The sequence below is a fragment of the Pseudomonas cavernicola genome (genome assembly GCF_003596405.1).
GTDB classification, from domain to species: domain Bacteria; phylum Pseudomonadota; class Gammaproteobacteria; order Pseudomonadales; family Pseudomonadaceae; genus Aquipseudomonas; species Aquipseudomonas cavernicola.
The window spans coordinates 1-114,692 of record NZ_QYUR01000002.1; the positions used below are offsets into that span (position 1 = coordinate 1).

At 60.8% G+C, this 114,692-nt stretch carries 107 protein-coding genes, 1 other RNA gene and 1 pseudogene (1 of these 109 running past the window's edge); 41 read left to right on the forward strand and 68 right to left on the reverse strand.

The window, feature by feature from the left end; translation table 11 throughout:
* The 7 genes and pseudogenes from D3879_RS00330 to D3879_RS00360 all read left to right on the forward strand — a co-directional run.
* Positions 1-772 (forward strand): imelysin family protein (locus tag D3879_RS00330; RefSeq protein ID WP_274381347.1); only part of this gene is annotated, 772 nt, incomplete at its 5' end.
* A 165-nt stretch (positions 773-937) separates the two neighbouring features.
* Complete coding sequence (locus D3879_RS00335) at positions 938-2,353, forward strand: di-heme oxidoreductase family protein (protein ID WP_119952158.1); 1,416 nt, start codon at positions 938-940, stop codon at positions 2,351-2,353.
* Positions 2,354-2,363: 10 nt separating this feature from the next.
* Positions 2,364-3,440, forward strand: coding sequence for an imelysin family protein (locus D3879_RS00340; protein WP_119952159.1), 1,077 nt, complete (start codon positions 2,364-2,366; stop codon positions 3,438-3,440).
* Between the two features lie 16 nt (positions 3,441-3,456).
* Positions 3,457-4,551: a DUF1513 domain-containing protein gene (locus D3879_RS00345; protein ID WP_119952160.1), complete on the forward strand. Its 1,095-nt coding sequence runs from the start codon at positions 3,457-3,459 to the stop codon at positions 4,549-4,551.
* A gap of 186 nt (positions 4,552-4,737) precedes the next feature.
* Positions 4,738-5,826 (forward strand): annotated as a pseudogene (locus tag D3879_RS00350) (methyl-accepting chemotaxis protein); the annotation flags it as partial.
* 270 nt (positions 5,827-6,096) lie between these two features.
* Positions 6,097-7,248, forward strand: a complete 1,152-nt coding sequence (locus D3879_RS00355) for an efflux RND transporter periplasmic adaptor subunit (protein ID WP_119952161.1) — start codon at positions 6,097-6,099, stop codon at positions 7,246-7,248.
* A gap of 28 nt (positions 7,249-7,276) precedes the next feature.
* Positions 7,277-10,342 (forward strand): multidrug efflux RND transporter permease subunit, encoded by a 3,066-nt coding sequence (locus tag D3879_RS00360; RefSeq protein ID WP_119952162.1) that lies wholly within the window; start codon positions 7,277-7,279, stop codon positions 10,340-10,342.
* Positions 10,343-10,422: 80 nt separating this feature from the next.
* On the opposite strand, the gene D3879_RS00365 is transcribed toward D3879_RS00360, so the two are convergent.
* The 5 genes from D3879_RS00365 to D3879_RS00385 all read right to left on the reverse strand — a co-directional run bounded on the left by D3879_RS00365 (position 10,423) and on the right by D3879_RS00385 (position 14,201).
* Positions 10,423-10,644, reverse strand: a complete 222-nt coding sequence (locus D3879_RS00365) for a hypothetical protein (protein ID WP_119952163.1) — start codon at positions 10,642-10,644, stop codon at positions 10,423-10,425.
* Complete coding sequence (locus D3879_RS00370; protein ID WP_119952164.1) at positions 10,641-11,360, reverse strand: lipopolysaccharide kinase InaA family protein; 720 nt, start codon at positions 11,358-11,360, stop codon at positions 10,641-10,643. The genes D3879_RS00365 and D3879_RS00370 overlap by 4 nt, the downstream gene beginning before the upstream one ends.
* 6 nt (positions 11,361-11,366) lie before the next feature.
* A complete protein-coding gene (locus D3879_RS00375; RefSeq protein ID WP_119952165.1) occupies positions 11,367-12,047 on the reverse strand; it encodes a class I SAM-dependent methyltransferase in 681 nt (226 codons plus the stop codon).
* A 200-nt stretch (positions 12,048-12,247) separates the two neighbouring features.
* Positions 12,248-13,528 carry a sensor histidine kinase gene (locus D3879_RS00380; protein ID WP_119952166.1) on the reverse strand — a complete coding sequence of 427 codons (1,281 nt, stop codon included), beginning with the start codon at positions 13,526-13,528 and terminating at the stop codon, positions 12,248-12,250.
* The gene (locus tag D3879_RS00385) at positions 13,518-14,201 is read right to left on the reverse strand and encodes a response regulator transcription factor (protein ID WP_119952167.1); all 684 of its coding nucleotides are present in this window, start codon (positions 14,199-14,201) and stop codon (positions 13,518-13,520) included. The genes D3879_RS00380 and D3879_RS00385 overlap by 11 nt, the downstream gene beginning before the upstream one ends.
* A gap of 336 nt (positions 14,202-14,537) precedes the next feature.
* Between D3879_RS00385 and D3879_RS00390 the strand changes: the two genes are divergently transcribed.
* Positions 14,538-15,284 (forward strand): phosphatase PAP2 family protein, encoded by a 747-nt coding sequence (locus D3879_RS00390; protein WP_119952168.1) that lies wholly within the window; start codon positions 14,538-14,540, stop codon positions 15,282-15,284.
* 329 nt (positions 15,285-15,613) lie between these two features.
* On the opposite strand, the gene groL is transcribed toward D3879_RS00390, so the two are convergent.
* From groL to D3879_RS00410, 4 genes are all read right to left on the reverse strand, one after another.
* Positions 15,614-17,257 (reverse strand): chaperonin GroEL, encoded by a 1,644-nt coding sequence (gene groL / locus D3879_RS00395; protein WP_119952169.1) that lies wholly within the window; start codon positions 17,255-17,257, stop codon positions 15,614-15,616.
* A 59-nt stretch (positions 17,258-17,316) separates the two neighbouring features.
* Positions 17,317-17,610 (reverse strand): co-chaperone GroES, encoded by a 294-nt coding sequence (locus D3879_RS00400; RefSeq protein WP_119952170.1) that lies wholly within the window; start codon positions 17,608-17,610, stop codon positions 17,317-17,319.
* A gap of 192 nt (positions 17,611-17,802) precedes the next feature.
* Positions 17,803-18,255 carry an FxsA family protein gene (locus D3879_RS00405; protein WP_119952171.1) on the reverse strand — a complete coding sequence of 151 codons (453 nt, stop codon included), beginning with the start codon at positions 18,253-18,255 and terminating at the stop codon, positions 17,803-17,805.
* Positions 18,256-18,321: 66 nt separating this feature from the next.
* A complete protein-coding gene (locus D3879_RS00410; RefSeq protein WP_119952172.1) occupies positions 18,322-19,053 on the reverse strand; it encodes a HugZ family pyridoxamine 5'-phosphate oxidase in 732 nt (243 codons plus the stop codon).
* Between the two features lie 106 nt (positions 19,054-19,159).
* On the opposite strand from D3879_RS00410, the gene D3879_RS00415 reads away from it, so the two are divergent.
* Positions 19,160-19,918, forward strand: a complete 759-nt coding sequence (locus D3879_RS00415) for an SDR family oxidoreductase (RefSeq protein ID WP_119952173.1) — start codon at positions 19,160-19,162, stop codon at positions 19,916-19,918.
* A 205-nt stretch (positions 19,919-20,123) separates the two neighbouring features.
* Here the strand turns inward: D3879_RS00415 and D3879_RS00420 are convergent, their stop codons facing one another.
* Together D3879_RS00420 and D3879_RS00425 are read right to left on the reverse strand one after the other, a co-directional pair.
* On the reverse strand, positions 20,124-21,146 hold the full coding sequence (locus tag D3879_RS00420; protein ID WP_119952174.1) for a DUF481 domain-containing protein: 1,023 nt from the start codon (positions 21,144-21,146) through the stop codon (positions 20,124-20,126).
* A 137-nt stretch (positions 21,147-21,283) separates the two neighbouring features.
* Entirely contained in the window at positions 21,284-22,300 is a 1,017-nt protein-coding gene (locus D3879_RS00425) for a DUF481 domain-containing protein (RefSeq protein WP_119952175.1), read from the reverse strand.
* Between D3879_RS00425 and D3879_RS00430 the strand changes: the two genes are divergently transcribed.
* Both D3879_RS00430 and D3879_RS00435 read left to right on the forward strand, forming a co-directional pair.
* Entirely contained in the window at positions 22,299-22,691 is a 393-nt protein-coding gene (locus D3879_RS00430) for an MGMT family protein (protein ID WP_119952176.1), read from the forward strand. The two genes, D3879_RS00425 and D3879_RS00430, sit on opposite strands and share 2 nt — an antisense overlap.
* Positions 22,692-22,788: 97 nt before the next feature.
* Positions 22,789-24,348, forward strand: a complete 1,560-nt coding sequence (locus D3879_RS00435) for an AmpG family muropeptide MFS transporter (RefSeq protein ID WP_119952177.1) — start codon at positions 22,789-22,791, stop codon at positions 24,346-24,348.
* Between the two features lie 959 nt (positions 24,349-25,307).
* On the opposite strand, the gene D3879_RS00440 is transcribed toward D3879_RS00435, so the two are convergent.
* The gene (locus D3879_RS00440) at positions 25,308-26,135 is read right to left on the reverse strand and encodes a mechanosensitive ion channel family protein (RefSeq protein ID WP_119952178.1); all 828 of its coding nucleotides are present in this window, start codon (positions 26,133-26,135) and stop codon (positions 25,308-25,310) included.
* Positions 26,136-26,250: 115 nt separating this feature from the next.
* Positions 26,251-26,730, reverse strand: a complete 480-nt coding sequence (locus D3879_RS00445) for a YajQ family cyclic di-GMP-binding protein (protein ID WP_119952179.1) — start codon at positions 26,728-26,730, stop codon at positions 26,251-26,253.
* A 148-nt stretch (positions 26,731-26,878) separates the two neighbouring features.
* On the opposite strand from D3879_RS00445, the gene D3879_RS00450 reads away from it, so the two are divergent.
* The 4 genes from D3879_RS00450 to D3879_RS00465 are packed head-to-tail and all read left to right on the forward strand — an operon-like array spanning position 26,879 to position 31,438.
* Positions 26,879-27,844 (forward strand): GGDEF domain-containing response regulator, encoded by a 966-nt coding sequence (locus tag D3879_RS00450; RefSeq protein WP_119952180.1) that lies wholly within the window; start codon positions 26,879-26,881, stop codon positions 27,842-27,844.
* Between the two features lie 2 nt (positions 27,845-27,846).
* A complete protein-coding gene (locus tag D3879_RS00455; protein WP_420800891.1) occupies positions 27,847-28,758 on the forward strand; it encodes a putative 2-dehydropantoate 2-reductase in 912 nt (303 codons plus the stop codon).
* A 49-nt stretch (positions 28,759-28,807) separates the two neighbouring features.
* On the forward strand, positions 28,808-30,841 hold the full coding sequence (locus D3879_RS00460) for a sensor histidine kinase (protein ID WP_119952182.1): 2,034 nt from the start codon (positions 28,808-28,810) through the stop codon (positions 30,839-30,841).
* A gap of 12 nt (positions 30,842-30,853) precedes the next feature.
* Positions 30,854-31,438: a cob(I)yrinic acid a,c-diamide adenosyltransferase gene (locus D3879_RS00465; RefSeq protein ID WP_119952183.1), complete on the forward strand. Its 585-nt coding sequence runs from the start codon at positions 30,854-30,856 to the stop codon at positions 31,436-31,438.
* Positions 31,439-31,490: 52 nt separating this feature from the next.
* Here D3879_RS00465 and D3879_RS00470 read toward each other — a convergent pair whose 3' ends face one another.
* The 4 genes from D3879_RS00470 to secA form a co-directional block, all read right to left on the reverse strand.
* Positions 31,491-32,438: a Nudix family hydrolase gene (locus tag D3879_RS00470; protein ID WP_119952184.1), complete on the reverse strand. Its 948-nt coding sequence runs from the start codon at positions 32,436-32,438 to the stop codon at positions 31,491-31,493.
* Positions 32,435-33,067 (reverse strand): glutathione S-transferase family protein, encoded by a 633-nt coding sequence (locus tag D3879_RS00475; protein WP_119952185.1) that lies wholly within the window; start codon positions 33,065-33,067, stop codon positions 32,435-32,437. The genes D3879_RS00470 and D3879_RS00475 overlap by 4 nt, the downstream gene beginning before the upstream one ends.
* A gap of 117 nt (positions 33,068-33,184) precedes the next feature.
* Positions 33,185-34,402, reverse strand: a complete 1,218-nt coding sequence (gene argJ / locus D3879_RS00480; RefSeq protein WP_119952186.1) for a bifunctional glutamate N-acetyltransferase/amino-acid acetyltransferase ArgJ — start codon at positions 34,400-34,402, stop codon at positions 33,185-33,187.
* 188 nt (positions 34,403-34,590) lie between these two features.
* Positions 34,591-37,329 carry a preprotein translocase subunit SecA gene (secA, locus tag D3879_RS00485; protein WP_119952187.1) on the reverse strand — a complete coding sequence of 913 codons (2,739 nt, stop codon included), beginning with the start codon at positions 37,327-37,329 and terminating at the stop codon, positions 34,591-34,593.
* 418 nt (positions 37,330-37,747) lie between these two features.
* Between secA and D3879_RS00490 the strand changes: the two genes are divergently transcribed.
* Positions 37,748-38,203, forward strand: a complete 456-nt coding sequence (locus tag D3879_RS00490; RefSeq protein ID WP_119952188.1) for a DciA family protein — start codon at positions 37,748-37,750, stop codon at positions 38,201-38,203.
* A 717-nt stretch (positions 38,204-38,920) separates the two neighbouring features.
* Here the strand turns inward: D3879_RS00490 and lpxC are convergent.
* The 18 genes from lpxC to rsmI form a co-directional block, all read right to left on the reverse strand.
* Positions 38,921-39,832, reverse strand: a complete 912-nt coding sequence (gene lpxC / locus D3879_RS00505; protein ID WP_119952190.1) for a UDP-3-O-acyl-N-acetylglucosamine deacetylase — start codon at positions 39,830-39,832, stop codon at positions 38,921-38,923.
* Positions 39,833-39,944: 112 nt separating this feature from the next.
* Positions 39,945-41,126, reverse strand: a complete 1,182-nt coding sequence (ftsZ, locus tag D3879_RS00510) for a cell division protein FtsZ (RefSeq protein WP_119952191.1) — start codon at positions 41,124-41,126, stop codon at positions 39,945-39,947.
* A 55-nt stretch (positions 41,127-41,181) separates the two neighbouring features.
* Positions 41,182-42,432, reverse strand: a complete 1,251-nt coding sequence (gene ftsA / locus D3879_RS00515) for a cell division protein FtsA (protein ID WP_119952192.1) — start codon at positions 42,430-42,432, stop codon at positions 41,182-41,184.
* 20 nt (positions 42,433-42,452) lie between these two features.
* Positions 42,453-43,328, reverse strand: a complete 876-nt coding sequence (locus D3879_RS00520; protein ID WP_119952193.1) for a cell division protein FtsQ/DivIB — start codon at positions 43,326-43,328, stop codon at positions 42,453-42,455.
* Between the two features lie 4 nt (positions 43,329-43,332).
* Positions 43,333-44,280 carry a D-alanine--D-alanine ligase gene (locus D3879_RS00525; RefSeq protein WP_119952194.1) on the reverse strand — a complete coding sequence of 316 codons (948 nt, stop codon included), beginning with the start codon at positions 44,278-44,280 and terminating at the stop codon, positions 43,333-43,335.
* Entirely contained in the window at positions 44,277-45,716 is a 1,440-nt protein-coding gene (gene murC / locus D3879_RS00530) for a UDP-N-acetylmuramate--L-alanine ligase (protein ID WP_177412406.1), read from the reverse strand. Before murC ends, D3879_RS00525 begins: the two co-directional genes overlap by 4 nt.
* Positions 45,717-45,744: 28 nt before the next feature.
* The gene (gene murG / locus D3879_RS00535) at positions 45,745-46,815 is read right to left on the reverse strand and encodes an undecaprenyldiphospho-muramoylpentapeptide beta-N-acetylglucosaminyltransferase (protein ID WP_119952196.1); all 1,071 of its coding nucleotides are present in this window, start codon (positions 46,813-46,815) and stop codon (positions 45,745-45,747) included.
* On the reverse strand, positions 46,805-48,031 hold the full coding sequence (gene ftsW, locus D3879_RS00540; protein WP_177412407.1) for a putative lipid II flippase FtsW: 1,227 nt from the start codon (positions 48,029-48,031) through the stop codon (positions 46,805-46,807). Before ftsW ends, murG begins: the two co-directional genes overlap by 11 nt.
* 11 nt (positions 48,032-48,042) lie before the next feature.
* Positions 48,043-49,404: a UDP-N-acetylmuramoyl-L-alanine--D-glutamate ligase gene (gene murD / locus D3879_RS00545; RefSeq protein WP_119952198.1), complete on the reverse strand. Its 1,362-nt coding sequence runs from the start codon at positions 49,402-49,404 to the stop codon at positions 48,043-48,045.
* Between the two features lie 13 nt (positions 49,405-49,417).
* Complete coding sequence (mraY, locus tag D3879_RS00550) at positions 49,418-50,500, reverse strand: phospho-N-acetylmuramoyl-pentapeptide-transferase (RefSeq protein WP_119952199.1); 1,083 nt, start codon at positions 50,498-50,500, stop codon at positions 49,418-49,420.
* Positions 50,501-51,880, reverse strand: a complete 1,380-nt coding sequence (locus D3879_RS00555; protein WP_119952200.1) for a UDP-N-acetylmuramoyl-tripeptide--D-alanyl-D-alanine ligase — start codon at positions 51,878-51,880, stop codon at positions 50,501-50,503.
* Positions 51,873-53,336: a UDP-N-acetylmuramoyl-L-alanyl-D-glutamate--2,6-diaminopimelate ligase gene (locus D3879_RS00560; RefSeq protein ID WP_119952201.1), complete on the reverse strand. Its 1,464-nt coding sequence runs from the start codon at positions 53,334-53,336 to the stop codon at positions 51,873-51,875. Before D3879_RS00560 ends, D3879_RS00555 begins: the two co-directional genes overlap by 8 nt.
* Positions 53,336-55,072, reverse strand: a complete 1,737-nt coding sequence (locus D3879_RS00565; protein WP_420800892.1) for a peptidoglycan D,D-transpeptidase FtsI family protein — start codon at positions 55,070-55,072, stop codon at positions 53,336-53,338. Before D3879_RS00565 ends, D3879_RS00560 begins: the two co-directional genes overlap by 1 nt.
* Positions 55,069-55,362 (reverse strand): cell division protein FtsL, encoded by a 294-nt coding sequence (ftsL, locus tag D3879_RS00570; protein WP_119952202.1) that lies wholly within the window; start codon positions 55,360-55,362, stop codon positions 55,069-55,071. Before ftsL ends, D3879_RS00565 begins: the two co-directional genes overlap by 4 nt.
* Positions 55,359-56,300, reverse strand: coding sequence for a 16S rRNA (cytosine(1402)-N(4))-methyltransferase RsmH (gene rsmH / locus D3879_RS00575; protein WP_119952203.1), 942 nt, complete (start codon positions 56,298-56,300; stop codon positions 55,359-55,361). The genes ftsL and rsmH overlap by 4 nt, the downstream gene beginning before the upstream one ends.
* Complete coding sequence (gene mraZ / locus D3879_RS00580) at positions 56,297-56,752, reverse strand: division/cell wall cluster transcriptional repressor MraZ (RefSeq protein WP_119952204.1); 456 nt, start codon at positions 56,750-56,752, stop codon at positions 56,297-56,299. Before mraZ ends, rsmH begins: the two co-directional genes overlap by 4 nt.
* 309 nt (positions 56,753-57,061) lie before the next feature.
* Positions 57,062-57,441: RNase P RNA component class A (rnpB, locus tag D3879_RS00585), an RNA gene on the reverse strand.
* 40 nt (positions 57,442-57,481) lie between these two features.
* The gene (rsmI, locus tag D3879_RS00590) at positions 57,482-58,336 is read right to left on the reverse strand and encodes a 16S rRNA (cytidine(1402)-2'-O)-methyltransferase (RefSeq protein WP_177412408.1); all 855 of its coding nucleotides are present in this window, start codon (positions 58,334-58,336) and stop codon (positions 57,482-57,484) included.
* A gap of 142 nt (positions 58,337-58,478) precedes the next feature.
* Here rsmI and D3879_RS00595 point away from each other — a divergent pair, with 142 nt between their 5' ends.
* From D3879_RS00595 to D3879_RS00610, 4 genes are all read left to right on the forward strand, one after another.
* Positions 58,479-60,290, forward strand: a complete 1,812-nt coding sequence (locus D3879_RS00595; protein ID WP_119952206.1) for a penicillin-binding protein activator — start codon at positions 58,479-58,481, stop codon at positions 60,288-60,290.
* Positions 60,287-60,661 (forward strand): YraN family protein, encoded by a 375-nt coding sequence (locus D3879_RS00600; protein ID WP_119952207.1) that lies wholly within the window; start codon positions 60,287-60,289, stop codon positions 60,659-60,661. Before D3879_RS00595 ends, D3879_RS00600 begins: the two co-directional genes overlap by 4 nt.
* A gap of 230 nt (positions 60,662-60,891) precedes the next feature.
* Positions 60,892-61,485: a phosphoheptose isomerase gene (locus D3879_RS00605; RefSeq protein ID WP_119952208.1), complete on the forward strand. Its 594-nt coding sequence runs from the start codon at positions 60,892-60,894 to the stop codon at positions 61,483-61,485.
* The gene (locus D3879_RS00610; RefSeq protein WP_119952209.1) at positions 61,482-62,012 is read left to right on the forward strand and encodes a BON domain-containing protein; all 531 of its coding nucleotides are present in this window, start codon (positions 61,482-61,484) and stop codon (positions 62,010-62,012) included. The genes D3879_RS00605 and D3879_RS00610 overlap by 4 nt, the downstream gene beginning before the upstream one ends.
* Before the next feature lie 56 nt (positions 62,013-62,068).
* Here the strand turns inward: D3879_RS00610 and D3879_RS00615 are convergent, their stop codons facing one another.
* The 7 genes from D3879_RS00615 to rplM form a co-directional block, all read right to left on the reverse strand.
* On the reverse strand, positions 62,069-62,482 hold the full coding sequence (locus D3879_RS00615) for a ClpXP protease specificity-enhancing factor (protein WP_119952210.1): 414 nt from the start codon (positions 62,480-62,482) through the stop codon (positions 62,069-62,071).
* 17 nt (positions 62,483-62,499) lie between these two features.
* Positions 62,500-63,117, reverse strand: coding sequence for a glutathione S-transferase N-terminal domain-containing protein (locus tag D3879_RS00620; protein ID WP_119952211.1), 618 nt, complete (start codon positions 63,115-63,117; stop codon positions 62,500-62,502).
* Positions 63,118-63,209: 92 nt separating this feature from the next.
* Positions 63,210-63,986 (reverse strand): cytochrome c1, encoded by a 777-nt coding sequence (locus D3879_RS00625; protein WP_119952212.1) that lies wholly within the window; start codon positions 63,984-63,986, stop codon positions 63,210-63,212.
* Entirely contained in the window at positions 63,986-65,197 is a 1,212-nt protein-coding gene (locus tag D3879_RS00630; RefSeq protein ID WP_119952213.1) for a cytochrome b, read from the reverse strand. The genes D3879_RS00625 and D3879_RS00630 overlap by 1 nt, the downstream gene beginning before the upstream one ends.
* Positions 65,197-65,790, reverse strand: coding sequence for a ubiquinol-cytochrome c reductase iron-sulfur subunit (gene petA / locus D3879_RS00635; protein WP_119952214.1), 594 nt, complete (start codon positions 65,788-65,790; stop codon positions 65,197-65,199). The genes D3879_RS00630 and petA overlap by 1 nt, the downstream gene beginning before the upstream one ends.
* A gap of 253 nt (positions 65,791-66,043) precedes the next feature.
* Entirely contained in the window at positions 66,044-66,436 is a 393-nt protein-coding gene (gene rpsI, locus D3879_RS00640) for a 30S ribosomal protein S9 (RefSeq protein WP_119952215.1), read from the reverse strand.
* Between the two features lie 14 nt (positions 66,437-66,450).
* Positions 66,451-66,879 carry a 50S ribosomal protein L13 gene (gene rplM / locus D3879_RS00645; protein WP_119952216.1) on the reverse strand — a complete coding sequence of 143 codons (429 nt, stop codon included), beginning with the start codon at positions 66,877-66,879 and terminating at the stop codon, positions 66,451-66,453.
* Positions 66,880-67,114: 235 nt separating this feature from the next.
* Here rplM and D3879_RS00650 point away from each other — a divergent pair, with 235 nt between their 5' ends.
* Positions 67,115-68,152: an NADP(H)-dependent aldo-keto reductase gene (locus tag D3879_RS00650; protein WP_119952217.1), complete on the forward strand. Its 1,038-nt coding sequence runs from the start codon at positions 67,115-67,117 to the stop codon at positions 68,150-68,152.
* 157 nt (positions 68,153-68,309) lie between these two features.
* Here D3879_RS00650 and D3879_RS00655 read toward each other — a convergent pair whose 3' ends face one another.
* Positions 68,310-69,446, reverse strand: a complete 1,137-nt coding sequence (locus tag D3879_RS00655) for an acyl-CoA dehydrogenase family protein (RefSeq protein WP_119952218.1) — start codon at positions 69,444-69,446, stop codon at positions 68,310-68,312.
* 249 nt (positions 69,447-69,695) lie between these two features.
* Between D3879_RS00655 and D3879_RS00660 the strand changes: the two genes are divergently transcribed.
* Both D3879_RS00660 and D3879_RS00665 read left to right on the forward strand, forming a co-directional pair.
* Positions 69,696-70,601: a GlxA family transcriptional regulator gene (locus D3879_RS00660; RefSeq protein ID WP_177412409.1), complete on the forward strand. Its 906-nt coding sequence runs from the start codon at positions 69,696-69,698 to the stop codon at positions 70,599-70,601.
* An 88-nt stretch (positions 70,602-70,689) separates the two neighbouring features.
* Positions 70,690-71,655 (forward strand): hypothetical protein, encoded by a 966-nt coding sequence (locus D3879_RS00665; protein WP_119952220.1) that lies wholly within the window; start codon positions 70,690-70,692, stop codon positions 71,653-71,655.
* Positions 71,656-71,711: 56 nt separating this feature from the next.
* Here the strand turns inward: D3879_RS00665 and zapE are convergent, their stop codons facing one another.
* The 3 genes from zapE to D3879_RS00680 form a co-directional block, all read right to left on the reverse strand.
* Positions 71,712-72,806, reverse strand: coding sequence for a cell division protein ZapE (gene zapE, locus D3879_RS00670; RefSeq protein WP_119952221.1), 1,095 nt, complete (start codon positions 72,804-72,806; stop codon positions 71,712-71,714).
* A 183-nt stretch (positions 72,807-72,989) separates the two neighbouring features.
* Entirely contained in the window at positions 72,990-74,336 is a 1,347-nt protein-coding gene (locus D3879_RS00675; protein WP_119952222.1) for a tryptophan--tRNA ligase, read from the reverse strand.
* Between the two features lie 24 nt (positions 74,337-74,360).
* Entirely contained in the window at positions 74,361-74,996 is a 636-nt protein-coding gene (locus D3879_RS00680; protein WP_119952223.1) for an alpha/beta hydrolase, read from the reverse strand.
* A 127-nt stretch (positions 74,997-75,123) separates the two neighbouring features.
* Here D3879_RS00680 and D3879_RS00685 point away from each other — a divergent pair, with 127 nt between their 5' ends.
* Positions 75,124-75,558, forward strand: a complete 435-nt coding sequence (locus tag D3879_RS00685) for a Z-ring associated ZapG family protein (RefSeq protein ID WP_119952224.1) — start codon at positions 75,124-75,126, stop codon at positions 75,556-75,558.
* A gap of 91 nt (positions 75,559-75,649) precedes the next feature.
* Here D3879_RS00685 and cysN read toward each other — a convergent pair whose 3' ends face one another.
* The 3 genes from cysN to D3879_RS00700 form a co-directional block, all read right to left on the reverse strand.
* The gene (cysN, locus tag D3879_RS00690; RefSeq protein ID WP_119952225.1) at positions 75,650-77,548 is read right to left on the reverse strand and encodes a sulfate adenylyltransferase subunit CysN; all 1,899 of its coding nucleotides are present in this window, start codon (positions 77,546-77,548) and stop codon (positions 75,650-75,652) included.
* A 1-nt stretch (position 77,549) separates the two neighbouring features.
* Positions 77,550-78,467: a sulfate adenylyltransferase subunit CysD gene (gene cysD, locus D3879_RS00695; RefSeq protein ID WP_119952226.1), complete on the reverse strand. Its 918-nt coding sequence runs from the start codon at positions 78,465-78,467 to the stop codon at positions 77,550-77,552.
* Positions 78,468-78,601: 134 nt separating this feature from the next.
* Positions 78,602-79,360: a Nif3-like dinuclear metal center hexameric protein gene (locus D3879_RS00700; RefSeq protein WP_119952227.1), complete on the reverse strand. Its 759-nt coding sequence runs from the start codon at positions 79,358-79,360 to the stop codon at positions 78,602-78,604.
* Positions 79,361-79,472: 112 nt separating this feature from the next.
* Here D3879_RS00700 and algW point away from each other — a divergent pair, with 112 nt between their 5' ends.
* A complete protein-coding gene (gene algW / locus D3879_RS00705) occupies positions 79,473-80,627 on the forward strand; it encodes a Do family serine endopeptidase AlgW (RefSeq protein WP_119952228.1) in 1,155 nt (384 codons plus the stop codon).
* A 47-nt stretch (positions 80,628-80,674) separates the two neighbouring features.
* Here algW and hisC read toward each other — a convergent pair whose 3' ends face one another.
* The 10 genes from hisC to D3879_RS00755 all read right to left on the reverse strand — a co-directional run bounded on the left by hisC (position 80,675) and on the right by D3879_RS00755 (position 88,701).
* A complete protein-coding gene (hisC, locus tag D3879_RS00710; protein ID WP_119952229.1) occupies positions 80,675-81,733 on the reverse strand; it encodes a histidinol-phosphate transaminase in 1,059 nt (352 codons plus the stop codon).
* A 3-nt stretch (positions 81,734-81,736) separates the two neighbouring features.
* On the reverse strand, positions 81,737-83,065 hold the full coding sequence (gene hisD, locus D3879_RS00715; RefSeq protein WP_119952230.1) for a histidinol dehydrogenase: 1,329 nt from the start codon (positions 83,063-83,065) through the stop codon (positions 81,737-81,739).
* 174 nt (positions 83,066-83,239) lie between these two features.
* Positions 83,240-83,866, reverse strand: a complete 627-nt coding sequence (gene hisG, locus D3879_RS00720) for an ATP phosphoribosyltransferase (protein ID WP_119952231.1) — start codon at positions 83,864-83,866, stop codon at positions 83,240-83,242.
* A 155-nt stretch (positions 83,867-84,021) separates the two neighbouring features.
* Positions 84,022-85,287, reverse strand: coding sequence for a UDP-N-acetylglucosamine 1-carboxyvinyltransferase (gene murA, locus D3879_RS00725; protein ID WP_119952232.1), 1,266 nt, complete (start codon positions 85,285-85,287; stop codon positions 84,022-84,024).
* 22 nt (positions 85,288-85,309) lie between these two features.
* A complete protein-coding gene (locus D3879_RS00730; protein WP_119952233.1) occupies positions 85,310-85,549 on the reverse strand; it encodes a BolA family protein in 240 nt (79 codons plus the stop codon).
* A 109-nt stretch (positions 85,550-85,658) separates the two neighbouring features.
* Positions 85,659-85,967, reverse strand: coding sequence for an STAS domain-containing protein (locus D3879_RS00735; RefSeq protein WP_119952234.1), 309 nt, complete (start codon positions 85,965-85,967; stop codon positions 85,659-85,661).
* On the reverse strand, positions 85,960-86,613 hold the full coding sequence (locus D3879_RS00740; RefSeq protein WP_119952235.1) for an MlaC/ttg2D family ABC transporter substrate-binding protein: 654 nt from the start codon (positions 86,611-86,613) through the stop codon (positions 85,960-85,962). Before D3879_RS00740 ends, D3879_RS00735 begins: the two co-directional genes overlap by 8 nt.
* Before the next feature lie 11 nt (positions 86,614-86,624).
* Positions 86,625-87,092, reverse strand: a complete 468-nt coding sequence (mlaD, locus tag D3879_RS00745; RefSeq protein WP_119952236.1) for an outer membrane lipid asymmetry maintenance protein MlaD — start codon at positions 87,090-87,092, stop codon at positions 86,625-86,627.
* Positions 87,092-87,892, reverse strand: coding sequence for a lipid asymmetry maintenance ABC transporter permease subunit MlaE (gene mlaE / locus D3879_RS00750; protein WP_119952237.1), 801 nt, complete (start codon positions 87,890-87,892; stop codon positions 87,092-87,094). Before mlaE ends, mlaD begins: the two co-directional genes overlap by 1 nt.
* Positions 87,892-88,701 carry an ATP-binding cassette domain-containing protein gene (locus D3879_RS00755; protein WP_119952238.1) on the reverse strand — a complete coding sequence of 270 codons (810 nt, stop codon included), beginning with the start codon at positions 88,699-88,701 and terminating at the stop codon, positions 87,892-87,894. The genes mlaE and D3879_RS00755 overlap by 1 nt, the downstream gene beginning before the upstream one ends.
* Positions 88,702-88,945: 244 nt before the next feature.
* Between D3879_RS00755 and D3879_RS00760 the strand changes: the two genes are divergently transcribed.
* The 10 genes from D3879_RS00760 to D3879_RS00805 all read left to right on the forward strand — a co-directional run bounded on the left by D3879_RS00760 (position 88,946) and on the right by D3879_RS00805 (position 96,254).
* On the forward strand, positions 88,946-89,920 hold the full coding sequence (locus D3879_RS00760) for a KpsF/GutQ family sugar-phosphate isomerase (RefSeq protein ID WP_119952239.1): 975 nt from the start codon (positions 88,946-88,948) through the stop codon (positions 89,918-89,920).
* A complete protein-coding gene (gene kdsC, locus D3879_RS00765) occupies positions 89,920-90,459 on the forward strand; it encodes a 3-deoxy-manno-octulosonate-8-phosphatase KdsC (protein WP_177412343.1) in 540 nt (179 codons plus the stop codon). Before D3879_RS00760 ends, kdsC begins: the two co-directional genes overlap by 1 nt.
* Before the next feature lie 8 nt (positions 90,460-90,467).
* Positions 90,468-91,037 (forward strand): LPS export ABC transporter periplasmic protein LptC, encoded by a 570-nt coding sequence (gene lptC, locus D3879_RS00770; RefSeq protein ID WP_119952240.1) that lies wholly within the window; start codon positions 90,468-90,470, stop codon positions 91,035-91,037.
* Positions 91,024-91,581 (forward strand): lipopolysaccharide transport periplasmic protein LptA, encoded by a 558-nt coding sequence (gene lptA, locus D3879_RS00775; protein WP_119952241.1) that lies wholly within the window; start codon positions 91,024-91,026, stop codon positions 91,579-91,581. The genes lptC and lptA overlap by 14 nt, the downstream gene beginning before the upstream one ends.
* A complete protein-coding gene (gene lptB, locus D3879_RS00780; RefSeq protein WP_119952242.1) occupies positions 91,581-92,306 on the forward strand; it encodes an LPS export ABC transporter ATP-binding protein in 726 nt (241 codons plus the stop codon). The genes lptA and lptB overlap by 1 nt, the downstream gene beginning before the upstream one ends.
* Positions 92,307-92,451: 145 nt before the next feature.
* On the forward strand, positions 92,452-93,960 hold the full coding sequence (locus D3879_RS00785; protein ID WP_119952243.1) for an RNA polymerase factor sigma-54: 1,509 nt from the start codon (positions 92,452-92,454) through the stop codon (positions 93,958-93,960).
* An 83-nt stretch (positions 93,961-94,043) separates the two neighbouring features.
* Complete coding sequence (gene hpf / locus D3879_RS00790; protein ID WP_119952244.1) at positions 94,044-94,352, forward strand: ribosome hibernation-promoting factor, HPF/YfiA family; 309 nt, start codon at positions 94,044-94,046, stop codon at positions 94,350-94,352.
* Between the two features lie 15 nt (positions 94,353-94,367).
* Entirely contained in the window at positions 94,368-94,832 is a 465-nt protein-coding gene (ptsN, locus tag D3879_RS00795; RefSeq protein WP_119952245.1) for a PTS IIA-like nitrogen regulatory protein PtsN, read from the forward strand.
* 275 nt (positions 94,833-95,107) lie between these two features.
* A complete protein-coding gene (gene rapZ, locus D3879_RS00800) occupies positions 95,108-95,962 on the forward strand; it encodes an RNase adapter RapZ (protein ID WP_119952246.1) in 855 nt (284 codons plus the stop codon).
* 19 nt (positions 95,963-95,981) lie between these two features.
* Entirely contained in the window at positions 95,982-96,254 is a 273-nt protein-coding gene (locus D3879_RS00805) for an HPr family phosphocarrier protein (RefSeq protein WP_119952247.1), read from the forward strand.
* 53 nt (positions 96,255-96,307) lie between these two features.
* Here D3879_RS00805 and pmbA read toward each other — a convergent pair whose 3' ends face one another.
* A complete protein-coding gene (pmbA, locus tag D3879_RS00810; protein ID WP_119952248.1) occupies positions 96,308-97,654 on the reverse strand; it encodes a metalloprotease PmbA in 1,347 nt (448 codons plus the stop codon).
* Positions 97,655-97,749: 95 nt separating this feature from the next.
* Between pmbA and yjgA the strand changes: the two genes are divergently transcribed.
* Positions 97,750-98,268, forward strand: a complete 519-nt coding sequence (gene yjgA / locus D3879_RS00815) for a ribosome biogenesis factor YjgA (RefSeq protein WP_119952249.1) — start codon at positions 97,750-97,752, stop codon at positions 98,266-98,268.
* 45 nt (positions 98,269-98,313) lie between these two features.
* Here yjgA and tldD read toward each other — a convergent pair whose 3' ends face one another.
* The 8 genes from tldD to mreB form a co-directional block, all read right to left on the reverse strand.
* The gene (tldD, locus tag D3879_RS00820) at positions 98,314-99,771 is read right to left on the reverse strand and encodes a metalloprotease TldD (RefSeq protein ID WP_119952250.1); all 1,458 of its coding nucleotides are present in this window, start codon (positions 99,769-99,771) and stop codon (positions 98,314-98,316) included.
* Positions 99,772-99,797: 26 nt separating this feature from the next.
* Complete coding sequence (locus D3879_RS00825; RefSeq protein WP_119952251.1) at positions 99,798-100,637, reverse strand: carbon-nitrogen hydrolase family protein; 840 nt, start codon at positions 100,635-100,637, stop codon at positions 99,798-99,800.
* Between the two features lie 250 nt (positions 100,638-100,887).
* Positions 100,888-104,715: a YhdP family protein gene (locus D3879_RS00830; RefSeq protein WP_119952252.1), complete on the reverse strand. Its 3,828-nt coding sequence runs from the start codon at positions 104,713-104,715 to the stop codon at positions 100,888-100,890.
* A 68-nt stretch (positions 104,716-104,783) separates the two neighbouring features.
* Positions 104,784-106,241, reverse strand: a complete 1,458-nt coding sequence (rng, locus tag D3879_RS00835) for a ribonuclease G (RefSeq protein ID WP_119952253.1) — start codon at positions 106,239-106,241, stop codon at positions 104,784-104,786.
* Positions 106,238-106,840, reverse strand: coding sequence for a Maf family protein (locus D3879_RS00840; RefSeq protein WP_119952254.1), 603 nt, complete (start codon positions 106,838-106,840; stop codon positions 106,238-106,240). The genes rng and D3879_RS00840 overlap by 4 nt, the downstream gene beginning before the upstream one ends.
* A 55-nt stretch (positions 106,841-106,895) precedes the next feature.
* Positions 106,896-107,384 carry a rod shape-determining protein MreD gene (gene mreD, locus D3879_RS00845; protein ID WP_119952255.1) on the reverse strand — a complete coding sequence of 163 codons (489 nt, stop codon included), beginning with the start codon at positions 107,382-107,384 and terminating at the stop codon, positions 106,896-106,898.
* Positions 107,381-108,331, reverse strand: coding sequence for a rod shape-determining protein MreC (mreC, locus tag D3879_RS00850; protein WP_238474235.1), 951 nt, complete (start codon positions 108,329-108,331; stop codon positions 107,381-107,383). Before mreC ends, mreD begins: the two co-directional genes overlap by 4 nt.
* A 251-nt stretch (positions 108,332-108,582) precedes the next feature.
* Entirely contained in the window at positions 108,583-109,623 is a 1,041-nt protein-coding gene (gene mreB, locus D3879_RS00855; protein ID WP_119952257.1) for a rod shape-determining protein MreB, read from the reverse strand.
* A gap of 225 nt (positions 109,624-109,848) precedes the next feature.
* On the opposite strand from mreB, the gene gatC reads away from it, so the two are divergent.
* From gatC to D3879_RS00880, 5 genes are all read left to right on the forward strand, one after another.
* A complete protein-coding gene (gene gatC / locus D3879_RS00860) occupies positions 109,849-110,136 on the forward strand; it encodes an Asp-tRNA(Asn)/Glu-tRNA(Gln) amidotransferase subunit GatC (RefSeq protein ID WP_119952258.1) in 288 nt (95 codons plus the stop codon).
* A gap of 14 nt (positions 110,137-110,150) precedes the next feature.
* A complete protein-coding gene (gene gatA / locus D3879_RS00865) occupies positions 110,151-111,602 on the forward strand; it encodes an Asp-tRNA(Asn)/Glu-tRNA(Gln) amidotransferase subunit GatA (protein WP_119952259.1) in 1,452 nt (483 codons plus the stop codon).
* A 110-nt stretch (positions 111,603-111,712) separates the two neighbouring features.
* Complete coding sequence (gatB, locus tag D3879_RS00870; protein WP_119952260.1) at positions 111,713-113,158, forward strand: Asp-tRNA(Asn)/Glu-tRNA(Gln) amidotransferase subunit GatB; 1,446 nt, start codon at positions 111,713-111,715, stop codon at positions 113,156-113,158.
* Positions 113,159-113,302: 144 nt separating this feature from the next.
* Positions 113,303-113,695: a septal ring lytic transglycosylase RlpA family protein gene (locus tag D3879_RS00875; protein ID WP_119952261.1), complete on the forward strand. Its 393-nt coding sequence runs from the start codon at positions 113,303-113,305 to the stop codon at positions 113,693-113,695.
* A 102-nt stretch (positions 113,696-113,797) separates the two neighbouring features.
* Positions 113,798-114,692, forward strand: the 5' portion of a protein-coding gene (locus D3879_RS00880) for a calcium/sodium antiporter (RefSeq protein ID WP_119952262.1). It continues 218 nt past the right edge of the window; 895 of the gene's 1,113 nt are visible here — the first part of the coding sequence; its start codon is at positions 113,798-113,800; the stop codon falls past the right edge of the window.

Genomic DNA, 114,692 nt, shown 5'->3' on the forward strand with positions numbered 1-114,692 from the left:
GGGCGGTTCCGAAGCCAACGTCGCCACCGGCTACCACGCCATCGAATTCCTGCTCTGGGGCCAAGACCTGCATGGCACCGGCCCTGGTGCTGGCGAACGCCTTGCGAGCGACTACGCCACCGGCAAAGACTGCACCAATGGCCACTGCGACCGCCGCAGCGCCTACCTGAAAGCCGCCACCGACCTGCTGGTCAAAGATCTGGACGGCATGGTCGAGCAGTGGAAAGCCGGCGTTGCCGACAACTACCGCGCCACGCTGGTAGCCGATACTGCCGAGAATGGTCTGCGTAAAATGCTCTTTGGCATGGGCAGCCTGTCGCTCGGCGAACTGGCTGGCGAGCGCATGAAAGTCGCCCTGGAAGCCAACTCCACGGAAGACGAACATGACTGCTTCAGCGACAACACGCACAACTCGCACTTCTACAACGGCAAGGGTATCCGCAACGTTTACCTGGGCGAATACAAGCGCATCAACGGCATCGTCCTGAATGGCCCGAGCCTGTCGTCCCTGGTGGCCAAAGTCGACCCGGCCACCGACGCCACCCTGAAAGCCGATCTGACCGCCACCGAAGGCAAGCTGCAAGCCCTGGTGGACAGCGCCAACAACGGCCAGCACTTCGATCAACTGATCGCCGCCGACAACAGCGCCGGCCAGCAGATCGTGCGTGATGCCATCAGCGCCCTGGTCAAACAGACCGCGGCGATCGAACAGGCCGCGAGCAAACTGGGCATCAGCGACCTGAACCCGGACACCGCCGACCACCAGTTCTAACAGTCGGCAAGACCGAAACGGATGTGGCTGTGGCCGCATCCGTTTTTTTTCGCCTGGACTTAATGCGCGACATTTCGCCCACCCAGTAAACGCTAATCCCTCTTATTCGAATTCCCTTAGCCTGATAAGCTTGCGCGCCTGATTCCGTGGTCTGGATCGTTGCCAATGCCCCGCCTGTTTTCTCTCCTGCCCTTACTGCTACTGGCGCTTGGCCTGGCCTCGTGCGATGACGCACCACGTTTCAGCCAAGCCGAACCCGGCGAAGCCCTGTCCGCCGGCAGCACCACCGTGCGCAAAAGCGATCACAACGCCTTCTCCCAGCCCTCCGCGAATCTCTCGCCGCTGCGCCGGCTGGACTTCAGCGTCGGCAACAGCTTCTTCCGCAACCCGTGGGTCATCGCTCCGTCGACCACTATTGCTCGCGATGGCCTCGGCCCGCTGTTCAACACCAACTCTTGCCAGGGCTGCCATATCAAGGACGGCCGCGGCCACCCGCCGACCGCCGATGCCGTCAATGCGGTGTCGATGCTGGTACGCCTGTCGATTCCCGCCAGCGCCGAGCAGGCGCAAATCCTCCAGCGCCACGGTGTAGTGCCCGAGCCGGTCTACGGCGGCCAATTGCAGGACATGGCCAACCCCGGCGTGGCCCCGGAAGGCAAGGTGCGGGTGGATTATCAGAGCTTCCCCGTACGCTTCAGCGACGGCAGCAGCGTGGAACTGCGCCAACCCCGCCTGCAGATAAGCCAACTCGGCTATGGCGAGCTGCATCCGGACACCCAGTTCTCCGCCCGCATCGCCCCGCCGATGATTGGCCTCGGCCTGCTCGAAGCGATTCCCGAAGCGGCCATCCTCGCCAACGCCGCGGCGCAAAACGCCAAGGCGCAAGGCATTTCCGGGCGGCCCAATTACGTCTGGGACGACGCCCAAGCGAAAACCGTACTCGGTCGTTTCGGCTGGAAAGCCGGGCAGCCAACGCTGAACCAACAGAACGCCCATGCCTTCGCCGGCGATATGGGACTGACCACCAGCCTGCAGCCGAAAGATGATTGCAGCCCAACCCAGGCCACCTGCCTGGCCGCAACCAACGGCGGCGTGCCGGAAGTCAGCGACCATATCCTCGCCCAAGTGTTGTTCTACAGCCGCAACCTCGGCGTGCCGGCCCGCCGTCAAGTCGATGACCCGCAGGTGCTGGACGGCAAGGGGCTGTTTCACCAGGCCGGCTGCCAGCAATGCCATACCCCGCAGTTCACCACCGCGGCGGACGCCGCCGAACCCGAGTTGGCCAGCCAGTCGATTCGCCCCTACAGCGACCTGCTGCTACATGACATGGGCGCCGGTCTGGCTGACAATCGCCCGGAGTTTCAAGCCAGCGGTAGCGAATGGCGTACCCCGCCGCTGTGGGGCATCGGCCTGACCGAGTCGGTCAACAGCCATACCCAGTTTCTGCATGACGGCCGCGCCCGCAACCTGTTGGAGGCTATCCTCTGGCACGGCGGCGAGGCCGAAGCGGCCAAGCAACACGTCCTGACCTTCGATGCCGAGCAGCGCACCGCGCTCTTGGCCTTCCTGAACTCCCTGTAAGGAGCCGAGCATGCTGCGCACCCACCGACTTACCGCCATCTTCGCCGCCGTCCTCAGCGGCTTGGCCCTGAGTGCCTGTGCCCCATCCGACCCGCAGAGCAAGACCAGCGCGGCCCTCGCCGATGGCGTGCTGGTGCCGGCGTACAGCGCTTGGGTGGAGGCCGACCGCCAGCTCGCGGTCAGTGCGAAAGCCTTTTGCGCAGGAAGTCAGGATCTACCCACAGCGCGCCAAGCCTTCTTAACCGCGCAAAGTGCCTGGGCCGGGCTGCAACCGCTGCTGATCGGCCCGCTGACCGAAGGCAATCGGGCCTGGCAAATCCAGTTCTGGCCGGACAAGAAGAATCTGGTAGCGCGCCAAGTGGAGACGCTCGTGAAAAGCAAGCCGCAGCTGACGCCGGCTGACTTGGATAAATCCAGCGTGGTGGTCCAAGGCCTGACCGCTTATGAATATGTCTTGTTCGATCCGGCGCTCGACCTCAACGACGCCAGCCAGAAGAGTCGCTACTGCCCGTTGCTGGTGGCCATCGGCGACCATCAGCAAACGCTCTCGACCAACGTGTTGAGCCAATGGCAAAGCCAGGACGGCATCGGCGCACAGTTGAAAAGCTTCCCCAACGCCCGCTATGCCGAAGGGACGGAGGCCATCGCCGACGTGCTGCGCACCCAAGTCACCGGCATCGACAGCCTGAAGAAGAAACTCGGCACTCCGATGGGTCGGCAGAGCAAAAGCCTGCCGCAGCCGTATCAAGCGGAAGCCTGGCGCAGCAACTCCAGCCTGAACAACATCGACGCCACGCTGGCCAGCGCCGAGCGCATCTGGCAGGGGGCCACGCAGGATGGCATCCGCGCCCTGCTCAGCCCGGAACAGGCCGACCTGGGCAAGCGCATCGACGCGGCTTATGCCGATACCCGTCAGCGCCTCGCAGCCCTGCAACAACCGCTGAGTGTGCTGCTCGCTGACGAGGCCGGGCGCAACCAGTTGAATGCGCTGTACGACAGCCTGGATAAACTGCACCGCTTGCACAGCGGCGAACTGGCGAAAACCCTCGGCATCCAGCTGGGCTTTAACGCCAACGACGGCGACTGAGCCGGAGGAGTCAGCCATGCAACGCCGTGCTTTTCTCGGCCTCGGCGGCGCCCTGCTCGCCGCTTCCGCCTTCGGCGGCTGGACCCTCATCCAGCATGCTGCGCAGCCACTGCTGCTCTCCGCGCGGGATGATGCCGACGGCAAACACTATGCCGTCGGCTACCGCCTGGACGGGAGCAAAGTGTTTGCCACCGCGGTCAACGAACGCTGTCACGATGTGGTGCCGCACCCCAGCCTGCCACTCGCGGTGTTCGTCGGCCGCCGGCCGAGCACCGAGAGTTATCTGCTCGACCTACGCGACGGGCGCCTGCTGCAAACCCTGAACTCGCCGGCACAACGGCATTTCTACGGGCACGGCATCTTCCACAAGAGCGGGGAATGGTTCTACACCACCGAAAACGACACCGCCGAACCCGGTCGTGGCGTACTCGGCGTCTATCGCCTGGACGGTCAGCAGCTGCTGCGTAGCAGCGAACTGTCGAGCCATGGCGTCGGCCCGCACCAGTTGCTGTGGATGCCCGACGGCGAAACCATCGTCGTCGCCAATGGCGGCATCCGCTCCGAGGCGGACAGCCGCGCGGCAATGAACCTGGACGCCATGGAGCCCAGCCTGGTACTGCTCAAACGTGACGGCACACTGCTGAGCAAGGAGCAACTGCCCGAGCGGATGAACAGCGTGCGCCATCTGGCGGTGGCCAGCGACGGCACTATCGTCTCCGGCCAGCAATACGAAGGTGACCCTGGCGATTCCGCCCCCATGCTCGCGATCAAGCGCCCGGGCCAGGCGTTCCAACCCTTCCCGATTGCGGACGCGCAACGCCAGGTGATGAACCAGTACACCGCCAGCCTGGCCATTCATAACGAGCTGCGTCTGCTGGCACTGACTGCGCCGCGGGGCAATCGCTTCCTGGTCTGGGATCTGGACAGCGCCCAGTTGCGTCTCGACGTTCCGCTGCCGGACTGTGCCGGTGTCGGTGCGGTGGCCGATGGCTTTGTCGTCAGTTCCGGCCAGGGCCGTTGCCGGCTGTACGACTGCCGCGGCGAACACATCGTCGCGCAGCCGCTCGAATTGCCCGCCGGGCTCTGGGACAATCACCTGCGCTTGGCTTGATGGCGCTCGCGGCCGGTTCTCGACCGTAGGCTGGGTAGCGCAGCGAAACCCAGCGATCAACCACTGCTGCCGAGCCGTTGCCGATGAACGGCTCGCTAGCTTCTCCAGAACGCCTCAAGAACAGACTCCCGCAGCCGTTTTATAGCCACACCACCCGCGTGCTCACCAGGCCAGAAAGCCCAGGCCATCAGCGCCAGCGCCGACCGCACCGTCCTCTACGGCACTCTGGTACTGCTCGGCTCCAGCGTGCTGATTGCGCTGTTCAGCCTGTGGCTGGTCAATCGCAACCTGATCGCGCCAATCCAAAGCCTGATCGAACATATCGCCCAACTCAGCCAAGGCAATTTTGGCCAGCGTGTCGATACCAGCCGCCGCGACGAACTCGGCAAGCTGGCTGTCGCCGCGAACACCTTGCGCGACTTCCTCGCCGACACCTTCGCCCGTCTGCAACGCAGCACCACCGACCTGGACAGCGCCAGCGGTGAGCTGCAGGCCATCGCCAGCCTGATGGCGCAAGGCACCGGCGAGCAGTTCTCACGCACCGATCAGGTCGCCACGGCGATGCACGAGATGTCCGCGACCGCCCAGGAAGTCGCCCGCCATGCCGCTGAAGCCGCACGCGCCGCCGACGATGCCGACCACTCCGCCCAGCAGGGCGATAAGGTAATGCAGGCGACGATCAGTACCATCACCCACATGCGCGGCGAAATCGCCAACACCGCCGAGGTGATTCGCCGTCTGGAAGGCGATAGCGGGCGCATCGGTAAAGTGCTGGAAGTGATTCGCGGGATTGCCGAACAAACCAACCTGTTGGCGCTTAACGCCGCCATCGAGGCCGCCCGCGCCGGGGATACCGGCCGTGGTTTCGCCGTGGTCGCCGATGAGGTCCGCACCCTGGCCCAGCGCACCGCCCAGTCCACCGCCGAGATCCACCAGATCATCGACACCGTGCAGACCGGCGCGCTCAACGCCGTGCGCGCCATTGAGAGCGGGCAGAGTCGCAGCGAGGAAGGGGTCGAGCAAGTCACCGAGGCCGGCGTCATGCTGCAACGCATCACCAGCGCGGTCGAGGCGATTCGCGACATGAACCGGCAAATCGCCACCGCCGCCGAAGAGCAGACCTCGGTGGCCGAGGACATCTCGCGCAACCTCACCGAAATCACCGCCATCGCCACCACCAACCAGGAAAATGTGCAGCGCACCGAGGCCGCCAGCCACAAGCTGCACGACCTCTCCGGCCAGCTCAGCGAAGTCACCCAACGCTTGAGCGCTTAAGCCCTGCCCGGCACACGGATGTGCCGCCTTGTCTCGTCCTTCTCCGCCCCCTTTGTCCGCTTGCTGCAAAACCTCTATAGCGGCACAACGCCATCCTAAAAATGCCGGCATCTGCGGGTTACGTTCGTAACTTGCGCGACATTTAGTGGCTTACATGCCGCGCCGCAACCTTTTGCAAACGCCCGGTTTTGACTTGCCCGGAGCAGTGGGACTAAGGTACTGACCTTGCCTATTCCCAGGCCCCCATATGTCCTGCCAAGGAACCGGAATATGTTGCTCCGCCGCATGCTGATCATGCTGGGCGGTGTCGCCCTCGTGGTGCTCGCCCTCGCCGCTTTCAAGTTCAATTCGTTCATTCAGATGGGCAAGGCTTTTTCCGTCCCGCCTCCGCCGATCAGCGTATCCGCCGCCCAGGCCGTGGAAATACCGTGGCAGAGCCGACTGCCGGCCATCGGTACGCTCAAGGCGTTCCAAGGCGTGGATCTGACCGTGGAAGCCAGCGGCACGGTGAAAGATGTGCTGTTTCTCTCCGGCGAAAAAGTCACCCTGCATCAGCCCATCGTGCAACTGGACAGCGATGTCGAGCAGGCAACCCTGGCCACCTCCGAGGCAGAGCTGGGCTTGGCGCGGGTCGAGTTCGAGCGTGCGCGTAGCCTGCTCAGCCGCCAGGCGCTCTCAAAAAGCGAGTTCGATCGCCTCTCCGCCGAGCTGCAAAAGGCCATCACCCGAGTCGCGCAATTGAAGGCCATTCTGGCGAAGAAGCGCATCCTTGCGCCGTTTGCCGGCACTATCGGCATCCGTCAGGTCGATGTCGGTGACTTCGTCTCCAGCGGCACCATGATCGCCACCCTGCAAGACGTCAGCACCTTGTTCGTCGACTTCTTTCTGCCCGAACAGTCCGTACCACAGCTGAGCGTTGGCCAGCGGGTGCGCTTCAGTGTCGCCGCCTATCCAGGTGAAGTTTTCGAAGGTGACATCGGCGCGATCAACCCGAAGGTGGAAGACACCACGCGCAATGTGCAAGTACGTGCCATGTTGAACAACCCGGACGGCAAGCTGCTGCCGGGGATGTTCGCCAACCTGGAGGTGCTGCTGCCGGGCGAAAAAGTACGAGTGGTAGTGCCGGAAACCGCCCTCACCTACACCCTCTATGGCAACTCGGTGTACGTGATTGGTGAGCAGAAAGCGGAGGACGGCCAGTTGCAGAAAGACGCCAAGGATCAAACCCCGCTGGTGGTCGAGCGGCGCTTCGTGGAAACCGGCGAACGCCGTGATGGCCTGGTAGTGATCCTCAAGGGGCTCTCGCGCGGCGAACAGGTGGTAACCGCCGGCCAGCTCAAACTGGATAACGGTTCACACGTGAGCATCGCCGCCGACCAGACCCAACCCGCGACTTCGAACAGTCAGCCCAGTAGCAACTGAGCCGCCGCTGGCGCCAAGGAAACACCTCATGGCTTTTACCGATCCGTTTATCCGTCGCCCGGTGCTGGCTACCGTGGTCAGCCTGCTGATTATCCTGCTCGGTTTTCAGGCCTTCAGCAAATTGACCATCCGCCAATACCCGCAGATGGAGAACGCCCTGATCACGGTGACCACCGCTTATCCCGGGGCCAACGCCGAGACCATCCAGGGCTACATCACCCAGCCGCTGCAACAAAGCCTGGCGAGTGCCGAAGGCATCGACTACATGACCTCGCTGAGCCGGCAGAATGTCTCGGTGGTCTCGATCTACGCGCGGATCGGCTCCGACAGCGACCGCCTATTCACCGAACTCCTGGCCAAGGCCAATGAGGTAAAGAATCAGCTGCCGCAGGACGCCGAAGACCCGGTGCTGAGCAAGGAAGCGGCCGACGCCTCGGCGCTGATGTACATCAGTTTCTACAGCGATGAGCTGAGCAACCCGCAGATCACCGACTACCTGTCACGGGTGATCCAGCCCAAGTTGGCGACGCTGCCGGGGATGGCCGAGGCGGAAATTCTCGGCAACCAAGTCTTCGCCATGCGTCTCTGGCTGGACCCGGTGAAGCTCGCGGCCTATGGCATCACCGCCAGTGACGTCAACGACGCGGTGCGCAAAAACAACTTCCTCTCCGCCGCTGGCGAGATGAAGGGGCAGTACGTGGTCACCAGCATCAATGCCAGCACCGACCTGAAGTCCGCCGAAGCCTTTGCCGCTATTCCGGTGAAAACCGTCGGCGATAGCCGGGTGCTGATCGGCGACGTGGCGCGGGTGGAGATGGGCGCCGAGAACTACGACTCGATCAGTTCCTTCGACGGCATCCCCTCCGTCTATATCGCCATCAAGGGCACACCCAGCGCCAACCCGCTGGATGTGATCAAGGAAGTGCGCAAACTCTTGCCGGAGCTGGAGGCGCAGCTGCCGCCGAACCTGAAAGTCTCCATCGCCTACGACGCCACGCTGTTTATCCAGGCCTCCATCGACGAGGTGGTGAAAACCCTGTTCGAAGCGGTACTGATCGTCATCGTCGTCGTCTTCCTGTTCCTCGGAGCGTTCCGCTCGGTGTTGATCCCGGTCATCACCATTCCCTTGTCGATGATCGGCGTGATGTTCTTCATGCAGCTGATGGGCTACTCGATCAACCTGCTGACGCTGCTCGCCATGGTGTTGGCGATCGGTCTGGTGGTGGACGATGCCATCGTGGTGGTGGAGAACATCCACCGGCATATCGAGGAAGGTAAAACCCCCTTCGATGCGGCCATCGAGGGCGCCCGCGAGATCGCCGTGCCGGTGGTGTCGATGACCATCACCCTGGCGGCGGTATATGCCCCTATCGGTTTCCTCGAAGGTCTTACCGGTGCCTTGTTCAAGGAGTTCGCCCTGACCCTGGCCGGCGCGGTGATCATCTCCGGCATCGTCGCGCTGACCCTGTCGCCGATGATGTGCGCCAAGTTGCTGCGCCACGATGAAAACCCCACGGGCCTGGCGCACAAGCTGGATGTGTTGTTCGAGCGGCTCAAGCAGCGCTATCAGCGCGCGCTGCACGGCACCCTGAACACTCGCCCGGTGGTGGTGGTGTTCGCGGTGATCGTCATGTGCCTGATCCCCGCCCTCCTGTACTTCACCAAGAGCGAGCTGGCACCGGACGAAGACCAGGGCATTGTCTTCTTGATGGCCACGGCGCCGCAGCCGACCAACCTCAATTACCTGAATGCCTATACCGCCGAGTTCGTGAAGATCTTCAAGGAGTTCCCGGAGTACTACTCGTCCTTCCAGATCAACGGTTTCAACGGCGTGCAGGCGGGGATCGGCGGCTTCCTGCTCAAGCCCTGGAGCGAACGGGAACGCACGCAAATGGAGCTGCTCCAGGAGGTGCAAGGCAAGCTCAGCGAGATCCCCGGCTTGCAGATCTTCGGCTTCAACCTGCCGTCACTCCCCGGTACCGGTGAGGGCCTGCCGTTCCAGTTCGTGGTCAACACGCCGAACGACTACGAGTCGCTGCTGCAGGTGACCGAGAAGATCAAGCAACGCGCCGAGGCGTCCGGCAAGTTCGCCTTCCTCGACGTCGACCTGGCCTTCGACAAGCCCGAGGTGGTGGTCGACATCGACCGCGCCAAAGCCGCACAGATGGGCGTATCCATGGAGGATCTGGGGTTGACCCTGGCCACCCTGCTCGGCGAAGGCGAAATCAACCGCTTCACCATCGACGGCCGCAGCTACAAGGTGATCGCCCAAGTCGAGCGCGCCTACCGCGACAACCCGGGCTGGCTAAGCAATTACTACGTGAAGAACGCCAGCGGCGAGATGCTGCCACTGTCGACCCTGATCAAGGTCCATGACCAGGCGCGGCCCACCCAGTTGAACCAGTTCCAGCAGCTCAACTCGGCGATCATCCAGGGCGTCCCGATGGTCAGCATGGGTGAGGCCATCGAGACCGTCCGGCAGATCGCCGAAGAAGAAGCGCCGCGTGGCTTTGCCTTCGATTACGCCGGCGCTTCGCGGCAATACGTGCAGGAAGGCAGCGCGCTGTACGTCACCTTCGGCCTGGCGTTGGCGCTGATCTTCCTGGTACTGGCCGCGCAGTTCGAGAGCTTCCGTGATCCACTGGTGATTCTGGTGACGGTGCCGCTGTCGATCTGCGGGGCACTGATCCCGCTGTTCCTCGGCTTCTCCAGCATGAACATCTACACCCAGGTGGGCCTGGTGACCTTGATCGGCTTGATCACCAAGCACGGGATTCTGATCGTCGAGTTCGCCAATCAGTTGCGGCGCGAGAAGGGCCTGTCACCCCGCGCAGCGGTGGAGGAAGCGGCCTCGATCCGCCTGCGACCGGTGCTGATGACGACCGCGGCAATGGTCTTTGGCATGGTGCCGCTGATCCTCGCCAGCGGTGCGGGGGCGGTTAGCCGTTTCGATATTGGCCTGGTGATCGCCACCGGTATGTCGGTCGGCACCCTGTTCACCCTGTTCGTTCTGCCCTGCGTCTACAGCTTGCTGGCCAAGCCGGATGCGCCGGCAACAGTAGAACAGCAACCCAAACCGGTATCGACCCACTAATCGAGCCCAACAAAAGCCCCGCACATGCGGGGCTGTTTGTTTAAGCACGAATTGTTTCCGCGCGAAAGAACAGCTCAGTTCTACCGCGTCCCACCTTGGGACAGGCCAAACATCAGCAACAGCAGATCTTGATCCGGGCGCAGCTGCACTTTGGCTTTGACGTTAGCCGGCACAGGACAAAGACCGAGTCCGTTCTGTGCACTCAGCACCTCCGGGCCAGGCTCATGCCAGGCCGCGACGGCAAGGGAAGCCACACCTAAGGCTCCTACGAGGAACAAACCTCGTGCGATTTCTAGCTTCATGATTGCAACCCCTTGATAGCGCTGCCAAACGCTGTCTGGTAACCGTAGATCAGTTGTTGCCAATCCGCTGAATTCCACGACGAATGGCGCCTTAGCTGCCGCAAATCGTGGCGAGCCGCACGCTGTTTGCTCAAGCGACGTCGAGCCTTCTCCAGATCCAGTAGCGCCACGTCCACCTGAGCCGTGGCGCCCTCACCCGTGACCCGCACGAATATATGCTTGGCATACAGGCAACTATGCTGCCAATGGCCAAGGTGCAAGCGCGCAAGCATGGCACCCAACGCCTGCAACAATTTTTGATGCAGTTGCTCGCCATAGTGCTCACGGCCACCGTTGGCGTACCAGTTGTCGACCTCCTGAAAGCCGTCCAACGCCGCCGTTACCAGCAGTCCGCGCCAGCTTTTATCCGCACTGCGCAATGCACCGCAATACATCACCTCGGGGACCTGTACCCCGAGCCGGCGAAAACCTTCCAGGGCGTCACGCTCACGCAGCACCGTCGGCCGTCCAAAAGGATGCCGCAGGCTGCGATAGAGATGTCCTACTTGGCGCTTGGCATACAACAATTTCCCGTCCGCGCCGTGGACTCGCTGTACGCCACTCTCGCCGCCACGCCGCTGATTCGGCTCCTCAACCCATTCGCCGTGCTGTTGCCACCACTGTTCGAACTGCTCCGGTGGGGCAAATGTCGGAGTCGAATACAGCGCTTCGGTCATGCTCCATTACCTTTTACGCAATACATAAACCCGCCACATGGCGTACAGCGGTATGAAGTCCAAATGCTCCTGAACCTGGAAGCCCGCCTGGCGGAACTCTGCCTCAACGGTCGCTGCCGGGATCACGAAACGATTTTGGTAACCTGCCTCGCCACGCTCAGCCTGCCGCCGTTTTTCCATACGTTTGCGCTTCCAGGCCTTGTAGTTGCCATCGACCCACAGCGAAACGATCAAGCTATCGCGCGTTACCCGTTTGCATTCGCGCAGCAGCGTGAGGCGGTGCTCGGCATCACCCACATGGTGCAGCAAGCGCATACAGAAAATGCTGTCCACCGAGTTGTCTGGTAGATCAATGGCGAATGCCGAGGTCTGCAAAGGCCGCACCCGCTTGACCACTTCGGCTGGTTGAGCCGCACAGGCGATTTTCAGCATGTCCGCCGAATTGTCAGCGCCGATGATCACGCGGTTGGGCTTTTCCGCCAGCGTCGGCCAGAAACGTCCTGCGCCACACGGCAGATCCAGCACCAGACCTGGTTCACTCGCCAGAGTCAGAGCACGGCGCGCCAAGTTCTGATCACGCCAGTTCGATAACTTGCGCCAGCCGCCGTCCTGATGCTTGCGCAGATACTCTTGAGCATGTCCCTGGTCGTACTTGCTGGAAAACTCGAGATCAATCTGGCTCTTCATGGGGGCCATTTCCTGAGGATGATGGACCGACCATAAACAACTCGCCGTCAACACCAGGTCAACGCCATGTGAAAATTCCGTCAAATGCTTCGCGCGACTAGCGGCGCAGGCCTTCGACTGACGCAAAGAAAATAAGTTGCGGAACTCAATCAATCACCCGCAACACTCGCACTCAGACCAAGGTTACAGGTAGATGAAATCTAAACCGGTTCAGCGCCCAACTTGACCAGGAACCGGCATCCGCGCGGCTCTACCGCTGCGAGGCTGACTACCCAGCCTTGGCTTTCGCAGATTCGCTGCACCAGCGATAAGCCCAGGCCTAAGCCATCACCACGCTGGCTACCGCCGCGCACAAAGGGTTGGAACATGGCTTCGCGCTCGCTCTCGGGAATGCCAACGCCGCTGTCTTCGACGATAAAGCCGTCGCTCCGCAGGCTCAGGCTGATCCGCCCGGTGTCGGTGTAATGCAGGGCATTGCGCAGTAAATTCCCCATCACCGCACGCAAAAAGGTCGCGTTAAAGCGGCCATTCGACATCTCGCCAGGCTGGTAGTCGAACTGCAACCCCTTGCTCTCGATCGGCACACGCCACTGCTCCGCCAGCTCATCCGCCACCGCGTTCAAGCTGAGCGCAGGTGCCGTGCTGGCATCTTCATGCTGAGCACGCGCGAGCAGGAAGAAGGTTTGCACCAGGTCTCGCATTTCTTCGCAGGCCCGTGCAATGCGCTGCACTTGTGCGCGGGCACGTGGATCCAATTCGGTATTCACCAGCAGCAACTCGCAGGAACTGGCCAGCACCATCAAGGGCGTACGCAACTCATGGCTGACATCGCTGGTAAACAAGCGCTCGCGGGTCAGCGCATGGCGCAGCAGACCGAGCGTGGCATCGAAGGCGGCGGCTAACTGCCCGACCTCATCGGCGGCATAATCCTGCTCCAAGGGTGGCGCCATGGCCAACAGCTGATCCCGATGACGAACCTGGCGGGAGAGGCGTACCACCGGTTCGATCACCTTGCGCGCCAGCAGCCAGCCCAGCACTATCGCCAAGCCAATGCTCAGCAGAAAGCCGATCAGCACCACGGCGAAGAGCACCCGCTCACGCTCCTCAAACCCGCTCTGATCCTGTAGCAACACATAGCGGCGGCCGTCCACCTCGCGCACAAACGCGTGATACGACAACTCATCGCGAAATACCTCATGAAAGCCCGGCGCCAGCTCTTTGAGATCTTCCGGCAAGGTGAACTCTTCACGGCCGCCCGAGAAGTAGAACAGCTGCTCCGGCTCTGGGCGCAAACGCCATTCGTCCATGCTCTCCATCTGCAGTAAGCGATCCAGATCACCACCCAGTTCGCTGGAGAGCAGCTTTTCTTCGACGATATGCACGGTTTCGACGATCCCCAAGGCAAAGGCGCCCGCCACTAGCGAGGTCATCAGCACAAAGGCAATCACGATCCGTCGTGACAGGCTTTGCTTAAACTCCATCGTTCGCCTCCGCCAGGCGATAACCCACACCATGCACGGTCTGCAGCAGCGGTGTGGCGAAGGGTTTGTCGATCACCTGACGCAGTTGGTGGACGTGGCTGCGCAGGCTGTCGCTGTCCGGGCAGTCATCCCCCCACAATGCCTCTTCTAACACCTCCCGGCGCAACACATGAGGACTTTTCTGCATCAGCGTGGCGAGCAGTTTGAGACCGATCGGGTTGAGTTTGAGCGTCCGCCCACCCCGGCTGACCTGCAGCGTATCGAGGTCGTAGGTCAGATCCCCCACCTGCAGGCTGCGCCGCCCGCCGCCTTGGGCGCGGCGCAAAACCGCCTCGATGCGCGCCGCCAATTCGGAGAGGGCAAAGGGCTTCAGCAGGTAATCGTCGGCACCGGAGCGAAAGCCCTGCAGACGGTCATCCAGCTGATCACGCGCGGTGAGCATAATCACCGGAGTATCGCGCCGCGCCTCCTCGCGCAGACGTTTGCAGAGGGTGTAACCGTCCATCCCGGGCAACATGATATCGAGCACAATCAGATCGTAATGCTCGGTCGCCGCCAGGTGCAGACCGGACAAGCCATCCTGCGCACAGTCCACGGTATAACCTTTCATGCCCAGGTAGTCGGCCAGGTTGGCCAGAATGTCGCGATTATCTTCGACTAACAAAATTCGCATCAGCGCTCCTCATTGTGCGCTGACTTCCCGCGCAGCATGGACCGACTTTAACTCGAAGCCCCTTCGAACCAAGCCGGTTTGACACTTTTTTCACACTTGATTCACGTCGGGACGACAGGCCTCTCCGCAGACTGCCGCCCCATCGTGCTCTGACTTCGCTGACTGTCGCCGCTGCGCACCACCGCGCTACGCGAACTGTGGCTGCTGTTAGCGGCGTGACTGGCCGGCGTCCTTCGCATCGACTGGTTGCAGCTACTCGCTGAAAAGCATAACCCGCTATACCCACACCGCCCCGACACGGCGTCGGGCCTCTTCGCTCACAGTCTGGACTCAACCATGCCGTCGACTCCTGCTCGCAGTGACTCACCACCCCTGAATCTTTGGCTCTGCCTGGGCCTGCCACTGGCCATCATGGCCCTGCTGCTAATCGTAGAACCCACAGGCCTGGACTTCGCCATCGCCAATCTGGCCTATGAGCCTGGCGCGGGCTTTATCGGGCGGCATAGTGCCTTCCTCGAAGATGTCCTGCACGACCGCGCCAAACAGGCGGTGATCGCGTTCGCCGTACTGTCGATCCTCGCTCTACTGGCAAGTCTGTTCCTTGAGCGCCTCAAGCCTATGCGCCGACAGCTCGGCTATGTGGTACTGGCCATGGCGCTGTCCACCAGCTTCGTTACGCCGATGAAAGCCGTGACGGCCGTGCAGTGCCCATGGAGCCTTAGCCAGTTTGGCGGAAAGGAAACCTACAGCTCACTGCTCAGCCCGCGCCCGCCCACCGATAAGCCAGGCTGCTGCTGGCCGGGCGGCCACGCCGCGGCAGGTTTCACGCTGTTCGTGTTGTTCTTTGTCTGGCGTGACCGCCGGCCGCGCCTGGCACGAGCTGGGCTGGTCTTCGCGCTGACCCTGGGCAGCGTGTTCTCCATCGGCCGGATGCTGCAAGGCGCGCACTTTTTCTCGCATAACCTGTGGACTGCGCTGTTCTGCTGGCTGATCTGCCTGGGCTCGTACTACGCCGTACTCTACCGCCCCGCTCGGCAAGAGCACGCCGTTCAAGCCTTGAGTGAACCCAGCCAGCCAGCCTGAATCGGACGCTCCAACACCCTTCCTTTCAGTCGGCACGCGGATGACCTTTGTAGCGTCCCCGCGTGTTGACTCGACCCTTGCCCGCCCTGGTTTCGCCGTGGCTGCCGCTGGCGAAACTCCCCCGCACGAGTGCACAACCCCGCCTTGGCCCAGCGCGGTCAGCAGTGCTGTCCGCCGACTTAGCCAGCCCTCTCAGTTCTCCAACCCACGATAAATCCAGTTTCCCCCACTGAGTTCGCCAGCCCAGCCGCGATTCGCGCCCATAAAAAAGCCCCGCACTAGGCGGGGCTTTTTCTACCACTTGGATCAGACCATAAGGGCTGGTCGGCTTACATCATGCCGCCCATGCCACCCATGCCGCCCATGTCCGGCATACCGCCAGCCGCAGGCTTGTCTTCCACGATCTCAGCGATCATCGCTTCGGTGGTGATCATCAAGCTGGCGATGGAGGCTGCGGCCTGCAGAGCAGAACGAGTCACTTTAGCCGGGTCGAGGATACCCATTTCGATCATGTCGCCGTACTCGCTGGTCGCAGCGTTGTAGCCGTAGTTGCCAGTGCCTTGCTTGACCTTGTCGATCACCACGCTCGGCTCGTCACCGGAGTTAGCCACGATCTGACGCAGCGGCGCCTCAGCGGCGCGACGCAGCAGAGCGATACCGACGTTCTGATCGGGGTTCTCGCCTTTCAGACCTTCGATGGCTTGCAGAGCACGCACCAGGGCAACACCACCGCCAGGCACCACGCCTTCTTCAACGGCAGCGCGGGTGGCGTGCAGGGCGTCTTCTACGCGGGCTTTCTTCTCTTTCATTTCAACTTCGGAACCGGCGCCAACCTTGATCACGGCAACACCACCAGCCAGTTTGGCCAGACGCTCTTGCAGTTTTTCACGGTCGTAGTCGGAAGAAGTGTCTTCAACCTGCTTGCGGATCTGCAGCACGCGAGCTTCGATATCGGCTTGAGCGCCAGCACCGTCGATGAGGGTAGTGTTTTCTTTGCTGAGGATCACGCGCTTGGCATTGCCCAGGTGTTCCAGGGTGGCGCCTTCCAGGCTCAGACCGATTTCTTCGGAGATCACGGTACCGCCAGTCAGGACGGCGATGTCCTGCAGCATGGCCTTGCGACGGTCGCCAAAGCCTGGGGCTTTGACAGCGGCGACTTTAACGATGCCACGCATGTTGTTCACAACCAGAGTCGCCAGGGCTTCGCCTTCGACGTCTTCGGCAACGATCAACAGCGGACGGCCGGCTTTGGCCACTGCTTCCAGAACTGGCAGCATCTCGCGGATGTTGGAGATCTTCTTGTCGACCAGCAGGATCAGCGGGCTTTCCAGCTCGGCGACCATGGTGTCCGGCTTGTTGATGAAGTACGGGGACAGGTAGCCACGGTCGAACTGCATGCCTTCGACGACCGACAGTTCGTTTTCCAGGCCCGTGCCTTCTTCAACGGTGATCACGCCTTCCTTACCGACTTTTTCCATGGCTTGGGCAATGATGTCGCCGATGGAGGTGTCGGAGTTGGCGGAGATGGTGCCGACCTGAGCGATGGCTTTGGTGTCGGTGCACGGCTTGGCCTGGGCTTTCAGCTGAGCAACGATGGCGATGGTCGCTTTGTCGATGCCGCGCTTCAGGTCCATCGGGTTCATGCCGGCAGCGACGGCTTTCAGGCCTTCGCTGACGATCGACTGCGCCAGCACGGTGGCAGTGGTGGTGCCGTCGCCAGCGTCGTCGTTGGCACGGGAGGCGACGTCTTTAACCAGCTGCGCGCCCATGTTCTCGAAGCGATCTTTCAGCTCGATTTCTTTGGCAACGGAAACGCCGTCTTTGGTGATGGTCGGAGCGCCGTAGCTCTTCTCGATGATCACGTTACGGCCTTTCGGGCCGAGGGTCGCTTTTACTGCGTCGGCCAGGACGTTAACACCAGCCAGCATCTTCTTACGGGCGGAGTCGCCGAATTTAACTTCTTTAGCAGCCATGATCGTTATTCCTCAATTCGTTTCGGTGGAACGGAATTCGTAGCGACGATGCGCTGAAATCAGTCTTCAACAACGGCCAGGATTTCGTTCTCGCTCATTACCAGCAGGTCTTCGCCGTCAACCTTGATGGTGTTGCTGCCGGAGTAAGGACCGAATACCACCTTGTCACCCACTTTCACGGCCAGCGGACGCACTTCACCGCTGTCCAGCACGCGGCCGGTACCCACAGCGAGGATCTCGCCACGGTTCGGCTTTTCAGCAGCGGAACCCGGCAGAACGATGCCACCAGCGGTTTTCGATTCTTCTTCACTGCGACGGATAACGACGCGGTCATGCAGAGGACGAAGCTTCATTGTCGATCTCTCCCAAGTAAGGTGGTTTAAAGCCGCCGGTTTATACACCAGCTGGTTAACACATCCGGCGTTGCCGGTTGCGGCCCGCAGGGCGGACCGCAGAAGACTGACTGTCGTAACCGACAGCGGACCTTGCGGTGACAACTACATAAGGGCGGACAAGGGCATTTCAAGGGTGGTCGCGAAAAATCTTTAGGAGTCGCGGTGCTCAAACTCGCCTTCAATGACGTTCGGCCGAGTCTGACCGGAGCGCGCTTGCAGGTCATCGGCAAAGGCCCGTTGGCGCATGGCCTGATCGACCGCACGCTGGCGCAATTTATTCACCAGCAGACGACGGGTAAACGGCAGCAGGCAGAGCAAGCCGAAGATGTCGCTGATAAACCCCGGCAACAGGAGCAGACCGCCACCGACCGCAATCAGCAGACCTTCGAGCATTTCCTGCTCGGGCAACTCGCCCCGCGCCAGACGCTCACGGGCGCGCCAGGCAGTAGCGACCCCAGCCACCCGCAGCAGCACACTGCCAAGCACGGCACTACCGATAATCAACAGCAAGGTCGGCAACACGCCGATGACACTGCCGACTTTGATCAGCACGGCCAGTTCGATCAGCGGAAACAGAAGAAGAAGGAACAGAAAAGCGCGCATCAAAACAATCCTTGGGCGGAAGAAGGACTTCCAATACTGGTTAAGTAATGGCGTAACAGGGCAAATTCAAGCCTGCACCGCCCCGCCGGTCGGCCAAACTTCGGCTCGCGCCAGTGCTACCAAGGCCTGGCGCACGGCACCGGGATTACCGCAAACCTCGGGAAATGCCAGCCAATACAGCGCCTGACCGATGCGCAGGTGAAAGCCTTCGCTGTCGATCCCGGCCAGTTGCGCCGCCGGTTCACGCGGCAAACCAGCCAGTTCGACGTAATGGGCGATGGCATTGGCATGATCACTGTTCATGTGCTCGACCATGCTCAGCTCCGTCGCACCGGCGAAAGGGTTGGCCAAGGTGACGCTATTAATCCAGTGGATGGCGCCGAAACCGCCGATATAGCGAGCGCGCACCGGCTCCAGGACCCAGAAATCGAAGTCATGCGCCTGGTGGTAGCCCTGCGAGTTGGGGAAATAGCGGTAATAGCGCTCAGCCGCCGCGGCGATAGCCACGTCATCGGTCAACTGGCGAGCTTGCGCCAGCAAGGTCAGGCGGCCAACGGCCTGCACATCTTCCGCGCCACGCTCGCCGACCAACAGCGAACATTTGGGCTCGAGTTGCAGATTGTGGGTGTGCTGAGCGATGCGGCTGATCAGGATCAACGGCTGGCCCTGCTCGTCCAGACAGTACGGCACCACCGATCCGAAAGGGTAGCCAGGCATGGCTTTGGACTGGGTAGAGAGCACTCCCCGGTATTCCTTGAGTAGCAATTCTCGGGCATGCTTGCCGGCTTTCACGCTCACCTTATGACCCCTCGCAAAGAATTCGTCGAAAACGGACAGGCGCTCAGCATAACGATTCGTAGCGCCAGCGGGGGTAACAACCGACACACCTTTGAGGGGATTTGGCATGCAACTGAAAGACAAAGTCATCATCATCACTGGCGGTTGCCAGGGGCTGGGCCGCGCGATGGGCGAGTACCTGGCGGCTAAGGGCGCCAAGCTGGCATTGGTCGACCTCAATCAGGAAAAGCTCGACGAAGCCGTGGCCGCCTGTAAGGACGCCGGTGGTGACGCCCGGGCTTACCTGTGCAACGTCGCCAATGAAGAGCAAGTGACCCACACCGTCGCTCGGATCGCCGAAGACTTCGGCGCCATCAATGGCCTGGTCAACAACGCCGGCATCCTGCGCGACGGTCTGACCATCAAGATCAAAGACGGCGAAATGACCAAGATGAGCCTGGCGCAGTGGCAGTCGGTGATCGACGTCAACCTGACCGGCGTATTCCTCTGCACCCGCGAAGTGGCGGCGAAGATGATCGAGCTGGGGAACGAAGGCGCGATCATCAACATCTCCTCGATCTCCCGCGCGGGCAACATGGGCCAGGCCAACTACTCCGCCGCCAAGGCCGGTGTAGCCGCCGACACCGTGGTCTGGGCCAAGGAGCTGGCGCGCTACGGCATCCGTGTCGCCGGCGTCGCACCGGGCTTTATCGAGACCGAGATGGTCGCCAGCATGAAGCCGGAAGCGTTGGAGAAGATGACATCCGGCATCCCGCTCAAGCGCATGGGCAAACCGGCGGAGATCGCCCACTCGGTCGCCTACATCCTGGAAAACGACTACTACACCGGTCGCATCCTGGAGTTGGACGGTGGTCTGCGTCTCTGATGTAGGTTGGCGCTGAACGGAGTGATGCCCAACAAGGAGTCGCCTAGCGACTCCCTTTGTTCGGTCTCGAGATCACAAGCCCGGCCTTGCAGGCCGGTTGTTGGGCATCGCCTTCGGCTCAGCACCAACCTACCCTGCGCTCTCCTGATGGATTTACAGAGTACCTACCCAGGTGTCCGACGCTTAACTAATTAACCAAGAGCGCTTACCAGCCGACCCCGAAACCAACGCTATAGCGCGTTTCGTCCAGCTCGCCGGCCTCGGCACCGCTGACCAAATTCTTTTCCGCCTTCACATTCAATGAGGCCCAGTCCGTCACCTTGTAGCGCAGCCCGGCCTCGGCATCCAACTCGTAGTCCGTATCACTACCAATCGGCTTGCCAACCTCGCCGTTGGTGAACAGCTCGACGCTCCTACCCACCAGGTAACGGTTGTAATCCCACTTCAGGCCCAGCGAGTAGAAATCATTGTTCCCGCCATCCGCGTACTCGTAGTCGTTACGGTTGACCAGCGAGGCCAGGGAGAAGGCGCCCAGCTCATCGTCCCAGAATTGATAGCCGGGACCGGTACCGATGGTGCGCTGACTCGAGACATCTTCAATCTTGTCGCGTCGATAACCCAGCCGGCCCTGCCAAAACCAATGCTCGTCGAGAAAACGGTCGAGGGCGTATTCGGCGTCCCAGTTATCCGTGGTGACCACATTGTTTTGCTTTTCACGGTTATAGCCACCCTCGGCGTTGTGCCGCCAGCGGCCGTGGCGCGCCTTGGTCTTGAAGTCGACGTCGTAGTCGTCGGTGTCCTTCTCCGCCCGCTTGTAATCCAGGCCGAGATCGACGTTGCCCTTCCAGACGAAATCCTCGACCAGTGGCCTAGGCTTCATGAGTTGCTCGATGCTGGCCAGCTCCACGGTCTTCGGCGCCTCGCCGTTGACCAAGGTGACTTTGCCGGCCTCGGCCGCTTGCAGCGACTTAGCCCGCTCGCCGGTCACCTCATCCTGCTTGACCAGCAACTCCTGGTCACTTTGCAGGGTGGCAACCTTTTTCCAGTCGAGCGCAATGGTGCCGCCGTAGTCGGTCTCCAACACCAACTTGCCACCATCGAAGAGTTTGATTGTGCCAGACAGCCGATCACCGTTTTTCAACCATACCGTATCGGCAAACAAAGGCCCCGCAACAACAGCAAGGGCAACGCACAACAGGGCTCTAGACAGCGTGTTTTCAAACAACATAGGGATGGCGACTGCTCCGGTTCGCGAAAGGCCGGGCATTATCCATAGGCCTGACGTCAGAATAAGGAGTGACCGACAGTAGCCTTACGAGTTCAACCGGATTGACCAACGCCCCTCATGCTAGAGCGGCCTGCACCCTACCAGCCGATCCCGACGCCCAGCAGGTAGCGGCGATCCGAGCTGCTCACCGCCGCCACGCCACCGGTCTGGTTCAACTCATAGAGCAACGACAGGCGCGCCCAACTGTTGAGGCGATAACGCAAACCGAACTCACTGTCGAGGTCATAGTCGATCTCGCGGATCTGCGGGATCTGCAACTCCGCGTTGCTATAGAACTCAAGCCGGGTGCCCCAGAGTAAACGCTTGTAATCCCACTCTAGCGAGTAGGTATTGAACACCAGATCACCTTCCGCAGACTCGAAGGTGGCCCGGTTGAACTTGCCGATCAGATCGAAGCGCCCCAGTTCGTTGTCCCAGAAACGATAGCCGGGGCCGCTGCCGAGAATGCGCTGGCGCTGGATAGTATCGAACTCATCCCGCTGCTGCTCGATGCCCGCACGCCAGAACCAGTGGTCGGTGAAAAAACGGTCGAGGTCATATTCATACTGCCAATTGTTGTCGGTTTGCTCGCCGTTCTCCTTCTTACGCTCCAACTCACCCGTCAGCACATGACGCCAGCGGGCATGCTCGACCCGGGTGTTGCCCTTGAGTTGCCACTCATCGGTTCTGTCTTCATTACGCTGCATGTCCAGCTTGGCATCCAGGTTGCCTTCCCAGACCCGGTCTTGCAGTAACGGGCGCGGCGGCACCAGGCGGGTGATGCTGGCCAACGGTACGGTCTCGGTGGTCGAGTTGAGCACCCGTACCATGCCCTTGCCGGCGGCTTCCAGGCGCTTGCTATGCTCGCTGTCGAGGCCAGTTCGACGCAGCAATAAGGGTTTGTCCGAGCGCAGGGTGTCGATATCCTTCCAATCGATCAGAACACGGCCGGCGTACTTGGTTTTCAGCGCCAGCTTGCCGCCATCCAGCAGTAAGATCTCACCACTCAGGCGATCGCCATTATTCAGCCAAACGCTGTCCGCCCAGGCTGACGTGATGGGGCCCAACAGAGCAGTTAAAAACAGAACACTTGAAAGCAGGGTGCGTAGCAGCATGATCCATCGACAGGCAGAGGGTGAGGACAAAGCGGTAGAGCATGCCTGGGCCGTCGGGCGACCGGCAAGCGCCGAGGCACGGCGGGCGGCGCTGTATCTGACCCTGGCGCAGGTGCCAGAAGGCAAGGTGGTGAGCTATGGCCAGTTGGCCGAGCTAGCGGGCCTTGGCCGTGCAGCCCGCTGGGTCGGTCGCACCCTCAGCCAACTGCCGCAAGGCAGCACGCTGCCCTGGCATCGCGTAGTGGCTGCCGGAGGTCGGCTCAGCTTGATTTCAGGCAGCCCCTCCGGCGAGGAGCAGCGTGCGCGTTTACGCGCCGAAGGCGTGCGCATCCATAACGAACGGGTGGATATGCAGCGGCATGGCTGGCGCCCAGCGGAGCACAGCGGTTAGAGTGCGCGCTGTTTTTGTATTCCTGTTTTTGTAATCCTGTTTTTGTAAACCAACCTTGTAATCCAAGTTCCGTACTCCCCAGGCAGATCACAGCCCAATGCCCCGTAAAACCTGGCGCGCCGCCCTCGCCGCCTACGCTACCCCCGCCAGCTTGGCTCTGCTCCTGCTGGGGTTTGCCGCAGGCTTACCTTACATGCTGGTGTTTTCCACCCTCTCGGTCTGGCTGCGCGAGGCCGGAGTGGCGCGTGAAACCATCGGTTTCGCTAGCTTGATCGGCCTCGCGTATGCCTTCAAATGGGTCTGGTCTCCACTTCTCGACCAATGGCGCCTTCCGCTGCTGGGCAAGCTGGGGCGGCGCCGTTCCTGGCTGGTGCTAGCCCAACTGCTGGTCGCCATCGGGCTGGCCGGCATGGCGCTGTGCGATCCACAGCAAAACCTGTCCTGGCTGATCGCCTTGGCCGTGTTGGTAGCCTTTGCCTCGGCCACCCAAGACATTGCCGTCGATGCCTACCGCCTGGAAATCGCCGAAGACAGCCGCCAGGCCGCGCTGGCCGCCAGTTACATGGCCGGCTACCGGGTCGCCGCACTGTTGGCGACCGCCGGTGCGCTGTATTTCGCCGAATGGTTCGGCTCCACCAAGGAGCTGTACAAGCACTCGGCCTGGGCCGGCACTTACCTGCTGTTCGCGCTGTTGATGTTACCGGGGCTGCTCACCAGCCTGTGGATGAGCGAACCAGCGGTGCCGCTACGCACCCAACTGTCAGCCGCCCGCTATGGTTTTACTCATCAGATGGTCTCGGTACTGGTGTTGATTGTGCTGCTGGTCTCGGTGCCGGCGATGTTCACTCAGCTGTACCGGACGGACTTCGAGAGCGTGCTGTTCCACGGCGGCAGTTTCCTTGACCTGCTACTGCACGACCGGGCCTTTCTGCGCGCCCTGCTCTACATCATCCTCACTTCGCTGTGCCTGTCGTCCATGGGCCGCCGGGGCTTGGCCCCAGTGCTGACACCCATCAACGACTTTATCCTGCGCTACCGCTGGCAAGCCCTGCTGCTGCTCGGCCTGATCGCCACATATCGCCTGTCGGATACGGTGCTGGGCGTGATGGCCAACGTGTTCTACATTGACCAAGGTTTCACCAAGGAGCAGATCGCCAGCGTCAGCAAGCTGTTCGGCCTGATCATGACCCTGCTCGGTGCGGGCCTTGGTGGTTTGCTAATCGTGCGCTTCGGGATTTTCCCGATTCTGCTCATCGGCGGCGCCGCGTCGGCGGCGACCAACCTGCTGTTCCTGCTGCTCGCCGACATGGGCCCGCACCTGCAGATGCTGGTGCTGACCATCTCTTGCGACAACTTCAGCGCCGGGTTGGCCACCGCGGCCTTCGTCGCCTACCTGTCGAGCCTGACCAACCTGAAGTTTTCCGCCACCCAATACGCGCTGCTCAGCTCGATCATGCTGTTACTGCCGCGGCTGATCGGTGGCTACTCCGGGGTGATGGTGGAGAAGTTCGGCTATAGCGACTTTTTCCTGATTACCGCGTTACTCGGCGTGCCGACGCTGATCCTCATCGCCTGGCAGTGGCGCCGCGAAGGTCCGCAGGAAAATGGCTCGACGCCAACGTCCAGCAGCGAACAGCCCACCGCGAACCAACCATAGAAAGACGGTCTCTTGCCTAGTTAAGGGCAGCACGTTGGCAAGAGACAGTCTCGTCGGTTGGAGCTAAGCGCAGCGATGCCCAACAAGGAGTCGCCCCGCGACTCCCGGCGCCCGGAATCCTGCTTGGCCGCCCGGCCTGGCACAGACTGGCGGGGGGCTTCAGCCCGCCGATACAGAGCGCGTGGCGGGGCTTGCCCACGCCACTCTATCGAGTAAACAACCCTCCCGGATCAACATCGGGTAGGAGGCGGGGTCACCCCCGCCGTCCTCCCACACCACCGTACGTACGGTTCCGTATACGGCGGTTCCTGCCTACTGACAAACTGCATCAGCGAGCTTGGTTTCGTTCGATGTGTCGCCCGCGTAGTCTAAGCACCCGGACAGGCTCTCGGGACTTCCGGCCCCTACCTCCTGATTGTCCAGGCCTCCGTATAAGGGAGCTTGTGCCTGCGACCCGCTCAGAGAGCACACCTGACTATCCGCTCATGGCAGGTTCAGCCCTTCATTGCTCCGGTTCCGAGCAACTACTACGGCCTCGGCTGACTTCTGCTCGCCCATCCCGTCACCTCACGATGCCGGTAGCACATGGCAGGCGAACAGATCTCCCAGGGTAATTCGCGCGACCTTCCTGCTTATGCCTGTCGGATATACGTCGTAGCGTTCCGTGCAAGTATCGGGCTTTGGCAATTATGGCTACCTCACCCTGCTACGCCGCCTAATCCGCTTCCTGTTCGTCAGGCCAGCAGTTTGCCTTCGGCTTCCTTCAGATTCGCAGTCGCCCGCGACACCCTTGCCTTCAGCTAACACTTCCCCTTGCCGGGTGTGTAGAGGACTTCCACCTCCAAGTCATCCAGCTCACCACCACAGTGAGCCAGACAGCGCCAGTCACGGCGCTACGCGCCATGCCTGGCGCACCATAAAAAAGGCCGGCAAATGCCGGCCTTTTACTCTGCGCAGACTCAGTTGCTCTGCAGCAGATGCACCACCCTATGCGGGAAAGGGATATTGATCCCCGCGGCCGTCAGGCGCTCTTTGGCCTGCTCGATAAAGTCGAACGTCACCGGCCAGTAATCCCCCGTCGCCACCCAAACCCGCAACGACAGGCTGATCGCACTGTCGCCCAGCGCAGTGACGAACACCACCGGCGGCGTGTCCTGGAGCACCCGCGCGTCGGCAGCAACCTCCAACAGCACCGCGCGAGCCAACTTGATATCGCTGCTGTAATCGATCCCCAAATTGATATCGACGCGACGCTTTTCCTCACGCGAGTAGTTGGTGATATTGCCGTTGGAGAGGCTGCCGTTGGGCACGATCACCACCTTGTTGTCGGCGGTTTTCAGGGTGGTGTGGAAGATATGGATGCTATCCACACTGCCGCTGACACCCTGCGCCTCGATCCAGTCACCGGCACGGAACGGGCGGAACAGCAGAATCAGCACCCCGCCAGCAAAATTCGCCAGGCTGCCTTGCAGCGCCAGGCCAATAGCCAGACCGGCGGCACCGATAGCGGCAATAAAGGACGTGGTTTCCACCCCCACCATCGAGGCCACACTGACCAGCAGCAGCACCTTGAGGACGATGTTGGCCAGGCTGCCAATAAAAGCGTGCAAGGCGCGGTCGACATTGCGCAGCTCCAGCAGGCCTGCGACCTTATGGGTCAGCTTGTTGATCAGCCACCAACCAATCAGCAAGGTAAGCAAGGCCAGAGTCAGCTTGCCGCCGTACTCCAGCACCACCGGTAACCAGGTCTCCGACATTTTCACCAATTGCTCGACATTCATATCCATAGGAGCGCTCCTTACAGCGACTTGAAATGAAACCGCCATGGCAAGCCATGGCGGTAAAAAACTTAGCGGAACCTCTGCGACGCCACTGCGGCGCGGAGGTTCCGTTGACTGCGAGTTAATCGCGGAAGTTGTTGTACTGCAGCGGCATGCCGAAGTCTTTGGCGCGCAGGGCGGCGATGGCCTCCTGCAGGTCGTCACGCTTCTTGCCGGTGATGCGTACCTGCTCGCCCTGGATAGCGGCCTGCACCTTGAGTTTGCTGTCTTTGATATGCGCGACGATCTTCTTCGCCAGCTCTTTATCGATACCTTCACGCAGCACGGCTTCCTGCTTCACGCTTTTGCCCGAAGGGTAGGCCTCTTTCAATTCCAGGCATTGCACATCGATCTTGCGCTTAACCAGGCTGAGCTTGAGAATCTCTACCATCTGCTCCAGCTGGAAATCCGCATCAGCGGTCAGGTTGATGGTCAGTTCCTTGAACTCGAAAGTGCCTTTGCCGCGTAGATCGTAGCGACGCTCCAGCTCTTTCATCGCGTTATCGACGGCGTTGGTGACTTCATGTTTGTCCAGTTCGGACACCACGTCGAACGAGGGCATGGGATTTCTCCAGATAGACGGCGCGATCCACATCACGGACAGGATGCGCCAAGCTTGACGGTTAAAATGCCGGGTCATTATATAACTGCAGAGACAATCACTGCCCGGCCATGTACCGGCACCTTCACCACTTCCTTCGAGTCTGCCAATGCCCAACCCCCATCTCAGCATCCTGGTGGTGGACGACGCCAAGTTCTCCAGCGCTATGATCGGCCGCGCCTTGAGCCAGGCCGGCTACCTCGACGTGCGTTTCGCCAGCAGCGCCGTCGAGGCGCTCATGCTACTCGAACAGCGCCCGACCAATGTGCTGCTGGCCGATTGGCTGATGCCGGAAATCGACGGCCTGGAGCTGACCGGCCGCGTGCGCCAGTTCGACGAGATGGCCGACCACTACACCTACATCATCCTGCTCACCGGCAAGGAAGGCGAGAACGTGCTCAACGAAGCCTTCGACCGCGGCGTCGATGACTTCATCAGCAAGGCGGCGATGAGCGAGCAACTGGTGCCGCGGATCTACGCCGCCGACCGCCTGTGCAACACCCTGCAACGCCTGCTGCAGGAAAACCGCCTACTGAAGCAGAACATCGCCAGCCTGGAACAACGCAACCTGGTCGACTCCATGACCGGCCTGGGCAATCCGCGCTACCTGCAGCAGATGTTGGTCGACAGCCTGCGCCAGATCGAGTCCCGCGGCGGCGCAGTGTGTTACCTGTTGATCGGTTTGCAGGATGCCCCGCAATTACGCCAGCAATATGGCCAAGGTTTCTACAACGAACTGCTGCACGGGGTCGCCCGTCGTCTGCAACAGCTGGTGCGCCCGCTAGACGTGCTGACGCGGCTGGACGACAACCACTTCGGCTTGCTCACCCTGCTCGAAGACCTGCAAGAGTGCTCACCGAGCAGCTTCAAACGCCTGCATGAGGGCCTGAACCTGAAAGCCTTCAAGACCAGCGAAGGCTTCATCACCCTCAAGGCCGGTATCAGCCTAATCGGCATGGACGCCAAAGCACTGCCCATCGAGCCGGAAAGCCTGATCCGGCACGCCGCCACGCTGCTGCCTGAGTCTTATGCGAGCGGCCGGGTGGCGGCGATGCGCCTGCCGCTGCAAAAGTGACCATGACCTGGCACGTGCTTGGCGCCGGTAGCCTGGGCAGCCTCTGGGCCGCTCGACTGGCGCGCGCCGGCCTGCCCGTGCGTTTGCTCCTGCGCGACCGTGCACGCTTGGCAACCTACCGCGCAGCCGGCGGCTTGACTCTGGTGGAACATGGCCAGAGCAGCCTCTATCCAATCGCCGCGCAAACCCCGGCGGACTCAACCCCGATCCGCCTGCTGTTGCTGGCCTGCAAGGCTTACGACGCAGAAGCAGCGGTCGCCAGCCTGGCCCACCGCCTGACTGCAGATGCCGAACTGATCCTCCTGCAGAACGGCATGGGCAGCCAGGACGCGGCGGCCGCTCGTCTACCGCGCACGCGCTGCATCCTCGCCTCCAGCACAGAGGGTGCGTTTCGTGATGGCGATTTCCGCGTGGTGTTTGCCGGGCATGGCTACACCTGGCTCGGCGACCCGCTCGACCCCACACCCCCAACCTGGCTCGAACAGCTCGGCAGCACCGGCATTCCTCACCAATGGACCCCCGACATCCTCACCCGCCTGTGGCGCAAGCTGGCGCTGAACTGCGCGATCAACCCCCTGACGGTGCTCTACGACTGCCGCAACGGCGGCCTGCTCGAGCACCCGGCGGAAGTCGCCACCCTCTGCGCCGAACTGGGCGAACTGCTGAGCCTATGCGGTCAGCCCGCAGCCGCCGAGCAGCTAGAGGAAGAAGTCGAGCGGGTGATCAAGGCCACCGCCGCCAACTACTCGTCGATGCACCAGGACGTCGCCCAAGGCCGGCGTACCGAGATCAGCTTTCTACTCGGGCATGCCTGCGCCGTGGCCCACCGACATCAGCACGAACTGCCGCACCTGAATGCCCTACATGGACGCCTGGTCAGCCATCTAAACGCTCGTGGATTGCCCACCCAGTAACGCCCGCGCTACCCTGCCAGTTCATCCGTCAGCCGCGATCAATCTGCTCATGACCCTGCGCAAGCGCCTTGAAAACCTCCCGGTTGGCCGCAAACTCCTGGTCGCGCTGCTGGCTTTGTTGACCACTGTCCTGTTGGTGGCCAACCTGGCCTTTATCAGCGCCGCCTACTGGATCTCCCAAGAAAACATGGCGCCGCAAGCCCTGCAGACCCTTGGCCGCTTGATTGCCAGCCCATCCCTTAGCAATGAAGCGCTCAGCTCGCCAGCCGCTGCCGATGCCCTGCTGCAACGGCTGAACAGCTACGCGCCGCTACGCGCGGCCGTACTCTACGACAGCCACGGGCAGAGCCTGGCCCAGCTGGAACTCGGCGAGGACCTGCAGTTGCCGCAGCGCCTCGAACAGCTGGACAGCTGGCGCTACGGTGAGTTTCGCGCCAACCAACTGATCGAACTGCCACAAACCGGCAAAGCCCCTGGCCATCTGCTGCTGGTCGCCTCCAGCGAGCTTCCCGGCGCCTTCTACACCGGCACCTTGACCGCCAGCCTGGTGATTCTCGCCTTCAGCGTGTTGCTCTGGAGCGTGGTGGCCCGACAGATCCGCCGCATGGTGACTCGGCCGATCCGCAAACTGGAAGAGTTATCGCGCCAGGTCACCCGCGAAGAGAACTATGCCCTGCGCGCCGCCCGCGGCAATCAGGACGAAATTGGCAGCCTGGCGGAGGCCTTCAACACCATGCTGTCACGCATCGAGGCGCGCGAGCAGCAGCTCAAGCGCGCCCGCGACGATGCGCAAATGGCCTTCGACCAGGCGCAAAGCCTGGCCGAGGAAACCCGCCACTCCAACCGCAAGCTGGAGCTGGAAGTGCAGGTACGCAGCAAGATCGAAAAGAAGCTCACCGGCTTCCAGAACTACCTGAACAGCATCATCGACTCGATGCCCTCGGCACTGATCGCCCTCGACGAACAGCTCTACGTCACCCAATGGAACCAGGAAGCCAGCGCCCTTTCCGGCACCCGGCTGGACGAGGCCCTGAACCAGCCGGTATTCCTGGCTTTTCCACCCCTCAAGCCGTTCCTGCAGCAGCTCAAACACACCGCCGAACGGCACAAGGTGGAGAAAATCGAACGCGTGACCTGGTTCAAGGATGAAGCGCCGCGACATTACGCCCTGACTTTTTATCCACTGATGGGCGGCGCCGGCCGCGGCGCGGTAATCCGTATCGACGACATCACCCAGCGCCTGTCGCTGGAAGAGATGATGGTGCAGTCCGAGAAGATGCTCTCGGTAGGCGGTTTGGCCGCCGGCATGGCCCACGAGATCAACAACCCGCTGGGCGCCATCCTGCACAACGTGCAAAACATTCGCCGGCGCTTGTCTGCCGAGCTACCGAAGAATCTCGAACAAGCCGAGGCCGTGGGCGTCTCACTGGAGACGGTCAATCGCTACCTGCACGGCCGTGAAGTCCCGCAACTACTGGATGGTATCCAGCAAGCCGGTTCGCGAGCGGCGAAAATCGTCACACACATGCTCAGTTTCAGCCGCATGAGCAATCGTCAGCTCGCTCCCTGCCAGTTGCCGGCGCTGCTCGACCAGGCCGTGGACATTGCCGGCAATGACTTCGACCTGACCGAAGGCTTCGACTTCAAGGGCCTGAGCATCCTGCGCGAGTTCGATCCGCAGATCGGCCCGGTGCCTGGCATCGCCAATGAACTGGAACAAGTACTGCTCAACCTGCTGAAAAATGCCGCCCAAGCGATTCATCAACGCGAAGCCGAGCCGGGCGCTGAGCCGCTGGAGCCCGGACGCATCACCTTGCGCACGCGCCTGACTCCCCCCTGGGTGGAGATTCAGGTCGAAGACAACGGTGTCGGCATGCCTGAACCGGTGCGCAAGCGCATCTTCGAGCCGTTCTTCACCACCAAGGAGATCGGCCAGGGTACCGGGCTGGGGCTATCGGTCTCCTACTTCATCATCACCAACAACCACAAAGGGCAGATGGAAGTGCAATCCACGCTCGGCCAGGGCACCTGCTTCACTCTGCGCCTGCCGCTGGCACCTGCCCAGGACACCTCAGGACTATAGGACTACCTAAGCATGGGTCACAGACTTTCGAAGATTTACACCCGCACCGGCGACGCCGGCGAAACCGGCCTAGCCGACGGCCGCCGGGTACCGAAGGATCACCCGCGGGTGGAGGCCATGGGCGAGGTGGATACACTGAATAGCCAACTGGGCCTGCTACTCGCAGGCTTGGCCGAGCAGGAGGGCATGTGGCCGGGGCTCAGCGAACTGATCGAAGTATTGGCACCCTGCCAGCACCGCCTATTCGACCTCGGCGGCGAACTGGCGATGCCGGTCTATCAGGCCCTGAACTTGGCCGAGGTGCAGCGCCTGGAAGCCGCCATCGATCGCTGGAACGAAGAGTTGGGGCCGCTGGAAAACTTCATCCTCCCGGGTGGCTCGCAATTGGTCGCGCAGGCCCATGTCTGCCGCAGCCTGGCGCGCAGCGCCGAGCGCCGCTGCCAGCAGCTCAACGCGGTGGAACCCCTGACGGGAGTTGGGCTGGCTTACATCAACCGCCTGTCCGACCTGCTGTTCGTCGCCGCCCGGCTGATTGCCAAGCGCATGCAGATCAATGAAGTCCTCTGGAAAGCCGCCCCGAAGCCGGAAAACTACTAAGGCAAATAGCCCGCAGGATTATCCGACGCGGGCTTGTCGACCAAGGGCCGGCCTATTCGGCCTGCGGCCAGAACGCGCGGATGCCCGCCACCCCTTGCGCGCCAATCTGCCAGGCACGCTCGGTCTCGGTCGCACCGACACCACCGAGCAGATAGACCGGCTGATTGAAACCGGCGATCAGCTCAGCGGCCTTGTCCCACCCCAAAGGTTGCGCCTCGGGATGGGTCTGAGTGGCCTGCACCGGTGACAGGGTGACGAAATCCACGCCCATCTGCGCCGCCAGCGTCAACTCCTCGGCGTTGTGGCAGGACGCCGCGAGCCAGCGCGCCGACGGGAACGGCCGACCGCCGCTGACCAGCTTGCGCAGTTGGGTCGAGGTCAGGTGCCAGCCGGCCGCAGGGAAATCCCCCAACCACTCCAGCGGGCCTTTCAGCATCAGCTGTGCGCGCCCGGCACACAACCCCACGGCGTCCACCGCCAGATCGCGGTACTGCGGGTCGTACATAGTCGGCGCGCGCAGTTGCACCAGCCGAACCCCACTGTCCAGGGCGGCTTTCAGCCCCCGCAGCAGTGCCTGCGGCTCCAGGTTCTCCGGAGTGATCAGGTAGTGCGCCGGCAGGCGCGCGGCGGCCACTATCGGCCGGTTGGCGGCCGGAAACTCATAATCCGCCAACTGTTTCGCGCTAGCCCAGGCCAGCGGCTGGCCCTCGGCGCCATGCGGCTCACCGCTGAAGGCCGACACCTCCCAGACGTCCAGCAACACGTGCTTATCCGCATAGTCGTGCTGCACCTGGATCAGCGGCCGCGCGGCGCTCACCTGAATCCCCAGCTCTTCGGCCAATTCACGGTGCAGCGCCGCCGGCACTGACTCGCCCTCTTCCACTTTGCCGCCCGGAAACTCCCACAGACCGCCCTGGTGCTTATCCTCCAGGCGGCGGGCAAGCAGCACCCGCCCATCCACACCGCGGATCACTGCCGCCGCTACATGCACTCGTTTCACGCCACGCTTTCCTCAAGTGCTGCCTGGTACCAGCCCTGGAAGGCCGACCACTGGTAAATGGTTTCAACATAAGCCGCCGCCGCAGCCGGCAGGACAACCTGATAACTACGCAAGCGCGTAGCCACCGGCGCGAAGAAGGCATCCGCCAAGCTGGCGTGGCCGAACAGGAAAGGCCCGTCCTGACCGAACTCGGCACGGCACTCGGCCCACAACCTACAGACCCGCTCGATATCCGCTTGCACTTCGGCCGGCAGCGGCTCCAGCGGCCGAGCGCGCTTGAGGTCCATCGGCATGTGCGTGCGCAGGGCGACGAAGCCACTGTGCATCTCCGCACAAACGGCCCGCGCCACCGCGCGCGCGTACTGCCCGCGCGGCCACAGATGGGCTTCGGGAAAGCGCTCCGCGAGGTATTCACCGATCGCCATGGAGTCCCAGACCGGGCCTTCTTCGGTCTTCAGCACCGGTACCTTGCCGGTGGGCGAATGCTCGAGAATCCGCGCATGGGTATCCGCGCGGTTGAGGTGCACCAGCACCTCGTCATAGGGCGCGCCGGTCAGCTCCAGCGCCAGGGCGGCGCGCAGCGACCAAGAGGAATAGGTTTTGTCGCCAATTACCAGAGTCAAAGACATACGCCTCTCCTTAGTTCGTCAGATTCCAAACAACCTGGAGGGAACCATAAGAGGCGCCGAAGGCAAAAGGCAAATTCCCATTTTTTATCCTGGGATGAAAAGCGGGAATAGGCGGTGTCAGGAGCGGTACTCCGCGTTGATTCTCACATATTCGTGGGACAAGTCGGTGGTCCAGATCGTTTCGCTGCAAGTGCCACGGCCCAGCTCGATGCGGATACCAATTTCCGCCTCGGCCATCACCGCGGCGCCCTGCTCTTCGGTGTAGCTGGCGGCGCGGCAACCACGGCTGGCGATACAGACGTCGCCGAGAAACACGTCGATCTTGCTCACATCCAGCTGCGCCACACCGGCGCGGCCGACAGCCGCGAGGATCCGGCCCCAGTTCGGGTCGGAGGCAAACAACGCGGTCTTGATCAACGGCGAGTGGGCCACGGCATAGGCGACGTCCAGGCACTCTTGATGGGTCGCGCCGCCATTCGCCTGTACGGTGACGAACTTGGTCGCGCCTTCACCATCACGCACGATGGCCTGGGCCAGCTCCATGGACACCTCCAGCACCGCTTGCTTCAGTTCGGCGAACAACGCGCCGCTGGCTTGCGTCACTTCCGGCAGCTCGGATTGGCCGGTAGCAACCAGGATGCAGCAATCGTTGGTCGAGGTATCGCCGTCGATAGTGATGCGGTTGAAGGATTTATTCGCCGCATCGCGCAGCAGATCCTGCAGCACGCCCTGGGCGACCTTGGCGTCGGTGGCGATGTAGCCGAGCATGGTCGCCATGTTCGGTTTGATCATCCCGGCGCCTTTGCTGATGCCGGTCACGGTCACGGTCACGCCATCGTGCACGAACCGGCGGCTGGCGCCTTTGGGCAGGGTGTCGGTGGTCATGATGCCACTGGCGGCAGCCGCCCAGTTGTCCGCAGACAGGTCGGCCAAGGCCTCCGCCAGCGCGCCCTCGATCTTCTCCACCGGCAGCGGCTCGCCGATAACCCCTGTCGAGAACGGCAGTACCGCGCTCTCCACCACGCCCGCCAGCGCCGCCAGCTTGGCGCAGGTACGCGTCGCGGCGAGCAGGCCTGGCTCGCCCGTGCCGGCATTGGCGTTGCCGGTGTTGGTCAGCAGGTAACGGACCGGGCCGAGCACGCGCTTCTTGGCCAGAATGACCGGCGCTGCACAAAACGCGTTAAGGGTGAACACTCCAGCCACGCTAGAGCCTTCGGCACACCGCATGACCACCACATCCTTGCGCCCAGCGCGCTTGATGCCGGCAGAGGCGATGCCGAGTTCAAAACCGGGAACCGGGTGCAGGGTAGGCAGAGGGCCAAGACCAACAGGCATGGAGTGAGCTCCTTGTCATAAGCAGTAGAGTTAAAACCGCACCGAAGCGGTACGGCGCAAATTTAGCCAAAAACGCCGCGAGCGGCTAAGCCGGTCGCGGCGTCAGTAGGCTGGGTAGAGCACCGCGAAACCCAGCGCATTACTAATCACGAGCTGGGTTTCACTACGTTCTACCCAGCCTACGCCGACTAGTTGATTTGCCCATGGCAGTGCTTGTACTTCTTGCCCGAACCGCAGTAGCACAACTCGTTGCGACCAATTTTTTGCTCATTACGCACTGGCGCAAACGTCGCCACGGCAATTTCGCCTTCAGGTTCAGCCCGCTCCAGCGGCGCCAAGCCTGAGGCTTCGGCATGCTGGAACTGCATACGCTGCGCCAGTTGCTCCGCTTCGTGACGCAGACGCGCCTCTTCTTCGGCCGGATCTTCGCGCCGCACCTGCACATGGGACAACACGCGAATGGTGTCGCGCTTGATCGAGTCGAGCAGTTGCTGGAACAGGGTGAAGGACTCGCGCTTGTACTCCTGTTTCGGGTTCTTCTGCGCATAACCGCGCAGGTGAATACCGTGACGCAAGTGATCCATGGTCGACAGGTGGTCTTTCCACAGGTCGTCCACTACCCGCAACAGAATCTGCTTCTCGAAGGTGCGCAGCGCTTCGGCGCTGGCCAAGTCTTCCTTCTCGTTGTACGCCGCGAGCAGGGCGGCGAGGATCTTCTCGCGCAGCGGCTCTTCGTACAGGTGAGCATCGTCGTCGAGCCACTGCTGAATCGGCAGTTTGATGCTGAAATCGCTGAACAGCGCGGCTTCCAGAGCGGCAACGTTCCACTGTTCTGGCAGCGATTGCGGCGGAATGTGCTGACTGATGGTGCCGTCCAGCACCTCCAGACGGAAGTCGGCGATGGTTTCGCCAATGTCGTCGGCGGCCAGCAAGCTGTTGCGCATGTGATAGATGACTTTACGCTGCTCGTTCGCCACGTCGTCGAATTCGAGCAGTTGCTTACGCATGTCGAAGTTACGCCCTTCGACTTTGCGCTGCGCCTTCTCGATGGCGTTGCTCACCATGCGATGCTCGATTGCCTCGCCGGACTGCATGCCCAGGGCCTTCATGAAGTTCTTCACCCGATCCGAGGCGAAGATGCGCATCAAGTTGTCTTCCAGCGACAAGTAGAAGCGACTGGAACCCGGGTCGCCTTGGCGACCGGAACGACCACGCAACTGGTTGTCGATACGCCGCGACTCATGACGCTCGGACGCGATCACATGCAGGCCACCGGACTCGACTACCATCTGGTGACGCTTGTGCCAGTCGGCCTTGATCTGCGCGACCTGCTCAGGCATCGGATTGTCCAGGGCCGCCACTTCGACTTCCCAGTTGCCGCCCAGGAGGATGTCGGTACCGCGACCGGCCATGTTGGTGGCGATGGTCAGCCCGCCTGGGCGACCGGCCTGGGCGATGATCTCGGCTTCCTTCTCGTGGAATTTGGCGTTGAGCACCTTGTGCTCGATGCCTTCCTTGGTCAGCAGTTGCGAGACGTACTCCGAGGTTTCGATCGAGGCCGTGCCCACCAGCACCGGACGCCCTATCACTTGGCTCTCTTTGATATCGGCGATGATCGCTGCGTACTTCTCATCCTGGGTCAGATAGACCAGGTCGTTGAAGTCCTTACGCGCCAACGGCTTGTTCGGCGGAATCACCACCACGGGCAGACCGTAGATCTGATGGAACTCGAACGCTTCGGTATCGGCCGTACCGGTCATGCCGGACAGTTTGTTGTAGAGGCGGAAGTAGTTCTGGAAGGTAGTCGAGGCCAGTGTCTGGCTCTCCGCCTGAATATTCAGACCTTCTTTGGCTTCGATCGCCTGGTGCAGACCTTCGGAGAGACGGCGACCCGGCATGGTCCGGCCAGTGTGCTCGTCGACCAGCAAGACCTGATCGTTCTGCACGATGTATTCGACGTTGCGATGGAACAGCTTGTGCGCGCGCAGGCCGGCATAAACGTGGGTCAACAGAGCGAGGTTGTGCGCGGAATACAGGCTCTCACCTTCGGCCAGCAACCCCGTCTGGGTCAGCATGTCCTCAATGAACTGGTGACCCTGCTCGTTCAGCTCGACCTGGCGGGTCTTCTCATCGACCGTGTAATGGCCTTCCTGAGTGACTACACCTTCTTCTTCCTCGATGTGCTGCTTGAGGCGAGGAATCAGTTGGTTGACCTGCATATACAGCTTGGAGCTGTCCTCGGCCTGGCCGGAGATGATCAGCGGGGTGCGCGCCTCGTCGATCAAGATGGAGTCGACTTCGTCGACCACGGCGAAGTTCAGTTCGCGCTGGAATTTCTCGTCCAGGCTGAATGCCATGTTGTCGCGCAGGTAGTCGAAACCGTATTCGTTGTTGGTGCCATAGGTGATATCGGCAGCGTAGGCGGCGCGTTTCTCTTCCGGCGGCTGGAACGGGCTGACAATCCCCACGGAGAGCCCGAGGAATTCATACAGCGGACGCATCCAGTTGGCGTCGCGGCGGGCCAGGTAGTCGTTCACCGTGACCACGTGCACGCCCTTGCCGGACAGCGCGTTCAGGTAGACCGCCAGTGTCGCCACCAGGGTCTTACCCTCACCGGTACGCATCTCGGCGATTTTGCCTTCGTGCAAGGTCGCGCCACCAATCAGCTGCACATCGAAGTGACGCATGCCCATCACCCGCTTACCGGCCTCTCGGGCCACAGCGAAGGCTTCAGGCAGCAGTTGATCAAGGGTTTCGCCTTTGCCCAGACGGGCCTTGAACTCTTCGGTCTTGGCGCGCAGCTGCTCATCCGAGAGAGCCAACATCTGCTCCTCGAACGCATTGACGGCTTGCACCGTCTTGAGCATGCGCTTCACCTCGCGCTCGTTCTTGCTTCCAAAGAGCTTTTTCAACAAAGGCGCAAACATATCGACAGGATCTTCCACACGTATGGATGGAGGGCGGCCCCGTGAGTCGCCCGCGCAGCCCTCATGGCTGCTTGCGAAGCGGGCATTCTACCCGGAAACGTTGGCGAGGAAAGTAGCGTTATTTCAGTGTGCCAGCAGCCGTGATATTGCGGCTTTAGACTGACTGCACAGTCGACTCGCTAACCGCAGAGCAACGCTGCCAAGCGCTAGAGCGCGCATGCCAGCTGGCGCCAGTTTCGGCCTGTAGCGGCAACGACTGAGCTTTCCCCACTGCCCTATATGGAGTCCGCACCGCCAAAATCAAGCCCCGACGAGTTACCAAGCAGAATCGGCCACGCCAACAGTCGCCACTCGCAGCGCACTGGAGGCTGCGACCTTTCTGCTACCATGGCAACTCTGCAACCTCAGGCGTCCCGCCATGGCTTTTCGTCCGTTACCGGCCCGAGCTCCCGCTGCGCTGCTGCGTGAGGCGAAGCCCCTGCAAGCGCTGTTCAACCAGGCCCAACGCCTCGCGCATCTACAGCGCTTGCTAGAAAGCCAGTTGCAACCCGCAGCCCGCGAGCACTGCCATGTAGCATCGTGGCGCGAGGGCTGCCTGCTATTAATAGTCACCGATGGTCACTGGGCCACCCGCCTGCGCTATCAGCAGCGGCGCCTGCAACGCCAACTACAGGCCTTCGCCGAGTTCACGAACTTAGCGAAAATCCTCTTTAAGGTGCAACCGCCCACCGCCGCAAGGCACGGTAGCGGTCACACTATTGAGTTATCGCAAAGCGCCGCCGACAGCATCCAGGCTACCGCCGACGGCATCAGCGACCCAAATTTGCGCGCAGCCCTGGAACGCCTGGCCAGCCACGCCAAAGACCGCAAGTAGAGCTGCGCTAAACAGCTCTATCGCACAGAAATCACAGAATCGGCATAGGGGGCAGCCATTTGGCTGCTCCCCTGCCACACCACCCGGCATGCGGGTCCGCACCGGGCGGTTGAAGCGGTTGAGGTCGTCATGCCTGTACCCGAACATGACGCCTGGATTCATCTGACCCCGACCCGGCCGATCAGGTTCTTCGCTGTCACAAGCACCTCAGGCTTCACCTGCTGCACCTTTCATGACGAGCCCCGTATCCGGGCATCTGAAGAATCACCGTCTCGGATGGTCAGGCAAACTTACCCTTCCACTCCTTTGGCCCTTCACTCCAAACCGGCAGTTACTACGGCCTCTGCTGACTTCTCGCTCCGGCTTGCACCGTCGCCCTTTCAGGCACAAGGCGAGATCTCCCCAGGTAAGAACGCAATCCTTCACCGCACAACCGCCGGATCTACGCTGCCGCCCCTTGACCACGAGAGCTTCGCGGTTTTTGGCCCGCTCGCCCTGGTCGGCTTCGCCTTCTATCCGGTTCTTGTTCATCGGCTCGCGGCTTCGCTCCACGCTTCCTCCCCACACTCGGTCACCCTCATGCAGTTGCGCTTCACTTCGTTCGCTGTGGTCAACTCACGGTGGGACTTTCACCCACAAGATTGCGCCCATGCTGGGCGCACCAAAAAAAGACCACCCTGGGGTGGCCTCTAAAAACAGCAAAAGAGAGAGTCTTGCTTAACCGGCCGCGACCGGCCGCATGTACGAGATCGGCGCACTCTTCACGTCGTCGAAGGTCACCACTTCCCAAGCATCTTGCTGCTCAATCAACGCACGCAGTAGACGATTGTTCAGCGCATGTCCCGACTTGAAGCCACGGAACTCGCCAATCAGGCTGTTACCAAGCAGATAGAGATCGCCGATGGCATCGAGGATTTTGTGTTTAACAAACTCATCCTCGTAACGCAGGCCGTCTTCATTAAGCACGCGAAACTCATCGACCACGATGGCGTTTTCTACGCTGCCGCCGAGCGCCAGGTTCTGCGAACGCAGGTGCTCGATGTCACTCATGAAGCCGAAGGTCCGCGCACGGCTCACTTCTTTGACGAAGGAGGTGCTGGAGAAATCCACCGTTGCACTCTGGGTGCGATTGCGGAAAACCGGGTGGTCGAAATCGATCTCGAAACTCACCTTGAAGCCGTCAAAGGGCACGAAGGTGGCGCGCTTGTCGCCCTCCTCCACTGTCACTTCGCGCTTGATGCGGATGAACTTCTTGGCCGATTCCTGCTCCTGCAGGCCAGCGGATTGAATCAGAAATACAAAAGGCCCAGCACTGCCATCCATGATCGGCACTTCGGACGCGGAGAGCTCGACGTAGGCGTTATCGATGCCCAGGCCAGCCATGGCCGAAAGCAGGTGCTCCACGGTGTCCACCTTGACATCACCATTGATCAACGTGGTCGACATGGTGGTTTCACCGACATTTTCAGCCCGTGCGCGAATTTCCACGACAGGATCCAAGTCGGTACGACGAAACACGATTCCGGTATCCACCGGTGCCGGCTTCAGGGTCAGGTAAACCTTTTCCCCGGAATGCAGGCCGACGCCAGTGGCGCGGATGATGTTCTTCAGGGTGCGTTGTCTGATCATGGCTTTGGCCGCTATAGCACTAGTTGCGAATTGTTTTCAACAATGGCCGGCGATGATAGCAGAACCGGCCTTTGCTGAACACCAATCACCCCAATACTCCTGATACATTTCGTTAATCAGCCTGGCGACGCAGGAAGGCCGGGATGTCCAAATAATCCAGGTCGTCATGCGGGTTCAGCTTGGCCGCAGTGGCCGCACCGGCGTGAGCCTGATTGCGCATCACGGTTGGGCGATCCAGGTCACGATAGTTAACCGAGGGCTGTTCCTGACGCGCTGCAGTCGCCGCGACAGCAGCCGGTTGCAGGGTGTTATCGACAACCTTGACCGGCTTCTCGATTTTCGCACCCAGGCCTGTGGCGACTACGGTCACATGCAGCTCATCGCGCATATCCGGATCGATCACGGTGCCCACTTTCACAGTGGCGTGCTCGGAAGCGAACTGCTCGATGATGTTACCGACGTCGGAGTACTCACCCAGCGATAGGTCAGGACCGGCAGTGATATTGACCAAGATGCCACGCGCGCCCATCAGATTTACATCTTCCAGCAACGGGTTGCGGATGGCCGCTTCAGTCGCTTCACGGGCACGGTTCGGGCCACTGGCGCAGCCTGTCCCCATCATCGCCATGCCCATTTCGCTCATCACGGTTTTCACGTCGGCGAAGTCGACGTTGATCATGCCCGGACGTTTGATGATGTCGGAGATACCGCGCACGGCACCGGCCAATACATCGTCAGCCTTGGCAAAGGCGGACAGCAGACTGGCATCTTTACCTAGGATGGTCAGCAGCTTCTCATTGGGGATGGTGATCAACGAGTCGACGCTCAAGGACAGTGCCCGGATGCCTTCTTCGGCGATCAGCATGCGCTTGCGGCCTTCGAACGGGAATGGACGGGTCACCACCGCAACGGTGAGGATGCCCATTTCCTTAGCCACTTCAGCGATGATCGGCGCCGCACCGGTACCGGTACCGCCGCCCATGCCAGTGGTGATGAAGACCATATCGGTGCCTTGCAGCACTTCAGCGATACGTTCGCGGTCTTCCAGCGCAGCCTGACGGCCGACTTCCGGGTTGGCGCCAGCGCCAAGGCCCTTGGTCACACCGGTGCCGAGTTGCAGCACGGTACGCGCACCGACATTTTTCAATGCCTGTGCATCGGTGTTGGCGCAGATGAACTCGACGCCTTCGATGTTATTTTTGGCCATGTGGTTGACGGCATTACCACCACCGCCACCCACGCCGATTACTTTGATAACTGCACTCTGCGGGATGTTGTCTACGAGCTCGAACATGGTCCCCTCTCCTTTGCTTTCTAGTTGTAACGCCTACTGCACACGCGGTTTAACATCAAAAATTGCCCTGGACCCAGCGTTTCAGCCGCTCCAGTACAGGTGTCTTGGGCTCATCGCTATAGCTGCTGCTAATGCCAGACATGGAGATGCCATCGGACTGCTTTTGCAGCCCGTACAGCAGCAGGCCGACGCCTGTGGAATAGATGGGGTTACGAACGACATCGGCCAGTCCCTTGACGCTGTGCGGTACGCCTAAACGCACCGGCATATGAAAGATCTCTTCGGCCAGCTCGACGGCTCCTTCCATCTTCGCTGTACCGCCGGTAAGAACGATCCCGGCCGGGATCAAGTCCTCGTAGCCACTGCGCCGCAGCTCGGCTTGCACCAGAGTGAAGAGCTCGTCATAACGTGGCTCCACTACCTCGGCAAGCGACTGGCGGGACAGGTCCCGCGGCGGACGATCGCCGACACTCGGGACCTTGATGGTCTCGCCTGCACCGGCCAGTTTGGCTAGGGCGCAAGCATAACGAATCTTGATTTCTTCGGCATATTGGGTCGGCGTGCGCAAGGCCATGGCGATGTCGTTGGTGACCTGATCACCGGCGATCGGAATCACCGCCGTATGACGGATGGCGCCTTCGGTGAAGATCGCGATGTCGGTGGTCCCGCCGCCGATATCCACCAGGCAGACACCCAGCTCCTTCTCGTCATCGGTCAACACCGCATACGCGGATGCCAGTTGTTCAAGAATGATGTCGTCGACTTCCAGGCCACAGCGACGCACACACTTCTCGATGTTCTGCGCCGCATTCACCGCACAAGTGACCACGTGCACCTTGGCTTCCAGGCGCACGCCCGACATACCTAGCGGTTCACGCACACCTTCCTGATTATCGATCACGTAATCCTGCGCCAGGGTGTGCAGCACCCGCTGATCCGCCGGAATCGCCACGGCTTGAGCGGCGTCCAGCACACGCTCAAGGTCCGCCTGGCTGACTTCGCGGTCACGGATGGCGACGATGCCGTGTGAGTTCAGGCTACGAATGTGATTACCGGCCACGCCGACGAAGGCCGAGTGAATCCGGCAACCCGCCATCATTTGCGCTTCTTCTACCGCGCGCTGAATGGATTGCACGGTGGATTCGATATTCACCACCACGCCCTTCTTCAGGCCGCGCGAGGGGTGGGTACCGATGCCAACGATTTCCAGCTGGCCGTCAGCCGTAACCTCGCCCACCAGCGCCACCACCTTGGAGGTGCCGATATCGAGGCCGACGATCATCTTGCCGCTCTGCACGTTTGCCATGTTACTTGCCTTCTCCTGATTTACTTCACAGCGACGGTTTTGCCCGTCACCGGCACTATCGGCTCACGCCACGTCACGGCCAAGCCGTTGGAGTAACGCAGGTCGATGCGCGAAATATTTGCGATCTGTTCTTTCAAATTCTTTTCGTAGATGGCGACGAAACGGCGCATTTTCTCGACCAAATGATCACGCCCCAGCAGCAATTCCAGGCTTTGTCCGGTGCTGTTCACGCCGGTGGAAAGGAACCAACTGCCACGCTCACGCAACTCCAGGCGGGCAACGGAGAAACCCAGCGGCCGCAGCATCTGACTCAGTACTTGGTATTGCTGCATCACCTGTTCCTGGGCACGCTGCGGGCCCACCAGTTGCGGCAAGTTTTCGTAATTCGCCAGCTCGCGCGGGGTAAACGCTTGGCCCTGATTGTTCAGCAAGGCCTCTTCGCCCCAACGCGCGACCGGCAGCTGTTCTTCCAGGCGGATGGACACGCGATCCGGCCAGACCCTGCGCACTTCGGCATGGGCGATCCAGGGCATTTGCTCCAGCTCTGCACGCATGCCGGCGAGGTCGACGGTAAAGAAACTCGCCGCCACATAAGGAGCGATGCGTTGCTGCACGGCTTGCTGGCTGATGTAGCTGAGCTCGCCACTGACACTGATCTTGGTGATTGGTCGGTCGGCATAGGGCAGCAAACGCTGCACCAACTCGTAAGTACCAAAGCCCAGTGCCAACAGCAGAAACGGCCAGAGCAAACGTTTGACCAGGCCAAAATTCGGCTTCGGCAGGCGCACCGACAGCGGTTCCTTGGCCACCATCCGGCTGGCACCCCGCTGCGCCGGCTTGCGCGGTGAGACGCGGCCGGTAACGGGTTGCTGATGACGGAGCGTGGCGCTGTGCATGGTCTTAACCTCGCGCCTCAACGCTGTCGGCCAGAATCGCCAGCACCAACTGCTGGAAATCCAAGCCAGCGGCGCGAGCGGCCATAGGAACCAGGCTGTGATCGGTCATGCCCGGTACAGTGTTCACCTCCAGCAGCCAGAACTTGCCGGCAGCGTCCTGCATCACGTCCGCGCGAGCCCAGCCCTGGATTCCCACGGCTTCACAGGCGCGTGCGGTCAGCTCTTTCAGCTCCAGCTCTTTCGCTGCATCCAGGCCACAGGGAATGCGGTACTGGGTATCCGAAGCCAGGTATTTAGCGTCGTAGTCGTAGAACGTGCGCGGCGTGCCCAGGCCAATCGGCGGCAGCACTTCGCCGCGCAGAACGGCGATGGTGTACTCGGGGCCGTGAATCCACTGCTCGACCAAAACCTGGGAGTCGTAAGTGCTGGCGGCCTGCCAGGCGACAATCAATTCGTCGACGTTGTTCACCTTGGCCATGCCGATACTGGAGCCTTCATGGGCCGGTTTGACGATCAAGGGGAAGCCCAGCTCCATAGCAGCCGACCGGCAGTCATCCGCGCTCGCCAGCACCGCATGCCGCGGCGTCGACAGCCCGAGGCTTTGCCAGACCTGCTTGGTCCGCAGCTTATCCATCGCCAGCGCCGAAGCCAGCACGCCGCTACCGGTGTAAGGGATTTCCAGGCACTCGAGCAGGCCCTGCATGCTGCCGTCTTCACCGCCGCGACCATGCAGCACGATGAAGGCACGATCGATCTTCTCGCTGACCAGGCGTTGCAGGAAATCATCCCCAACGTCGATCCCGAAAGCATCCACACCGGCACTCTGCAGCGCGTCCAATACGGCATTGCCGGACTTCAGCGACACCGCACGCTCGGCGCTCTTGCCACCGAACAGCACGGCGACGCGGCCAAAGGCCTGTGGGGCCAGGTTGGATTTCAATTCGCGACTCATTTGGACTTCCTCGCGGCGGCCGACTCACTGGCGCCACCGAACTCACCACCCGCAAACAAGGGACTTTGCAACAGTTGTGGGGCCAAACCGCCGATATCACCCGCGCCCTGGCAGAGCAGGATGTCGCCAGCGCGTAGCAGCGGCTTAACGATCGGCGCCAGCTCCGCGCCGCGCTCGATGTAGATCGGGTCGAGCTGCCCACGCTGACGGATGCTGTGGCACAGGTGACGGCTGTCCGCCCCGGGGATAGGCTCTTCGCCAGCCGGGTAGACTTCCATCAGCAGCAGGACGTTGGCATCGGCCAACACCTGAACGAAATCCTCATACAGGTCACGGGTGCGGCTGAAACGGTGTGGCTGATAGACCATCACCAAACGACGCTCCGGCCAACCGCCACGCACCGCCTTGATCACCGCAGCGACTTCGCGCGGGTGATGGCCGTAATCGTCGACCAACATCACGTTGCCGCCGTCGACTGGCAGTTCGCCGTAAACCTGGAAGCGCCGACCGACCCCTTGGAAACCCGACAGGCCCTGGACGATGGCTTCGTCGGTAATGCCTTCATCGGTGGCGATGGCGATGGTGGCCAGGGAGTTCAAGACGTTGTGGTTGCCCGGCATGTTCACCGAGACATCCAACGGTTCGCGCCCGGTGCGCAGCACGGTGAAGTAGGTGAGCATGCCGTCTTGGCGGATATTGATGGCGCGCACGTCGGCGTCTTCGCTGATGCCGTAGGTCATCGTTGGGCGGGCAATCAGCGGCAGGATTTCACGCACCACCGGATCATCCACACAGACCACGGCCAAGCCGTAGAACGGCAGGTTGTGGAGGAACTCGACGAAGGTTTTCTTCAGTTTGTTGAAGTCCCCTTCGTAGGTGCTCATGTGGTCCATGTCGATGTTGGTGACCACGGCAACCATCGGCTGCAGGTGCAGGAAGCTCGCGTCGCTCTCATCGGCCTCCGCCACCAGATAGCGACTGGTCCCAAGCTGAGCGTTGGTGCCCGCGGCATTCAGACGACCGCCGATCACGAAAGTCGGATCCAGGCCACCGGCAGCGAACACCGAGGCGATCAGGCTAGTCGTGGTGGTCTTACCGTGAGTACCTGCGACGGCGATGCCGTGGCGATAGCGCATCAGTTCAGCCAACATTTCCGCCCGCGGCACCACCGGGATACGGCGTTCCAGGGCAGTGGCGACTTCCGGGTTAGAGGTATTCACCGCGCTGGACACCACCAGCACATCGGCATGCTCGGCGTTCTCGGCACTATGGCCGATAAAGATTTGCGCGCCGAAGTTCTCCAGACGCTCGGTCACCGCAGACCTCTTGAGGTCGGAACCAGAGACTTGATAGCCGAGGTTCAGCAACACCTCGGCAATGCCGCACATGCCAGCACCACCGATGCCAACGAAGTGAATCCGGCGGATACGGCGCATTTCCGGTTGCGGGAAGGCCTTTTGGCTCTCAACCACGGGCCACCTCCAGGCAAATGTCCACCACCGTGCGGGTGGCGTCGGGCTTAGACAGGCGGCGGGCAGTGCTCGCCATATAGATCAGTCGTTCGGGATGCATCAAAACCTCTGTCAGGCGCTCGGCCAAATCGGCGGCACCGGTCGTAGCTTGCGGCAGCAGGAAGGCAGCGCCCTCCCGCGCCAGATAGTCGGCATTGCGGGTCTGGTGATCGTCGATGGCGTGCGGCAATGGCACCAACATCGACGGCAGCCCGGCGGCAGCCAGTTCACTGATGGTCAGCGCGCCAGCGCGGCATACCACCAGGTCGGCCCAGGCATAGGCGCCAGCCATGTCTTGGATAAAGGGGGCGACGTGAGCCTGCACGCCAGCGGCGCGATAACGGTCTACCGTCACCTCAGCGTGTTGCTTGCCGGCCTGATGGACCACTTCCGGACGCAACTCGGCCGGCACTTCACCCAAGGCCTCTGGCAGCAGCTTGTTCAGCGGTTCGGCACCGAGGCTGCCGCCGAGAATCAGCAGGCGTGGCTTACGGTTTTGCAAAGCGGGCCGCGGAGTTTCCAGGAACAGCTCTTCGCGCACCGGGTTGCCGGTGGTACGGCGTTTGGCCGAGGCACTAAACGTATTCGGAAACGCCTCGCAAACGCGGGTCGCGAAACGCACCAGACTGCGATTGGCCGTCCCGGCCACCGCGTTCTGCTCGTGAATGATCAACGGCACACCGGCCAGTTTCGCGGCCAGCCCACCAGGGCCAGTGACGTAACCGCCCATCCCAAGCACGCACACCGGGCGCAGCTTACGGACGACTCTGCGCGCCTGGAACAAGGCCCGGACCAGACTGAAGGGTGCTTTCAGCAGCGCCAACGGGCCTTTGCCACGCAGCCCGCTGACACTGATCAAGTGCAGTGGCATACCAGCCTGCGGCACCAACTCGTTTTCGATACCACGTGGAGTGCCCAGCCAATGCACGTTGTAGCCACGCGCCTGAAACTCACGCGCGCAGGCCAACGCCGGGAACACGTGCCCACCGGTGCCGCCCGCCATGATCAGAACGTTAGCGGCCATGGGCTATCTCCTCAGCGCGTTTATCTTCGGCAAAGTCACTCTCGACGAAGTCGACATCCTCGCTCCCCAGCACCGTGCGCCGCTCCCACTCGATGCGCAGCAGCAAGCCAAGACAGGCACAGCAGATCACCAACGAGCTACCGCCGTAACTGAGGAACGGCAAGGTCAGGCCCTTGGTTGGCAGCAGGCCGACGTTCACCCCGATATTGATCAGAAACTGACCAATCCAGAGGAACGCCAGACCATAGGCGACATAGGCGGCGAAGAACTGCTTGGCCTTCTCCGCCCACAGCCCGATATACAAGGCCCGCACACTCACGAAGACGAACAGGCCAACGGTGGCCAACGCCCCGACCAGACCCAGCTCTTCCGCCAGCACCGCGAACACGAAGTCGGTGTGGGCTTCCGGCAGGTAGAACTGCTTCTGGATGCTATTGCCCAGCCCCACTCCCAACCATTCGCCGCGACCGAAGGCGATCAGCGCCTGGGTCAACTGATAGCCGGAGCCAAACTGGTCGGCCCAGGGATCGGTGAAGGTCACCAAACGCGCCATCCGATAAGGTTGCGCCTGCACCAACACGAACACTGCGCCAACGGCCAAGGCGACCATCAAGGAGAAGCGGAACAGCCCCACGCCACCGAGGAACAGCATGGCGGCCGCGGCCCCCATCATCACCACGGTGGCGCCGAAGTCCGGCTCCATCAACAGCAGGCCGGCCATCGGCAGCAGCACGATAAAAGGCTTGAAGAAACCCATCCAGCTCTCGCGAACTTCTTCTTGGCGGCGTACCAGATAACCGGCGAGGAAGATCACCACGAACACCTTGGCCAGTTCCGACGGCTGCACGTTGAATAGGCCGAAGCCGATCCAGCGCATCGAGCCGTTCACTTCGCGGCCGATGCCTGGCACCAGCACCAGCACCAGCAAGCCAAAGGCAGCGACCAGCAACATCCAACCCATGCGCTGCCAGGTGGCCAGCGGAATGATCATCATCAGGCCTGCCGCGCCAATGCCGATCACGATGTAAACCAGGTGGCGGATCATGTGGTACAGCGGATTGCCCGATTGCACGGCCGCGACTTCCGAGGACGCCGAGGTGATCATCACCAGCCCTAGGCCGAGCAGCGTCAGGCAGCCCGCCAGCAGCGGGAAGTCCAGGTCGATGCCGCGCCGGCTAAACAGCGGCGACGGGTAAGGACGGAGGATTCCCAGCAGTGACGTAAGCATCAGGAGAGCGCCTCCACCGCTTGGGCAAACAGGCGCCCGCGCTCTTCGAAATTCTTGAACATGTCCAGGCTGGCGCAGGCTGGCGACAACAGCACGGCATCGCCGTCCTGAGCCAGTTCGGCGGCTTTCTGCACTGCCTCGTCGAGGGTTTTCACGCGAATCAGCGGTACGCCATCGCGCCCGTCTTCACCACCCAACGCCTGTGCGAGCAACTCCGCATCACGCCCGAGGAGCAAGACGGCGCGGCAATGTTTGCCGACTGGCGCACGCAGAGCCGAGAAGTCAGCACCCTTGCCGTCACCACCGGCCACCAGCAACAGTTTGCCGGCGATATCCGCTCCCAGCCCCTCGATGGCCGCCAGCGCGGCGCCCACGTTGGTGGCCTTGGAGTCGTCGTAATAGCTCACCCCAGCCCGCTCACGCAGCCATTGGCAGCGATGCGCCAGGCCGGTGAATGCGCGCAACGCTTGCAGCATCGGCGCGAACGGCAGGCCGACCGCATGGCCGAGCGCCAAGGCGGCCAAAGCGTTGGCCTGGTTATGCGCGCCACGGACTTTCAGTTCGCGCACCGGCATTAGCGCTTCGAATTGGAAGGCCAGATGCTTCTCGCCCCCCTCCTCGATCAGGCCGAAACCTTTGAAGTCCGGCTTGTTCAAGCCGAAAGTCCAGCACGGCACCTGCTCACCGATCAACGGGCGCGACAGGCCATCCTGGCGGTTCACCACCACTTGCCGAGCACCGCGGAAGATCCGGTGCTTGGCCTGGTGATAGGCTGGCAGACCGCTATAGCGGTCCATGTGGTCTTCGCTGATATTCAGCACGGTGGCCACTTCCGCATTCAGTTGCTCGGTGGTTTCCAGCTGGAAGCTCGACAGCTCGAGCACATACAGCTCAACGTCATCGTTCAGCAGCTCCAGCGCCGGGGTACCGAGGTTGCCGCCGACAGCGACCTTCTTACCGGCGGCTGCAGCCATCTCGCCGACCAGAGTGGTCACTGTGCTCTTGGCGTTGGAGCCGGTGATGGCAATGATCGGCGCCTTGGCGTGGCGGGCGAACAGTTCGATATCGCCCAACAGCTTCACGCCGCGCACGGCCGCCTGCTGCAGCGCCGGAGTGGCCAGTGCCAGACCAGGGCTGACGTAGAGTTCGTCGGCACGGCAGAGGAAGTCCACATCCAACTCGCCACAACGCACTTCGACCTGCGGAAACTGCTCACGAATGGTGGCCAGCTCCGGCGGGTTCTCGCGCGTGTCAGCGACAGCAAAGCGGATGCCCTGGCGCGCGAAAAAGCGCACCAGCGACATGCCGCTCTTGCCGAGGCCGACAACGATGCGGAAGTGGTCAGTAGCGATCAGGCTCATGGGTTCCTCGTCCTTAACGCAGTTTCAGAGTGGCTAGACCGATCAACACCAGAATCACGGTGATAATCCAGAAGCGCACGATCACGCGCGGCTCCGGCCAGCCTTTCAGTTCAAAGTGGTGATGAATCGGTGCCATGCGGAACACCCGCTTGCCGGTCAGCTTGAAGGAGGCGACCTGGATCACCACCGACAGGGTTTCCATGACAAACACCCCGCCCATGATGAACAGCACAATTTCCTGACGGACGATCACCGCGATGGTGCCCAGCGCGGCGCCAAGGGCCAAGGCGCCGACGTCCCCCATAAAGACTTGGGCCGGATAGGTGTTGAACCAGAGAAAGCCAAGACCAGCACCGACCAGCGCGGCGCAAAACACAATCAGCTCGCCAGAGCCAGGCACGTACGGAATCAACAGGTATTCGGCGAACTTCACGTTACCCGACAGGTAGCAGAAGATTCCCAGCGCGCCGCCGACCATCACCGTGGGCATGATTGCCAGGCCGTCGAGACCATCGGTCAGGTTGACCGCGTTACTCGAGCCGACAATGACGAAGTAGGTCAGGATGACGAAGCCGATACCCAGCGGGATGCTGACATCCTTCAGGACCGGCAGGATCAAGGTGGTTTCCACCGGGTGGTGCGCGGTCATAAAGAGGAAGAGCGCGGCGCCCAGACCGAACACCGACTGCCAAAAGTATTTCCAGCGGCTTGGCAGACCTTTCGAGTTCTTCTCGATCACCTTGCGATAATCGTCGACCCAGCCGATGCCACCGAACAGCAGCGTAACGATCAGGACAACCCAGACATACCGATTGGACAAATCCGCCCAGAGCAAAGTGCTGATGGCGATGGCCGAGAGAATCAGCGCGCCACCCATGGTCGGCGTACCGGATTTCGACAGGTGCGATTGCGGGCCGTCGTTACGAACCGACTGACCAATCTGGCGGATCTGCAGGGTGCGAATCATCCACGGACCCAGCCACAGCGACAGCGCCAGCGCGGTGAGCACGCCCAAAATCCCACGCAAGGTCAGGTATTGAAAGACCGCGAAGCCCTTGTAGAACTGTTGCAGATACTCCGCCAGCAGCAGCAGCATTTAGTGACTCCCCTCGCTGGTACCGCACAAAGCTGCGACGACTTTTTCCATCGCCGCGCTGCGCGACCCCTTAATTAGAATGGTGGTGTCGCCCTGTTCGGCGCCCAGGGCTACGATCAGGCTGGCCTGGTCGACGAAATGGCGACCGCCAGCGCCGAACGCCGCGACGGCATGCGCCATCAGCGGGCCTACGGCATACAGAGCGCTAACCTTGCCAGCGGCATAGGCGCCAACGTCGCGATGCCCCTGCTCGGCCCAGTCGCCCAGTTCGCCGATATCTCCGAGGACCAGAACGGTTCGCCCGGAAAAGCCGGCGAGTATATCAACGGCCGCACACATGGATGTCGGGTTGGCGTTGTAGCTGTCATCGATGACGCGCATGCCGTTCGTCGCCAACTGAGCTACGGCGCGGCCTTTGACCGGTTGCACGCTTTCCAGCCCAGCCACGATACCGACCAGCGGCACGCCCAGGGCGAACGCGGCGGCGGCGGCGGCCAGTGCATTGGTGACGTTATGCACACCAAGCAGATTGAGTTGAATCCGCGCGCTACCGGCTGGGCTATGCAGGCTAAAGGCCTGGCAACCGCGGGCGTCACGGCTCAGTTCGCTGGCGTGGAAATCCGCCTTGAGGTTATCCAGCGCGAAACTCAGCACCTTGCGGGCTTTGGCGCGCAACTGCCAGGTCGCGAACGCTTTATCGTCCAGATTGAGGACCGCGACCCCTGTTGCAGAGAGCCCATCGAGGATCTCACCCTTGGCCTGGATGATCTTCTCCGGCCCGCCAAACTCGCCAACATGGGCGGTGCCGGCGTTGGTGATGATGGCCACTTGCGGCCGAGCCAGGTTGACTGTGTAGGCAATCTCGCCAATGCGCGAAGCACCTAGCTCAATCACTGCGCCGACATGCTCCGGCACCAATTCCAGCAAGGTCAACGGCACGCCAAGGTCGTTATTCAGGTTGCCGCGGGTCGCCAGTACTGGGCCACCGCGCCCAGAGATACCCGTGCGGAGGATGCTGGCGAGCATTTCCTTGACCGTGGTTTTGCCGCTGGAGCCGGTGATTGCCGCCAGCGGACCAAGGTAAGCCTGGCGATTCAAGGCGGCGAGCTGCCCCAGCGCTTGACGGGTGTCATGCACGACCAGTTGCGGTAGCCGCACTCCGGCTACTTCGCGTTCGACCAGAGCTGCCACGGCGCCTTTTTGCGCCACTTCGTTCAGATACGAGTGGCCGTCGAAACGCGGACCGGTCAGCGCGATGAACAGCTGACCCGGTTGGATCGCACGGCTATCGGTGCTGACCGCATCAAACTGCGCGTCTTCACCGACCAGACGGCCCCTCAAGGCCGCAACGATTTCACTCAAACACAGGGCTTTAAGCATGCGCCACCTCCCATGCAGCCAAGGCTTTGCCGGCCTCGTCCAGATCGGAGAACGGCTGACGCTCCCCCTTGATCTCTTGATAGTCCTCGTGACCCTTGCCGGCCAGAACGACCACGTCCGCAGCCTCGGCACCAGCGATCAACTGAGCGATGGCCTGACCGCGACCGTAGACGAAGCTGGCCCGTTCAGGCGCCGTCAGGCCCGCACGGATGTCGGCGAATATCTGCTGCGGCGCTTCACCGCGCGGGTTGTCATCGGTGACCAACACGCCATCGGCCAAACGTTCGACCACCTCGGCCATCAATGGACGCTTGCCGCGGTCACGGTCGCCGCCGCAGCCGAACAGGCAGAGCAGACGGCCCTGAGTATGTGGGCGCAAGGCTTCGAGGACTTTTTCCAGCGCATCAGGGGTGTGCGCGTAATCGACCACGACCAACGGCTGCTTGCCGCCACCCAGGCGCTGCATACGCCCAGCCGGACCTTGCAGCTCTGGCAGGACTTTGAGAATTTCGTCCAGCGGGTAGTCCATCCCGAGCAAGGCGCCGACCACCGCCAGCAGGTTACTCAAGTTGAAACGCCCGAGCAGCGAGCTGCGCAAACTGCCTTCACCTTTCGGCGTGACCAGCTTGGCGCGTACGCCATGATCATCGAAATGCGCATCACTGCAATACAAGTAAGCGCTGGGGTCGTCCAGGCTATAGGTGATCAATCGGGATTCCTGGACCTCAACAGCCAGCTGGCGGCCAAATGCATCATCCAGATTCAGCACCCGGCAGCGCAGACCCGGCCAGCTGAGCAGTTTGGCTTTGGCCGCACCATAGGCTTCCATCGAACCGTGGTAATCCAGGTGATCGCGCGACAGGTTGGTGAACACCGCCACATCGAACGCCAGGGCAGCGACACGGCCTTGTTCCAGCCCGTGGGAGGAAACCTCCATCGCCACCGCTCGTGCACCGGCCTGTTTCAGGTTGGCCAACACCGCCTGCACGCCGATCGGGTCCGGCGTGGTATGGCGACCCAGTTCCAGAGCATTGTGAAAGCCCGTACCGAGAGTGCCGACAATCCCGCAGCGCTCGCCAAAGTGATCCAGCGCCTGGGCGAGCAACTGGCTGACACTGGTTTTACCATTAGTACCCGTCACACCAACCAGATGCAGGGCGCGGCTTGGCTCACCGTAGAAACGCCCGGCAATGGCCGACAACTGCCCCGCCAGATTCTTCAATGGAATTAACTGCGCGCTGCTGGCCGTCATCTCCGCTGCGCCTTCGGCCTCATAGGCCACGGCGGCGGCACCACGAGCGATGGCGTCGGAGATATGCACACGACCATCCTGCTGGCCACCCGGCACGGCGAGGAACAGATCACCGGGACGCACCTTGCGGCTATCCAGGGTTAGTTCGCGGATCAGCACCGAGCTTTCAGCCTCGGGCAACAACTGGTTCAGCGGCATAGGCATCAGCGTGTCACTCCCTGACCCGTCGTAGTGGCGACCGTGGCCTGCTCGACCGGCGGTAGCAAGTTGTCCGGGGCAATGTTCATCAGGCGCAAAGTGCCGGCCATCACTTTGCCGAATACCGGCGCCGAGATCAGGCCGCCGTAGTAGGCGCCCGTGCTGGGTTCATCGATCACCACAACCATGGCGATGCGCGGATCGCTGATCGGCGCGAAGCCGGCGAACAGCGAGCGATAGGCATTTTGGGTGTAGCCTTTGCTACCCACGGTGGCCTTGCGTGCGGTACCACTTTTGCCGGCCACGTGGTAGGCCGGCACCTTGGCACGGAACACCCCACCGGGTGCCTCCACCACCTGCTGCAACATACCCTGCACGGTTCTGGCGACACTCTCGGGGATCACCTGAACACCCTCTGCCACACTGCGGTCGGCACGGGTCAGGGTCAGCGGCACACTGCGCCCGTTGTTGGCCAGGGCGGAATAGGCATGGGCGAGCTGGATCGCCGTCACCGAAAGGCCATAGCCATAGGCCAGGGTGGCGGTTTCCGCTTTCGGCCAGACGCGGTGGTTGGGCAGATTGCCAACCCGCTCGCCCGGGAAACCCAGGCCGGTATCCTGCCCCAGTCCGACCTGCTGCATGACGCTGTAGATCGACTCGGCACCGATATCGAAGGCAATCTTGCTCACCCCGACGTTGCTCGACTTGATCAGGATGCCGGTCAGGTCGAGCACCCCTTCATTTTTCGACACATCGCGGATGGTGTACTTACCGATCTGCAAGGTTCCAGGGTAGACATCGACCGTGTCGGTCGGTTTCCAGCGGCCACTTTGCAGAGCCGCGCTAATAGAGAAAGGCTTGACCGTCGAACCCGGCTCGAACACGTCGATCATGGCACGGTTACGCATCATCGCCGGCTGCAGGTTGCGGCGGTTGTTCGGGTTGTAGGTGGGCTGATTAACCATGGCCAGTACTTCGCCAGTCTTGACGTCGAGTATCACCAGACTGCCAGCCTTGGCGCCGAACTCGGTCAGGGCGTTGCGCAACTCGCGGTGCGCCAGGTATTGCAGGCGCAGATCGATCGACAAGGCCAGAGCCTTGCCGGCCTTGGCATTCTGGGTAACCTGGACATCCTTGATCAGGCGCCCGCGGCGATCTTTCAAGACCTGGCGCTTGCCCTGCACCCCGGCCAGCCATTCATCGAACGCCAGCTCAACGCCTTCGCGCCCGCGGTCGTCGATGTCGGTAAAGCCCACCACATGGGCGGTAACCTCGCCGGCCGGATAGAAACGGCGAAACTCTTCGATAGCGTAAACACCCGGCACCTTGAGATCGAGGACGACCTCACCTTGCTCAGGCGTCAAGCCGCGCACCAGATACATGAACTCGCGCCCGGCGCTCTGCTCCAGACGCTGAGCGAAAGCTTTCGGCTCCTGGCCAAGCGCCGCCGCCAATGCCGGCCAACGATCACGTGCGGCTTGCAGCTCCTTACCATTTGCCCACAACGTGGTGACCGGGGTACTGACCGCCAGAGGTTCACCATTGCGATCAGTAATCAAGCCGCGGTGCGCAGGAATCGGCACGTGCCGCACGCTACGCGCATCACCCTGACCTTTAAGAAAGTCATGGTCGACCACCTGCAGATCGATGATTCGCCAGGCGATAGCACCCACCATCACCGCGAGCAAGGCGAGCACCACGCGGAACCGCCAGGGATAAAGCGCGCCTTCGAGCTTCATCATGGCGCCACCATCTGCACTTCGGCCGGCTCAGGAATGCGCATGCTCAGCTGCTCACTGGCCAGGGTTTCGATGCGGTTATGAGCCGTCCAGGTACTTTGCTCAAGAATCAGGCGACCCCATTCGGCCTGAGCCTTATCGCGCACGCTGAGTTCGGCATAAAGCGCATTAAGCAGTTGACGATTCCAGTGCGAGCTGTAGGACACGGCAATCGCCGATACCAGCACGCCAATAAACAGCGCGAGCATCAGCAGGCTGCCGCCCGGCAAGGGCTTAGCAAAGGCGCGACTCACCGCAGCTTCTCCGCCACGCGCATAACCGCGCTGCGCGCACGTGGATTGGCCTTCAGTTCGGCCTCCGAAGCGAATTGCGGCTTACCAAGCACCTTGATCCTCGGCTCAAAGGCAGCAAAACGGACCGGCAGATCACGCGGCAGGTTGTCTGCCTCGCCTTTTACATGGCGCCGCATAAACAGTTTAACGATGCGGTCTTCCAGTGAATGGAAGCTGATCACTACCAGCCGCCCACCGATTTCCAGAGCCTCCAACGCGGCGTCCAGACCACGCTCAAGGTCACCCAACTCGTTATTTACATAGATACGCAACCCCTGGAAAGCACGGGTTGCTGGATTTTTGCCCTTTTCCCAAGCCGGATTAGCGACTTTGAGCACCTCAGCCAGGTCGGCCGTACGCTCGAAAGGCTTCTCTGCACGGCGCAGAACTACCGCGCGCGCCATACGCTTGGCGAAACGCTCTTCGCCGTATTCTTTAAAGACGCGAGCAATTTCCTCTTCGGCTGCACTGGCGATCCATTCAGCCGCGCTAATACCGCGAGTCGGATCCATGCGCATATCCAGCGGACCGTCATTGAGGAAGCTAAAGCCGCGCTCAGCATCATCCAACTGCGGCGAAGAGACGCCTAAATCCAGCAACACCCCTGCCACCCGGCCAGTCATATTGCGCGCCGCAACTTCCTCGCCCAACTCCGCAAAACTGCGCTGCACAACGACAAAGCGGCCGTCTTCGGCCGCCAGCGTTTCCCCAGTCGCTATCGCCTGCGGATCTTTATCGAAACCAAGCAAACGCCCATCGGGGCCAAGTTTTTCGAGGATCAGCCGGCTGTGCCCGCCGCGCCCAAATGTGCCGTCCAGGTAGCAGCCATCCGCGCGCACGGCAAGAGCCTCAACGGCTTCATCAAGCAATACGGTGATGTGGCGAAAGCCGCTAGTCATAGGATCAAATCACGCAGTTCGTCCGGCAGACCGCCGGGTTGTTTAATGGCCGCCAGGTCCGCATCAGCAACAGCGTTCCAGGCGTCCTCATCCCACAGTTGGAATTTATTCAGTTGACCGACCAGCATCGCGCGCTTGTCCAGCTTGGCGTACTCACGTAGACGCGGCGGCACCAGGAAGCGACCACTACCGTCCAACTCCAGATCCACGGCATTGCCGATCAGCAAGCGTTGCAGGCGACGGGTTTCTTCACGCAGAGAGGGCAGCTCACGGAGCTTGGCTTCAATCAGCTCCCACTCGGGCAGCGGATAAACACATAAACAAGGATCGATAGCATCAATTGTGACGATGAGCTGGCCACTCGAACGCGAAACGATCTCGTCCCGATACCGACTTGGCATCGCGAGTCGCCCTTTGGCGTCGAGAGATATGGCGTTAGCTCCGCGAAACAATGCTGCGCTCTCCCACTTTGATTAGCTGTCCATGCCCAAAAAACCCACTTCATGCCACTTCATGCCACTTATGCACACTATAGGAATGCGGCCACCCCACCGTCAAGGCGCGCCAAGAGGGAAAAATCCTTATAGGACGGCAATTTAGCGAGCTCAGGAGGGGTTTCGGCGAGGCTTTTAGAGGTCTTTTCGAGGGCGAAATTCAACCAACTCAGTGAGCTGAAGTTCAAACTTAAAGTAGTTTGTTAAGAGTAAGATTTTTTCGGTATTAGAAATGCGATGCGGGAGGTGAAGCAGATAGAAGAAAAGGTGGAGAGTCGATCTGTAAGCCGGGTTCTGTCGAGGACAGTCATTCCTCTACGACGGCCATCACTGGACGCCTTTAGCAACCTACCCGGATCCAGCGCGGGCCACGCCAATGGATCCCTATTTGGTCTTGCTCCGAGTGGGGTTTACCTAGCCACGCACTGTTGCCAGACGTGCGGTGCGCTCTTACCGCACCTTTTCACCCTTACCGGCGCCGAAGCGCTTAGGCGGTTATTTTCTGTGGCACTTTCCGTAGGCTCACGCCCCCCAGGCGTTACCTGGCACTCAGCCCTATGGAGCCCGGACTTTCCTCCCTTCCACTTCGCGCAGCGCACTATAAAGAACGCGGAACGAAATGAAACAGCGACTGTCCGATCGACTCTCCGCCGCCTAGGGTAGCGGCAGGCAGGCATGAGAACAAGCTTAAACGTCTTTCTGCCGATCAAGCGCCACCTGATAGAGCAAGTTTTTGCGCACCCCGGTAATCTCTGCCGCCAGTGCCGCCGCACGCTTCAGCGGCATCTCCTTGAGCAACAGATCAAGCACTCGCAAGGATTCCCCACTCAAGGCCTCGTCACCTTCCGGCGCCTGCCAGCCCGCCACCAGCACCACGCACTCGCCGCGTTGGTGATTGCTATCAGCCGCCACCCACGCGCGCAACTCTGCCAACGGCAAGCCTTTCAAGGTCTCGAAAGTCTTAGTCAGCTCACGCGCCAACACGGCCATGCGCTCACCACCAAAGACCGCCTCTAGATCTTCCAGACACTCCAGTATTCGATGCGGCGCCTCATAGAAAATCAGCGTACGCGATTCTTCTTTTACCAACTCAAGCCGGGCACGCCGCCCCACCGCCTTCGCCGGCAAAAAACCTTCAAAGATGAAACGATCCGATGGCAAACCTGCGGCTGACAGTGCTGCGATGAGCGCACAAGGGCCAGGCACCGGCACGACGACAATGCCCGCCGCCCGCACCTGGCGAACCAGATGGTAGCCAGGATCGGAAATCAGTGGAGTACCGGCATCAGAAATCAGCGCGACGTCATCCCCTGCCTGCAAGCGGGCCAGGAAACGCCCGCCTTCATCACGCTCGTTATGCTCATGACAAGCCGCCAGTGGCGTGGCAATACCGAAATGCTGCAGCAAACGGATCGAATGACGCGTGTCCTCTGCGGCAATCAGCGCCACACTCCGCAACACCTTGAGCGCACGCGCACTGATGTCATCCAGATTACCGATGGGCGTCGCCACCACATAAAGCGTGCCAGTAGCGGAATTCAGAGCACCTGGAGCGGTCACAACGCACACCTCATGGATCACATAAAGCGGGCATTGTAGCCCGATTCACACCATCAACATCGCGCCCCCGGCGGGGCTTGGGTACAATTCGCCCTTCATTTGATCAAGTATCAGGAACGCTTACATGATCGCCTGCCTGCGACCGCTCTCCGCCCTCTGCCTCGCCGGCCTGCTGGCTGCCTGTGCCAGCTCGCCCTCGTCCAGCCTTGGCGAACTGCCACGCACCCCTGAAGCCAGTATTGAGCAGTTGCTGCAACAAGCCACTGAAAGCCAACCAGAGCAAGCCGCTCTGCTGCGCTTATCCGCTGCCGACCTGGCCTATAACCAGAAGGATCTGGGGCGCGCCACCAGCATCCTTGAACAGGTACCACTGGATAGCCTTAAACCTGCCCAGCAGATTTTCGCCAACACCTTGGCCGCCGAGCTGGCACTCGCGCGCAACAAACCAAAATCCGCCCTGCAAGCACTTGACCATCCAAGCCTGGGACGCCTGAGCGAACTACCGGTGGAACAGCAGGCGCGCACCCAACTGGTTCGCGCCCGCGCTCTTGAGGCCGATGGCCAGACGCTGGCGGCAGCTCGCGAACGGATCTTTATCGCGCCACTGCTCAGCAGCGAAGCCGCCAATGCCAACCATGAAGCCATCTGGGCGCTGGTCGCAGCACTGCCACCCGAGCAACTTCAAGACAGTGGCGATGCCGACCTGACTGGCTGGTTGCAACTGGCGCGGATCTCGAAGAGCGTCGGCAGCCTGGAACAACAACAGGCCGCCATCGACACCTGGCGCCAACAGAACCCGCAACACCCAGCCGCCCAACAACTGCCGCTCCCACTGAGCAAACTTAAAGAACTGGCCAGCCAACCGCTGAGCAAGATCGCCCTGCTGTTGCCGCAGGAAGGCCAACTGGCCTCGGTCGCTCGCGCCCTCCGCGACGGATTCCTCGCCGCCCACTACCAAGCCCAGCAAGCTGGCCAAAACCCTCCCGCCATCGAACTGTACGACAGCTCGCAACTGACTTCGCTGGACGACTTCTACCGCCAAGCTCAAGCCGCGGGCGTACAACTGGTGGTCGGCCCACTGGAGAAGCCGCTGGTCAAACAGCTCAGTGAACGCGAACAACTGCCAATTACCACCCTTGCCCTTAACTACAGCGAAGCCGGTCAGGAAGGCCCAGCGCAATTGTTCCAATTCGGTCTCGCGGCCGAAGATGAGGCTCGCGAAGCAGCCCGTCGGGCCTGGGCCGATGGCATGCGCCGCGCCGTGGCACTGGTACCGCGCGGCGAATGGGGCGACCGCGTACTCGGCGCCTTCCGCCAAAGCTGGCAAGCTGCAGGTGGAAGCCTGATCGCCGCAGAGCACGTCGATCAGCCCGTCGAGCTAGCCCAGCAAATTGCTGATCTGTTCCAGCTGCGCCAGAGCGAAGCCCGCGCCAAGCGCCTGCAAAGCACTCTCGGCGTAGCGATTGCCGCGCAGCCAGCGCGCCGTCAAGACGTCGACTTCATCTTCCTAGCCGCCACTCCACAGCAAGCGCAGCAGATCAAACCGACCCTAGCCTTCCAGTACGCCGGCGATGTGCCGGTCTATGCCACCTCTCACCTATTTACCGGCAGCAGCAATCCGGCCCAGTATCTCGACCTCAACGGCATTCGTTTTTGCGAAACGCCCTGGCTACTCGACGCGAATGACCCACTGCGCCAACAAGTCAGCAGCCAGTGGCCCCAGGCTGCCGGCAGCCTGGGCAGGCTCTATGCCATGGGCGTCGACGCCTATCGCCTAGCACCCCGCCTGAGCCAGCTCAAAGCTCTGCCAGACAGCCGCGTCGACGGTCTCTCCGGCAGCCTCAGCCTAAACCCGACGCAACGCATAGAACGCCAGCTACCTTGGGCCGAGTTCCGCGACGGCCAGGTCCAACGCCTTCCCGACAGTATCAATTGATCGATAACAACAGCCGCCAAACCAGTGGCCGGGCGGCCGAAGCTCTGGCCCGCCAACATCTGGAGCAGCACGGCCTGCGCCTGCTGGCGCAGAACTGGCTGTGCCGACGCGGCGAGCTCGATCTGGTCATGCTCGACGGCGATACAGTAGTATTCGTCGAAGTACGCTACCGGCGGCATGCCGCCTGGGGCGGTGCCCTGGAGAGTGTCGATGCGCGCAAGCGCGGAAAACTCGCCGCCGCCGCAGAACACTTTCTGCAACAAGAGTCGCGCTGGGCTAAACATCCCTGCCGTTTTGATGTCGTAGCCATCAGTGCCAACGGCAACTCAACGGCAAAACCGAACTGGATCCAGAACGCCTTTGACACCTGAGCAAGCCCAGCGCAATTCAGCCTGACACGACAAGAGAACTGCAGGCCCGGTCACCACAGGCGCCCCACGCGCCCTGGCCGCCCGATCCGTGCAGAGCAAAACCCGAGCACAGCCTCGGCGAAACCACAGACCCCGGTCTGCGATTGCCGAGCGATACACCCTTGCAGCAGATGGCCTCCGACATAAGCTTGAAGCCACCTGATCAGCAGCCACACTGAAGGTCATATCTGATGGACATGCAATCCCGTATCCGCCAGCTTTTTCAGGCCAGTATCGACACCAAGCAGCAAGCCATGGAAGTGCTAGTACCGTTCATTGAGCAAGGCAGCCTAGCGATGGTCCACGCCCTACTCAACGAGGGCAAGATCCTTTCATGCGGCAACGGTGGCTCGGCTGGCGACGCCCAACACTTCTCCTCCGAACTGCTCAATCGCTTTGAGCGCGAGCGCCCGAGCCTGCCGGCGATAGCCCTGACCACCGACAGCTCGACCATCACCTCGATCGCCAACGACTACAGCTACAACGAAGTGTTCTCCAAGCAAATCCGCGCCCTCGGCCAGCCGGGCGATGTGCTGCTAGCAATCTCCACCAGCGGCAACTCGGCCAACGTGATCCAGGCTATCCAAGCGGCCCACGACCGCGAGATGGTCGTGGTCGCCCTCACCGGCCGCGACGGCGGCGGCATGGCCTCGCTGCTGCTACCAGAAGACGTGGAAATCCGCGTACCGTCGAGAGTCACCGCACGCATTCAGGAAGTCCACCTACTGGCCATTCACTGCCTGTGTGACCTGATCGATAGCCAACTGTTTGGGAGTGAAGAATGACCCGCTCGCCACTAATCCTTGTCGCTCTGGCACTCAGTTTCGCCCTCGGCGGCTGCGGTAGCCGCTCGTTCGGCAATAAAATCGATGACCAATTCATCCCCTCAGAGGTCAGCGACAAAATCGCTAAAGCCAATCCAGACCTGGCAGTGGGCTCGCACATAGTCGTGACCAGCTATAACGGCGTGGTGCTGCTCGCCGGCCAAACGCCACGCAGCGAACTGAAAGGCATGGCCGAACAGGCCGCGCGCTCAGTACAGGGCGTGAGGAAAGTGCACAATGAACTACAGGTTATCCAGCCATCTTCCGCCCTGGCCCGCAGCAACGACGCCTTACTAACCACCAAGATCAAGACCCAGATGCTTACCGACAACAGCATCTCCAGCTCGCGGATCAAGGTGATCACCGAGAACGGCATTGTCTACCTTCTGGGTCTGGTCAGCCGCCAAGAGGCCACCAATGCTAGCAACTTGGTGCAAGGCGTATCCGGCGTGCAAAAAATCGTAAAACTGTTCGAGTACATCAATTAAGCCGACGACGTATCTCTGACACAAAAAAGGCGATCCGAGGATCGCCTTTTTATCGGCTACTTAACCACTTTCAAACTGGGTCGCCCACTCGGTCTGGGCGGCTCACCACCGGACGGACCATCATCGTCCGGCCCAGAGTCCGGCTCTTCATCCACCACCGGCGACTCCAAATCGAAGACCATGCCTTGACCGTTCTCGCGAGCATAAATCGCCAACACAGCCGTGGAGGGGATATACAAGGTGTGCGCCGCCCCACCGAAACGGCCCTCGAAACTCACCGCCTCGTTATCCATATGCAAATGGCGCACAGCGCTCGGCGAGGCGTTCAGCACTATCTGGCCGTCGCTGGCAAAGCCCTGAGGCACCTGCACGCCGGGATACTCGGCGTTGACCAACAGATGCGGCGTGCAATCGTTATCAACAATCCATTCGTAGAGTGCACGAATCAGATAAGGACGACTGGAGTTCATCGAAAGCTCCTTCAGCTTTAGCGCATATCGCGCTCGACGCCAGACAGACTGACCTGGAAGGCCTCGCGGGCAAACTGACGCTCCATGTAATCCAGTAGCGGCTTGGCTGGCTTGGGCAACTCGATCCCTAATTTCGGCAAACGCCAGAGGATCGGCAACAGACAACAATCTACCAAACTCAGCTCATCGCTGAGGAAGAATGCCTTATCGGCGAACAGTGGCGACACACCTGTCAGGCTTTCGCGCAACTCCTTGCGCGCCTGAATTCGGGCCGGTTCCTTGCTGCGCGGATCAAGGATCAGATCCACCAGAACACACCAATCACGCTGGATACGATGAATCAGCAGCCGGCTATTCGCCCGCGCCACCGGGTAAACCGGCAACAAGGGTGGGTGCGGATAGCGTTCGTCCAGATATTCCATCACGACAGTCGATTCATACAACGCCAGATCACGATCGACCAAGGTTGGTACGCTGCCGTAGGGGTTCACTTCTGCCAGCTTGGGTGGTGTGCGACCCGGTTCGACATTAATGATCTCGGCGCTTACACCCTTCTCGGCGAGCACGATACGTACGCGATGGGAATAGTGGTCGGCGGGGTCGGAGTAACAGGCCAACCGGTTGGTCACGCCCATGGCGGTCCTCCTCGCTTGTTAAAGTTATCAGAAGCAGAAAAACGTGCGCGCCCAAAGCGGGCGCGCACGTCAACAGCGGAAAAAACAGCTTATTAATGCACGTCCTTCCAGAATTCGCGCTTGAGCAGATAGGCAAACACGAAGAAGAAGGCCAGATAGAGCAGCACATAGGTACCAATGCGCTGGCTTTGCAGTTTCACCGGATTGGCCGAGTATTCCAGGAAGGTCACCAGATTCTTAACCTTCTCGTCGAACTCCGCCTCATTCAGCTTGCCGGTCTTCGGCAGCACAGTCAGCTGATCGCAGGCTTCATGAGTAATCGGCGTACCGGTCAGCGGGTCATACTGCTTCTTACCCCCGTCAACCGCTTGCACCTGCTTGCAGCCAACTACCTGGCGACCTTGCAAGCCAACCAGCACGTTAGGCATACCAACGTTGGGGAACACCTTGTTGTTCACACCCCAGGGCCGCGCCGGATCTTCATAGAAGTTACGCAGATAGGTGTACAACCAGTCAGTGCCACGCACACGAGCAACCAGAGTCAGATCCGGCGGTGCAGCACCAAACCAGCTCTTGGCATCAGCCGGCTGCATGCCGATCTTCATATGATCACCGATTTTCGCACCGGTGAACACCAGGTTTTCCAGCATCAACTCATGTGGAATCCCCAGATCATCAGCGACACGTTCGTAACGCTGGAACTTGGCACTGTGGCAACCCATACAGTAGTTGGCGAATGTCCGCGCGCCATCCTGCAGAGCAGCCTTATCGGTCAGGTCAATATCGACCTTGTCCAACTCATGGCCTCCGGACGCAAAAGAGACAGCCGGCAGTACAGCGAGAATCAATGCAGCAAATAGCTTTTTCATCAGCCAGTCACCCTTTCCGGAACCGGTTTGGTCTTCTCAAGCTTGGTGTAGAACGGCATCAGGATGAAATACGCGAAGTAGAGGAACGTACACACCTGCGACAGCAGCGTCCGCTCCGGAGTCGGCGCCAGAACACCCAGCACACCGAGAATCACGAAGGAAACGCAGAACGCCAGCAACCAGATCTTGCTTAGCCAACCCTTGTAGCGCATGGACTTGACCGGACTCCGATCAAGCCACGGCAGCACAAACAGCACTGCGATAGCGGCGCCCATGGCAATTACGCCCATCAGCTTGTCTGGAATCGCCCGCAGAATCGCGTAGAACGGCGTGAAATACCAAACAGGCGCAATGTGCTCGGGAGTCTTGAAGGCGTTAGCCACTTCGAAGTTGGGTTTCTCGAGGAAATAACCACCCATTTCCGGAAAGAAGAACACGATCGCGCAGAAGATAAACAGGAACACCACTACGCCGACGATATCTTTCACGGTGTAGTACGGGTGGAACGCGATACCGTCCAGCGGGACACCGTTCGCATCCTTGTGCTTCTTGATATCCACACCATCCGGGTTGTTCGAGCCCACTTCGTGCAGCGCCAGAATGTGCAGCACAACCAGGCCAAGCACCACGATCGGTAGCGCGATCACATGCAGCGCAAAGAAGCGGTTCAGCGTGATCCCCGAAATCAGATAGTCACCACGGATCCACTGAGTCAGATCGTCACCGATCACCGGGATCGCACCGAACAGCGAGATGATCACCTGGGCACCCCAGTAGGACATCTGCCCCCAAGGCAGCAGATAACCCATAAAGGCTTCAGCCATCAACGTCAGATAGATCAGCATGCCGAAGATCCAGACCAGCTCACGCGGCTTCTGATAGGAACCGTAGAGCAGACCACGGAACATGTGCAGATAAACCACGATGAAGAACGCCGAAGCACCGGTCGAGTGCAGCAGACGCAGGATCCAGCCGTACTCCACATCACGCATGATGTATTCGACGGAGGCAAACGCCTCTTCCGCCGATGGGGTATAGCTCATGGTCAGCCAGATGCCAGTGACGATCTGATTGACCAGCACCAACAGTGCCAAGGAGCCAAAAAAGTAGAAGAAGTTAAAGTTTTTCGGTGCGTAGTACTTGCTTAGATGGTCTTCCCACATTTTGGTGGCGGGAAAGCGCGCATCAATCCACTCCATGAATTTGCTCATCAGGCCTTCTCCTGGTCCACACCGATGACAATGACATCGTCCGACTCATATGAGTGCGGCGGCACTGGCAGATTCAAGGGGGCGGGTTGTGACTTGTAGACACGACCGGCGAGATCATAACGGGAGCCGTGGCAAGGGCAGAAATAACCACCCACCCATTCAGCACCGAGATCTACCGGCGCCACTTCTGGGCGGAAGGACGGGGAGCAGCCCAAATGCGTGCAGATACCGACCAGCACCAGGATTTCCGGCTTGATCGAGCGCACTTCAGGGTCCACATAAGTGGGCTGAGTTGACGCTTTGGATTCCGGATCGGCCAATCCCCCCTCGACCTTGACCAGGTTACCGAGAATCTCCTCAGTACGGCGCACGATAAACACCGGCTGACCACGCCACTCAGCAATCATCTGCTGTCCAGGCTCAATCTTGCCGACATTCACCTTCACCGCAGCCCCTGCGGCCTTGGCCTTGGCGCTCGGGAACCATGACCCCACGAACGGGACCGCAGCACCCACCGCTCCTGCAGCACCCACCACGGAAGTGGCCGCCACCAGAAAGCGACGCCGGCCTGCATTCACGCCGTCATTGCTCATTCAGTCGTCTCCCATCAGCTTTGTGGCCTGTTATTCAGGCATCTACTAAGTAAAAATCAAGCCGCGCAAAAAATTTGCCAAATGGTAAAGAAAAGCCCCATTTCTGACAAGGCAATTACTGGATACAAAATGGCTGAAACCCTTGTCGGACGCGGCATTTACCGGTGCGGCAAGTTGTCGCAACCCTAACAATCGCCCATAAAAAACGCCCAGCTCCGTAAGGAAACTGGGCGCTTTTGAACGCAGGTGCGAATTAACGCTTCGAGTACTGCGGACGCTTACGCGCTTTACGCAGACCGACTTTCTTACGCTCAACTTCACGAGCATCACGAGTAACGAAACCAGCTTTACGCAAAGCAGGACGCAGAGTTTCGTCGTAGTCCATCAGGGCGCGAGTGATGCCATGCCGAATGGCGCCAGCTTGACCGCTAACACCACCACCGAGAACGGTAACGTAGATGTCGAATTTCTCGACAGTCTCAGTCAACTCCAGCGGCTGGCGAACTACCATGCGGGCAGTTTCGCGACCGAAGAAGTTGTCCAGGGTGCGGTTGTTGATGGAAATCTTGCCAGTACCTGCACGCAGGAAAACGCGAGCGGTTGCAGTCTTGCGACGGCCAGTGCCGTAATTTTGAGTCGCCGACATAGTGAACTATTCCGTTAAAACTTCAGTTCTTGGGGCTGCTGAGCAGTGTGTGGGTGCACAGCACCCTTGTACACTTTCAACTTACGGTACATGTCGCGACCCAGCGGGTTCTTCGGCAGCATGCCTTTAACCGCGGTCTCGAGCACACGCTCAGGCGCCTTGGCGATCAGCTTTTCGAAGTTGATCGACTTGATGCCGCCCGGAAAACCGGAGTGAGAGTAGTACATTTTGTCAGTAGTCTTAGCACCGGTCACACGCACCTGCTCGGCATTGATAACGACGATGTAGTCACCGGTATCAACGTGCGGGGTGTATTCGGCTTTATGCTTGCCACGCAGACGGCTAGCGATTTCTGTGGCCAGACGACCCAGAGTCTGACCTGCAGCGTCGACGACAAACCAGTCGCGCTTAACAGTTTCCGGTTTAGCAGTAAAAGTTTTCATTCTTTAATAGCCTCAGGGGCCGCCCTGAAATGAGACGGCGGATCTTACTGAATAGTGCGTACTTTGACAAGTCAAAGACAGCCAGAGACGGACGCTATCGGGGGCTCGGGTCATCACGTCCGTACGGCCAGTTCGGCAGGCTAGGCATCCCCCACCGAAAACAGCTGCGGAATTATGCCGATTGCGCGGAAAATTTCAACCTGATTTGATGCCACTTTTGCGCGAGGAGATATTTATGGAGTTTCGCAAGCTTGGCCGTACCGACCTGAAAGTGAGTGCTTTGTGCCTGGGCAGCATGACCTGGGGTGAGCAAAACAGCCAAGCCGAAGCCTTCGCCCAGATGGATCTCGCACGCGCCGCCGGCATCAACTTTATCGACACCGCCGAGATGTACCCCGTACCACCGCGCGCCGAAACCTACAGCAGCACCGAGCAAATCATCGGCAATTACTTCAAAATCCGCGGCGACCGCACCAACTGGATTCTGGCCAGCAAGATCGCCGGCCCTGGCAACAGCATCAGTCATATCCGCGATGGCCAGCTCAAGCACAACCACACACATATAGTCGCCGCACTGGACTCCAGCCTAAAACGCTTGCAGACCGACTGGATCGACCTCTACCAACTGCATTGGCCGGAGCGCAGCACTAACTTCTTCGGCCAACTCGGCTACCAGCACAAAGAAGAAGACTTCACGCCACTGGAAGAAACCCTAGAAGTACTGGCAGAACAGGTAAAGGCCGGCAAGATTCGCCATATTGGCCTGTCCAACGAGACGCCCTGGGGCACCATGAAATACCTGCAGCTGGCGGAGAGCCAAGGCTGGCCGCGGGCAGTGTCGATCCAGAACCCTTACAACCTCCTGAATAGAACCTTCGAAGTCGGCCTCGCCGAGGTCGCCCTGCGCGAGCAATGCGGCCTGCTGGCCTATTCGCCCATGGCATTCGGCATGCTCTCCGGCAAATACGAGGGCGGCGCTCGCCCGGCGAATGCACGTATCAGCCTGTTCAGCCGATTCACTCGCTATACCAACCCGCAAGCCGTGGCTGCCTGCTCGCGCTACGTCGCCCTGGCCCACGAGCATGGCTTGGATCCAGCTCAAATGGCTCTCTCCTTTGTCAGCGCCCAGCCCTTCGTGACCAGCAACATCATTGGCGCGACGACCATCGAGCAGTTGCAAAGCAACCTGATCAGCACTGAACTCAAGTTAAGCAATGAGGTACTCGCCGGGATCGAGGCGATCCACAGGGCACAACCCAACCCCGCGCCCTAGCCTCGTACCCAGAATAAAAAACCCGGCCGAACAGGCCGTGTGAAAACTATTCGAGCGCCAAGCGCTGATCAATTAATGATCAAATCTGGCACTCCCTTGCTCTTTTTGAGCTGGAGTTTTCACAGCCTGCGAAGCCGGGCTTTCCCCTCTGCGCGCCTTACAACGAGCGAGCGATGATTTCCTTCATGATTTCGTTGGTGCCAGCATAGATCCGCTGCACCCGCGCATCCGCCCAGGCCCGCGCCACCGGATATTCCCACATATAACCGTAGCCACCGTGCAGCTGCACACACTCATCCAAGACCTTGCACTGCAGATCGGTCGTCCAGTATTTGCACATCGCAGCGGTCGGCACATCGAGCTTACCTTGCAGGTGCTGCTCGAGACAGCGATCGACGAAAACCCGCCCGATTTGTACCTCAGTGGCGATTTCCGCCAACTTGAAACGGGTGTTCTGGAAGTCACTAATGGCTTTGCCGAAGGCTTTACGCTCACGGGTGTAGTCTAGCGTCCACTGCAACGCGGCCTCGGCCGAGGCCAGGGCGCCGAGGGCCACCGTCAAACGCTCCTGCGGTAGCTCCTGCATCAGATAAGCGAAGCCCATGCCCGCCTGACCCAGCAGATTCGCCTTTGGCACCCGCACATCCTGGAAGAACAACTCGGAGGTGTCTTGCGCCTTCATGCCGACCTTTTCCAGGCGCTTGCCCTTGGCGAAGCCTGGAGTACCCGCCTCCACCAGGAACAGACTGGTGCCCTTGGCACCGGCCTTGGGATCGGTCTTGGCGACCACAATTACCAGATCGGCCAGATAGCCATTGGTGATAAAGGTCTTCGAACCATTGATCACATACTCATCGCCATCCAACACGGCAGTGGTCTTCACGCCTTGCAGGTCAGAGCCCGCCCCCGGCTCGGTCATGGCGATGGCCGTGACCATCTCGCCGGAAACCAGCTTCGGCAGGTACTTATGCTTCAGCTCTTCAGAGCCGTAATGCAGGATGTACGGCGCGACGATGTCCGAGTGAAGGGAGAAACCGATGCCACTCAACCCCAGTCGACTGATTTCCTCGATCACCACCGCACTATAGAGAAAGTCCGCATCCATGCCGCCATACTCCTCCGGAATATGCGAACAGAGCATCCCGGCTGCACCGCCCTTATTCCACAGCTGACGGTCGACATGCCCATCCTTTTCCCACTGATGATGGAAAGGCACCGCCTCCTGCTCAAGGAACTTACGGACGCTGTCGCGAAAGAGCTCATGGTCAGAGCCGAATAGAGTTCTTGGAATCATGGTTGCACCTGCAGGGAGACGTCTAACGCCAGTATTGGCAGACGCAAACTGTAGGGCAGTCAAACGTCCGGACACACTGGACACATGCGACAAAAAATAAGACGATCCAGCCAGACATTGACCACTTTCCCCTGATAAGAACAACAAACCATGCTTACCGCGCAGTCCGCCCCCCTGAAACGAGTCAGCATTCTCGCCACTGAAGGCGTGTTCGCCTCCACCTTGATGCAGGCAAAAGACTTCTTCCACATGGCCAGCCTACGCTACGGCAGACAACAGGGGCTGGGCCTGACACCTGCGTTCGAGATTCGACTGGTCAGCCCCGACGGCCAGCCGGTACGTAGTTTCAGCGATGTCATCATGCCCGTGGATGGCGCGCTGGAGCCGGCCGACGTAATCATTCTCCCCGCCTGCTGGGGCGACTTCGATGCTCTCTGCAGCCGCCATCCGCAAGTCCTGAGCTGGCTTCGTAGCCAACACGCCGCCGGCACCGTGCTCTGCGGCGAAGCCATGGGCGTGTTCTGGATCGCCCAAGCTGGCCTGCTCGACGGCAAAGAAGCAACCACCTACTGGCGCTTCTTCCGCGAGTTCGCCGAGCGCTTCCCCAAGGTGCTACTGAATCAGGAAAAGCACCTGTCAGATGCCGACAACCTTTACTGCGCCGGCGGCACCACCTCCGCCTGCGACCTGTACATTTACCTGATCGAGCGCTTTTGCGGCGCAAGCGTCGCGCAGGGCGTGGCCCGCGACATCCTCTATGAAGTGCAACGCAACTACACGCCTGGGCGGATTGGCTTCGGCGGCCAGAAGCTGCACCAGGACGTGACCATCCTACAAATCCAGCAGTGGCTGGAAGAACACTTCGCCGATAAGTTTCGCTTTGAGGATGTGGCGCGCGAGCACGGCATGAGCATTCGCAACTTTATGCGACGCTTCCAGGCCGCCACTGGCGACAAACCGCTGCATTACCTGCAACGGTTACGGATCGAAACAGCCAAAGGCCTGCTCAGCGCCACTCGCAAGAGCATCAAAACCATCAGTTACGAGGTCGGCTACGACGACGCCAGCTTCTTTGCCCGGCTGTTCCGTCAGCACACAGAACTGTCGCCCAACCAATACCGTCGCCAGTTCCAGCACAAGGACAGCCATTCCTAGGATGGGGGTTGGTCGCCAGCCTCCGCGACCTATGATCGGTGCATCCCGTTGCGGGAACCTTTAGTCATAACAAAAACAGGTCATTGCCATGCGCCGCTATCTACTTGCCTTCCTCGCCATCTGCAGCCTCAGTGCTGTGGCGGACGACAACTGGAAACCCTTCCCCTACGAGCAAAGCGCCTTCGACTACTCGGGCGACAAACTGCGCCAAGCCTGGCCGCAGCTGACCCGTGGTTTTGGGGCCAACTATCCGTTCCCGGACGCCGACTGGGTGGTGACCATGGCCACCACCTATCCGAAAGCACTGGAGATGACCGTAACTGGCAACACCGGCTTCACCGGCAAACCGGAAGAGGCCGAGATTTATGCCAGCAAGCTGCAAGAAGTTTGGCGCCTGATGTTCCGCGGTGATTTTGCCGAAGCGAAAAAACAGGGTCTGGCGCTCGGCGTCGGCGGGCAAATCCCAGCGATGTTTGCCCAAGTGGTTTACGCCACGTTCCTGGTGCCAAACCAGGAGGAGAAACACCATCTACTGGAAGAAGTGATCGACTACACCGACAAAGCCGGCAGCCTGGTACAGGCCGACACTGTCGCCATGTTCGGCCGCATCTATGCCAAGGCGCGCCTAGGCGAAGAACTGCCGGTTCCGGTGGTGCTGAAACGCGGCTACACCAGCCAGATTCCCAAGGAGCTGGATGCCCTACTGGCCAAGCAGCCGCAACAACCCTTCGCCCTCGCCCTGTATGGCGGCTATGAAGCCGGGGTGATCCGCAAGGTCGGCAAACTGGTGGGCAAGATGACTTACGGGGTCAGCGCAGACAAAATGGAAACCTACTTCGCCCGCTCCTTCAAAGGGTCCGACAACCTACCGATCGGTCACTACGAATACGCCAACGCACTGAGCTACGTGTATGGCGACGATGAGGAGCAGAAGGCCATCGAGCACCTCAAACGTGCCGTGGCGATCAAGCCGATCAATGCCATGGAAGCGCTGGAAATAGCGCACGCCAAGCAACTACTGAAGCAATACGAACAGAAGCTCGCGCAAAACTAAACCCTACCGAAACAAAAAAGGCTGCCAATTGGCAGCCTTTTTTATCAGCACGCACCTTAGGGTTTGTGCGCCCGCGAGAGGAACTCGTGGGACTGCATTTCCAACAGGCGACTAAGAGTGCGCTGGAACTCGAAGTTCAGCCGGCCGCCGCTGTACAGATCCTTCAACTCGACTTCAGCCGAGAGGATCAGCTTGACGTTGCGGTCGTAGAACTCATCGACCAGGTTGATGAAGCGCCGCGCCAGGTCATCCTCGTTCACGCCCATCTGCTCGACGTTGGAGATCAGCACCGCGTGGAAAATCTTCGCCAGTTCGATGTAGTCGTTCTGGCTCCGTGGGCCATCGCACAGCTCGCGGAAGTCGAACCAGGCGACGTCCTCGCACACCTTGCGCGAGCGGATTTCCCGGTTTTCGATCATCAGCACTTCATTCAGCTGGACCTGCACGCAGTCCGGCACCAAGCTGACAAAGCTCTTGTTCAGGCTGAGCTCGGCGCCCTCGTTGAGCGGCCAATAGTACAACTCAGCCTGTTCAAGGGCGCGCAGACGGTAGTCGACGCCGCTGTCGACGTTGACGATGGTGGTGTGCTCTTTCAGCAGGGCAATCGCCGGCAGGAAGCGCGCGCGCTGCAGACCATCCTTGTACAGACCGTCCGGCACGATATTCGAGGTCGCCACCAAGCTGACACCGTTCTTGAACAGTTCATCGAGCAAGGTCGCCAGGATCATCGCGTCGGTGATATCGGAGACGAAGAATTCGTCGAAGCAGATCACCCGCGTTTCCGCAGCAAAGCGCTTGGCGATCAGCGGCAACGGGTTTTTCTCCCCGCTCAGGGTGGTCAGCTCTTCATGCACGCGCTTCATAAAGCGGTGGAAGTGCGTGCGAGTTTTCTGTTTGAACGGCAATGCATCGAAGAAGGTATCGACCAGATAGGTCTTGCCGCGGCCGACACCGCCCCAGAAATACAGCCCCTTTACCGGCCCCTGCGACTTCTTGCCAAGCAGCTTGCCGAATAATCCTGGCTTGCTCTTCTCGCTGGCAACCAGGTCGTCGTAGAGCCGCTGCAGATGGCGCACGGCCGTTTCCTGCGCCGCATCATGGAAGAAGTCGGGACGCTTCAGGTCCGCCTGGTATCGCTCGAGGGGAGTCATAATCGGTAGCTAGGCAACAAAAAACGGGGTCGCCACTTTAGCGGCGACCCCGTTGCTTGGCAATCGGGGCGCGTCTGCAGACCCACACCCTCCGACCGTAGGCTGGTGTGGAGCGAAGCGAAACCCAGCGCTTTTGAGATCAGCGTATCGCTGGGTTTCGGCAAAAATCCGCCTCTACCCAGCCTACGCGATCGGCGCCAGAGCCTCGCGCAGACGCTGCATAGCGGCCTCGCAAGCAGTGGAGTCGGCAAACACCGGGCTTTCGCCGATGTTTTCACCGTCCAGCCAGAGAGTGAAACCTTCGCCCTGCACACGCAGATCCAGCGCGCTTCCGTCCTGCAAGCGCTTGCTGACCTGCCCTGCCGATTTGCCATCGGCAAAGCGCTTGGAGAGCAGCAATTGTTCTCCATCGGCGGCCAACAAGCGGAAGCGGAAGCCCCCATCGTCATCACGGAAGCTGACGAAGTGAGCACCTTTAGCGGCTTTCTTCTTGCTGCCTTCACTGACCTGCAAGTCGCTGCGGAAGGAGCGCAGGCCAACGGCTTCACGCAACTCGCCGAGAAATGGGGTGGCCGTCTTGCGTGCCTTCGCGGCACCGGCAAGGAGGATGTCTTCCAGGTCGGCCGGCCTTTCGATCAGCGCGTGGTAACGCTCGCGCGCCTCGCCCAGTTCATTGTCGAGCAGTTGGAACAGGCGCTGTTTGGCTTCTCCCCAGGCCAGACCGCCGAGCAGCTCGGCACGGAACTCAGCCTGCTGCGCTGGAGTGGCGAAAGCCTGATAGAGGGTGAACAGGTGCGAGTTATCTGGATCTTTCGCCTCACCCGGCGCACGGGAGTCGGTGATGATGCGCGAGATCGCATCCTTCAACTGCTTGGCGCTGCCAAACAACGGGATGGTGTTGTCGTAGCTTTTCGACATCTTGCGCCCGTCGAGGCCCGGCAGGGTGGCCACGCTTTCCTCGATCAAGGCTTGCGGCATGACGAAGAACTCTTTGCCTTGGCCGAACAGATGATTGAAGCGCTGGCCGATATCGCGGGCCATTTCCACGTGCTGGATCTGATCACGACCGACCGGCACCTTATGTGCGTTGAACATCAGGATGTCCGCGGCCATCAGCACCGGGTAGCTGTAGAGGCCCATGCTCACGCCCGCATCCGGGTCTTCGCCGGTTTCGATGTTCTTATCCACCGAGGCCTTGTAGGCATGCGCACGATTGAGCAGGCCCTTGGCCGTCACGCAGGTCAGCAGCCAGGTCAGCTCGGGGACTTCCGGGATGTCGGACTGGCGGTAGAAGGTCACCCGCTCGGTATCCAGACCACAGGCCAGCCAAGTGGCGGCGATCTCAAGACGCGAGCGCTGGATGCGCAGCGGCTCGTCGCACTTGATCAGCGCGTGGTAGTCGGCGAGGAAATAGAAGGAGTCCACATCGGCGGCACGGCTGGCGACGATCGCCGGGCGGATGGCCCCCGCATAGTTACCGAGGTGTGGCGTGCCGGTGGTGGTGATACCGGTCAGGATACGAGTGGTCATGGGTTATCGCTTATCAGGCTGCAGTCAGTTCGAAAGACGCGGCAAGATCAGATCCTTCAGTTCAGTCAGCTTGCCGTGAAAAAAGTGCCCGCATTCTGCCACTTTCAGCAGCTCATGGGCACGTTCCAGGGATTCGGACCAAGCGAATACCGCTGCCGGGCTGATCACTTCGTCGTTTTCCGGCTGAATTACCGTCAAAGTGCACTGCTGGGGAAAGGCATCATCAGCGCCGAGTCGTGTTACCGCGGGGGCCACCATGAACAGCTTTTCCAGCTCAACGTCCTTGGCCTCAAGACGCGCAGCCAGAGATGCCGCGACGTAGCCGCCAAAGGAAAAACCGAACACACTCAGCGGCAGCTCTGGATGCTGGGCCAGCAGCCAATTCGCGGCGGCCTCGGCATCATCGACTTCACCGGTCGCCATATCGTGCGCGCCGGCGCTCGCGCCGACACCTCGATAGTTGAAACGCAAGGTAGCGAAACCCGCATCGCGAGCGGTGCGTTGCAAGGTAGAGACCACCTTGTTCAGCATCGTGCCGCCCTGTACCGGGTTGGGATGGCAAATCAGCGCCAGGCCACGGGCTTCGGGCAGGTCAAGATAAAGCGCTTCCAGTTGGCCACTGGGGCCAGCGAGCAATAGAGAAACTTCACGAGTGGACAACGGGGAACTCCGTGACCCCGGACAGGGTCGACACGTCTTGGTTAAGCACAACACGGCATGCGTCGCGCTATACAGCGCAGGTTAGAGCCGTTAACGTAAAGCAAAGCCGTTTATAGAGGAAGGACTCGTGGAACAGACGCTCTTGGCCTGGTTACTACCAGCACTCGCCCTGCTCGCTGGCATCACCATCGGTTTCCTGGTGGCTCGGCTGGTTCCCAATGCCGCGCCCAGCCGCACACAGCGGCAACTGGATGAAATCCAGGAACGCTTCGACAGTTATCAAAGCGAGGTCGTGACTCACTTCAACACCACCGCCAACCTGGTGAAGAAACTCACTCAGAGTTATCAGGAAGTGCAGGAACACCTGTCGGAGGGCGCAAACCGTCTGGCCCTCGACGAGTTGACGCGCCAGCGCCTGCTCGCAGCCCTGCACAGCGACGAGCAGCCGGGCTCGCGCGAACGCCTGACCCCACCGAAAAGCGCCGAAGTCCCGAAAGACTACGCGCCCAAGGCGGCCGACGCTCCGGGCACGCTAGACGCGACCTTCGGCTTGAAGAAGTAAGTCGCAGCCGACATCACCAAAACGATGACCCTGCTGGTCAGTCCAGCAATAAAAAGCCCCGCCTGAGCGGGGCTTTTTATTGGGCGGGCGATTAGATCGCGCCGCGACTGCGCAACAGGTCGAGCACCAGTTTGACGCCCTCGTCCAGCGAAACGCTCTGCGTATCGACTACCAGGTCGGCATTCAGCGGCACATCGTAAGGAAAGGACTCGCCGGGAATGTTGTCGCCAGCGGCGGCATACAGGCCTTGCGGGTCACGCTCACGACACGCCTGCGGCGAGGCCTGCACATAAACGGTGATCAAGCGCTCAGCGCCGATCAGCGCCTTGGCCTGTTCGCGACCTTCCGCATCCGGCGCCACGAACGCCGCCAGGGTAAGCAAGCCGGCCTCGTTGAACTGCCGCGCCACATGGGCAGCACGCCGCCAGTTCTCGGTACGCCCGGCGCGATCCTGCGGCAAGCCTTTGTTCAGATCGTGGCGCAGATTCTGGCCATCCAGCACATAAACCGCGCGGCCCATATCGAACAGCTTGCGCTCTACGGCGTAGGCCAAGGTGCTCTTGCCAGCGCCAGACAGGCCACTGAACAGCACGGTAGCCGGCTGTTGGCCGAAGCGTGCGGCGCGCTCTTCGGTGGCCACATGTGCCAGCTTGCCGTGATGGCTGCTGCCTTGAATATTCAGCGGCTCGGCGATGATCATGCCGGCGCCGACGGTGCCGTTAGTCAGACGGTCGACGATGATGAACGCGCCCGTGGTGCGGTTGCGCTCGTAGCCATCGAGGGCGATCGGCGCATCCAGGCTGACCTTGACCTTGGCGATCTCGTTCAGCTGCAGGCTGCTCGCCGCTCCCTCTTCCAGGGTGTTCACATCGACCTTGTGGACGATGCTGGCAATCGAGCCCGGCACGTAGCTGGTGGCGCGTTTGATGTCGTACTTCTTGCCCGGCAGCATCGGCTCTTCCGCCATCCACACCAGCATGGCCTCGAAGCTATCGGTGACCCGCGGTTGGTTATCGGCATGCACCAACAGGTCGCCACGGGAGATGTCGATTTCGTCTTCCATGGTCAGGGTCACAGCCTGACCGGGACCGGCCTGTTCCAGCTCGCCCTCGAAAGTGACGATGGACTTGACCCGACTGCTCTTGCCCGACGGCAGCACAACGACTTCGTCGCCCTTGTGCACGATGCCGCTGGCCAGGGTACCGGCGAAGCCACGGAAGTTCAGGTTCGGACGGTTGACGTACTGCACCGGGAAACGCATGTCGGTGAAGTTGCGATCACCGGCGACTTCCACGGTTTCGAGAATTTCCATCAGCGACTGGCCGGTGTACCACGGCGAGCGTTCGCTTTTGTTGACTACGTTATCGCCCTTCAGCGCCGACATCGGCACAAAGTGGAGCGTGGTCGGGTTGAGCTTGATGCGGTCGGCGAACTGCAGGTAGTCGGCTTTGATCGCCTCGAAAACGCCCTGATCGAAATCCTTCAGGTCCATTTTGTTGATCGCCACGACTATGTGCTTGATGCCGAGCAAGGAGGCGATATAGCTGTGACGACGAGTCTGGGTCTGCACGCCGTAGCGCGCATCGACGAGGATGATCGCCAGGTCGCAGGTCGAGGCGCCGGTCGCCATGTTGCGCGTGTACTGCTCATGGCCAGGGGTATCGGCGATGATGAACTTACGCTTGGCGGTGGAGAAATAGCGGTAGGCCACATCGATGGTGATGCCCTGCTCCCGCTCGGCCTGCAGGCCGTCGACCAACAGCGCCAGGTCGATATCGTCACCGGTGGTGCCGACTTTCTTCGAGTCGCGGGTGATGGCTTCCAGGTGGTCTTCGTAGATCATCTTGGAGTCGTGCAGCAGGCGCCCGATCAGGGTGCTCTTACCATCGTCGACGTTGCCGCAGGTGAGGAAGCGCAGCAGCTCTTTACGTTCGTGCTGGGCCAGGTAGGCGAGGATGTCCTCGCTGATCAAATCGGACTGGTGCGACATCTTAAAAGTACCCCTGACGTTTCTTGTCTTCCATCGAACCCGCTTGGTCGTGATCGATCACGCGACCTTGGCGCTCGGATGTTCGGGTCAGGAGCATTTCCTGGATGATGTCAGTCAGGGTGGTGGCTTCGGACTCCACCGCGCCGGTCAGCGGGTAGCAGCCGAGGGTGCGGAAGCGCACTTTCTTCTTCACGATGCGGGCTTTGTCCTCGTCACTCAGGTGCTCGAGGATGCGCTCGTCGTCGATCATGATCAGCGTGCCGTTCTTCTCGATCACGTCGCGCTCGGCGGCGAAGTACAGCGGCACGATGGGGATGCCTTCGAGGTAGATGTATTGCCAGATGTCCAGCTCCGTCCAGTTGGACAGCGGGAACACCCGAATCGACTCACCCTTGTTGACTTTGCCGTTATAGACGTTCCACAGCTCGGGGCGCTGGTTCTTTGGGTCCCAACGATGCTTGCTGTCACGGAAGGAATACACGCGTTCCTTGGCGCGCGACTTCTCTTCATCACGGCGAGCACCACCAAAGGCAGCATCGAAGCCGTACTTATCCAGAGCCTGCTTGAGGCCCTCGGTTTTCATGATGTCGGTGTGCTTGGCACTGCCATGGGTGAAGGGGTTGATGCCCTGCGCCACGCCTTCCGGGTTGACGTGTACCAGCAGGTCCAGGCCCAGCTCTGCGACCATCTTGTCGCGGAACGAGTACATCTCCTGGAACTTCCACTGGGTATCCACGTGCATGACCGGGAACGGTAGCTTGCCGGGAAAGAACGCCTTGCGTGCAAGGTGCAGCATGACGGCGGAATCTTTACCGATGGAGTACAGCATCACCGGGTTGTCGAACTCGGCGGCTACCTCGCGGATGATGTGGATGCTTTCCGCCTCCAGCTGTTTCAGATGCGTCAATTTATCGAGCATGGCTACTCACGGCTTTCTCTCTGGGGAGAGCTTATTGGACGGCCTACGGGCCGTGGACGAAGGGCGCACTTTAGCACAGCACCCTATTCTAATCAGGCGTCCACTTAGACCTAAACGATCTAGTTATATGCCGCCTAAACGGGGTTCGGGCAGTCGATAAACAGGTGCTCAAGAGCAAAGCGCCGCGCCAGATAATCGCCCAACGCTTGCACGCCGTAACGCTCAGTCGCGTGGTGGCCAGCGGCGATAAAGCTGATGCCATTTTCCCGCGCGCTATGCACCGTTTGCTCCGACGCCTCACCGGTCAGATAGAGATCCACGCCTGCCGCGATGGCCTGATCGATATAACCCTGGCCACCACCCGTGCACCAACCGATCCGGCGGATCATCTGCGGCCCTTCCACCAGCAACGGCTCGCGCCCGAGCACTTCCTGTACGCGGCGGGCAAAATCGCGTGCCGTCAGGGGTTCCGCCAGAGAACCGACCAACCCCACGGTGCGCGGATTTTCCGGCTCCAGCGGCCCCTCGACAATGATCTCCAACTGCCGTGCCAACTGCACGTTGTTGCCTACCTCCGGATGCACATCCAGCGGCAGGTGGTAGGCCAGCAGGCTGATGTCATTGCTCAGCAAGGTTTTCAGCCGGCGCTGCTTCATACCGGTCACACAAGGATTCTCGCCCTTCCAGAAATAACCGTGATGCACCAACACTACGTCGGCCTCGGCCTCGACCGCCGCGTCCAGCAGCGCCTGGCTGGCCGTCACCCCACTGACGATGCGCCGCACCTGCGGCCGCCCCTCGACCTGCAGGCCATTCGGACAGTAATCACTGATACGCGCCGCATTTAGATAGCGCTCGGCTTCCCCCACCAAAGTGCTCAGTGCAATGGCCATAAGAATTCCTCTGTCGAGCTGTTGCAGGCCGCTCCTTTAATTGACGAACGGCCTCTATAATGGCGCCACCTTAAGGGCCTCTCTGTGCCCTCGCAACCCTCGGGATTTTTCGATGTTCAAGGCCCTGCGTTTCCTCGGCTGGCCCCTGCTAGCCGGCGTGCTCCTAGCACTGCTGATTATTCAGTACTACCCACAATGGGTCGGCTTGCCGCGCCAGGATGTAAACATGCAGCAGGCCCCACGCTACGGCCTCGTCGAGCAGGGCCCGGTTTCTTATGCCGACGCGGTGAGCATCGCGGCCCCCGCAGTGGCCAACCTCTATACCACCAAGATCGTCAGCAAACCGGCTAACTCGCTGTTTGAAGACCCGCAGTTCCGTCGTTTCTTCGGCGACAACCTGCCCAAACAACGGCGCATGGAGTCCAGCCTGGGCTCGGCAGTGATCATGAGCTCAGAAGGCTACCTGCTGACCAACAACCACGTCACCGCTGGCGCCGACCAGATTGTCGTGGCGCTGAAAGATGGCCGCGAAACCCTGGCGCGAGTGATCGGCAGCGACCCGGAAACCGACCTGGCGGTGCTGAAAATCGACCTGAAGAAACTGCCCGCCATCACCCTCGGCCGCTCGGACAACATCAGCATCGGCGATGTGGCGCTGGCGATCGGCAACCCGTTCGGCGTGGGCCAGACTGTAACCATGGGCATCATCAGCGCCACCGGGCGTAATCAGCTCGGCCTGAATACCTACGAAGACTTCATCCAGACCGACGCCGCGATCAACCCCGGCAACTCCGGCGGCGCGCTGGTCGATGCCCAGGGCAACCTGATCGGCATCAATACCGCGATCTTGTCTAAATCCAACGGCTCACAAGGCATCGGCTTCGCGATTCCGACCAAGCTGGCGCTGGAGGTGATGAAAGCCATCATCGAGCACGGCCAGGTGATCCGCGGCTGGCTTGGTATCGAGGTCCAGCCGCTGACGCCTGAACTGGCCGAGTCCTTTGGCCTGGAAGGTCGCCCTGGCATTGTCGTTGCCGGTATTTATCGCGATGGCCCAGCACAGAAAGCCGGACTGCAACCTGGTGACCTGATCCTCAGCATCGACGGAGAACCGGCCAGCGATGGCCGCCGCTCGATGAACCAAGTCGCACGCGCCAAGCCGGGCGAAAAGACCAGCATCGAAGTGATGCGTAACGGCAAGCCGCTTGAGCTAACGGCCGAAATCGGTCTGCGCCCACCACCGGCCACTAACGGCTCGAGCAAGTAACACAAAAACGGCGCCTTCGGACGCCGTTTTTTTACTACGGACATGACCTAGCCCAGATAAACCTTCAGCGCCTCGACCAGCGCCCGGCTCTGCTCCGGGGTGCCGATGCTGATGCGCAGGAACTGGGCGATGCGCGCCTGCTTGAAGTGCCGCACGATCACGCCCTGCTCGCGCAGACTGGCGGCCAGCGTTGCCGCATCCTTCTGCGGGTGGCGGACAAAGACGAAGTTAGCGGCCGACGGCAGCACGTCAAAACCCAGGTCGTTCAACTCGGCAACCAGCTGTTCGCGGCTGTCGATTACCGCCTGGCAAGTCTGCTGGAAGTAGGCTTTGTCCTCGAAGGCCGCGGCCGCCCCCACAATCGCCATGCGATCCAGCGGATAAGAGTTGAAGCTGTTCTTGATCCGCTCCAGCGCCTCGATCAAATCCGGGTGACCGACCGCCAGACCAACCCGTAGTCCGGCCAGCGAGCGGGATTTGGACAGGGTCTGGGTGACCAGCAGGTTCGGATAACGATCGACCAGCGTGATCGCGGTCTCGCCGCCGAAATCGACATAGGCCTCATCCACCACCACCACCGAATCAGGATTGCTCTTCAGCAACTGCTCGATGGCATCCAGAGCCAGCAAGCAACCGGTCGGCGCATTCGGGTTGGGGAAAATGATCCCGCCATTGGGCTTGGCGTAATCCGCTACGCGAATCTGGAACTGCTCATCCAGCGGCACCGCTTCGAACGGAATGCCGTACAGGCCGCAGTAGACCGGATAGAAGCTGTAGGTGATATCTGGGAACAACAGCGGTTTGCCATGCTGGAACAGACCGTGGAAGGCGTGCGCCAGCACTTCGTCCGAGCCGTTGCCGAGAAACACCTGCGCCGGCTGCACACCGTAATAGTCGGCGATGGCCTGCTTCAGGCGCTCACCGTTCGGGTCAGGGTAAAGCCGCAGGTTGTCATTCAACTCCGTCTGCATCGCCGCCAGGGCTTTGGGCGAAGGACCGTAGGGGTTTTCGTTGGTATTCAGCTTGACCAGCTTGGCCAACTTCGGTTGTTCGCCCGGCACATAAGGCACCAGGTCTTTAACGAAGGGGCTCCAGAATTTGCTCATGGTTCACTCACCCTTCGATTGATTAGAAGCAATGCGGTATTCAGCGCTGCGGGCGTGGGCGGTCAGCGACTCGCCGCGAGCTAGCACGGAAGCGGTTTTGCCCAGTTCCGAGGCCCCCTCAGCCGAGCAATAGATGATCGACGAACGCTTCTGGAAGTCGTACACCCCCAGCGGCGAAGAGAAACGCGCGGTGCCGGAGGTGGGTAATACGTGGTTCGGCCCGGCGCAGTAGTCGCCCAAGGCCTCGGCGGTGTAGCGGCCCATGAAGATCGCACCGGCGTGGCGAATCTGCGGCAACCATGCCTCTGGATCAGCGACCGACAACTCTAAGTGCTCAGGCGCGATGCGATTGGCGACTTCGATGGCTTGCTGCATGTCGCGCACCTGGATCAGTGCGCCGCGGCCTTCGATCGAGGTGCGGATGATCTCGGCACGCTCCATGCTCGGCAGCAGCTTGGCGATGCTGGCGGCAACCTTATCGAGGAACGCTGCATCCGGGCTGAGCAGAATCGCCTGGGCGTCTTCGTCGTGCTCGGCCTGGGAGAACAGATCCATGGCGATCCAGTCCGGATCGGTCTGACCATCACAGACCACCAGGATTTCCGAAGGGCCGGCGATCATGTCGATCCCCACCTTGCCGAACACGTGGCGCTTGGCGGTCGCTACATAAATATTGCCAGGACCGACGATCTTATCCACCGGCGGCACGCTCTCGGTGCCATAGGCCAGCGCCGCCACCGCTTGCGCCCCACCGATGGTGAACACCCGGTCGACACCGGCAATGCAGGCCGCCGCCAGGACGATTTCATTGATTTCGCCACGCGGGGTCGGCACCACCATGACCACTTCCGGTACGCCGGCAACCTTGGCCGGGATGGCGTTCATCAACACCGAGGACGGATAGGAGGCCTTGCCTCCCGGCACATACAGACCCGCCCGATCCAACGGCGTGACCTTCTGCCCAAGCACCGTGCCATCGGCTTCGGTATAGCTCCAGGAGTCTTGCTTTTGCTTCTCGTGGTAACTGCGCACGCGCTCGGCGGCGACTTCCAGCGCCTGGCGCTGCGCCGGGGTGATGCGGGTCAGCGCCAGTTCCAAACGCTCGCGCGGCAGGATCAGATCCGCCATGCAGGCGACGCTGAGGCCGTCGAAGCGCTGGGTGTACTCCACCAGCGCCGCATCGCCGCGCTCACGCACGGCGGCGATAATCTCCAGCACACGCTGATTGACCGACTCGTCGGACACGCTTTCCCAGCTCAGCAGATGATCCAGATGACGAGCAAAGTCCGGGTCAGCAGCGTTGAGTCGGCGGATAGCAGTGGAAGCGGTCATAGCGGGCCTCATTGAATGGCAATTGCTCGGGCGTCGCTAAGGCTACCAAAGCCTGCCGTGGCGACGCCCGAGAGAATTGGCTATGGCACGGATAGGCAGGTGCGGCGTGGAACCGCACGGGGTATTAGCGTCGGTGGCCGAACCAGGCCGTGGCCTCGCTGCCAACCCTGACGGTCATTTGGACTCTACCGCCTCACGCAGGGTATCGATCAGCGCCTGAATGCGGGCGTGCTGCATCTTCATCGAGGCCTTGTTTACGATCAGCCGCGAACTGACGTGAGCGATCAGCTCCTGAGCTTCCAGGCCGTTGGCTCGCAAGGTATTACCGGTGTCGACCACATCGATGATCTTGTCCGCCAAACCCACCAGCGGCGCCAACTCCATCGAGCCGTACAGCTTGATCACTTCGACCTGACGACCTTGCTCTGCGTAGTAACGCTTGGCGACGTTGACGAACTTGGTCGCTACGCGCAAGCGCCCTTTCGGCTCGGGCACGCCTACCGCACCGGCGGTCATCAGCTTGCACTTGGCAATCTGCAGATCCAGCGGTTCGTACAAACCTTGGCCGCCGTATTCCATCAGCACATCCTTGCCGGCCACACCGAGATCGGCGGCGCCATGCTCGACATAAGTCGGCACGTCAGTGGCACGCACGATCAGCAGGCGCACATCTTCCTGCGTGGTCGGAATGATCAGCTTACGGCTTTTGTCCGGATTCTCGGTCGGCACAATGCCCGCTTTCGCGAGAAGCGGCAGGGTGTCGTCAAGAATGCGGCCTTTGGATAGGGCGATGGTCAGCATGAAACACAGTGTCCTTAGAAACTCGCCCCATCAAGGGCTATGCACAACTACAACAGCCAGACCTGATCGTAGGTTGGTGCTGAACGTAGCGAAGCCCAACACTGTGCAGCCATCTATGAGCGCAGGTTGGGCTTGGGCTTTGTTGCAGCGCCGCCCTAGCCGGGTACGCGACGAATCTTCGCGCCGAGCAACTGCAGTTTTTCTTCGATGCACTCGTAACCACGGTCGATGTGGTAGATGCGGTCGATCAGCGTGTCACCGTCCGCCACCAAGGCGGAAATAACCAGGCTGGCAGAGGCACGCAGATCCGTCGCCATCACCGGAGCGCCCTTCAAGGCCTGCGTACCCGTGACGATGGCCGTGTTGCCTTCAACCTGGATCAACGCACCCATGCGAGTCATTTCATAGACGTGCATAAAGCGGTTTTCGAATACGGTTTCGATCACTGTGCCGGTCCCTTCGGCGATCGCATTCAACGCGATGAATTGCGCCTGCATATCGGTCGGGAACGCCGGATATGGCGCGGTACGAAGGTTCACCGCCTTCGGCCGCTTACCTTTCATGTCCAATTCGATCCAGTCAGGACCGGTGGTGATTTCGGCGCCAGCTTCCTGCAGCTTCGACAGCACCGCTTCAAGAATGCTCGGATCGGTGTCTTTCAGCTTGACCCGGCCGCCCGTCGCAGCCGCAGCAACCAGATAGGTGCCGGTTTCGATACGATCAGGCATCACGTTGTAACGCGCGCCGCCCAAACGCTTAACCCCATCGATGATGATGGTGTCAGTCCCGGCGCCCTGAATCTGCGCGCCCATGGCGATCAGGCAGTTGGCCAGATCGACCACTTCCGGCTCGCGGGCGGCGTTTTCCAGCACGCTGCGGCCGTTGGCCAGAGAGGCGGCCATCATGATGTTTTCGGTACCGGTTACGCTGACCGTATCAAAGAAGAAGTGCGCGCCACGCAGGCCGCCCTCTGGCGCCTTGGCCTTGATATAGCCACCTTCCACGTCGATCTGCGCGCCCATGGCTTCAAGGCCGCGGATGTGCAGGTCAACCGGACGCGAGCCAATGGCACAACCGCCTGGCAGCGCGACTTCGGCCTCACCAAAGCGCGCGACCATGGGGCCGAGCACCAGGATCGAGGCGCGCATGGTTTTCACCAGCTCGTATGGCGCAATCAGGGTCTTGATGGTGCGCGGATCGATTTCCACGCTGAGTTTTTCGTCGATCACCGGTTCGATGCCCATGCGCCCGAACAGCTCGATCATGGTGGTGATGTCGTGCAGGTGCGGCAGGTTGCACACAGTGACCGGCGCATCGGCCAGCAGGGTCGCGGCCAGGATCGGCAGGGCAGAGTTCTTCGCCCCGGAGATGCGGATTTCGCCATTCAGGCGAACGCCACCGGTAATAATCAATTTATCCATAGGAGTCTCGTCGCCCGTGGGCTTAGGAACGCTCGGCCCAAGTGGCGCGGCTGAAGAATTTCATGGTGACTGCGTGGATGCTGCCATCAGCGATCCAGGCATTCAGGTGGGCATAGATCTGCTGTTGACGCTTAACCGGACTCATACCAGCCAACTCGTCACTGATCAGATTCAGCTGGAAGTTACAGCCTTCGCCTTCCACTTCGACCTGAGTGTCCGACAGCTTTGCCTCTAGGAGGTTTTTTACTTCTACGGCCTGCATGCTTAACCTCAATCGGCGCCCTACGCGCGCGGGTCGGCCATCATACAAAAAAGCCCCCGCCTGCGAACCCCGCATTGCGGAACACTGACGGAGGGCCTTGTGTGCTAGCTCAAGCGTCCAGCAGTAACAGCTCGGTCAACCCTGATACCTGTGCAATCTGGTGCATTTCGATCGGCAGTGCGCGCACCGTCATGGTTTTGCCGGCCGACTGGGCAACTCGCATGAAGGCCAGCAACAGTGACAGACCGACACTACTCGAGTGCACCACCGCCGAGCAGTCCAACACCAGCGCCGCAGGCTTAGCGGCACGGATCAAGCGCTCACCCTCGGTCCGCAAAAGCGGCCCAGAGCGAAAGTCGAGCACACCCGCCAGTTGCAGCACACCGTCCGCCTCCTGGCGAATAGCGGCATCACTCATGACCAGCAGCCTTCTGACCGGCATCGGTGCTTTTCGCGTTAGCCACCACTTGCGCCCAACCGTTGATGGTCTTGTCGAGATCGTTGCCATTTCTCTGCATGGCATCCGCGAACTGATCACGGAACAGCTTGCCGATATTGATGCCGTTGATGGTGACGTTACGCAACATCCATTCACCATTGACCTTCGTCATGGTGTAACTCACCGGGTAGACCGTGCCCTTACTGTCGCGCACCTCCATGTTCACACTGGTGCGATCGGGGTCGGACTGCTTGCCGGAAGGCGGCAGGACACGAATATCCTGATTGTTGTACTCCAGCAAGGCATTGCCATAGAACTGCATCAGACTGCGCTTGAAGTTATCCTGAAAACGCTTCAACTGCTCAGGAGTCGCACCGCGCGAGTATTTGACCGTCATGATGCTGCGCGAAATGCCATCCGCATCCACCACCGGTCCGATAATGCGGTTCAAGGAGTCATAGAACGCACTTGGGTTGCTGCGGTATTGCTCTTTATTGACCTTCAGGTCACTCAACAGCTCATCCGTAGTCTGCTGCACCAGCTCCTGCGCCGAAGGCGCGGCCAGGGCAAACAAGGGAAAAGCCGCCAGCAGAACCAGCAGGCCGCGACGTAGAGCGCTAACCATAGTCAAACTCCTCATTTGGCTTCTTTATTCACCGAGTTGATCAGGAATTTCCCAATCAAATCTTCCAGAACTAACGACGACTGAGTGTCGCGAATAGTTCCGCCATCTTTGAGCAGCTCTTCATCACCACCCACGCTGAGACCGACGTATTTCTCGCCGAGCAGCCCTGCCGTGAGAATGGATGCGGTCGAATCGGTCGGCAGATTGTCTACCCGACTCTCCAGCTCCATGGTCACCCGACCGGTGTAGCTGTCACGATCCAGATCGATGGCCGCAACCTTACCGATGGTCACACCCGCCATGGTCACCTTGGCCCGCACGGTTAGACCGGCAATATTGTCAAAATGCGCATACAGCTTGTATGTGTCCTGGCCAGCACCCACCGTCAAGCCACTGACACGCAACGCCAGCAACAGCAAGGCCAACAACCCAGCCAGGAGGAACAGGCCGACACCAATTTCCAGGGTGCGGTTTTGCATCAGAAATCTCCAAACATCAAGGCAGTCAGGATAAAGTCCAGCCCCAGCACGGCGAGCGAGGCATAAACCACAGTTTTTGTCGTTGCGCGACTGATGCCTTCCGAGGTCGGTTCACAGTCATACCCCTGAAACACGGCGATCCAGGTCACCACAAAGGCAAAGACAATACTTTTGATTACACCGTTGAGCACGTCATCGGTGAACGACACACTGTTTTGCATATTGGCCCAGAACGAGCCCTCGTAGACGCCAAGCCAGTCGATCGCCACCATGGCGCCGCCCCAGATACCGACCACGCAGAAAACCATCGTCAGCAGCGGCAGCGAGATGAAGCCGGCCAAAAGGCGCGGAGCAATGATGTACTTCAGCGGGTCGACGCCGATCATCTCCAAGCTGGAGAGCTGCTCGGTAGACTTCATATTGCCGATTTCAGCGGTCAGCGCCGAACCGGCGCGGCCAGCGAACAGCAAAGCGGTAACCACCGGCCCGAGCTCTCGCAGTAGAGTCAGTGCGACCATCTGCCCGACCGCCTGCTCGGAGCCATAATCGGACAGGATACTGAAGCCCTGCAACGACAGTACCATGCCGATGAAGACGCCGGAGACCACAATGATCACCAGCGACATCACCCCAACCGAATGGAGCTGCTTAATAAGCAAATGCAGAAAACCATTGCCCAAGTTGCCGCGGCCAAATAAGGCGTGCAAGAGGAACAAGGTCGAGCTGCCGAGCGACTCGACTACATCGATGCCGGCACGGCCGAGCAGGCGAATCCGCTCGAGTATTGGCGTTTTGCGCATTAGCGCGCCCCCAGAAGATCTTCGCGGTAATCCACCGCCGGGTAATGGAACGGCACCGGCCCATCCGCAATACCCTTCATGAACTGGCGGATACGCGGGTTATCGGAATCCATCAATTCAGCTGGCGTGCCCTGACCAAGCACCTGCGTATCACCCACCACGAACAGGTAATCGGCGATGCTCGCGGTCTCCGCCAGATCGTGGGAAACCACGATACTGGTGATGCCCAACGCATCGTTAAGCAGGCGAATCAAGCGTACCAAGATGCCCATGGCAATCGGGTCCTGGCCAACGAATGGTTCGTCATACATAAGAATTTGTGGGTCCAGTGCGATCGCCCGAGCGAGCGCCACCCGACGCTTCATGCCGCCCGAGAGCTCATCCGGCATCAACTCGATGGCACCCCGCAGACCGACCGCCTGCAGCTTCATCAGCACGATGTCGCGGACCATTTCCTCCGGCAACTGGGTATGCACGCGCAACGGAAAGGCGACGTTCTCGAACACATCGAGGTCAGTGAACAAGGCACCGCTCTGGAACAGCACACCCATTTGCTTGCGCATATCAAACAAATCGCCGCGTGAGAGATCGGGCAGGTTCTGGCCATTGACCCAAATCTCACCGCTGGCTGGGCGCAACTGGGCGCCAATCAAGCGTAAAAGCGTAGTTTTGCCGCTCCCGGAAGGTCCCATGATGCCGGTGACCTTGCCGCGCGGAATACGAATATCGACATTATTGAAAATGCTGCGCGAACCGCGCTTGAAGGACACGCCCTTCAGCTCGACCGCATAGGCGTTATCGGCACTCATCTGAACTCCTTGCGATGCAGCCTCCCTTTCAGACGCCACATCCCTTCGCGGGGACACCACGCTTACTGAACGGGCCGAATTGGCCGCGCACTATAACATTGCCGCCTTCCGCCACCCAAGATCGAAACAACCTTCGTTCAGCATTGCGACAGCTCTGGCGAACAGCGCCCAGTAATGAAGGGTGAGCACTTTGGCCTTTACCGCTATAATCGCCGCCTTTTCATCCGGCCACTGCATTCACGATATGAGCCAATCCAGCGACCTGATCCAGTCCGCGCAGCGCACCATTCGCCTCGAACTCGAGGCTATAGAGAGCTTGCTACCCCGTATCGACGCGGCTTTCGTGCGTGCCTGCGAACTGATTCTGGCCAGCAAGGGCCGCGTCGTCGTCGTCGGCATGGGTAAATCCGGGCATATCGGCAACAAGATCGCCGCCACCCTGGCCAGCACAGGCACCACGGCGTTCTTTGTCCACCCGGCGGAAGCCAGTCACGGCGACATGGGCATGATCACCCGCGACGATGTGGTGCTAGCCTTGTCGAACTCGGGGTCTACCGCAGAAATCGTCACCCTGCTGCCCTTGATCAAGCGGCTCGGCATCACCCTTATCAGCATGACCGGCAACCCTGATTCGCCGCTGGCGAAAGCTGCCGAAGCCAATCTCGACGCCCGCGTCGCCCAGGAAGCCTGCCCACTGAACCTTGCGCCGACCTCCTCCACGACCGCCTCCCTGGTGCTCGGTGACGCCCTGGCAATCGCCCTACTGGAAGCCCGCGGCTTTACTGCGGAAGATTTCGCCTTCTCCCACCCGGGTGGAGCCCTCGGCCGCCGGCTGCTGCTGAAAGTGGAAAACGTCATGCACGCCGGCGCCAGCCTACCGAAGGTCCAACGTGGCACTTCGCTAAAAGAGGCTCTGTTGGAAATGACCCAGAAAGGCCTGGGCATGACCGCGGTAGTCGAAGCGGATGGGCGCCTCGCCGGAGTCTTCACCGATGGCGACCTGCGCCGCACCCTGGATCGCAGCATCGACCTGCGCCAAGCCAGCATTGACGAGGTCATGACACCACACGGCAAAACCGCACGCCCGGAGATGCTTGCCGCCGAGGCACTGAAGATCATGGAAGACCACAAGATCAGCGCACTGGTGGTGGTCGATCAACATGATCGCCCGGTGGGCGCCTTGAACATGCATGACCTGCTGCGTGCGGGGGTTATGTAATGAGCAACCATGCGATAAGCACCGACCTGCTGCAGCGCGGTAAAAAGGTCAAACTTGCTATTTTCGATGTCGACGGTGTACTCACCGACGGCCGCTTGTACTTCCTCACCGACGGCAGCGAATTCAAAACCTTCAACACCCTGGATGGCCACGGCATTAAAATGCTGATTGCCTCCGGGGTGCGCACCGCCATCATCAGTGGACGCAAGACCCAGGTTGTCGAGCGCCGCGCACAGAACCTGGGTATCCAGCATCTGTACCAAGGCCGCGAAGACAAACTGGTAGTACTCGACGAGCTACTTGGCGAACTCGGCCTAAGCTACGAACAAGTCGCTTACCTTGGCGATGACCTGCCAGACCTGCCAGTGATTCGCCGGGTGGGCTTGGGCATGGCCGTCGCCAGCGCCGACAGCTTCGTCCGCCAGCATGCCCACGGCGTTACGCAAGCCCGCGGCGGCGAAGGTGCGGCCCGCGAGTTCTGCGAATTGATCATGCGCGCCCAGGACAACCTTGACGCCGCCCAAACCGCCTATCTATAGAGCCGATCATGCTGCGCAAACTGCTTCTCTCCGTGTTTTTCACCCTCGCCGCCCTGCTGCTGGCGGCGCTCGGCTACTGGAATCTCAACCCGGACAGCCTGCTCGATCAAACGCCCAAAGCCAGCGCGGAAAACGCCATAGACTTCTATGTGGTTAACGCGAGCACCGTGCAATACCAGCCGGACGGCAAGCTGCATTACGAAATGACCTCCGACAAGGTCGAACACCTCAAGGCAAGCGACATCAGCCTGATGACTCGACCGGACCTGCAACTTTATCGTGGCACCCCACAGCCCTGGCATGTACGTAGCGCCCGCGGCGAAGTATCACCGGGGGGCACGGAAGTCGAACTGATCGACGCCGTGCGCGTCGAGCGCACAGACGCCAAAGGCCGCCCGACCATACTCACCACCAGCCGATTGACCGTGTTCCCCGACAAGCAATATGCGCAGACCCAGCAAGCCGTTAGAATCGAGGCGGCCAACGGGGTGACCACGGCACAAGGAATGAAAGCGTACTTGAATGACGGCAGGATGCTCCTGCTGTCCAATGTAAGAGGCCAGCATGAGGTTCGTTAACAATTTGTCTCTCCGGACCCTCCCCCTTCTGCTCAGTTTTAGCGCCGTACTTGGAAGCGCGAGCGCCTGGGCACTGCAGACTGACCGCGAGCAACCGATTCGCGTGCAAGCTGACAGCGCAGAACTCGATGACAAACAAGGCGTAGCGGTATACCGCGGCGACGTCGTCATTACCCAAGGCACCCTGAAGATCACCGGCAACACCGTGACCATCACGCAGAACGCCAGCGGCGATATCGAAATCTTTACCGCCATCGGCACACCGGCGTATTACGAGCAGAAACCCGCTGTCGACAAACAGATCGTCAAAGCTTACGGCCTGACCATCCAGTATTTCGCCGCCAACGAGCGCATCGTGCTGATCGACCAAGCCAAGGTAGTTCAGGAAGGCAATACCTTCGAAGGCGAGAAAATCGTCTACGACACCCAGCGCCAGATCGTCAACGCCGGCCGCGCCACCGGCACCAACGTGACCTCGCCGCGCCCGCGCATCGACATGGTGATCCAACCGAAAAACAAACCAGCCGAACAGCAGGCGCAGTAATGGCCATCCTGAAAGCTCAACACCTGGCCAAGAGCTACAAGGGCCGCCAAGTCGTGCGCGATGTCAGCCTGTCGATTGAAAGCGGGCAGATCGTCGGTCTGCTGGGCCCGAACGGCGCCGGCAAAACCACTTGCTTCTACATGATTGTCGGCCTGGTTAACGCCGACCAAGGCCGCGTACTGATCGACCAGCAGGACGTCACCCACCTGCCCATGCACGGCCGCGCCCGCGCCGGCATTGGTTATCTGCCGCAAGAAGCCTCGATTTTCCGCAAGCTGCCGGTCGCCGACAACATCATGGCGATCCTGGAGACACGCAAGGATCTCGATCGTGCCGGCCGCCGCCAGGCCCTGGAAACCCTGTTACAGGAATTCCATATCAGCCACATTCGCGACAGCCTCGGCATGAGCCTGTCTGGCGGCGAACGCCGCCGCGTGGAGATCGCCCGCGCCCTAGCCACCGCACCCAAGTTCATCCTGCTCGATGAGCCCTTTGCCGGCGTTGACCCAATCTCGGTCGGCGATATCAAGCAAATCATCCACCACCTCAAGGCCAAGGGCATTGGCGTTTTGATCACCGATCACAACGTGCGCGAAACCCTGGATATTTGCGAAACCGCCTACATCGTCAACGACGGTCAATTGATCGCCGAAGGCGATGCCGAGACCATCCTGGCCAACCAGTTGGTGAAAGAAGTCTACCTGGGCCACGAGTTCCGCCTGTAGTTCGCGTAGCCATGCACTACAGAAAGCGTTCGAGGGCTAGGCAAACCCCTCAAGGTCAGGCATATAATTTGCTTCCTGGTGGCGCTTTGGCGCCCTGTAGTGGATAGCGCACGTGCGCCGGCGAATAAGGTCCTAAGCCCCCTCCATGAAACCATCGCTAGTCCTTAAAATGGGCCAGCAGCTGACGATGACACCGCAGCTGCAACAAGCCATCCGTCTTCTCCAACTGTCTACCTTGGATCTGCAGCAAGAGATTCAGGAGGCCTTGGAGTCGAATCCGATGCTCGAGCGCCAGGAAGATGGCGACGATTTCGACAACACCGACCCTTTGGCCGATGGCGCGGAGAGCGCCCCGCCCGCGCCCAACCAGGAAGAGTCCTACCAGGAAACCAGCTATCAGGAGTCTGCCCCTACGGTCGACAACCTGGAAGAAGGCGAATGGAACGAGCGCATCCCCAATGAACTCCCAGTCGATACCGCCTGGGAAGACATCTACCAGACCAGCGCCAGCAGCCTGCCCAGCAACGATGATGATGAGTGGGACTTCACCACTCGCACCTCGGCCGGCGAGAGCCTACAAAGCCACCTGCTCTGGCAGCTCAATCTGGCCCCGATGTCCGATAAGGATCGCTTGATCGCCGCCACCCTGATCGACTGCATCAACAATCAAGGCTACCTGGAAGAGACCCTGGAAGAGGTGCTCGAAGCCTTCGACCCCGAACTGGATATCGAGCTGGACGAAGTAGAAGCGGTGCTGCATCGCATCCAGCAGTTCGAGCCCGCCGGCATCGCCGCCCGCGACTTGCGCGAATGCCTACTGCTGCAACTGCGCCAGCTACCAGCCAAGACGCTTTGGCTGAACGAAGCCCAGCGCCTTGCAGGCGACTACTTGGACTTGCTCGGCAGCCGCGATTACAGCCAGTTGATGCGCCGCATGAAGCTCAAGGAAGACGAACTGCGCCAAGTGATCGAGCTGATTCAAAGCCTCAACCCGCGCCCCGGCTCACAGATCGAAGCCAGCGAACCGGAATACGTGGTACCCGACGTCATTGTGCGCAAGCACAACGAACGCTGGTTGGTAGAGCTGAATCAGGAAGCCATGCCGCGCCTGCGGGTCAACCCGCAATACGCAGGCTTCGTGCGCCGCGCCGACTCCAGCGCCGATAACACCTTCATGCGCAATCAACTGCAAGAGGCTCGCTGGTTCATCAAGAGCCTACAGAGTCGCAACGAAACCCTGATGAAGGTCGCCACGCAGATCGTCGAGCACCAACGCGGCTTCCTCGATTATGGCGACGAGGCGATGAAGCCTTTGGTCCTGCACGACATCGCCGAAGCCGTGGGCATGCACGAGTCGACCATCTCGCGCGTGACCACGCAAAAATTCATGCACACACCGCGCGGCATTTACGAGCTGAAATACTTCTTCTCCAGCCACGTCAGCACCTCCGAAGGCGGTGAGTGCTCGTCTACCGCAATCCGCGCGATCATCAAAAAACTGGTTGCAGCGGAAAATGCGAAAAAGCCGTTGAGTGACAGCAAGATCGCTGGTTTACTGGAAGCACAGGGCATTCAGGTGGCCCGTCGCACAGTCGCCAAATACCGCGAATCCCTCGGGATAGCGCCTTCCAGTGAACGCAAGCGACTGATGTAACGGCTGCACTGATCCAAGCCAAAGTGTTCCGGTGGCAGGCCCGTTAGCCTGTCTCTTACACACGGCAATAAGGAGAAAGCGGTATGCAAGTCAACATCAGTGGACACCAACTGGATGTGACCGACGCCCTACGCGCCTACATCGTCGAGAAACTCGAACGGGTTGAGCGCCACTTCGGAAAAATCACCAACGTGCAGGTCACCATGGAGGTCGAGAAGCTCAAACAGAAAATCGAAGCGACCCTGCACATCGCGGGCGGCGAAGTCGTCGCCCGCGCCGAACATGACGACATGTACGCGGCTATCGATCTACTCACCGATAAGGTCAACCGCCAACTTATCAAGCACAAGGAAAAGCAGCAGGGTCGCCTGCAAGGCGCCCCGGCGCGCTGACACCATCCCCTACCCATGATTCGACTTGAAAATATACTGACCCCCGGCCGTTCCTTGGTGAACGTGCCGGGAGGCAGCAAAAAACGTGTCCTCGAACAGATCGCCAACCTGGTCGCCCGCGAATTGCCCGACCTGGATGGACAAGACATTTTCGAGAGTCTGGTCGCCCGCGAGAAGCTTGGCTCAACCGGTTTCGGCAATGGCATCGCCATTCCACATTGCCGTCTGCCTGGCTGCGTATCGCCGATCAGTGCTCTGCTACGCCTCGACGCCCCGGTAGACTTCGACGCTATCGACGGTGCCCCAGTAGATCTGTTGTTTGTCCTGCTAGTGCCAGAGGCCGCCACCGATGAGCACTTGGAGCTCTTGCGCCAGATCGCCAGCATGCTCGACCGCAGTGACGTACGCGAACAGCTGCGCCATGCCCAGAACAGCGACCGCCTGTACCAGGTAGTAGTGGACGTGCAGAACAGCCGCTAGGCGGAGGCTCTGTTGAGGTGACTTTGCATGCCGCGACGGAGGCCGTCTTGTCGCAGGACAAGACGCGAGGAGAGAAATTTGGTCATTCCAAATAAACGACGAGTAACGCAGACCTGCGACAAGACGGCCCCGTCCCTTCGGGTTGCGCGTCAAAGCTCGCCATACGTCGTTGCGGGACTTGCCAAGGGAATGACCATTGCCTGCATCCCGCGCCTAACCTGGCGAGCTTTGGCGCGGCAACGCGGCGAACAAAGTCACCTCAACAGAGCCTAGTCATGCGCTTGATCATCGTCAGCGGCCGCTCCGGCTCAGGTAAGAGCACCGCCCTCGATGTCCTCGAGGACAATGGCTTCTATTGCATCGACAACCTACCGGCCGGCTTGCTCCCAGAACTCGCGGAACGCGCCCTGCTCCACACTGAGCTGCTGCAGCCGCTGGTGGCCGTGTCGATTGATGCGCGCAACCTGCCGAGCCAGCTCAAGCGTTTTCCCGAATTGCTCGACGAAGTGCGCGCCCGGCACATCCAATGCGATGTGCTGTACCTCGACGCAGACGAAGAAACCCTGCTCAAGCGCTTCTCCGAAACCCGTCGACGCCACCCACTGACCACCGCCGAACGCTCACTGGCTGAAGCCATTCACGACGAAAGCCTTCTGCTCGGGCCGATCATCGATCTGGCCGACCTGAAGATCGACACCACGCATCTCAACCTCTACCAACTGCGCGACACGCTCAAGCTGCGTTTACTGAATAAGCCGGAACCGGGCACCGCGTTCCTGGTCGAATCGTTCGGCTTCAAGCGCGGCATGCCGGTGGATGCGGATCTGGTCTTCGATGTACGCTGCCTACCCAACCCGTATTGGAAGCCGGAGTTGCGCGAGCACTCAGGGCTCGAGCCATCCGTGGCGCAATACCTAGCCGCTCAGCCGGATGTCGAAGAGATGTTCCAAGACATCCTCGCCTACTTAGTAAAATGGTTGCCGCGCTTCGCCGCGAGCAACCGCGCCTATGTCACCATCGCCATTGGTTGCACTGGCGGGCATCACCGCTCGGTGTATCTGGCCGAACGACTTGGCCAGGCGCTGAAAGAACCCTTAAAGAATATCCAGGTTCGCCACCGCGACCTTTAGTAGAAGGATTTATGCAGCAATGCCTGCCTGTGAAATCACCATCATCAACAAGCTTGGCCTACACGCGCGCGCGGCTGCCAAGTTTGTCGGCGTGGCCGGGCGCTTTCCTTGCCAGGTGCGCGTCGGTCGTGCTCCAGAGTGCTACGTGGACGGCAAAAGCATCATGGCGGTAATGATGCTGGCCGCCGGCAAAGGCACCTCAATCCACCTACACACCGAAGGTGAGCAGGATCACGATGCCTTGAATGCGCTGATCGAATTGATCAATAACCGCTTCGACGAGGGCGAATAGTTCAACCTCTGGAGAACAAATCGCTAAAGCGATATGCCCACCAGAGGTTTCGGTCAGCTCCCCGCCACCATCATCCGCTCGATCAACACCGAACCCGTACGCACGTTGCTGCGCAACTCCAGGTCGCTACCCACCGCAAGAATCTGCTTGAACATATCGCGCAGATTGCCGGCGATAGTGACTTCCTGCACCGGGAACTGAATCTCGCCATTCTCTACCCAAAAGCCACCGGCGCCGCGCGAGTAGTCGCCGGTCACCAGATTCAACCCCTGCCCCATCAGCTCAGTGACCAATAGCCCGCGCCCCATGCGTCGGATCAACGCCGCCTGGTCATCCTCGCCATGACTGACGAACAGGTTGTGCACACCACCGGAGTTCGCTGTGCTCGGCAAGCCCAGCTTGCGCCCGGAGTAGGTGCCAAGGATGTAGGAACGCAACTCTCCGCGCTCGACGAAAGACTTGGCGTAGGTCGCCAGGCCATCACCATCGAACGCAGCGCTGCCCAGCGCCCGCGGAATATGCGGACGCTCATCGAGGTTCAGCCACTGCGGAAACAGCTGCTGGCCCAAGGCGCCTTCGAGGAAGGAGGATTTGCGATACAGGTTGCCGCCGGAGATCGCCGAGAGGAAATGGCTGAACAAGCCGGTGGCCAGCTCCGCGGCAAACAGCACCGGCACCTCGCAGGTCGGCACCGGACGCGCGCCCAACCGGCTGACCGCCCGCTCGGCGGCACGCCGGCCGATACTGGCGGCATCGGCCAGATCCTCGCCACGCCGGTTGACGTCATACCAGTAGTCGCGCTGCATCAGCCCGTCAGCCTCGGCGATCATCACGCAACTCAGGCTCTGCCGGGTGCTGGCGTAACCGCCGACAAACCCATGGCTGTTGCCGTACACACGGCAGCCTTGGTGCGTATTGAGGGTGGTGCCGTCAGCGTTCTTGATCCGCTTATCCGTTGCAAAGGCCGCCGCTTCACAGCTCAGCGCCCGCTCAATGGCCTGCTCCGGGGTGATATCCCAGGCATGGTAGAGATCCAGATCCGGCAAGTCGCGCGCCATCAGCTCAGGATCGGCCAGCCCGGCACAGTCATCCTCGGAGGCATGCTTGGCGATGGCCAGGGCCGCAGCCACAGTCTCACGGATCGCCGCGTCACCGCTCGCCGAGGTGCTCGCCGAGCCCTTACGCTGACCAACATACAGGGTGATGCCAAAGCCCTGGTCGCGATTGAACTCCACCGTCTCCACTTCGCCCTGGCGCACCGAGGTGGACAAGCCTTGCTCCACTGAGACCGCGACCTCACAGGCACTGGCGCCTTGCTGCTTGGCCTCGGCAATAATCCGCGCGACCTGCGCTTGCAATTCCGGCAAGGCCTGGGGGCCAACTACGTCTGCTGCACTCATAACCAACTCCACTTCTCAAGGTCAGTCACCCGACCGGGCCGGACAAGCGGCCCTCGACTCGTTATCATGGCGACGTTTCCAACTGGATCAGCCCCATGTCTGAATATTCCGACGACTTCTCCGAGGAGAAGAGCAAAACCCAAGTCAAACGCGAGCTGCATGCTCTAGTCGACCTCGGTGAGCGCCTGACAACCCTCAAGCCTGACCTAATCGCGCGCTTGCCGCTAACCGACGCCCTGCGTCGCGCCCTGGCTGAAGCGCCGAAGCACACGGCGAACATCGCCCGTAAACGGCACATCCAGTTCATCGGCAAGCTGATGCGCGATCAGAACATTGACGAAATCCTGGTCCTGCTGGACCAACTGGATGCGTCCACCCGTCAGTACAACGAACGCTTCCACGGCCTGGAACGCTGGCGCGACCGTTTGATCAACGGCGGCGACGACGTTCTCGAAGCCTTTGTTGGCGACTATCCGGAGGCTGACCGGCAGCATTTGCGTCAACTTATTCGTCAGGCCCAGTACGAAACGGCACATAACAAGCCACCTGCCGCCACGCGCAAAATCTTCAAATACATCCGTGAGCTGGACGAGAGCAAACGCGGTCTGCGTTAACCCTTATTCCATCACGGTGGGTTACGGCCTGCGGCCTAGCCCACCCTACGCTCCCGTTCCGCCCACGGTAATCGCATCGATTTTCAGCGTCGGCTGACCGACACCGACCGGCACCGACTGACCGTCTTTACCGCAGGTGCCGACACCACTGTCCAGCGCCAGGTCGTTGCCGACCATCGACACCCGTCCCATGGCTTCCGGGCCATTGCCAATCAACGTGGCACCCTTGACCGGCGCGGTGATCTTGCCATCTTCGATCAAGTAAGCCTCGCTGGTGGAGAACACGAACTTGCCGCTGGTGATGTCGACCTGACCGCCACCGAGGTTGGCGCAGTAAATGCCCCTCTTCACCGAGGCGATAATCTCTTGCGGGTCGCTCTTGCCGGCCAACATGTAGGTGTTGGTCATCCGCGGCATCGGCAGGTGTGCGTACGACTCACGCCGGCCATTGCCGGTCGCGGCCACGCCCATCAGGCGAGCGTTCAGCTTGTCCTGCATATAACCCTTGAGCACACCGTTTTCGATCAGCGTGGTGCACTGGGTGGGCGTGCCTTCGTCGTCCAGGCTTAACGAGCCGCGGCGCCCTGCCAGGGTGCCATCATCAACGATGGTGCAAAGGCTGGAGGCCACTTGCTGGCCCACGCGCCCGCTATAGGCCGAACTGCCCTTGCGGTTGAAGTCGCCCTCTAGGCCGTGACCGACCGCCTCGTGCAGCAGTACGCCGGACCAGCCGGAACCCAATACCACCGGCAGAGTACCGGCCGGTGCCGGGATCGCTTCCAGGTTGACCAGCGCCTGACGCAACGCCTCACGGGCATAGCCCATGGCGCGGTCCTCATTGAGGCTGTCTTTACTTAGGAAGTACCGGTAATCGGAGCGACCGCCGCCACCATGACTACCGCGCTCGCGGCGACCATTCTGCTCGACGATCACACTGACATTGAAACGCACCAAGGGCCGCACATCCACGCCGAGACTGCCGTCATTGGCGGCAACCAGAATCCGCTCCCAGACGCCCGCCAGACTGACCGTGACTTGCTTGATCCGCGGATCCAGTGCCCGCGTAGCGACATCCACCCGCTTGAGCAACTCGACCTTCTCCGCCCGACCGATCACCTCCAGGGGATTGTCTGGCGCATACAGGCGGGCTAGCTGCGGGCTGGCGAAGGCCTGCACCTGCCCCCGCTGCCCCGCGCGGGCAATCGAGCGAGCGGCGCGGGCGGCCTGGCTCAGCGCATCGGCACTGATCGCATTGCTGTAGGCGAAGCCGGTCTTCTCGCCGGACTGAGCCCGCACGCCGACGCCCTGGTCCAGATTGAAACTACCTTCCTTGACGATGCCGTCTTCGAGCACCCAGGTCTCGGAGACCTGACTCTGGAAATACAGATCGGCCGCATCTATGCCGGGGCCGGCCAGTTCACCCAGCACCGCGGGCAGGCTTTCGATACTCAGACCGCCAGGGCCCAACAGGTGCTCACTGACGGATAACAACAACTCACTCATAGTCACTCCATAGGCTCTCAGAGCCTTTAGGTCGGCCGTACGACGGACGACACAGAAAATCGGCGGTGGCTGTACACCGGCATACGTTGACGGATCGCCGCCTGCTCGGCTGCATCGCGACTGGCCAAGAGCAGCGCCTCGCCCTGAGCCTGCTCGGCCAATACTCGCCCCCAGGGGTCGATGATTGCCGAATGGCCAAAAGTCTCGCGCCCTTTCGGGTGGATGCCGCCCTGACCGGCGGCCAACAGGTAACACTGCGTCTCGATGGCACGCGCGCGCACCAGAATTTGCCAGTGCGCGGCACCGGTCACCGCGGTAAACGCTGAAGGCGCGCTGATCAATTCAGCGCCAGCCTCCCGCAATGCGCCATACAACTCGGGGAAGCGCAGGTCGTAGCACACCGTAAGCCCCAAGCGCCCCACCGGGGTATCCGCCACCACGAGCTGCGAACCATGGGCGTAATCGTCGGACTCGCGGTAGCGACCGCGGCTGTCGGCCACATCCACATCAAACAGATGCAGTTTGTCGTAACGCGCCACCCGCTCGCCCTGATCATCGATCAGCAACGAACAGGCATGCGCCTTAGCCTCGGGCTGGCCGTCGGGCGGCAGCGGCAAGGTGCCGGCCACTATCCATAACTTGAGGTCACGGGCGGCCTGTTTCAACCAGGGCAGGATCGGACCTTCACCCAAGGCTTCGGCTCGCCCGAGGGCAGCAAGGTCACGGCGTCCCATAGCGGCAAAATTTTCCGGCAGCACCGCCAGCCGCGCACCACTGGCGGCAGCTTGTTCGAGCAGCCGACGGGCATGGGCAAGGTTGGCCAGAACATCGTCCTGGCTAACCATCTGAATCACGGCGAGGGACATACCGCGCTCCCAGAAAGGCATAGGCGCATGCTACCCCATGCAGCGGGTCACAGGCTGCGTGAAAACTACTGCGCTCGGCTATACGGCGTTGAAATCAGGCTCAGACTGCTCATTTACAACACGTAAACTCCGCGTCTTCGCCTGTTTGACTCGCTGGCGCTCGCCCTGCGGGCCAGCCTACGGCTGTTACTCCGCTCCGCTGCGTTGCGCCTTGTCTAACCTTCGCTCGCTACGTTTGCACACAGCCTGGTTAGCGAGGTTTTTCAAAAGGTTTATCGAAGCTGATTTTCGGGTTCTGCCAGGAGCCTGTCACGCTGTACTGCACGCTGGCGAAACGCGCCATCTGGTTGCCCAGCAGCTTGTCGACCACGAACAACGCCCCGCCGATGGCCGGTGCGCCGACGATCAGGGCGGCCAACGTCAAGTTATTACTCACCGGCAAGGTCACCAGCAACTTGGCATTGACCTGATCACTGGCCATGTCCAAGGTGCCATTCAGCTCAAGGTTACTCGACGGCCCGCTCAGGGTAATCGGTTCACGCGTCACATAGACACCACTGGTGGCCACCAGCAGGCCTTTGACTCGGTCGTAACTCAAGCCTTTGTCGAGCAGATCGGAGAAGTCCAGACGCAGGCGCCGACCGATCGAGTTGAAGTTGAGCAAGCCAAACACCCGCAGCGCCGCGGCTGAGCCTTGCGCCTCGACGAACTGGCCCTTACGCAGACTGGCATCGAGCTCACCGGACAAACGCTTGAGGTTGACCCAGGCCGGCGAGCCAGGCCAGCGTCCATCGACATCCAGGTGGAAACTTTCACTGGTGACCGTCGGCGCAAAATTCCAAGCGAGCAGCACATCGGCCAAGTTCTTGCCCTGTAGTCGGCCTTTGTACCAACTGCTGCTGGCGCCGGGCGCACCCTCCCAGCCTGCAGTGCCGCCAAGCTGCAAACCCTTGAGGCCCAGATTCAACTCGCTGAACGTCACTCCATTGGCGCTCGGCCGCGCTTTCAGCGACCAAGCCCCCAGCAGACTGTCACCCTGCAAGACCTGGGCGATCTGGATATCCAGCGCCGGAATCTGCCGCGGATCGACCGTCGCGAGCGGGTCCGGCGCAGCCACCTCGGTTGGCGGCTTGGGCGCGGCGGCAGGGAAGCGTAGACGCTCAAGATTGACCGTGATGGCCGCCGCGCTGGCATCCGGCAAACCGACCCGGCCTTTGAGCAGAGCGCTGTCGAGATCCAGCGTCCAGCCCGCATTGGCACGGGCCAGCTGCACATTCAGGCTCTCCAGCGAGGCACCGAAACCACGGAAGCTGCCGATCTTCAGTTCGGCGCTACTGAGCAACTGCTTGGCGCTATCGCCCTGCCCAGCCGTATAACGTTTACCTACCGCCTGCCAGGCCTCCCAATCCAGCTCACTCAAGCTTCCGCGTACGCGCAACCCTTTGCCACTCGGCAAACTGGACTGCTCCTGACCCAAGCGCAGCTCACCCCGGCCATCGCTCAAGCGGCCGACCGGCGCCGCCACGGTCAGGCTGGCCAGATTGGCATAGTCCAACCAGTACCGCCGCTCGGCGCCCTGCAGGGTCATGCGCCATTCGGTCGGACGCTCATCGGCGGCAACTTTGCCAAAGGGCGCAGGCAGATCGATCGCTAGTCCTTTCAGGTTGGAGTCGACGCGCAGCTGACTGTCGGCACCATCCAGGGTCAGCCTCAATTGATAAGGCAACTCGCCGGACAATGGCAGCGGCTGGGTCACCCCCAACCAGTCGGTCAGGCTTTTCAGCGCCACTTGACCACCCGCCTCGATCCGCGTCAGCGCCCGACCGCGCGCGCCATCGGTGATGGCTTTGCCGCGAACCGCCCGCCCAAAGACTTGAGCGCGGATATCCGGGGCACTCAGGCCACTGGACGTATTGAAGCGGAACGCGCCTTTCAGGTGGGTCAATTCAAGGTTGGGGCTAGCCAGCTTGAGGCGCGCACCGTCGGCCAAGAAGTCGACCACCACGTTGGGAGGCAAACCGTGGCGCAATGGAATATCCAGATTGAGCTTGCCACTGAGCGCGCCCTCGCCCTGCCAGCCGGCGAACGTTTCCGCGGTACCCAACGGCGTGTCCTGAAGAATTTTCAGCGCATCGGCAACACTGCTCTGCACGTCGCCAACCAACAGCAAACGCGGTGCCTGCCCCTGGTCGACATGCGCGATGTTGACGCTGACAGCGCTCACCGTACTGTCGAGCAAACGCCCTTCCGGCACCTGCACGCGCACCCCACTGTCCTCGATAAACACATCACCGCGCGCGCCGCGCAGCTCTGGCCAGCCGGGCTGGAAGGCCAACTCGGCGTCATGCACTTTGAAGAACAGGCTGAGGCTGCGCGCCGCATCCTCCGCGCCTTTGTTCAGCGAGCCCTGATACTGAAAATAGCCCTCGTCGATGGCTCCGGCGCGGATCGCCGTCTTCAGCCAGTTGGCCAGCTCAGGACTGAGCCCATCGGCCAGCGTCGGTAAGTACTTCTCGGTGTAGCGTGCGTCGCCCTCGCGCAGGCCGACACGCAAATCCATATAGTCCTCCACCGCCGGATCACGCATCAGGCGGATCAGGAAATCGCCGGCGATCTTGCCCTCGTCGCCCACCACTTGCAGGTAGGGACTGATCAGGGTGAAGGCCTGCTCGTCGAAGCGCCAGGTCAAGCGCGCATTGGCCTTCTGGTAGCGCCAGGGCTTGGGAAACAGCTGATCCAGGTGCAAGGCGAAGTTCTCGGTTGCCAGACGCAGCTCGCCTTGACCGAGGTCGCCACTGATGCTGCCACTGACGTTTTCCACCGCCGGCGCCCCGTGATAGGCGTTGACGCTAATCTGTTCCAGGTTGGCGGCAAATTGCACACGCTGGTCGGCGCTGGCCTGCGGCCGGTACGCCAGTTGCAGATTGCGCAGGACACCCTGCGGTTGCAGGCCGTCCAGCACCGCAGCGAGCGTTTCCGGCAGCGGCGCCAGCGCCTCGATTGCCGGGGCCAGCGGGGTCAGGTTGAGACGATCCGCCGTCAGTTGCCACTGTTCCTCGCTATCCGCGCTGGCGGCCTGGTAACTGAGACCCAGCTGCGCCTCACCCCAGCGAGTCTCACCGAAACTCATGGCAAGCGAATGGAGCAGCAGCTGAAAACCTTTAGCCGTGCGGTCGAAATAAGCCGTAAGTGCCAGATTCTGCAGTTTCACTGGTTTGCGCTGCGCGTAAGCTGCGCTCAGCTCGGGCGCATGCACGCGCGCGACCGCGCGTTGGACGCCGCCCTTGGCCCAAGACAGCCAAAAATCGCCGCCAGCTCGTAGACGCTCGAGGTGCCAATCGCCCGCCAGACTCGCCGGCAGCCAGCGCGCCCAATCGCTCTGCGGCAGACTGAGGTACAACTCAGCCTCCGCCTCCCGCCATTTTTCCGGGCGCAAACGGGTGCGCAAGCTCATGGCCAACGGCTGACCATCGGGTAGCGTCAAACGACCGTCCAGGCGCTGATGGCTGACGCCATTGCGCAGGCTCAAGTTGGCGTGGGTGAAGGTCAGCGGTGCCTCGCCGTGAGGCTCGAGGGTCAGTTGGCTATCCAGCAACGAAAGATGCGCGACCATTTGCAGACTAGCGAGCCATTGTGCCGGGTCCACCGGCGCGGTCTCGGCACGCGCCGGCAAGCCTTCCAGCGCCCACTTGCCGTCGGCGCCCTGCTGCACACTGAGCCGCAGTCCCTCCAGTTCCAGCGTGGCAACCCGCACCTGACGCGCCAGCAAGCTGGCCAGTACATCCGGCACCACCCGCACCTGAGCCAGGCGCACCGCGCTGGCGCCTTCGCCAACTTGCACGTCATGCGCCAGCAGCAGCGGTGCCAGCCCCTGCCAACGGCCTTCCAGACTACCGATAGTCACCGGCAAACCCAGACCCACCTGCACTTTGCTCTCGACTTCGCCGCGATACTCGGCGACCCAGGGCACCAACTCGCGACCCAGGCTGGCATACAGCGCCGTCAGCACCAGGCCTAAAGCACAGAGCTCGAAACCCCAGCGCAGTAAGTTGGCAAGCAGACGGGCGAGACGCTCCATTTCAGCTCAGCTCCATGAACAAGTGCACATTCCCGCTCTGAGAATACTCTGCTTCAAGCAGAGCACTTTCAGAGCAGAACCACATCGTATTGCTCCTGCGAATACATGGTCTCGACCTGGAATTTAATGGTGCGGCCAATAAAGCTTTCCAGGTCGGCAACATTACCCGACTCCTCGTCCAACAGTCGGTCGACGACTTTCTGGTTCGCCAACACACGATAGCCTTCGGCCTGATAGGCACGGGCCTCACGGAGGATTTCGCGGAAAATTTCGTAACAGATAGTCTCAGCGGTCTTCAGCTTGCCGCGCCCCTGGCAGCTGATGCAGGGCTCGCAGAGCACCTGCTCGAGGCTCTCACGGGTGCGCTTGCGGGTCATCTGCACCAAACCCAACTCGGTGATGCCAATGATATTGGTCTTGGCGTGATCACGTTCCAGCTGCTTCTCCAGGGTTCGCAGTACCTGGCGCTGGTGCTCTTCATCTTCCATATCGATGAAGTCGATGATGATGATCCCGCCCAGATTGCGCAGGCGCAGTTGCCGGGCAATCGCGGTGGCGGCTTCGAGGTTGGTCTTGAAGATGGTTTCTTCCAGCGTGCGGTGGCCGACGAAGGCACCCGTGTTCACATCGATGGTGCTCATCGCTTCAGCCGGATCGATGATCAGGTAACCGCCGGACTTGAGCGGCACCTTGCGCTCCAGCGCTTTCTGAATCTCGTCCTCGACGCCATACAGATCGAAAATCGGCCGCTCGCCCGGGTAATGCTCCAAGCGGTCGGCGATTTCCGGCATCAACTCATCGACGAACTGGGTGATTTTCTGGAAGGTCTCGCGCGAATCGATGCGCAGCTTCTCGGTGCGCAGGCTGACCAGATCACGCAGGGTGCGCAGGGCCAGGCTGAGGTCCTCGTAAATCACCGAAGGGGTGGGCGCCGTGTTCACCTGGGTGCCGATTTGCTCCCACAACCGGCGCAGATAACGAATGTCCGCGACGATTTCCTCCGCACCCGCGCCATCGGCTGCAGTGCGCAGAATAAAGCCGCCACTCTCCTCAATCCCCTCGGCAGCAATGCAGTCCGCCACCACCTGTTTCAGGCGCTCACGCTCGACTTCATCTTCAATCCGCAGCGAGATACCGACATGACTGGTGCGCGGCATATACACCAGGTAGCGCGAGGGAATCGACAATTGCGTGGTCAGCCGCGCGCCCTTGCTGCCAATCGGGTCCTTGGTCACCTGCACTACTAGGCTTTGGCCTTCGTGGACCAGGGCACTGATGCTCTCCACGGCACTGCCTTCGCGGGTGGAAATCTCCGAGGCATGGATAAACGCCGCACGCTCCAGGCCGATATCGACGAACGCCGCCTGCATCCCCGGCAGCACCCGTACCACCTTGCCTTTATAGATATTGCCGACAATGCCGCGGCGCTGGGTGCGCTCGACGTGCACCTCCTGCAATACCCCGTTTTCCACCACCGCCACGCGCGACTCCATCGGCGTGATGTTGATCAGAATCTCTTCGCTCATGCTTGCGTCTCGCTCAGGTGCTGCCAACAGGGGATGCCGAAATCGGCGAGCAGCGCCGCGGTTTCGCACAGCGGCAAACCGACCACCGCCGAATAACTACCGTGCAGAGCGCTGACGAACACCGCCGCCAACCCCTGGATAGCATAACCACCGGCTTTGTCCTGCGGCTCACCGCTATCCCAATAGGCTTCAGCCTCGGCGCACGACAGCGGACGAAAAGCCACTCGGCTACTCACCACCCGCACCTCACTACGCTGTGCAGAAGCGACGGCCACGGCAGTCAGCACTTCATGCTCGCGCCCCGAAAGGGCCGCCAACATGGCCAACGCTTCCGCCCGATCCTGCGGCTTACCGAGAATGCGCCCATCGAGCACCACCGCCGTATCGGCACCGAGCACCACCGCCCCGACAAGAGCTTCCAACGCGGCCAGCCCGGTCATCGCTTTGGCGCACGCCAAACGCTCTACATAGGCCTTTGGAGCCTCATCTGGCAATGGATCTTCATTGATAGGGGCGCCGAGCGTGAAGAAGGGCACGCCGATTTGCGTCAGCAGTTCACGCCGGCGTGGTGACCCCGAGGCCAAGTAAAGCGTGGCCATGCAGACCTCTCCCTGTCGAGCAGTGCGGGTCGGCAGCCTGGTGGCCGCAACCCGTTTAATTGACGTTTAAGCGCTGATGCAAGCCGCGCAGGGCAACACATACCCAGGGCCAGAGCAATGCGCTGACCAAGGCTGGCAGCACAAAGGCTAAGGTCGGCGGGCGGTTCCCGGTGAGCGCATTGAGCCACAGCTGAACCAGCTGGGCCAGGCCAAACACCACCATGAGCACCAGACTTTGCTGCCACATAGGGAACATGCGCAGACGTTGATGCAGGGTCAGCACCAGGAAAGTGATCAAGGTCAGGATCAGCGCATTCTGCCCGAGCAACGTGCCGTACAGCACATCTTCCGCCAAGCCCAGCAGCCAGGCCGTGGTCATCCCGACACGATGCGGCAGGGCCAAGGTCCAGTAGGTCAGAAACAGTGCCAGCCAGAGCGGCCGACCGATTTCCATAAAGCTCGCCAACGGCGCCACACTGAGCAACAAGGCAGCCGCCAAACTCAACCAGATCACCCAGCCGTTACGCGGACGCAAACCTATCATCGATGCTCCCCTCCAGTTGCCGTCGGGGCGGCCTGTGCCGGTTGCACGAGCGGGGTGACTGGCGCTTGAGTGTTCGACGCCGCTCCGACTGGCGCCTCGATGGGGCTCTCCCCGGTCTGGCGATCGACTTTTTCTTGCGCCTCAGCGGAGTCCGTGGCGCGCTGCTCGGGCGAACGGGCATCGGTAAACACCAACAACATATAGCGACTACGGTTCAACGCTGCGGTAGGGACGGCACGCACAATGGCGAACGGCTGACCGGAGTCGTGAATCACTTCTTTAACCGTCGCCACCGGATAGCCCGCCGGGAAGCGCTGGCCCAGACCGGAGCTGACCAGCAGGTCGCCTTCCTTGATATCGGCGGTATCTGCCACATGCCGCAGCTCCAGGCGTTCAGGATTACCGGTACCGCTGGCGATGGCTCGCAGGCCATTGCGATTGACCTGCACCGGAATGCTGTGAGTGGTGTCGGTCAGTAGCAGAACCCGCGAGGTATACGGCATGACCTCGACCACCTGCCCCATCAGGCCGCGCGCATCCAGCACTGGTTGGCCGAGGAACACGCCATCCTTGCCGCCTTTGTCGATCAGGATGCGGTGGGTGAAGGGATTAGGGTCGACACCGATCAACTCGCCGACCAGAACCTTCTCGTCGACCAGCGCGGAAGAGTTGAGCAACTCGCGCAGGCGCACGTTCTGCTCGGTCAACGCGGCCAGCTTTTGCAGACGCCGCTGCATCAACAACGCCTCAGCCTTGAGCTTCTCGTTCTCGCCGAGCAATTCGCTGCGACTGGTGAACTGCTGCGTCATACCGTCCCACATGCGTGCCGGCAGATCAGCCAACCAATAGAACGGGGTCAGCACCAGGCCCATCTGGCTGCGTACCGGTTTGAGCGACTCGAAACGAGCATCGACCACCATCAGCGCAGCCGACAACACGACCAGCACCAGCAGGCGCACACCCAATGAGGGCCCCTTGGCAAAGAGCGGCTTAATGGCTGACTGCTCCGACGCTGTTTTTAGAATGGCTGCGCTTATTCATGCGGCATTGGAAACCGGATCGAGTGCTGATTTACGGATTGTAAACGCGACTTCTGCGCCGACTGTAGCTTTATGCCCCACATGAATGCAGGAAATGCAACGAGCCCACCGAGGTGGGCGCTGCAAAAGCGTTGTGGGCGAAGCGGAACTCGCCAACCTTATTCGCTGGAGAGCAGATCCATGGTGTGACGGTCCATCATTTCCAGCGCCTTGCCACCGCCACGCGCGACGCAGGTCAGTGGATCTTCGGCAACGATCACCGGCAGGCCGGTCTCTTGCGCCAGCAACTTGTCCAGGTCACGCAGCAGTGCGCCACCACCAGTCAGCACCAAGCCACGCTCGGCGATATCCGAAGCCAGTTCCGGCGGCGATTGCTCGAGCGCGCTTTTAACCGCTTGCACGATAGTCGCCAGGGACTCCTGCAGCGCTTCCAGCACTTCGTTGGAGTTGAGGGTGAAGCTGCGCGGTACGCCTTCCGCCAGGTTACGACCACGGACGTCGACTTCACGGAGTTCGCCGTTCGGATAGGCCGTACCGATTTCCTGCTTGATACGCTCGGCGGTGGATTCACCGATCAGGCTGCCGTAGTTGCGGCGCACATAGGTGATGATGGCTTCGTCGAAGCGGTCACCGCCAACCCGGACGGATTCGGCGTAAACCACGCCGTTCAGCGAGATCAGTGCAATTTCCGTGGTACCGCCGCCGATATCGACGACCATCGAACCACGTGCCTCTTCCACCGGCAGGCCGGCACCGATAGCGGCGGCCATCGGTTCCTCGATCAGGAACACTTCGCGGGCACCGGCGCCGAGGGCCGATTCACGAATGGCCCGACGCTCCACCTGAGTGGACTTGCAAGGCACACAAATAAGGACACGCGGGCTCGGCTGCAGGAAGCTGTTTTCATGCACTTTATTGATGAAGTACTGCAGCATCTTCTCGCAGACGCTGAAGTCGGCGATAACACCGTCTTTCATCGGACGAATGGCGGCGATGTTGCCGGGGGTACGGCCGAGCATACGCTTGGCGTCGGTACCGACCGCTACGACACTCTTCTGGTTATTGCTGCTGGTGCGGATGGCGACCACGGAGGGCTCATTCAGCACAATGCCGCGTTCGCGTACATAAATCAGGGTATTGGCAGTGCCCAGGTCGATCGACAGATCGCTGGAAAACATGCCACGCAGTTTCTTAAACATGGGATAGGGACCCTAGGCAACGCGTGGGTAAAAAAGTGCGGCAGACTCTAACAACGACGGGGATTTTGGGCAAGGCGCCAATATGTTAAATTGGCGGCTTTTCCGGGCTTTACGGCCCAACATAGCGGCTTTTGACCGCTCGCCCGCGGTATCCGTTCCCCACATTTTTTTGTACGGTCTTCCGCCCGCCTTCCACTGGCTGCTCTTATCTGGAGAACCCCCCCGATGGCGCTTGAACGCTCCGAGGTGGAAAAAATCGCCCATCTGGCCCGACTGGGTCTGAATGACGCTGATATTCCACGTACCACCGAGACTCTCAACAATATTCTCGGCCTGATTGATCTGATGCAGGCAGTCGATACTACCGGCATCGAGCCCCTGGCTCACCCTCTGGAAGCCACTCAGCGCCTACGCGCTGACATTGTGACCGAAGAAAACCGCCGCGATGCCTACCAGGCCATCGCCCCGTCGGTACAGGACGGCCTGTATCTGGTTCCGAAGGTTATCGAGTGATTAAGGACGCGGACATGCACCAACTGACTCTGGCCGAGATCGCCCGCGGCCTCGCCGACAAGCAATTCTCCTCCGAGGAGCTGACGCGCAGCCTGCTCGCGCGCATTCAGCAGCTCGACCCGCAACTGAACAGTTTTATCAGCCTCACCGAAGAGCTGGCCCTGCAACAGGCCAAGGCCGCCGATGCCCGCCGCGCTGGCGGCGAAAACGGCGCCCTGCTCGGTGCGCCGATCGCCCACAAGGATCTGTTCTGCACCCAGGGCATTCGCACCAGCTGCGGCTCGAAGATGCTCGACAACTTCAAGGCCCCCTATGACGCCACTGTGGTCGCCAAACTCGCCGCGGCTGGCGCCGTGACGCTGGGCAAGACCAACATGGATGAGTTCGCGATGGGCTCGTCGAACGAGTCCAGCTATTACGGCGCGGTGAAGAACCCTTGGAACCTCGCCCATGTACCGGGCGGTTCCTCCGGCGGCTCGGCCGCGGCGGTGGCGGCACGTCTGTTGCCGGCGGCGACCGGCACCGACACCGGCGGCTCGATCCGCCAACCGGCCGCGCTGACCAACCTCACCGGGATCAAGCCGACCTATGGCCGCGTCTCGCGCTGGGGCATGATTGCTTACGCCTCCAGTCTCGATCAGGGCGGCCCGTTGGCCCGTACTGCCGAAGACTGCGCGTTGCTGCTGCAAGGCATGGCGGGCTTCGACGCTAAAGACTCGACCAGTGTCGATGAGCCCGTGCCGGATTACAGCGCCAGCCTGAACAACAGCCTGGAAGGCCTGCGCATTGGCCTGCCGAAGGAATATTTTGGCCCCGGCCTCGACCCGCGCATCGCCGAGCTGACCCTGGCCTGCGTCAAGGAGCTGGAAAAGCTCGGCGCAGTGGTCAAGGAAATCTCCCTGCCGAACATGCAGCACGCGATTCCGGCGTACTACGTGATCGCCCCAGCCGAGGCCTCTTCCAACCTGTCGCGTTTCGACGGTGTGCGCTTCGGCCATCGCTGCGAAAACCCGGTCGACCTCACCGACCTGTATAAGCGCTCACGCGCCGAAGGTTTCGGCATTGAAGTGCAGCGACGGATCATGGTGGGTGCCTATGCGCTGTCCGCCGGCTACTACGACGCCTACTACCTGCAGGCGCAGAAGATTCGCCGGCTGATCAAGAACGACTTCATGTCGGCCTTCAATGAAGTGGACGTGATCCTCGGCCCCACCACGCCGAACCCGGCCTGGAAACTCGGCGAGAAGAACAACGACCCGGTGGCGCAGTACTTGGAAGATATCTACACCATCACCGCCAACCTCGCCGGCCTGCCAGGCATTTCCATGCCCGCGGGTTTCGTTGAAGGTCTGCCGGTTGGCGTGCAATTGCTGGCACCCTACTTCCAGGAAGGCCGCCTGCTCAACGTGGCCCACCGCTACCAGCAGGTCAGCGACTGGCACCAACAATCGCCAGCCGGATTTTAGTCATGGCGCCGCCATGCAGCCTTTTCCCCTCGCCCCATCAAGGGGAGAGGGTGGCCCGCAGGGCCGGGAGAGGGTTCGCCAAGGCAATGCAGGATTGAGGAAACACCACTATGCAATGGGAAACTGTGATCGGGCTGGAAATCCACACCCAGCTCGCCACCCAATCGAAGATTTTCTCCGCCAGCTCCACCACTTTTGGCGCTGAGCCGAACACCCAGGCCAGCCTGGTCGATCTCGGCATGCCCGGCGTACTGCCGGTGCTCAACGAGGAAGCGGTACGCATGGCGGTCAAATTCGGTCTGGCAATTGATGCCGAGATCGGCGCCAGCAACGTCTTTGCCCGCAAAAACTACTTCTACCCGGATCTGCCCAAGGGCTACCAGATCAGTCAGATGGAACTGCCGATCGTCGGCAAGGGCTATCTGGACATCACCCTGGAAGACGGCACGGTCAAGCGCGTCGGCATCACCCGTGCGCATCTGGAAGAAGACGCCGGCAAAAGCCTGCACGAAGACTTCCACGGCATGAGCGGCATCGACCTCAACCGCGCCGGCACGCCGCTGCTGGAGATCGTCTCCGAGCCGGACATGCGCAGCGCCAAGGAAGCCGTGGCCTACGTCAAGGCCATCCACGCCCTGGTGCGCTACCTCGGCATCTGCGACGGCAACATGGCCGAAGGTTCGCTGCGTTGCGACTGCAACGTCTCGGTACGGCCGAAAGGTCAGGCCGAGTTCGGCACCCGCTGTGAGATCAAGAACGTCAACTCGTTCCGTTTTATCGAGAAGGCGATCAACTCCGAAGTACAGCGGCAGATCGAGCTGATCGAAGACGGCGGCAAGGTCATACAGCAAACCCGCCTGTACGACCCGAACAAAGACGAAACCCGTGCCATGCGCAGCAAGGAGGAAGCCAACGACTACCGTTACTTCCCCGATCCGGATCTGCTGCCGGTGGTGATCAGCGCGCAATTCCTCGAGACCACCCGCGCCACCCTGCCGGAACTGCCGCCGCAGAAACGCGAGCGTTTCCAGGCCCAGTTCGGCTTGTCCGCCTACGATGCCAGCGTGCTGGCCTCCAGCCGCGAGCAGGCGGACTACTTCGAGCAGGTCGTCAACATCGCCGGCGATGCCAAACTGGCGGCCAACTGGGTGATGGTCGAGTTGGGCAGCCTGTTGAACAAGCAAGGCCTGGAGATCGAACAATCGCCGGTATCCGCCGAACAACTGGGCGGCATGTTGTTGCGCATCAGCGACAACACCATCTCCGGCAAGATTGCCAAGATGGTCTTCGAGGCCATGGCCAACGGCGAAGGCAATGCCGATCAAATCATCGAAGCCCGCGGTCTGAAGCAGGTCACCGACAGCGGCGCCATCGAATCGATGCTCGATGAGATGCTCGCGGCCAACGCCGAGCAGGTCGAACAGTACCGCGCCGCCGATGAAGCCAAGCGCGGCAAGATGTTCGGCTTCTTCGTCGGCCAGGCGATGAAGGCCTCGAAAGGCAAGGCCAACCCGCAGCAAGTGAACGAATTGCTCAAGCAAAAGCTCGAAGGCTGAGCAGGAAATAGGCGACGCATGCGTTGTCCCTGCAAACGCCCGGCCATGGACGGCCGAGCAATCACAGATTGACGGCAGGGACGCCCACACAAAGCTCATGCAACGCCGGGCTCGCCCGGCGTTGTTTTGTCCAGAGGTATAAGCATGTGGCGTTTACTGACTCTCAGCGTACTGTTCGGCCTGCTCGCGGGTTGCGCCGGGCTGCCTTTCGGCCTCGGTTCAGGTGACTCCAGCGACGGCCGCTACAACGCCGAGGGCAAGGCGTCCTATTACGGCGCCAAGCACCACGGCAAACGCACTGCCAGCGGTGAGAAATTCGACCAGAATCAACTGACCGCCGCGCACCGCAGCCTGCCCTTCGGCACACGGGTGCGGGTGACCAACCTGAACAACGACAAAACCGTGGTAGTACGCATCAACGACCGTGGCCCGTATGCCCGCGGCCGCATCATCGATGTCTCACGCAAGGCCGCCCAGCAGCTCGGCATGCTGCGCGCCGGCGTAGTGCCGGCTCGGGTACAAAGCCTGGCCGACTGAACTCGCTGCTGAAGTAAGCAGTAACAATCCGCTGCCGCGCAGCTCTCGCCTCGGCACAACGGCTCGCTAAGCTAGGCCAGACTTTTCTGGAATGTCGAATTAATGCCTCTGATGAGCCTTGTTTATCTGCTCGCTGGCCTGTTGTTGCTGGTCGCCGGCGCAGAGCTATTGGTGCGTGGCGCGGCCAAACTGGCTGCGCAGCTCGGCATTCCGCCGCTGATCATCGGCCTGACCGTAGTCGCCTTTGGTACCAGCGCACCGGAAACCGCGGTCAGCGTACAGGCCGCCCTGAGTGGCAGCGGCGATATCGCTGTGGGTAATGTCATCGGCAGCAACATTGCCAACATCTTGCTGGTCCTCGGGGCAAGCGCTTTGCTAGCGCCGCTGTTGGTCCCCCGCCAGCTGATTCGCCTCGACATACCGCTGATGATCGCTGCCAGCCTGCTAGCCTACGCGCTGGCGTGGGATGGCCGTTTGAGCCGGCTGGACGGCGCCCTGCTGTTCAGCGCAATCACCGTTTACACCCTGTACTTGATCCTCCACGCGCGCGCCGACAAGAGCACGACAGACGATCAGTTCAGCGCGGCGTTCGGTCAGTTCAAGCCAGTTACCGCCTTCACCTGGCTGCTCAACCTGGCGCTGATTGCCGTCGGCTTGCTGCTCCTGGTGCCCGGCTCGGGCCTGATGGTGGAAGGTGCGGTCACGCTGGCGCGCGCGCTCGGGCTTTCCGAATTGGTGATCGGCCTGAGCGTGGTTGCCGTCAGTACCTGTCTACCCGAATTCGTCACCTCGATTCTCGCCGCACTCAAGGGGCAGCGCGATATCGCCGTGGGCAACATCGTCGGCAGCAATATCTTCAATCTGCTCTGCGCCTTGGGCCTGGCGTCGATGCTGGCCCCGCAAGGGCTGTCGATCTCGCCCAACGCCCTGGCCTTCGACTTCCCGGTGATGCTCACGGTGGCTATCGCCTGCCTGCCGATCTTCTTCGCCAACTACC

Excerpts from the sequence above, each read along its gene's own strand:
- algW (WP_119952228.1), top strand. The coding sequence starts at position 79,473 with ATGTTCAAGGCCCTGCGTTTCCTCGGCTGGCCCCTGCTAGCCGGCGTG.
- D3879_RS00655 (WP_119952218.1), bottom strand. The coding sequence starts at position 69,446 with ATGATTCCAAGAACTCTATTCGGCTCTGACCATGAGCTCTTTCGCGAC.
- D3879_RS00370 (WP_119952164.1), bottom strand. The coding sequence starts at position 11,360 with ATGACCGAAGCGCTGTATTCGACTCCGACATTTGCCCCACCGGAGCAG.
- rng (WP_119952253.1), bottom strand. The coding sequence starts at position 106,241 with ATGAGCGAAGAGATTCTGATCAACATCACGCCGATGGAGTCGCGCGTG.
- D3879_RS00360 (WP_119952162.1), top strand. The coding sequence starts at position 7,277 with ATGGCTTTTACCGATCCGTTTATCCGTCGCCCGGTGCTGGCTACCGTG.
- D3879_RS00465 (WP_119952183.1), top strand. The coding sequence starts at position 30,854 with ATGGGTCACAGACTTTCGAAGATTTACACCCGCACCGGCGACGCCGGC.
- mlaE (WP_119952237.1), bottom strand. The coding sequence starts at position 87,892 with ATGCGCAAAACGCCAATACTCGAGCGGATTCGCCTGCTCGGCCGTGCC.
- D3879_RS00625 (WP_119952212.1), bottom strand. The coding sequence starts at position 63,986 with ATGAAAAAGCTATTTGCTGCATTGATTCTCGCTGTACTGCCGGCTGTC.
- D3879_RS00660 (WP_177412409.1), top strand. The coding sequence starts at position 69,696 with ATGGCCAGCCTACGCTACGGCAGACAACAGGGGCTGGGCCTGACACCT.
- D3879_RS00665 (WP_119952220.1), top strand. The coding sequence starts at position 70,690 with ATGCGCCGCTATCTACTTGCCTTCCTCGCCATCTGCAGCCTCAGTGCT.
- D3879_RS00675 (WP_119952222.1), bottom strand. The coding sequence starts at position 74,336 with ATGACCACTCGTATCCTGACCGGTATCACCACCACCGGCACGCCACAC.
- D3879_RS00630 (WP_119952213.1), bottom strand. The coding sequence starts at position 65,197 with ATGAGCAAATTCATGGAGTGGATTGATGCGCGCTTTCCCGCCACCAAA.
- hpf (WP_119952244.1), top strand. The coding sequence starts at position 94,044 with ATGCAAGTCAACATCAGTGGACACCAACTGGATGTGACCGACGCCCTA.
- D3879_RS00785 (WP_119952243.1), top strand. The coding sequence starts at position 92,452 with ATGAAACCATCGCTAGTCCTTAAAATGGGCCAGCAGCTGACGATGACA.
- cysN (WP_119952225.1), bottom strand. The coding sequence starts at position 77,548 with ATGTCGCACCAGTCCGATTTGATCAGCGAGGACATCCTCGCCTACCTG.
- murA (WP_119952232.1), bottom strand. The coding sequence starts at position 85,287 with ATGGATAAATTGATTATTACCGGTGGCGTTCGCCTGAATGGCGAAATC.
- lpxC (WP_119952190.1), bottom strand. The coding sequence starts at position 39,832 with ATGATCAGACAACGCACCCTGAAGAACATCATCCGCGCCACTGGCGTC.
- D3879_RS00355 (WP_119952161.1), top strand. The coding sequence starts at position 6,097 with ATGTTGCTCCGCCGCATGCTGATCATGCTGGGCGGTGTCGCCCTCGTG.
- D3879_RS00460 (WP_119952182.1), top strand. The coding sequence starts at position 28,808 with ATGACCCTGCGCAAGCGCCTTGAAAACCTCCCGGTTGGCCGCAAACTC.
- lptC (WP_119952240.1), top strand. The coding sequence starts at position 90,468 with ATGCTGCGCAAACTGCTTCTCTCCGTGTTTTTCACCCTCGCCGCCCTG.
- D3879_RS00340 (WP_119952159.1), top strand. The coding sequence starts at position 2,364 with ATGCTGCGCACCCACCGACTTACCGCCATCTTCGCCGCCGTCCTCAGC.
- D3879_RS00475 (WP_119952185.1), bottom strand. The coding sequence starts at position 33,067 with ATGTCTTTGACTCTGGTAATTGGCGACAAAACCTATTCCTCTTGGTCG.
- D3879_RS00430 (WP_119952176.1), top strand. The coding sequence starts at position 22,299 with ATGATCCATCGACAGGCAGAGGGTGAGGACAAAGCGGTAGAGCATGCC.
- D3879_RS00435 (WP_119952177.1), top strand. The coding sequence starts at position 22,789 with ATGCCCCGTAAAACCTGGCGCGCCGCCCTCGCCGCCTACGCTACCCCC.
- ptsN (WP_119952245.1), top strand. The coding sequence starts at position 94,368 with ATGATTCGACTTGAAAATATACTGACCCCCGGCCGTTCCTTGGTGAAC.
- rapZ (WP_119952246.1), top strand. The coding sequence starts at position 95,108 with ATGCGCTTGATCATCGTCAGCGGCCGCTCCGGCTCAGGTAAGAGCACC.
- kdsC (WP_177412343.1), top strand. The coding sequence starts at position 89,920 with ATGAGCAACCATGCGATAAGCACCGACCTGCTGCAGCGCGGTAAAAAG.
- lptA (WP_119952241.1), top strand. The coding sequence starts at position 91,024 with ATGAGGTTCGTTAACAATTTGTCTCTCCGGACCCTCCCCCTTCTGCTC.
- D3879_RS00805 (WP_119952247.1), top strand. The coding sequence starts at position 95,982 with ATGCCTGCCTGTGAAATCACCATCATCAACAAGCTTGGCCTACACGCG.
- D3879_RS00375 (WP_119952165.1), bottom strand. The coding sequence starts at position 12,047 with ATGAAGAGCCAGATTGATCTCGAGTTTTCCAGCAAGTACGACCAGGGA.
- ftsZ (WP_119952191.1), bottom strand. The coding sequence starts at position 41,126 with ATGTTCGAGCTCGTAGACAACATCCCGCAGAGTGCAGTTATCAAAGTA.
- hisG (WP_119952231.1), bottom strand. The coding sequence starts at position 83,866 with ATGCTGACCATCGCCCTATCCAAAGGCCGCATTCTTGACGACACCCTG.
- murD (WP_119952198.1), bottom strand. The coding sequence starts at position 49,404 with ATGAGCCTGATCGCTACTGACCACTTCCGCATCGTTGTCGGCCTCGGC.
- D3879_RS00365 (WP_119952163.1), bottom strand. The coding sequence starts at position 10,644 with ATGAAGCTAGAAATCGCACGAGGTTTGTTCCTCGTAGGAGCCTTAGGT.
- D3879_RS00525 (WP_119952194.1), bottom strand. The coding sequence starts at position 44,280 with ATGAGTCGCGAATTGAAATCCAACCTGGCCCCACAGGCCTTTGGCCGC.
- groL (WP_119952169.1), bottom strand. The coding sequence starts at position 17,257 with ATGGCTGCTAAAGAAGTTAAATTCGGCGACTCCGCCCGTAAGAAGATG.
- D3879_RS00560 (WP_119952201.1), bottom strand. The coding sequence starts at position 53,336 with ATGCCTATGCCGCTGAACCAGTTGTTGCCCGAGGCTGAAAGCTCGGTG.
- D3879_RS00445 (WP_119952179.1), bottom strand. The coding sequence starts at position 26,730 with ATGCCCTCGTTCGACGTGGTGTCCGAACTGGACAAACATGAAGTCACC.
- rsmH (WP_119952203.1), bottom strand. The coding sequence starts at position 56,300 with ATGACTAGCGGCTTTCGCCACATCACCGTATTGCTTGATGAAGCCGTT.
- D3879_RS00830 (WP_119952252.1), bottom strand. The coding sequence starts at position 104,715 with ATGGAGCGTCTCGCCCGTCTGCTTGCCAACTTACTGCGCTGGGGTTTC.
- D3879_RS00420 (WP_119952174.1), bottom strand. The coding sequence starts at position 21,146 with ATGTTGTTTGAAAACACGCTGTCTAGAGCCCTGTTGTGCGTTGCCCTT.
- D3879_RS00565 (WP_420800892.1), bottom strand. The coding sequence starts at position 55,072 with ATGATGAAGCTCGAAGGCGCGCTTTATCCCTGGCGGTTCCGCGTGGTG.
- rpsI (WP_119952215.1), bottom strand. The coding sequence starts at position 66,436 with ATGTCGGCGACTCAAAATTACGGCACTGGCCGTCGCAAGACTGCAACC.
- D3879_RS00335 (WP_119952158.1), top strand. The coding sequence starts at position 938 with ATGCCCCGCCTGTTTTCTCTCCTGCCCTTACTGCTACTGGCGCTTGGC.
- tldD (WP_119952250.1), bottom strand. The coding sequence starts at position 99,771 with ATGAGTGAGTTGTTGTTATCCGTCAGTGAGCACCTGTTGGGCCCTGGC.
- D3879_RS00385 (WP_119952167.1), bottom strand. The coding sequence starts at position 14,201 with ATGCGAATTTTGTTAGTCGAAGATAATCGCGACATTCTGGCCAACCTG.
- D3879_RS00755 (WP_119952238.1), bottom strand. The coding sequence starts at position 88,701 with ATGAGTGCCGATAACGCCTATGCGGTCGAGCTGAAGGGCGTGTCCTTC.
- hisD (WP_119952230.1), bottom strand. The coding sequence starts at position 83,065 with ATGACCGCTTCCACTGCTATCCGCCGACTCAACGCTGCTGACCCGGAC.
- D3879_RS00700 (WP_119952227.1), bottom strand. The coding sequence starts at position 79,360 with ATGGCCATTGCACTGAGCACTTTGGTGGGGGAAGCCGAGCGCTATCTA.
- D3879_RS00730 (WP_119952233.1), bottom strand. The coding sequence starts at position 85,549 with ATGCAGGCCGTAGAAGTAAAAAACCTCCTAGAGGCAAAGCTGTCGGAC.
- D3879_RS00555 (WP_119952200.1), bottom strand. The coding sequence starts at position 51,880 with ATGCTTAAAGCCCTGTGTTTGAGTGAAATCGTTGCGGCCTTGAGGGGC.
- D3879_RS00390 (WP_119952168.1), top strand. The coding sequence starts at position 14,538 with ATGCCGTCGACTCCTGCTCGCAGTGACTCACCACCCCTGAATCTTTGG.
- secA (WP_119952187.1), bottom strand. The coding sequence starts at position 37,329 with ATGTTTGCGCCTTTGTTGAAAAAGCTCTTTGGAAGCAAGAACGAGCGC.
- D3879_RS00455 (WP_420800891.1), top strand. The coding sequence starts at position 27,847 with ATGACCTGGCACGTGCTTGGCGCCGGTAGCCTGGGCAGCCTCTGGGCC.
- D3879_RS00425 (WP_119952175.1), bottom strand. The coding sequence starts at position 22,300 with ATGCTGCTACGCACCCTGCTTTCAAGTGTTCTGTTTTTAACTGCTCTG.
- D3879_RS00400 (WP_119952170.1), bottom strand. The coding sequence starts at position 17,610 with ATGAAGCTTCGTCCTCTGCATGACCGCGTCGTTATCCGTCGCAGTGAA.
- D3879_RS00735 (WP_119952234.1), bottom strand. The coding sequence starts at position 85,967 with ATGAGTGATGCCGCTATTCGCCAGGAGGCGGACGGTGTGCTGCAACTG.
- D3879_RS00605 (WP_119952208.1), top strand. The coding sequence starts at position 60,892 with ATGGACATGCAATCCCGTATCCGCCAGCTTTTTCAGGCCAGTATCGAC.
- D3879_RS00450 (WP_119952180.1), top strand. The coding sequence starts at position 26,879 with ATGCCCAACCCCCATCTCAGCATCCTGGTGGTGGACGACGCCAAGTTC.
- D3879_RS00380 (WP_119952166.1), bottom strand. The coding sequence starts at position 13,528 with ATGGAGTTTAAGCAAAGCCTGTCACGACGGATCGTGATTGCCTTTGTG.
- D3879_RS00840 (WP_119952254.1), bottom strand. The coding sequence starts at position 106,840 with ATGGCCACGCTTTACTTGGCCTCGGGGTCACCACGCCGGCGTGAACTG.
- cysD (WP_119952226.1), bottom strand. The coding sequence starts at position 78,467 with ATGCTCGATAAATTGACGCATCTGAAACAGCTGGAGGCGGAAAGCATC.
- D3879_RS00415 (WP_119952173.1), top strand. The coding sequence starts at position 19,160 with ATGCAACTGAAAGACAAAGTCATCATCATCACTGGCGGTTGCCAGGGG.
- D3879_RS00875 (WP_119952261.1), top strand. The coding sequence starts at position 113,303 with ATGTGGCGTTTACTGACTCTCAGCGTACTGTTCGGCCTGCTCGCGGGT.
- D3879_RS00740 (WP_119952235.1), bottom strand. The coding sequence starts at position 86,613 with ATGGTTAGCGCTCTACGTCGCGGCCTGCTGGTTCTGCTGGCGGCTTTT.
- rplM (WP_119952216.1), bottom strand. The coding sequence starts at position 66,879 with ATGAAAACTTTTACTGCTAAACCGGAAACTGTTAAGCGCGACTGGTTT.
- mreB (WP_119952257.1), bottom strand. The coding sequence starts at position 109,623 with ATGTTTAAGAAACTGCGTGGCATGTTTTCCAGCGATCTGTCGATCGAC.
- D3879_RS00650 (WP_119952217.1), top strand. The coding sequence starts at position 67,115 with ATGGAGTTTCGCAAGCTTGGCCGTACCGACCTGAAAGTGAGTGCTTTG.
- gatC (WP_119952258.1), top strand. The coding sequence starts at position 109,849 with ATGGCGCTTGAACGCTCCGAGGTGGAAAAAATCGCCCATCTGGCCCGA.
- D3879_RS00615 (WP_119952210.1), bottom strand. The coding sequence starts at position 62,482 with ATGAACTCCAGTCGTCCTTATCTGATTCGTGCACTCTACGAATGGATT.
- pmbA (WP_119952248.1), bottom strand. The coding sequence starts at position 97,654 with ATGAGTGCAGCAGACGTAGTTGGCCCCCAGGCCTTGCCGGAATTGCAA.
- ftsA (WP_119952192.1), bottom strand. The coding sequence starts at position 42,432 with ATGGCAAACGTGCAGAGCGGCAAGATGATCGTCGGCCTCGATATCGGC.
- D3879_RS00405 (WP_119952171.1), bottom strand. The coding sequence starts at position 18,255 with ATGCGCGCTTTTCTGTTCCTTCTTCTTCTGTTTCCGCTGATCGAACTG.
- gatA (WP_119952259.1), top strand. The coding sequence starts at position 110,151 with ATGCACCAACTGACTCTGGCCGAGATCGCCCGCGGCCTCGCCGACAAG.
- murG (WP_119952196.1), bottom strand. The coding sequence starts at position 46,815 with ATGGCCGCTAACGTTCTGATCATGGCGGGCGGCACCGGTGGGCACGTG.
- D3879_RS00760 (WP_119952239.1), top strand. The coding sequence starts at position 88,946 with ATGAGCCAATCCAGCGACCTGATCCAGTCCGCGCAGCGCACCATTCGC.
- yjgA (WP_119952249.1), top strand. The coding sequence starts at position 97,750 with ATGTCTGAATATTCCGACGACTTCTCCGAGGAGAAGAGCAAAACCCAA.
- D3879_RS00345 (WP_119952160.1), top strand. The coding sequence starts at position 3,457 with ATGCAACGCCGTGCTTTTCTCGGCCTCGGCGGCGCCCTGCTCGCCGCT.
- D3879_RS00440 (WP_119952178.1), bottom strand. The coding sequence starts at position 26,135 with ATGGATATGAATGTCGAGCAATTGGTGAAAATGTCGGAGACCTGGTTA.
- D3879_RS00610 (WP_119952209.1), top strand. The coding sequence starts at position 61,482 with ATGACCCGCTCGCCACTAATCCTTGTCGCTCTGGCACTCAGTTTCGCC.
- zapE (WP_119952221.1), bottom strand. The coding sequence starts at position 72,806 with ATGACTCCCCTCGAGCGATACCAGGCGGACCTGAAGCGTCCCGACTTC.
- argJ (WP_119952186.1), bottom strand. The coding sequence starts at position 34,402 with ATGCCTGTTGGTCTTGGCCCTCTGCCTACCCTGCACCCGGTTCCCGGT.
- D3879_RS00595 (WP_119952206.1), top strand. The coding sequence starts at position 58,479 with ATGATCGCCTGCCTGCGACCGCTCTCCGCCCTCTGCCTCGCCGGCCTG.
- gatB (WP_119952260.1), top strand. The coding sequence starts at position 111,713 with ATGCAATGGGAAACTGTGATCGGGCTGGAAATCCACACCCAGCTCGCC.
- hisC (WP_119952229.1), bottom strand. The coding sequence starts at position 81,733 with ATGAGCAAATTCTGGAGCCCCTTCGTTAAAGACCTGGTGCCTTATGTG.
- D3879_RS00520 (WP_119952193.1), bottom strand. The coding sequence starts at position 43,328 with ATGCACAGCGCCACGCTCCGTCATCAGCAACCCGTTACCGGCCGCGTC.
- mreD (WP_119952255.1), bottom strand. The coding sequence starts at position 107,384 with ATGATAGGTTTGCGTCCGCGTAACGGCTGGGTGATCTGGTTGAGTTTG.
- mraY (WP_119952199.1), bottom strand. The coding sequence starts at position 50,500 with ATGCTGCTGCTGCTGGCGGAGTATCTGCAACAGTTCTACAAGGGCTTC.
- mlaD (WP_119952236.1), bottom strand. The coding sequence starts at position 87,092 with ATGCAAAACCGCACCCTGGAAATTGGTGTCGGCCTGTTCCTCCTGGCT.
- petA (WP_119952214.1), bottom strand. The coding sequence starts at position 65,790 with ATGAGCAATGACGGCGTGAATGCAGGCCGGCGTCGCTTTCTGGTGGCG.
- D3879_RS00490 (WP_119952188.1), top strand. The coding sequence starts at position 37,748 with ATGGCTTTTCGTCCGTTACCGGCCCGAGCTCCCGCTGCGCTGCTGCGT.
- D3879_RS00825 (WP_119952251.1), bottom strand. The coding sequence starts at position 100,637 with ATGTCCCTCGCCGTGATTCAGATGGTTAGCCAGGACGATGTTCTGGCC.
- lptB (WP_119952242.1), top strand. The coding sequence starts at position 91,581 with ATGGCCATCCTGAAAGCTCAACACCTGGCCAAGAGCTACAAGGGCCGC.
- murC (WP_177412406.1), bottom strand. The coding sequence starts at position 45,716 with ATGCGCCGTATCCGCCGGATTCACTTCGTTGGCATCGGTGGTGCTGGC.
- D3879_RS00620 (WP_119952211.1), bottom strand. The coding sequence starts at position 63,117 with ATGGGCGTGACCAACCGGTTGGCCTGTTACTCCGACCCCGCCGACCAC.